This window comes from Pleomorphomonas koreensis DSM 23070 (assembly GCF_000425185.1).
Lineage (GTDB): Bacteria > Pseudomonadota > Alphaproteobacteria > Rhizobiales > Pleomorphomonadaceae > Pleomorphomonas > Pleomorphomonas koreensis.
Genome location: NZ_AULH01000005.1, coordinates 1 through 114547, shown reverse-complemented (window position 1 = coordinate 114547; position 114547 = coordinate 1). Strand labels below are relative to the sequence as shown.

The window sequence follows — 114547 nt, the reverse complement described above, 5'->3', positions numbered from 1 at the left end:
GGCTGTCGTGGCCGAGCACCATCAGCGGCTTGTCGCCGTCGCCGCGTTCGACCCTGAGGTCGACGCCGATCTCCTGATGGCGGCCGGTCTCGCGGGCCAGCGACACCACGCCCTCGACGAGGCGGCCGACGTCGATCGGCGTCGCGTCCTCGCGGGCCAGCTCGGCGTCGAGGCGCGAGGCGTCGGAAATGTCGGTGATCAGCCGGTCGAGGCGGCGGACGTCGTGCTGGATGATGTCGAGGAGCCGTCCCCGGCTCTGGTCGCTCTTGGCCAGCGGCAGCGTCTCGACGGCCGAGCGCAGCGAGGTCAGCGGGTTCTTCAGCTCGTGGGCGACGTCGGCGGCGAAGCTCTCGGTGGCGTCCATGCGGCTGTAGAGGGCGTTGGTCATGTCGCGGAAGGCGCGGGCGAGGTCGCCGATCTCGTCCTCGCGGTCGAAGGAGGGGATCTCCTCGCGCTGCTTGACGCCGCGCCGGATGCGATCGGCGGCGGCGGCGAGGCGCCTGAGCGGCCGGGCGATGGTGCCGGCCAGCAGGAAGGACAGCGTGGCCGTGACGGCGGCCGCCACCAGGAAGACGCGGAAGATGCCCCAGCGCTCGGCGGTGACGATGGCGTCGATGTCGCCGCCCTCGGTGGACAACAGCAGCGAGCCGACCACCACGCCGAAGCGCTGCACCGGCACCGCCACCGACACGATCATCTCGCCGGCCTCGTTGACGCGCACCACCGTGCCGGGCGAGCCGGAGAGCGCCTGCTCGACTTCCGGGTAGCCGCGGCCGTTGCCGCCGCCAAGCTCCCGGTAGACGGGCAGGTCGAAGCGCCTCAGGCGGTAGGTGATGGCATTGATCACCTGCTCGATCAGCGACGGCGGCTGCGGCTTGGGCGGCGGCAGGTTGAAGCGCAGCACCTGGCCGCGCGAATAGAGGAAGCGGGAATCGAGGATCAGGATGCCGTCGCGGTCATAGATGCGCGCCCGCGTCTTGGTCGGGGTGATCAGGCGGCGCAAGAGCGGCGCCACCCGCTCGGGATTGATCGGGAAGTCGAGGCTCTCGCTGTCGGTCGGCGCCGTCATCTCGCCGCCGGCCTGCATCTGCAACAGGCGTTCGGGATCGATGGTGATCGAATTGGAGACGGCCGACGCCGAGGCGGCGATGGCGCCGGCCATGATCTCGCCCTGGGTCAAGAGGCTCTCGACGCGGGCGTCGATCAGCCCGGCCCGGAACTGGTTGAGGTAGAGGATGCCGGAGACCAGCGCCGCCAGCCCGGCAATGTTGAGGACGAGGATGCGGCGGCTGAGCGAGGTGCCGATCGACATCGACACGAAGCGCCTGACGCGGCGGACGACGACCGGCAGCAGCCGGCGCATGGTGCGGCCGCCGCTGTCCCGTTCGCTGTCCTCGGCTCCCCTGATCGGCATCGCGTCTCGCGAAAGGCGTCGGCCCTCACGTCTCCTTGAAGCGGTAGCCGACGCCGTAGAGGGTCTCGATCATCTCGAAGTCGTCGTCGATCGCCTTGAACTTCTTGCGCAGCCGCTTGATGTGGCTGTCGATGGTGCGGTCGTCGACGTAGACCTGATCGTCGTAGGCGGCGTCCATCAGCGCGTTGCGGCTCTTGACCACGCCGGGCCGCTGGGCGAGCGCGAACAGGATCAGGAACTCGGTGACGGTCAGCACCACGTTCTGGCCCTTCCAGGTGCAGGTGTGCCGCTCCTGGTCCATGACGAGGTTGCCGCGCTCGATGTTGCGGTTGGCGTCGCTCGGCTTGGGCGCGGCGGTGGTGTCGCGCGGGGCGACGCGGCGCAGCACCGCCTTGACGCGCTCGACCAGGAGGCGCTGCGAGAACGGCTTGTGGATGAAGTCGTCGGCGCCCATCTTCAGGCCGAACAGCTCGTCGATCTCGTCGTCCTTGGAGGTGAGGAAGATCACCGGCATGTCGGTCTTCTGCCTGAGGCGGCGCAGCAGTTCCATGCCGTCCATGCGCGGCATCTTGATGTCGAGGATGGCGAGGTCGGGCTGCACCTTGGTCAGGCCGTCGAGGGCCGAGGCGCCGTCGGTGTAGGTCTCGACCCGGTAGCCCTCCGATTCGAGGGCGATCGAAACGGAAGTCAGGATGTTTCGGTCGTCGTCCACGAGTGCGATGGTCGGCATGCCCCAGTCCCCGTCAGTTGTCGTTCTGGTCGGTATCGATAGCCGGACCTTTGTAGCAGAGTTGAGCGGAATCTGGGCGAGAATGTAGAAAGTTCAAGGATTCCCTCGCTTTTTCGCCCGCTTGGTCACCCGTGCGAAGCGCGGCGCCAGAAGCGCGAACGAGGTGAGGATGCCGGCGCCGAGGCCCCAGTAGAGGCCCGCCGCGCCGAAACCGAGGTGGAGGCCGAGGAAGAGGGCGAGCGGCACCGACACGAACCAGAAGGCGGCCGACTGCATCCAGAGCGGCATCCAGACGTCGCTGAGGCCGCGCAGCGCCCCCATGGCAGTGCCCATCATGGTGTCGAAGGCGACGAGCACGCCGGCCATCAACAGCGTCTGCCGGGCGATGGCGGCGGCCACGGGATCGCCGATCATCGCGTCGGCGAGCGGCCCGTGCAGGGCGAGCACCAGCAGACCGCAACTGCCCGACAGAAGGCCGCCGGCGGCGATCGCCGCAAAGCCGGCCCGCCGCGCCTCGGCGGTGGCGCCGCGCCCCATGGCGGCGCCGACCCGGATCGAGGCGGCGGCGCCGAGTCCGACGGCGTTCATGTAGATCAGCGACATCACCGTCATGGTCGCCTGATGGGCGGCCACCACCTCCGAGCCCATCACGCCGGCGATCAGCACCATGGCCGAGAAGGCGGCGCTCTCGACGCCCTGGCCGAGCCCCATCGGCAGGCCGAGGCGGCGGAGATCGCCGCCCCAGCCGCCGCCGAGCGTCGCGGCCGCTTGCAGCCAGTCGCGGCCGGCGGCGCGGAAGCCGTAGGGGTCGCCGTCGCGGACGGCGGTACGGTCGAGCACGACGACGGCGGCGACGGCCATGCCGAGCCGTACAATCGAGGTGGTCGCCACCGCCACCTCGGCGCCGCCCGCCTCGACGAGGCCGCCCCAGCCGAGCACGAACACGCCGTCGAACAGGATGTTGGCGACATTGGCCGCCGCCATGATCGCCACGCCGACGCGCGGCCGGCCGATGGTCTCCAGCGTCATGTTGACGGCGAGAAACAGCAGGAAGGCCGGCAGGCCCCAGGCAAATTGCAGCGCCACCTTGCCGGCCAGCGCCGCCACGTCCGGCGCCTGTCCGGTCATCAGGAAGAAGGGTTCGGCGAACAGCGACAGCAGGCCGGCAAGGAGGCCGAGCGCCACGGCATTGACCACGGCGGCGCGGAAGATCGGGCCGACGGAGCGCGGATCGCCCTCGCCGATCGCCCGCGCCGACAGCACCATGGTCGCCTGCAACGCGCCGAGGCAGACCAGCATCAGCGTCGACATCGGCGCCGTGCCGACGCCGAGAGCGGCGAGTTCCAGCCCGCCGCGCTGGCCGACCGCCACCGTGTCGACGGCGAACAGGCCGATCAGCCCGGCGCGCGACAGGGCGATCGGCAGGCCGAGGCGAAGGGTCGCGAGCGCATGGCCGCCGAAGGTGAGGGGAGCGTCGGTCATGATGAGAGAAGCGAGCCGTTGCTGGCAGGAGACGGGGGATCGGGCGGAAGTCGGGCGGTGTCGGCGCGCCGAACGGGTGCTATACTGGCCCCGAGCCCCCGAGGCAAACCCCCAAGATACGAGGTTGCAATGGCCGAAGACGAATTCGATGCCGTGGATCTGGCGCGCCGGATCGTCCGGTCGGCGTCGACCGCCGCGCTCGGCACGCTCTCGGCCGACGGCGGGCCGTTCGTCAGCTTCGTGACGGTGGCGACCGCCGAGGACGGCGCGCCGATCGTCCTGTTGTCCGGCCTTGCCGCCCACAGCCGCAATCTCGGCCGCGACGACCGCGCCTCGCTCCTGATGCAGGCCCCGGCCGGCGAGGGCGACGATCCGCTGACCGGCGCCCGCGCCACCGTCGTCGGCCGCCTCCGGCGCGTCGGCCGCGACGAACCCGGCCACGACCGTCTGCTCGCCCGCTTCCTGGCGCGCCACCCCAAGGCGGCGGGCTATGCCGGCTTCGGCGACTTCTCCCTTTATCGCATGGCGGTGGAGGGTGCCCACCTCGTTGCCGGCTTTGGGCGCATCGCCCGCCTCGCGGCGGACGACATCCTGGTGCCGCCGGCCGTCGCCAACGCCTTCGCGGCGGCCGGGCCATCGCTGCTGGACGCCCTCAACGGCAGCGCGTCCGGCCTCAGGCTGGTGGCGGTCGATCCCGACGGCGTCGACGTCGAAGGCGAGCCGGTGCGGCGGCTGGCCTTCCCGCGCCGAGCCGGCGATCCCGGCGAGGTGGCGGTGCTGGCGGCCGGGCTCGGCTGAGCGGTGTCGATCAGCTCAGGCGGGCGAAGATCACCTGCGTCTCGCCATAGAGGCGGCGGTCGAGCGCCTCCAGTCCGTCCGGCAACGCCACCTCGGCCTTGGCGGCCTCTTCGATCACCACGAGGGCGCCCGGCGCCAGCCAGCCGCCTGACATCATCGAGGCGAGCGCCTTTTCGGCGAGGCCCTTGCCGTAGGGCGGATCAAGGAAGGCGAGCGTATAGGGCTCGGCCGGGCCGATCGATCCCATGGTGGTGGCGTCGCGGCGGAAGATGCGCGTCTGTCCCATCAGCCCGAGCGTTTCCTGGTTGCGGCGGATCAGGCCGCGCGCCTCGGCCGCCTCCTCGACGAACAGGCAGGTCTTCGCCCCCCGGCTCATCGCCTCGAAGCCGAGGGCGCCGGTGCCGGCGAACACGTCCATGACGCGTGCACCGTCGAACACGCCGTCGTAGCCGTGTTCGAGGATGTTGAACACGCTCTCGCGCAGCCGGTCGGAGGTGGGGCGGATGGCGAGGCTGCCGGCCGGCGGCGGCGCCAGCGCCGTGCCGCGATGCTTACCGGCGACGATCCGCATCGCGTCCCCTCGGCTTGCCCGGCCCGCCGCGGCCGCCGTCCCTTGCGCCCTTGCCGCCCTTGCCCTTGGGCGCGGCCGGCGTGCTGCCGTCCTGGATGCGACTGCCCTTCGGCACGATGCCGCGCTGCGGCCCCTCGCCGCGCACGCGCACCGGCTCGTCATCCTTGACGCGCGGCTTGCGGTCGACCTCGAACGCCTTGCCGGACTTGTAGGCGCGCGGCGCCTCCGCTTTAGTGCGGCGGCTTAGGCGGCCGCCGGAGCGCGGCTCGCTGGCGGCCTCGGTCTTCAGCGTCAGCGTGGCGCGTGGCGGCTTCTCGGCCTTGGCAATGCGGACGGGTGCCTTGCCGGCCGGCTTCTCGGCCTTGGCGACGCGGACGGGCAGCTTGCCGGCCGGCTTCTCCGCCTTGGCAATGCGAACGGGCGCCTTGCCGGCCGGCTTGCGCGGCGGCAGAGCCTCCAGGTCGGCCTCGCGGCGCTTGCGGTTGGCCGCCGCCGACACGGACCTGGGGCGCACCGGCGGCTTGTCGCCGGAATTCGGCGCCGGCTTGCCGCTCCTGGCGAGCACCGTCTGGATCGGCGCCCGGTCGTCCTCGCGCAGCTCGAAGTCGGCGCCGGCCTCGCCGGCCAGGCGATCGCCGAGCTGGGCGCGCAGCACGCGGCGCGGCACCTCCTCGACGGTGCCGTCCTTCAGCTCGCCGAGCTGGAACGGGCCGAAGGAAACACGGATCAGCCGGTTCACGTCGAGGCCGAGATGGGCGAGGATGGTCTTCACCTCGCGGTTCTTGCCCTCGCGCAGGCCGACGGTCAGCCAGACGTTGTCGCCCTGCTTGCGGTCGATCGTCGCCTCCACCGAGCCGTAGAGGATGCCGTCGATGGCGATGCCGTCCTTCAGGGCGTCGAGCCGCGCCTGGTCGACCTCGCCGTGGGCGCGCACCCGGTAGCGGCGCAGCCAGCCGGTGGCCGGCAGCTCCAGCACGCGGGCGAGGCCGCCGTCGTTGGTGAGGAGCAAGAGGCCCTCGGTGTTGATGTCGAGCCGGCCGACGGTCATGACGCGCGGCAGGTCGTCCGGCAGGATCGAGAACACCGTCGGCCGGCCCTCGGGATCGTGGGTGGTGGTGACGGTGCCGCGCGGCTTGTGGAACAGCCAGAGGCGGGTGCGATCGCGTTCGGGCAGCGGCTGGCCGTCCACCTCGACCTTGTCGCCGGGCCTGACGGTGACCGCCGGCGTGTCAAGCAGACGGCCGTTCAGCTTGACGCGGCCGGCGGCGATCCAGCTTTCCGCCTCGCGGCGCGAACAGAGGCCGGCGCGGGCGATCACCTTGGCGATGCGGTCGGCGCTGTCGTCGGCCTTGGCCGGCGTCTTCTTCGCCTTGGCGGCGGGGGTAGGAGTCTTCATCATGCCGACGCTCTTAGCAGGAAAAACAAGCGGCGTGCAGCCATTGCCGCGTGCTTCTATGGTGGAGAGAACGGCCGGGTTATAGAGCGCCGGCTTTTGCATCGACGGAAGGGACTGGCAATGCCCGGCTTCATGGACAGGGCGATCGACGAGGCGCGCGCCGCCGCCGCCCGCGGCGAGGTGCCGGTCGGCGCCGTGGTGGTGCGCGACGGTGTGGTTCTCGCCGCCGCCGGCAACCGCACGCTGGAACTGAAAGACCCGACCGCCCACGCCGAGATGCTGGCGATCCGCGCCGCCGCCGCGGCGATCGGCTCGGAGCGGCTGGTCGGCTGCGACCTCTACGTCAGCCTGGAGCCCTGCGCCATGTGCGCCGGCGCCATCTCGTTCGCGCGGCTGAGGCGCCTCTATTACGGCGCCGCCGACGAGAAGGGCGGCGCGGTGGAGCACAACGTCCGCTTCTTCTCGTCCCCCGGCTGCCATCACGCGCCCGAGGTCTATTCCGGCATCGGCGAGGGCGAGGCGGGGCAGATACTCAGGGATTTCTTCGTCGATCGCCGCTGAACTCAAGCCGCCGCTTCGAGGCGCCGGCCGACGGCGGCCTTCACCTCCTCGCGCAGGCCGGCGGTGGCGGCGAGGATGTCGCGCGCTTTGACGAAGTCGAGCGCCGCGAAGCCGTCGACCGGCGGGCGGATCAGGATGTCGGGCCGCCGCGACTTCAGCTTCTCGGCGATCAGCGCCTGCATCAGGATCTGGCTCGCCCCGAAGATCGCCTCCCGGGCGCTCGGCAGGCGCCGCTTGTCCGGCCGCACCGGCGTGCCCACCACGTCGATGGCGACGACGAGGTCGAGGCCGTCCGGCAACCGGTCGAAGGGCAGGGGATTGACCACGCCGCCATCGATCAGCGTCAGTCCGCCCTCCTCCACTGGCCGGAACAGGGCGGGCAGGGCGATCGAGGCGGCCACCGCCCGCCGCACCGGGCCGGCGGCGATCTCCACCTCGGCGGTGCCGTAGAAATCGGCGGCGACGACGGAAAAGGGAATGACGAGGCCGGAGAAATCCTCGGGTACGCTGGCCGGCAGGAACTCGGTGATCACCGCCTCCGGGTCGAACAGCGGCAGGCCGCCGGCGATTTCCGCGAGGTTGCGTGGCCGGAGCTTCCAGATCTTGCCCCAGACGTCGGCCGGCCGGCCGAGGGCGGCGAGCACCTCGTCGCCGATCTCGGCGCCGGAAAGGCCGGCCGCCGCCGCCGCGCCGATCAGCGCGCCGATCGAGCAGCCGGTGATTGCCGCCGGCCGGATGCCGAGGTCGTCGAGAGCGGTGAGCACGTGGACGTGGGCAAGGCCGCGTGCGCCGCCACCGCCAAGCGCGAGACCGAGGCGGGGGGCGGTGGAGACGGCGGGATCGGTCATGGCGGCGGGGCTCGGCGGGTTCGACATCGACAGGGCATGCCAGATCGATATGGCATCTTGGCGACAGCGGTGCGAGGCTGGCCGGTGAAAAAACGGTCTTTTCCGGCCGCCGCCGTGCTTGCGGCCCCGCCTTGCGGCGGCTAGAGCATTGCCGGGATCGACGTCAGGAGCAGGAAGACGCCCGTGAAATATGTCAGCACCCGCGGCAACGCCCCCGTCCTCGGCTTCTCGGACGCCGTCCTCGCCGGCCTCGCCCGCGACGGCGGCCTCTACGTGCCGGAGACCTGGCCGACGTTTGACGCAGCGACCATCGCCTCCTTCGCCGGCAAGCCGTACACGGACGTCGCCTTCGAGGTGATCTCGCGCTTCGTCGATGGCGACATCGCCGACGCCGACCTCCGGGCGATGATCGACGCCGCCTATGCCGGCCCGTTCCGCCATCCGGCGGTGACGCCGCTGGTCCAGATCGCCCCCGGCCATTTCCTCCTTGAACTGTTCCACGGCCCGACGCTGGCCTTCAAGGACGTGGCGATGCAGTTGCTCGCCCGGCTGATGGACCATGTGCTCGGCCAGCGCGGCGCCCGCGCCACCATTGTCGGCGCCACTTCCGGCGACACCGGCGGCGCCGCCATCGAAGCCTTCCGCGGCCGCGACAACACCGACATCTTCATTCTGTTCCCGAACGGCCGCGTCTCCGACGTGCAGCGGCGGCAGATGACCACGGTCCCCGACGCCAACGTCCACTGCATCGCCCTCGAAGGCACCTTCGACGACGCGCAGGGCCTGGTGAAGGGCATGTTCAACCACTTCGCCTTCCGCGACACGCTCAGCCTCTCCGGCGTCAACTCGATCAACTGGGGCCGCATCGCCGCCCAGGTGGTGTACTATTTCGTCGCCGCGGTGGCGCTCGGCGCGCCCCACCGGCCGGTATCCTTCACCGTGCCGACCGGCAACTTCGGCGACATCTTCGCCGGCTACGCCGCGAAGAAGATGGGCCTCCCCGTCGACAGGCTGGTGATCGCCACCAACGTCAACGACATCCTCGCCCGCACGCTGGAAACCGGCCGCTACGCGGTGACCGGCGTCGTGCCGTCCACCTCGCCGTCGATGGACATCGAGGTGTCCTCCAATTTCGAGCGCCTGGTGTTCGAGACGACCGGCCGCGACGCCGCGACGGTAACGCGCCTGATGCAGACGCTGAGCCAGTCGGGCGGCTTCGCGCTGCCCGAGGCGGCGCTCGCCGCCATCCGCGCCGATTTCGCCGCCGGCCGGGCGTCGGTCGAGGCGACGGCGGTGCTGATCCGCCGCCTGCGCGCCGAGGCCGGCTATCTGATCGACACCCACGGCGGCAACGGCGTCGTTGTGGCCGAGCCCCGCATCGCCGCTCCGGTGCCGATGGTGACGCTCGCCACCGCCCATCCGGCCAAGTTCCCCGACGCGGTGGAAGCGGCGAGCGGCGAGCGGCCGGCGCTGCCCGCCTGGCTGGGCGACCTGATGACGCGGCCCGAGCGCCTCACCGTGCTGCCGAACGATCTCGGCGCCGTCGAGGCCTTCATCCGCGAGCGGGCGCGCGTTCCGGCGTGACGGCCCGCCGCGCCGCGGGGGAGGTGGTGCGGCGGCAAAAGGTATGAGGGGCACGAAACTTTGACTTGAGCGGGGTGCTGTTCCATGCAGATTTTGCTAGAAAAGCTGACCCTCCGGAGCATGTCCCGATCGGAAGACGGCGTCTGACCGACGGAAAATGCCAGGGATTCAAGGGATTGTGCACGGTCCCGCGGCTCGCGGTTTCCATGTGGGCCGGGCGTGCACCAGGGAGGAAGAGGTCGGATGGCCGTCGAAGTAACCAGATTGGACAACGGCATCACCGTCGTCACGCACTCGATGCCGCATCTGGCGTCGGCGGCGCTCGGCGTCTGGGTGGCGGCGGGATCGCGCTCGGAGGCGGCGGACGAGAACGGCATCTCCCACCTTCTCGAACACATGGCCTTCAAGGGCACCAAGAAGCGGTCGGCCAAGGACATCGCCGAGGAGATCGAGAACGTCGGCGGCGAGGTCAACGCCGCCACCTCGATCGAGAGCACCAGCTACTACGCCCGCGTGTTGGCCGGCGACGTGCCGCTCGCCCTCGACATCCTCTCCGACATCCTTCAGAACTCGCAGTTCGAGCCCGATGAACTCGACCGCGAGAAGCACGTCATCGGCCAGGAGATCGGCGCCGCTCTCGACGCGCCGGAAGACTTCGTCTTCGACATGTTCCAGCAGGCCGCCTTTCCGGGCCAGGCGATCGGCCGGCCGATCCTCGGTTCGATCGAGACGGTGAAGAGCTTTTCCGACGACGCCCTGCGCGGCTACCTCAATCGCCACTACACCGGCGGCCGCACGGTGATCGCCGCCGCCGGCAAGCTCGGCCACCGCGAACTGGTGCGCATGGCGCGCAAGAAGTTCCAGCATTTCGGCGAGGCCGAGTCGATCGTGCCCGAGCGGGCCGTCTACGTCGGCGGCGAGGCGCGCGAGGAGCGCGACCTGATGGAGGCGCAGGTGGTGCTCGGCTTCCCCGGCATCGCCTATGGCGACGACGACTACATCACCGCCCAGATCGCCTCGTCGATCCTCGGCGGCGGCATGTCGTCGCGGCTGTTCCAGGAGATCCGCGAGAAGCGCGGCCTCTGCTATTCCATCTACGCCTTCCACTGGGGCTTCGAGGACGCCGGCATTTTCGGCATCTCCGCCGCCACCGGCGAGCGCGACGCCGGCGCCGTGGTCGAGGAGACCATGGGCGAGATCGGCCGCGCCGCCTCCGGCGTCACCGAGATCGAGGTGAAGCGCGCCCAGTCGCAGTTGCGCGCCGGCCTGCTGATGGCGCTCGAAAGCCCGGTGGCGCGGGCCGGCCAGATCGCCCGCCACATCATGTTCCACGGCCGCACGCTGCCGCTCGACGAACTGGTCAGCCGCATCAACGCGGTGACGCCGCAGAAGGTCTGCGAGTTCCTCGAAAAGATGGCCGCCGCGCCCAATCCGACGCTGGCCGCCATCGGCCCGATCGACAAGGTGCCCTCGGTGGCGGCCATCGCCAGCGGCGGCCAGTCGGCCAAGGCAAGCGCAGCATGACTTTTTTCGGCGTCGTCGCGTCGGGAACCTTTCCGGTGCTGGCCGACGCCGTTCTCTGTCTGCGTCTGCCGGCCGTCTCCGATTACGGCGCCTGGGTGAGCGAGCGTTCGGAGAGTCGCGCCTTCCTGCGTCCCTGGGAGCCCACCTGGTCGGCCGACGACCTGACGCGTGCCGCCTTCAAGCGCCGCGTCCGCCGCGTGCAGCGCGACGCGGCCGAACAGAGCGGCTTCGCCTTCCTGATCTTCCGTCGCGACGACGAGGCGCTGCTCGGCGGCGTCACGCTGTCCAACATCCGCCGCGGCGTCGCCCAGAGCGCCAGCCTCGGCTACTGGATGAGCGTGCGCCACGCCGGCCGCGGCTACATGCGGCGGGCGGTGGACCTCACGCTCGACTTCGCTTTCGGAGAACTCAGGCTGCACCGGGTGGAGGCCGCCTGCATCCCCGGCAACGAGCGCTCGCTCGGTCTTCTCGAAAAAGCCGGATTCGTCCGCGAAGGCTACGCGCGGCGCTATCTCCTGATCGACGGCCGCTGGCAGGATCACGTTCTGCTCTCCCGCACCGCCGAGGAGGAGGGCGGCTGAAGCCGCGACGGCGGGCGGTTTGCACGGCCGCCATCCTCGGCTATATCTGTCCGGCGCGTCTCCGGAAGGGCGCAAAGGACGGCCGGCGGGTCGAGCGCCGCCCAGAACCTCAGAGCCGCCGCGCCAGGGCGCGGCCAACGATAACCGAACTGTTCGCCCGTCGGGCTGGAGAGTGTCCTTGGCCTTCGTCCGCGCCGTCGCCGCCCTGTTCCTGCTGGTGCTCGCCGCCGGCTTCGCCCCCCACGCCGCGTTCGCCGCCGAGCCGATCCTCGTCGAGCCCGACGTCAAGGCGCTCGACCTGACGCACGCCGTCGAATACCGGCGCGACGCCGGCAACTCGATCCAGGTGTCGACGGCACCTGGCCCCGATGGCGTCGTCCGCCGCATCGAGGTGCGCGCCAAGGGCATCGACCCCAATCCGTCGTGGGTGGTGTTCTCGCTGTCCAACCAGTCGGATGTGCAGCTCGACCGGCTGATCGTCGCCCCGCATTTCCATCTGGTCGGCTCGCGCGTCATGTGGCCCGACCTCGGCGCCTCGCGCATCGCGGCGATCACCCCAAGCTCCGGCTTCGCCCCCGAACGCCAGACCAGCCAGGATTCCGACGTCTTCCTGGTGACGCTCGACCCCGGCACGGTGGTGACCTTCGTCGTCGAACTCCGGACGCGCGACCTGCCGCAGATCGGCCTCTGGGAGCCCAACGCCTACAAGGACAGCGTCAACGCCTACACGCTCTACCGCGGCATCGTGCTCGGCATCTCCGGTCTTCTGGCGCTGTTCCTCACCATCCTGTTCGTCGTCAAGGGCTCGATGATGTTCCCGGCGACGGCAGCGCTCGCCTGGGCGGTGCTCGCTTACCTCTGCATCGATTTCGGCTTCTGGAACAAGGTGTTCGCCGTCGGCTCGGGGACGGACCAGCTCTACCGCGCCGGCTCGGAGGTGATGATCGCCGTCACCATGGTGATCTTCCTCTACGCCTATCTCAACCTCAACCGCTGGCACGTGCGCTACAGCCACGTCATGCTGATCACGCTCCTGGCGCTGATCGGCCTGTTCGCGCTCGCCCTCTACGATCCCTCGATCACCGCCGGCTTCGCCCGCATGGCGCTGGCCGCCCTCGGCGGCATCGGCTTCGTGCTGATCGTCGCGCTGGCGCTGCGCGGCTACGACCGGGCGATCATGCTGGTGCCCACCTGGCTGGTGTTCCTCGCCTGGCTGGCCGGCACCGGCCTCGCCGTCTCCGGGCGTCTGGTCAGCGACCTCGCCCAGCCGGCGCTGGCCGGCGGCCTGGTGCTGGTGGTGCTGCTCCTGGGCTTCACCGTCATGCAGCATGCCTTCGCCGGCGGCGCCATCACGCAGGGGCAGGTCGACGACAGCGAGCGCAAGGCGCTGGCGCTGACCGGCTCCGGCGACATGATCTGGGACTGGGACGTGCTGTCCGACCAGATCGTCACCTCGGCCGAGGCCGAGGAAAGCCTCGGCCTGAAGCGCGGCCGCCTCGAAGGCCCGGCCCGCGACTGGCTCGACTACCTGCACCCGCAGGACCGCGAGCGCTTCAAGGCGACGCTCGACGCCGTGGTCGAGACGCGCAAGGGCCGCCTCAGCCAGACCTTCCGCATGCGCGCCCAGGACGGCCATTACCAGTGGTTCCGCCTCAGGGCCCGCCCCATCCTCGGCTCGGACGGCGAGGTCATCCGCTGCGTCGGCACGCTGCTCGACATCACCGACATGAAGCTGGCGCAGGAGCGGCTGCTCACCGACGCCATCCACGACAACCTCACCTCGCTGCCGAACCGCGAACTCTACGTCGATCGCCTCGCCGCCGACCTCGCCCGCGCCAAGGTCGACAGCCAGCGGCGGCCGGCGGTGTTCCTGATCGATCTCGACCGCTTCCGCCAGGTCAACGAGACGCTCGGCCTGTCCATCGGCGACACCATCCTCTTGACGCTCGCCCGCCGGCTCGGCCGTCTCGTCAAGCCGCTCGACACGCTGTCGCGCCTCGACGGCGACCGCTTCGGCATCGTCCTGGTGTCCGAGCAGGCATCGGATCGGCTCGCCGCCTTCGCCGACACCGTCAAGCGGGCGGTGCGGGCGCCGATCGTCGTCGGCGAGAAGGAGGTGTTCCTCACCGCCTCGATCGGCATCGCCGTGCCCGATACCGACGACAAGGAGGCGCGGACGCTGATCCAGGACGCCGAGATCGCCCTGGCCTTCGCCAAGAAGCTGGGCGGCGACCGCATCGAGACCTTCCGCCCGGCGCTGCGCATCATGTCGGCCGACCTGACCTCGCTGGAGCACGATCTGCGCGGCGCCATCGACAAGGGCGAACTGACCGTGCTCTACCAGCCGGTGATCCGGGCCGACGACCGGTCGCTCTCCGGCTTCGAGGCGCTGCTGCGCTGGAACCATCCGCGCAAGGGCTCGATCCCGCCGGCCGAATTCATGCCGATCGCCGTCCGCTCGGGTCTGGTGGTGCAACTCGGCATGTTCCTGCTCGACAGGGCGGCCCGGCAGCTCGCCGACTGGCGCGACCACATGCCGTTCGGCAATACGCTGACCATGTCGGTCAACCTCTCCAATCGCCAATTGTTGCGGCACGAGCTGCTGAACGACGTCAAGGCCGTGCTGTCGCGCAGCGGTCTGCCGCGCGACGTGCTGCATCTGGAATTCTCCGAGAGCCTCTTGATGGAGAGCCCGGAATTCTCCATGCAGATGCTCCTGAAGCTGAAGGAACTGGGCGCCGGCTTCGCCGTCGACGAGTTCGGCATGGGCTTCTCCTCGCTGAGCTACCTGCAGCGGCTGCCGCCCGGCACGCTGAAGGTCGATCAGAACGTCCTGAGGAGTTCCGGTCGCAACCGGCAGGCGCTCCTGAAGACCATCGCCACGCTCGCCCACGACCTGGAACTGGAGCTGGTGGTCGAGGGCGTCGACCGCACCGCCGACCTCGACGAGATCACCGGCCTCGGCGCCGACTATCTCGAAGGCTATCTGTTCGGCTCGCCGATGAACCCCGACGAGGTGCGCAAGCTGATGGAGAAGGCCAAGAAGGCGGTGGCCAAGGTGGCGCCGGTCGCCGTCACCGAGGCGGTGCTGAGAGTGCCCGAGCGGGTGCCCGGCGCTGGCGCGCCGGTGGCCGGCGAGGCGGCGGAGGGGGCTCCGAACGCTTGACCCCCTCCCTTTTCGCGCCGCGCCAAGTGTGGGAATAAGGACCAACCGGCGATTCGCCGCCGGACTCCGGGGCTAGGAACGTTGACGAAATGATCATGGCATCCACGAGGACCGTTCTTTCCGCCTGCCTTTCCCTCGTCATCGCCCTCGGCTCGCTGCCGGCGACGCTGTCGATGGCCTCGGCGCAGGAGTTCGTCGACGGCAAGGTCGAGTCCGTGCACGGCGACTGGCAGATCCGCTGCGACCAGCCGGTCGGCGCCCGCGACAAGCAGTGCGCCATGGTGCAGAACGTCACCGCCGAGGATCGCGACAACATCGGCCTCTCCGTGCTGATCGTGAAGACGGTCGACAAGAAGGCGAAGATCATGCGCGTCCTCGCGCCGCTCGGCGTCTACCTGATGGCCGGCCTCGGCCTCAGGATCGACGACAAGGACATCGGCCGCGTCGGCTTCGTCCGCTGCCGGGCGCGCGGCTGCTATGCCGAGGTGATCCTCCAGGACGACCTGGTCAAGCAGCTGGAGACCGGCGGCAAGGCGCTGTTCATCATCTACGATTCGCCCGAGGACGGCATCGGCATCCCGATCTCGCTGAAGGGCTTCAAGGAAGGCTTCGACGCCCTGCCGTGAGCGGCCGCCCTTGCGCGGCGGCGCCGGAAACACGACATCTTGCGCGTCCGGGGTTCCGCCAAGGCTGGAACCGCCGGGCGTTTGCTTTTATGGAGGGGTGGACCCTCCTTTTGACGGGACGCTGCCGCCGATGACCGAAACCCACGACCTTCTCGCCCTAGCCGGTCTCGATCCCGAGGCGACGCGGCGCCTCGTCGCCGACGCGCTGGCCGGCGCCGACGACGGCGAACTGTATCTGGAGCGGTCGCAGGGCGAGGCGCTGACCTTCGACAACGGCCGCCTGAAGACCGCCACCTACGACGTCAACCAGGGCTTCGGCCTCCGGGCGGTGGCCGGCGAGGCGGTCGGCTACGCCCACGCCGACGACCTCTCCGAACAGGCGCTGCGCCGCGCCGCCGACGCGGTGAAGGCGGTGGCCTCGGGCCATTCCGGCGTTGCCGCCGCCCCGCCGCAGGCCACCAACCGCCGCTTCTACGGCGACGTCGACCCGCTGCTCACCCCGGCCTTCTCCGACAAGGTGACGCTGCTCTCCGAGATCGACGCCTGGGCGCGCGCCCGCGATCCGCGCGTGCGGCAGGTGACGGCGTCGATCACCACCAGCCACAAGATCGTCGAGATCATCCGCGCCGACGGCATCCGCCTGCGCGACGTGCGGCCGCTGGTGCGCGTCAACGTGTCGCTGATCGCCGGCGAGGGCGACCGGCAGGAAAGCGGCTCCTACGGCGAGGGCGGCCGCCTCGCCCTCGATGGCTTCATCACCCCCGAGCGCTGGCAGCACGCCGTCGACGAGGCGCTCCGGCAGGCGCTGGTCAACCTCGACGCCAGGCCGGCGCCGGCCGGCACCTTCGACGTCGTGCTCGGCCCCGGCTGGACCGGCGTGCTGCTGCACGAGGCGGTCGGCCACGGCCTCGAAGGCGACTTCAACCGCAAGAAGACCTCGGCCTTCGCCGGCCTGATGGGCGAGCAGGTGGCGTCGAAGGGCGTGACCATCGTCGACGACGGCACGATTGCCGACGCCCGCGGCTCGATCACCATCGACGACGAGGGCACGCCCGGCCGCCAGACGGTGCTGATCGAGGACGGCCGCCTTGTCGGCTACATGCAGGACCGCCAGAACGCCCGCCTGATGGGGGCGCAGTCGACCGGCAACGGCCGCCGCCAGTCCTACGCCCACGTGCCGATGCCGCGCATGACCAACACCTACATGCTCGCCGGCGACAAGAGCCGCGAGGAGATCATCGCCTCGGTGAAGGACGGCATCTACGCCGTCTCCTTCTCCGGCGGCCAGGTGGACATCACGTCGGGCAAGTTCGTGTTCGACTGCACCGAGGCCTATCGCGTCCGCGACGGCAAGGTCGGCGAGCCGATCAAGGGCGCCATGCTGATCGGCAACGGCCCGGAGGCGATGAAGCGCGTCTCGATGATCGGCAACGACCTCGAAATCGACCGCGGCATCGGCATGTGCGGCAAGGCCGGCCAGAGCGTGCCGGTCGGCGTCGGCCAGCCGTCGCTGCGGATCGACGCGGTCACCGTCGGCGGCACGGCGACCTGATCCATGGCAGCTCCGATCCGTCTCGTGCTGTTCGACATGGACGACGTGGTCTACGTCTACAGGCGTGCCGACCGCATTGCCCATCTCGCCGCCGTCACCGGCCTCGATCCCGCCTTCATCAACGACCGCGTCTGGGGCGAGGGTCTGGAGGCGGCCGCCGACGGCGGCGCCTTTCCGACGCCGGAGCTGTACATCGGCTCCTGGTGCGACCGTCTCGGCTGTTCCCTGTCGGTGGCGGACTGGGTGGAGGCGCGGCGGCGCGGCATGCGCCTCATCCCCGGCACGCTCGCCCTGATCGAGCGGCTGATTGCCGCGGGGCTGACGGTCGCCGTGCTCACCAACAACGGTCCGCTCGTCCACCTCTACCGGGAAACGCTGGCGCCGGAGCTGGCGCGCCTCGTCGGCGACCGCTTCCTGGTGTCCTCGTCCTTCGCGACCTTGAAGCCCGACCCGGAGGTGTTCCGCCGGGCGCTCGGGCAACTCGGCTTCACGCCCGAGGAGACCTTTTTCATCGACGACCTGCCGGAGAATGTCGAGGGCGCCCGCGCCGCCGGTCTCCGCGCCGCCGTCTTCACCACACCCGAGGCGCTGGAGGCTGAGCTGGTCGATGCCGGTCTGATCTCGGCAGAAATGACGATGGCCGGCTGAAACGCCGGCGCGGGCATTGAAATTTCCGTCCGGGCATCCTACCTCACCGGCGGTCGGAAACCTGTCCGGCCGGTCTCGGCGTCTCGCCGAACAGGGGTGGGACGGACGCCGTGTTCTCAATGGATTTCCTGTCGGTCGAACTTGCCGCCCTGGCCCAGGTCGTGTTCATCGACGTGGTGCTGGCCGGTGACAACGCCATCGTCGTCGGCATGGCGGCGGCCGGCGTCGATCCCTCCATCCGCCGCAAGGTGATCTTCTGGGGCATCGGCGGCGCCGTCGCCCTGCGCATCCTGTTCGCCATCATCACCACGCATCTGCTGGCCGTCGTCGGCCTGACGCTGGCCGGCGGCGTGCTGCTGCTCTGGGTCTGCTGGAAGATGTTCCGCGAGATCCGGTCGAGCCGCCACGAGGAGGCGCGCGGCGTCGAGGCGGCCGAGCAGGCGCTCGACGCGGCGGCCTGCGACGTGACGCCGCCGGCGACCGGCAAGACCTTCCGCCAGGCGCTGACCCAGATCATCGTCGCCGACGTCTCGATGTCGCTCGACAACGTGCTGGCGGTGGCCGGCGCGGCGCGCGACCACGTCGGCGTGCTGGTGATCGGCCTCTTGCTGTCGGTCGGCCTGATGGGCGCCGCCGCCACGCTGATCGCCCGCCTGCTGCACCGCTTCCGCTGGATCGCCTGGATCGGCCTCGCGGTGATCCTGTTCGTCGCCGTCGACATGATCCATCGCGGCTCGGTCGAGGTCTGCACCGGCATCACCGGCGAGGACAGCTGCCAAATTCAGGATCTTCAGGATGCTACGGACGACCTCCTGAAGTGAAGGCGCGCCGCCGGTCCCGCAAAGGCCGGAACCGGCTTTGCGTTCGGAATTGCATTGAAACAATAAGATAGAGCAATTCCGGTGAACCAGATGTCGCCGGAAACGCCCCAGGGGAATTGCATGACGACCGAGGCCTATTTGCCCGCCGACGCGGCCTATGTGCAGGGGCCGGTGTTCCGCCATGTGGTGGCGCTGACCGCTCTCGGCTCGCTGGGGCTGATGGCCATCTTCTCCGTCGACCTTGTCAACCTCCTCTACATATCCATGCTCGGCGACGAGGCGCTGACGGCGGCCATGGGCTATGCCGGCGCCGTGCTGTTCGTCGTCGTGTCGGTCGGCATCGGCTTCTCGATCGGCGTGACGGCGCTGACCGCTCGCCATATCGGCGCCGGCAACCGGGCCGCCGCCCGTCGCGTCGCCACCTCGGGCCTGATCGTTTCCTTCATCGCCACGTCAGCCATGGCGCTGGCGCTCCTCGCCGTGCTCGACCCTTGTCTGAGGCTGCTCGGCGCCGAGGGGCGCGAGCTGGAGGTGACGCGTCATTTCCTGCTGATCGCCATGTTCGGCATGCCGCTTCTGGCGCTTTCCATGGCGATGGGCGGCGCGCTGATGGCCTTCGGCGCGCCGCGCATGACCCTCTGGATCAACCTCGCCGGCGCCGCCGCCACCGCTCTCCTCGACCCGATCTTCATCTTCGGCCTCGATCTCGGCGTCACCGGCGCCGCCATCGTCACGGTGCTGGTGCGCTTCGTGGCGCTGGCCGTCGGCTGGTACGGCCTGGTGCCGCGCCTCAGCGCGCTGGCCAAGCCGACCGTCGAGGGCGTGCGCCGCGACGTCGGGCCGATCCTTGCCATCGCCTTCCCGGCCATCCTGACCAATCTGGCGACGCCGGTCAGCAACATGCTGGTCACCGCCTACGTCGCTCGTTTCGGCACCGAGGCCGTGGCCGGCTGGTCGATCATCGGCCGCATCTATCCGCTGTGCTTTGCCGGCATCTTCGCGCTGACCGGCTCGGTCGGCGCCATCTTCGGCCAGAACGTCGGCGCCCGCCGCTTCGACCGCGTCCGCAAGACGCTGGCCGACAGCACCCTGTTCACGGCGATCTACGTCGCCGTCATCTGGCTCTTGCTGTTCCTCGGCACCGACGCCATCAACTGGGCCTTCCACGCCAACGGCCGGGTGGCGGAAATGATCGCCTTCTACTGCCTGTGGGCGGCGCCGACCTTCATCTTCACCGGTGCGCTGTTCGTCGCCAATGCCGCCTTCAACAACCTTGGCTTCGCCTCGCACTCGACGATTTTCAACTGGGGACGGGCGACGATCGGCACGCTGCCCTTCTGCTGGCTCGGCGTCTGGCAGGAGAGCGCCGACGCCGTCATCCTCTGGTGGAGCATCGGCGCCGCGCTGTTCGGCCTGCCGGCCCTCTGGCTGGCCCGCCGGTCGATCGACCGCCTTGCCGCGAGGGCATGATCCCCTTGCGCGCGGGACGGACGGAGGGTATTCACCTCTCATGTTGAACAGCATGGACCCCCCCTTCGGCGGCGGCGAGGCGCAGATCCGCTACCTCGACGGCGACTATCAGATCCTCCGCAACGGCAATTACGTCCGCTGCGCGATCACCGGCCGGCCGATCCTGCTGCAGGATCTGAAATACTGGTCCGCCGAGCATCAGGAGCCCTATATCGACGCCGAGGCGGCGCTCACCGCCTATCGCCGTCACACCGGCGCCCGCTGAGCGGGTCTTCCTTCAGCTGAAATGCCGCGCCATCCAGCGCCGGCGGATGTCGAGGAGCAGCGCGCCGACGGCCCGCTCCTCGGCGAGGCGCGCATGCACGCCGAACACCGCGACGCGATCGCGCGACCAGTTGCTGCCGGCGATGCCGGGCGGCAGCCGCACGGCGTCCTTCTCGGTGGTGACCGGCACGGCGTCGAGCGTGTCGGCGTCGTCGAGGATATGCGTCATCTCGGCAAGGCTGTAGGGATGATGATCGGGGAAGGCGCGCCGGACGGCAAGCCGATAGCCCTCGTCCTCCAGGGAGCGGAAGAATTTCTCCGGCCGGCCGATGCCGGCGAAGGCATAGAGCCGGCGGTGCGGCGCGGCCGGCGGCGCGTTGGCGACGAGGTCGGCGCGAAACACCGGCTTGCCGGCGCGGGCCGCCTTGCGGACGATCCGCTGGCCGGGCTCGCCGCCGCCGTAGACGATCACCGCGTCGGTGGAGAACATCTGCCGCTTGAGCGGCGCCCTGAGCGGCCCGGCCGGCATGGCGAGGCCGTTGCCGACGCCGACGGCGCCGTCCACCACCACGAAGCTGAAAGTCTTCTTCACCGACGGGTTCTGGAAACCATCGTCCATGATGCAGAGGTCGGTGCCGGTCGCCCTGAGCAGCCGGAAGGCGGCGGGACGGCGGCGCGACACCACGGTCGGCGCCACGCGGGCGAGCAGCAGCGCCTCGTCGCCGACGTCGCCGGCGGTGTGGCGGTCGATGTCGACCAGGAGCGGCCCCTTGAGGCGGCCGCCGTGGCCGCGCGTCAGGAAGCACGGGTCGAGCCCGACCGACCGGGCCGAATGGGCAAGCGCGATGGCGGTCGGCGTCTTGCCGGCGCCGCCGGCCACGAAATTGCCGACGCAGACGAGCGGCAGCGGTGGCTCGGCGCCGCCCGGCCGGCTCATGCGGCGCGCCGTGATGGCGCCGTAGAGGAGACCGATCGGCCAGAGCAGCAGGGCGGTGAGGCCCTTGCGTTTCCACCAGAAGGTCGGAGTCAGCATCGCTTGCCGCCCGGCGCGCCGCCGATCAGCGGCGCGATCGCCTTGATGGTACGGCTGACGGCGCCGGCCGAACCGGCCACCACCCGCGTCGCCGCCGCCGCCTGGGCGGCCCGGCGGGCAGGATCGTCGAGAAGGGCGAGCACTGCCTCGCTCAACTCTTCCGGCGTCCGGACGATGGCAAGGCCGCCGGCATCGGCAAAGGCGGCGTAGATGTCGAGCCAGTTGGAGAAATGCGGGCCGCTCACCACCGCCGCGCCGAGCCGGGCCGGCTCGATCAGGTTGTGGCCGCCGATGCCGGGAAGGAAGGTCCCGCCCATCAGCACCACGGTCGACAGGCGGAAGAAGGCGCCAAGCTCGCCGAGCGTGTCGGCGACGTAGACGAGGGTATCGGCGTCGGGCAGTTCGCCGGCACCGCGCCGCCGCGTCGCAAGGCCGGCCGCCTCGGAGAGCAGCGCGACGTCGGCGCCGCGCACCGGATGGCGCGGCACGATGGCGAGCAGCGCCTCGGGTCGCTTCTCCCGGAGCTTCAGGAAGGCGGAGAGCACCACCTCGTCCTCGCCGGGATGGGTGGAGGCGGCAAGCAGCAGCGGCCGGCCGCCGATGCCGGCTTCGAGCGCCGCGAGGTCGGTGGCGCCGGCGTCCGGCAGGCCGGCGTCGAACTTGATGTTGCCGAAGGTCGCCACGTCTGGCGCGCCGAGGCGGGAGAAGCGTGCCGCGTCGTCGTCGGTCTGGGCGAGCACCAGCGACATGCGCCGGAACACCGCCCGCGCCGCCGGCACCACCCGCTTCCAGCCGCGGAAGGAGCGCGGCGACAGCCGGGCGTTGGCGATCACCAGGGGAATGCCATGGTCGGCGAGCCGGGCGATCGACACCGGCCAGATCTCGCTCTCGACGAACAGGGCGAGGTCGGGCCGCCAGTGGCCGAGGAAGCGGTCGACCGGGCCGGCGAGGTCGAGCGGCGCGAACTGGTGGATCAGCCCCGGCCGCAGGCGATGGCCGACCAGCGCCGCCGAGGTGGTGGTGACGGTGGTGACCAGCACGCCGGTGCCGCCGGCGATCAGCCGGTCGATCACCGGCATCGCCGCCATCGCCTCGCCGACGCTGACCGCATGCACCCAGACGAGCGGCCCCTCCGGCCGGTCGGCAGAGGGGCGGCCGAGCCGCTCGGAGGAGCGAGCCGGATCCTCCTTGCCGCGGCGCCGACGCACGCCGACGATGGCCATGCCGAGCGGCCCGGCGAGCCGGGTCAGGGCGGTCCACATCGAGAGCAGCGCGTCTCCGAGATCAGCCATCGGCGGATGGATCCGGCGTATAGGGGCCTGGGCGGAACTTGTCGGCGATTCCCGTGCGTTGGTAGGCGTCTTGGGTGATCCGATCAAGCTCCCCGGTAAGCTCAAGCCTCAGCCTTTCGACCGTCTCGTCGTCGGCGTCGGCCGGCACGCGGATCGGCGCGCCGTGTCGGAGGGTGACCGGCGAGAAGGGCAGGTCGACCACCATGCGGTCCCAGTTGTTGAAGCGCAGGCCGTAGCGCGACACGTAGGCGATCGGGATGATCGGCCGGCCGGACAGCCGGGCGAGCTGGACGACGCCCTTGCCCGATATCTGCGCCACCTTGGGCACGTCGGCGGTCATCAGCACCGAATTGCCGGCGGCAAGCTCGCGCAGCGCCTGCCGGAAGCCGGCGGCGCCACCCTTCTTGCGGGTGGAGCGGGTATTCTGGGCGCCGGAGGCGCGAATGCTGCGGATGCCCTGCGTACCGACGGCGCCGGCCACAACGCCGGCCGCCGCGTTGCGGGCGATCATCGGCACGATCGGCAGGTCGCGCGGCACGGCGACCGGCGACATCATGGCGAGGCCGTGCCAGAAGGTGAAGATAACAGGCGCCTCGGCCCGCGCCACCTCGAAGGCATCGGGCGGCACGATCGTCAGCCGGGCGGTACGGAACACCGTCAGCGCGTACCGGGCGAGGAGGTGCGACAGGCCGCGGCTCAGCAGCGCGCTGTCGAGGATCTTCCGGTCAAGTCGCAAGCAAGGTCTCCGGGAGCGCGGCGGTTCGCATCAGGTCGACGGATCCAGGAGGCGATGCAGGTGGACGATGAAATAGCGGGTCTGCGCCTGATCGACGGTGGCCTGCGCCTTCTGCTTCCAGGCGGCATAGGCCGAGGCGTAGTTCGGGAACACGCCGACGACGTCGATGGCGCCGAGGTCGGCGAACTCGGTCGACTCGAGCGCCTTCATCTCGCCGCCGATCACCAGATGGAGCAGTTGTTTCGACGTCACTTCGGTTGTCATGGCGGGGATTGCCTTCTGCGGGAGCCGGTTTCCCTCTTTTCGTCAAGCCCGGCGGTTTTTGCAAGAGAGGGAAGTCAGTAGGGTCCGAGGGCCGCCGCCGCTGCACGCGTCAGCTCCGGCAGACCGGCGATCAGGCCGTCGTGGGTGGCGGCCGGCCGGTTGTAGATGATAGCGGCACCGTCCAGCGTCTCCAGCGCGCCGCCCGCCTCGGCGAGGATGAGGTCGGCGGCGGCGATGTCCCAGTCGTGGGCGCCGCCGCGGGCGAAGGCGAGGTCGAGCGTGCCGTCGGCGACCATGGCGATGCGCAGCGCCAGCGAGGCGACGTAGCCGCGGCTCCGGAGCGTCGGCACCGGCCGCGACAGCCGCGAGATCAGCGCCGCCGGCCCGGCGACCCGCACCCCGGCAAGACTCGGCCGCGCCTGCAGGCGCAGTCGTTCGCCGTCGAGAAAGGCACCGCGCCGCTGGCCGGCTGTATAAAGTCGGCTCACCGACGGTTGCAGCAGCGCCGCCGCCAGCGGCCGTCCGTCCTCGACGACGGCAAGCGAGATCGTCCACTGGTCGGAGCCGGCGAGAAAGCCGCGCGTGCCGTCGATCGGATCGACCACGAACAGCCGCCGGCAGTCGAGCCGGGCCGGATCGTCTTCGGTCTCCTCGGACAGCCAGCCGTAGCCGGGGCGGGCGGCGAGAAGGCGCTCCTTCAGGAAGCGGTCGATGGCGAGGTCGGCCTCGCTGACCGGCGAGTCGTTGTCCTTCTTCCAGACGCGCGGATCGCGGCGGAAGAAGGAAAGGCCGATGCCGGCGGCGGCGCGCGCCGCGTCTGAGAGCAGCTCGACGTCCTCGTCGATGCGGGCGCTGTCAGCGGCCGGCAATGGTCAGTCCCCCGATGGCCACCGTCGGCGCGGTGAAGGCGGAGCGGAACTCGATGTCGTCGGCCGGCACCAGCTCGCGGAACATCGAGAGGAGATTGCCGGCGACGGTGATCTCGGCCACCGGATAGGTGATCTCGCCGTTGTCGATCCAGAAGCCGGCGGCGCCGCGCGAATAGTCGCCGGTGACGAGGTTGGCGCCGTGGCCGATGAAGTCGGTGACGTAGAGGCCGGTGCCGACCGAGGCGATCAGCTCCTGCGGCGACACGGCGCCCGGATGCAGGAGGACGTTGGTCGACGACGGGATCGGTGAGCCGGTGCCGCGGCCGGCCCGGCCGTTGGTGGTGAGATCGAGTTCGCGCGCCGTGGCGCTGTCGAGCAGCCATGTTTGCAGGATGCCGTCCGCGACGAGGTCGAGCGCCTCGCCGCTGACGCCCTCGCCGTCGAAGGGCCGCGAGCCGGGGCCGCGCCGGCGATGGGGATCGTCGGTGATGCGGATGCCCGGCGCGAACAGCCTTTCCCCGAGCTTGTCCTTCAGGAAGGACGACTTGCGGGCGATGGCGGCGCCGGAGATGCCGCCGATCAGCGCGCCTAACAGGCTCGTCGCGACGCGCGGGTCGTAGACGACGGTGGCCGTCTGCGTCGTCACCTGGCGCGGATTGAGGCGGCGCACGGCGCGATTGCCGGCCCGCCGGCCGACGACCTCGGCGCTCTCGACGTCGGCGAGATGCGTCTTCGATGAGGAATCCCAGTCGCGCTCCATGCCGGTGCCGGAGCCGGCGATCGCCGCTACCGAATGGCCGTGGCCGGAGGATTCGTAGGCACCGGAGAAGCCGGAGGAGGTGACCAGCGCCATGCCGCCGCGCGCCCAGTAGGCACTGGCGCCGGCGATGTTGGTGACGCCGTCGACGGCCATCGCCGCCGCCTCGATCGCCCTGCCGCGCTCGCCGAGGTCGGTGGCGGTGACAGGCGTCTCGTCGAGAAGGTCGAGATCGGGCCACGAGGCGGCGAGCAGGGCCGGATCGGCGAGGCCGGCGAAGCGGTCGGCCGGGGCGGCGCGCGCCATGGCGACGGCGCGGGCGGCCAGCGCCTCGACGTCGGCGCCGAGCGTCGCGGATATGGTGGCGTTGCGGTTGCCGACGAAGACGCGCAGGCCGAAGTCGTCGTTCTCGGCGTGCTCGATCTTCTCGACCTTGCCCTTCAGGACGCTGGCCACCTGATTGACGGAGCGGACGGCGACGGCATCGGCGGCGTCGGCGCCGGCGGCGCGCGCCGCTTCGACGAGGCGGGCGGCCTGCCCGGTCAGCTTCTCCAGGTCGACGAGATCGCTCATGGTGTCCGTTCCATTCGGGGTGGGTTCACGTGTTTAGGGCCGGGGGGCGCGGCCGACAAGTCTTGCGGCCGTCTTCCTCCTACAGAATTGCGGCAACTCCTTGCCGGCTGGAAACCATCGCGCCAGCCTCAGGGCACGTCGGGAGTCCCGCAAACGACTGGCGGCAAAGGTCTTTCGCGCCTGACGCATGGGGAGGCCGGTCGTCTCCCGCCGTCAAGGAAGATTGACCGAGGGTTGACGCCGTGCCGCGAATTGGCGCTTCAGATTCCGCTAACCCTCTCAAAAATCGAGAAAAAGTTTACCCAATCCCTTAAGCCGCCGGGGGTGGTGCCGGTCCTATGCTGGCCATGGTTTCGGGATCGGGCGCGAAAAAAGACGCCCGGCCCGACAGGGATAGTCAAAAGATTTCAGAAGTGAGGCGAAAACCATGACGGGAGCCACTCCCCTGGGCCTGAAGACGGCGTTGAGGCTCGATCCGGGCCATCTGCCGGCCAAGTGGTGCGTCAACGTCGGCCCGGCCGGCCGGCCGGTGCAGGAAGCTGCCATCTACATGGACGACGACGGCGTCGTCGTGCGCCGCGATCTCTCCGGCCTGCCGCTGACGCTGAGCCTGCCGTTCGCCGCCTTCGAGGGCGTGTCGGTCAGGATCGAGCCGAACGACGCCGGTGACCTCGTCGCCCATGTCGAGCTGCATCACCGCGATGCCGCTCTCTCCATTCCGCTCACCGTGACGCGCGACATGGAGGCCGCCGCCGCCGACTGGCAGGGCTGGTCCGATCGGCTCGGCCTGCCGATGCTGCTGGTCAACACATCCGGTACGGTTGAACGGGTCGGCCCGATCGTCGGCGTTCCCATTGGCGAGCCGGCACCGCGCCGCCGCCACGCCCAGATGGCCGCCCGCCGGCCGCGCTTCCTGGTCCGCCGCAAGGTGGGGGCCGGCGGCGACATGCCGGTGCTGCGCGGCTGCCGCGAGATCACCAGCTACGAGTGAGCCTCACATCGCCTTCAGAAAGGCATCGATCACCAGGCCGGCCGTCAGGATCAGTCCGGCGTCGCGGTTGGACTTGAACAGCTTCAGGCACAGCGCGCCGTCGTCGGCGTCGAACCTCTCCACCTGCCAGGCGAGTTGCCGGGCGAAGGCGGCGAGGCCGACGTAGGCGACGATGCGCGCGTCGGCGAGGTAGAAGGCGACGCCGAGCAGCAGCACCGCCGCGCCGTAGCAGACGGTGAGGAGGCGCGGCGTCGTCTCGGCGAAATAGCGGGCTGTCGAGCCCAAGTCGATCAGCGCGTCGTCCTCGCGGTCCTGATGGGCGTAGATGGTGTCGTAGGCGAAGGTCCAGAGGATGGCCGCCACGTAGATCAGCAAGGCCGGCGCGTCGAGACGGCCGAACACCACGCTCCAGCCCATCAGCCCGCCCCAGGAGAAGGACAGGCCGAGCACCGCCTGCGGGAAATGGGTGATCCGCTTCATGAACGGATAGACCGCCACCGGCACCATCGAGCAGAAGCCAAGACCGATCGAGAAGCGGTCGAACTGCAACAGCACCGCAAGGCCCACCAGCGCCTGGAGGACGAGGAAAGCGGCGGCCGCCTTGGCACTCACCCGGCCCGAGGGGATCGGCCGCGCCCGCGTGCGCGCCACGGCGGCGTCGATGTGGCGATCGACGATGTCGTTGTAGGTGCAGCCGGCGCCGCGCATCGCCACCGCGCCGATGAAGAACAGAAGCGCGTACCAGGGGGAAGGGTAGGGCTGGCCGGCCGTCCCGCTCGCCAGCCCCAGCGACCACCAGCACGGCAGCAGCAGCAGCCACCAGCCGATCGGCCGGTCCCAGCGGGCGAGCTGCGCATAGGGCTTGAGCGGCGCCGGCAGCAGGCGATCGACCCAGTTGCCGCGCTTGGCGTCGGGGATGACGATGTCGTCGGAATCAGGCGTGTTCATGGGTGAAGTCTAGCCCTCCCGCCGCCATCGCGCGACAGCATCCTCGCTGGAATTGGTCATGCGGCCTTTCGCGCGCCGGCGCATCATGGTAAGGCGCCCGGCATCTGTTCGACGAAGCGAGAGGTCCCAAGATGCACGTGCTCCTCATCGGTTCCGGCGGACGCGAACACGCCATCGCCGCCGCCCTCCGCCGCTCGCCGAAGCTGACGCGCCTTACCTCGGCCCCCGGCAATGCCGGCATCGCCGGGCTGGCCGAACTCGTCGCGCTCGATCCGGCCGACCACGCGGCGGTGATCGCCTTCTGCAAGGCCGAGACGGTGGATTTCGTGGTGATCGGCCCGGAGGCGCCGCTGGTCGCCGGCCTCGTCGACGATCTCGAAGCGGCCGGCATCAAGGCATTCGGCCCGAAGAAGGAGCCGGCGCGCCTCGAAGGCTCGAAGGCCTTCACCAAGGAACTCTGCACCGAGGCCGGCATCCCCACCGCCGCCTACGGCCGCTTCGCGGATGCCGCCGCGGCCCGCGCCTATGTCGAGGGGCGCGGTGCGCCGATCGTCGTCAAGGCCGACGGCCTCGCCGCCGGCAAGGGCGTCGTGGTGGCGGCGACCGTCGAGGAGGCGCTCGCCGCCGTCGACGCCTGCTTTGCCGGCGCCTTCGGAGCGGCCGGCGCCGAGGTGGTGATCGAGGATTGCCTGGTCGGCGAGGAGGCGAGCTTCTTCGCCATCACCGACGGCTTCGACGTGCTGCCGCTCGCCGCCGCCCAGGACCACAAGCGGGTGGGCGACGGCGACACCGGCCCCAACACCGGCGGCATGGGCGCCTATTCGCCGACGCCGGTGGTCGACGAGGCGATGGAGCTGCGCATCATCGACGAGATCGTCGTGCCGACGGTGCGCTGCCTCAGGAAGCGCGGCACGCCCTTCGTCGGCGTGCTGTTCGCCGGCCTGATGATCGAGGCGGACGGGCCGAAGCTGATCGAATACAATGTGCGCTTCGGCGATCCCGAAACCGAGGTGCTGCTGCCGCGCCTGAAATCCGATCTTCTCGAACTGATGCTGGCCTCCGTCGAGGGCCGCCTCTCCGGCAACATCGCCAATTTCGACGAGCGCACGGCGCTGACCGTGGTGATGGCCGCCGACGGCTATCCCGGCGCCTACGGCAAGGGCAGCCGCATCGATGGTCTCGACGAGGCCGCCGCCCTGACTGACGTCGCCGTGTTCCATGCCGGAACGGCCGAGAAGGACGGGGTGATCGTCGCCAACGGTGGCCGCGTGCTGGCCGTCACCGCGCTCGGCGGCAGCGTCACCGAGGCGCAGGCGAAAGCCTACGCCGCCGTCGACCGCATCCGCTGGCCGGACGGCTTCTGCCGCCGCGACATCGGCTGGCGGGCGGTGGAACGGGAAAAATCCGCCGGCTGATCAGGCCCGGCCGCTCGTCGGTGACAGGGCGGCCAGGTCGACGCCGAGCGTGGCGAGCGCCCGGCGATAGCGCTCGCCGTCGGCGGCGCCGAAGATGATTTCGGGATCGGCGTCGGTGGTCAGCCAGCCGTTCGACTGGATCTCGCTTTCGAGCTGGCCAGGCGCCCAGCCGGCATAGCCGAGCGTCAACAGCGAGTGCTCGGGGCCGCGCCCCTCGGCGATCGCCTTCAGGATCTCCACCGTGGCGGTCAGCGACAGGTCCTCGGAAATGGGCAGCGTCGCCGCGTCGAGATGGAAATCGGCGGTGTGCAGCACGAAGCCGCGGCCGGTGTCGACCGGGCCGCCGCGATGCACGCGCATGGCCCGCGCCTCCGACGGCAGGCGGATGCGCTTCTCGTCGGGGATGATCTCGAGCTGCACCAGCAGGTCGGGAAACGACAGGTGGTCGAGCGGCTTGTTGATGACCAGGCCCATCGCCCCCTCGGCCGAATGGGCGCACATGTAGATGACGGCGCGCGAGAAATCGCCCTCGTCGAGCGCCGGCATGGCGATCAGGAACTTCCCGTCGAGATAGTTGGCCTTTCCTGCCATGGCGCGTCCGGCGTTAGGTGGTTCTCCTCGCCAATATGAACCGCCCCGGCGATTATTCAAGGCACGAAAAGCGGAGCGGGGAGGCGGCCGCCGCCGTCTCCCCGCCATCATTCCCCGATCTCCGCGGCGTCAGGCGGCGCGCAGCGTCTCCAGGAAGCCGTCCATCGCCCGCCGGAGTTCGCCGGCCTGGGCGGAGAGATCGTCGGCGGCCGCCAGCACGGTGGCCGAGACGGTGCTGGTCTGCTCCGACGCCTGCCGGATGCCCTCGACGTTCTCCGACACCGCCGCGGTTCCCCGCGCCGCCTCGCTGACGTTGTGGGCGATCTCGCTCGCCGCCGACCCCTGCTGCTCGACGGCGGTGGCGATGGCGCCGGATATCTCGGTCAGCCGGTAGATGATCTCGGAGATCGAGCCGATCGAGGCGGCCGACGTGCCGGTCGACGACTGGATGCCGCCGATCTGCTGGCCGATCTGCGAGGTGGCCTTCGACGTCTGGTCGGCGAGCTGCTTCACTTCGGCGGCGACGACCGCGAAGCCCTTGCCCATCTCGCCGGCCCGCGCCGCCTCGATGGTGGCGTTGAGGGCGAGGAGGTTGGTCTGCTCGGCGATCGCCCGGATCAGCTCGACGATGGTGCCGATCTGGCCGGCGGCGGCTTGCAGGCTGGCGATGTTGTCGCGCGTGCCGGCCGCCGTGTGGCGCGCCTCCTCCGCCACGGCGCCGGCCGAGGCGACGCTGGTGCCGATCTCGGCGATCGACGACGACAGCTCCTCGGTGGCGCCGGCGACGGTCTGGACGTTGGCGGTCGCCTGGTTGGCGGCGGCGGCGGCCGAGGCGGCCTGCATCGCCGTCTCCTCGGCGTTGCCGGTCAGCGTCGCCGCAGAGTGGTGCAGCAGCTCGATGGCCGCGACCACCCTGGCCAGCACGCCGCCGACCGTCGCCTCGAAGGCGGCGGCCGTCTCGTCGCGCAACCGCTGCCGCTCGGCGGCCTCGGCAGCGTCGCGGGCGCCTGCCTCGCGGGCCAGATCGCCGACGCGGATGGCGTTGGTCTTGAACACCTCGACGGCGGCGGCCATGGCGCCGATCTCGTCCTTGCGGCCGAGGCCGGGAATGGTGACGGAGGTGTCGTTGTCGGCGAGGCGCGCCATGGCGGCGGTCATCGCCGCCATCGGCCGCCCCAGGCGGACGCGGGTGATGACGGCGGCGCCGATCGCCAGCAGCAGCGTGGCCAGCAGCAGGCCGGCGTCGATCGCCAGCTGCCGCGCCGCCTTCGTCGCATAGTGGTCGGCCTCGGTCCGCAGCGCGTCGATGGCGCTGCCGGTCACGTTGCCCAGCATCGCCGTTGCCTTGGCGCCCTGCTGGCGCCAGTCGTCGAACTTGACGCTCGGCGGCTGCCAGTTGGTCATCTTCTTGATCTGGTCGTCCTGGAGCTTGCGGAAGTCGCCCTGGAAGAAGGCGGCGTCGCCGGCCTCGAAGCTCTGGCGGATGGCCTCGGGAATGCCGGGCGTGGCGACCACGCCGCGTACCAGCTCCCACAGCGACTGCGCCTGCCGCAGCGCGGCGGTGACGGGGGTACCCTCGCCCTCGCGGAAGGGACGCTTGTCGGTGATGGCCGGCAGCATGCCGGTCACCGAGCTGCCGGCATAGCTGCGGGCGCTCCAGGCGAGGGCGCGGATGTTGACCAGCGCGGCAAGTTCCGGCGCCATGGCCTGGATGTTCGCCTCGATGGTGGCCGTCGCCTTGTCCATGGCGGCGAGAATATCGGCGCCCTCGGCGAGATAGGTCTTGCCGAGCGTATTGTCGCGGTCGGCCAGCGGCTTGGCGATCTCCGCGTCGGCGGCGGCGCGCAGCTTGAGAAGCGTGTCGCGGCGCGCCGTGATGTCGTCGAGCACCGGCTTCAGGCCGGCGTCGCGCAGCGCCTCGAGGCCGGCGATCGCCGTGTCGAGGCCGGCCGAGGAGGCGGCCCGCCGCTCGGTCACCCCCTTCAGGGCGTCGCCGCTCTGCTCGGGCGGCAGGGCAAGCACCGACGGCGTGTCGCCGCGCTCGACGCGGAAGTTGGACACCGCCTCGAACAGGCTGCGCTCGACGCCGGTGAGACTGCGCAGCGTCTTTGCCGTCGTCCAGGCCCGGTAGGCATTCCAGACGCCGTCGCCGGTGAGGGCGAGAAGGGCAAGGCTCAGTGTTGCGATGACCAGGATGATCGATTTCTGTATCGACAGGCGCATGGCGTCCTCGCCGGCTGGTGCGGTAAGATTTCATAAAAGCCGCAAGGCCTTAAGAAAATGAGAACGTTGTCGGCAGAGAGGGCGGTGGATGACTGGCCACGACAATGTGAAGCGGACCGATGCGACGGTTTGCTTTTTTTACCGGCGAAGCGGCGGCCGGATGGTATCAAAGCGCAGATCGTCCATGGAGAGAATGGCCTTGTATATGCCGCGTTTGCCGGGTTTCGCGCTTCTGTTGACGCTTTTTGCCGCTGTGCCGGCCGCCGCCTTCGAGCAGCCGCCGGTGACCTCGCGCCTCGTCGTCGCCGGCGGCATCGAGAATGGCGCCTACCGGGCGGCGCTGGTGATCGATCTGCCCGACGGCTGGCACACCTACTGGCGCAATCCCGGCGACGCCGGCATCCCGCCGATCTTCGACGTGGCCAAGAGCGCCAACCTCGGGGATTTCAGCATCGACTATCCGGTGCCGGCCCGCCATGTCGACGGCGCCGGTACGTCGCTGGTCTACCAAGGGCGCCTCACGTTGCCGATCCGCGCCGTTCCGGCCCGGCCGGGCGAGCCGGTGACGCTCGCCGTGCGCGTGCTTTACGGCCTCTGTGAGCAAGTCTGCATTCCGGCCGAGGCCGACGTCTCGGCCCGGCTGGAGCCGATGGCCGCCGCCGATCCCGAGGCCGCCGCCGCCATCGCCGCCGCCGCGGCGCGCGTGCCGGTCCGGCACGACGACGGCCGGCTCGCCGTCGATGCCCTGCACTTCGACCGAAAGGTCGGCAGGGGCCGCGTCGAGGTGTCGGTGACCGACGACGGCCGCCTCGTCGACCTTTTCGCCGCCGGTCCGGTCAGGTGGTACGCCGCGCCGCCCGAGCCGGCCGGTGAGGACAACGGCCGCCGCCGCTTCGTCGTGGCGCTGGAGGGGCCGGCCGGCGCAAAAGGCGCCGACGGCATCGCATTAAGCTTCGTGCTGGCCGAGCGGACCGGCGCCTTCGAGGTGGTCCGCCGCCTCGACGCTGCCACCGAATAAGTATATTCCCTCAGCGGTATCCCGGTGACGACGAAAGGAAACGCCATGATCAAGGTTGGAGACAAGCTGCCGTCCTTCACGTTCCTGACGCCCACCGCCGATGGCGGCAAGAAGGAGATCACCACCGACGAGGTGTTCGCCGGCAAGAAGGTGGTGCTGGTGGGTGTGCCCGGCGCCTTCACGCCGACCTGCTCGAAGAACCACATTCCCGGCTTCCTCGACCGGCTCGACGAGATCAGGGCCAAGGGCGTCGATGCCGTGGCAGTGACGGCGGTCAACGACGCCTATGTGCTCGGCGCCTGGCGCGACGCGCTGGGGGCCGGCGACAGGATCGTCTTCCTCGCCGACGGCGCGGCGGCCTTCGCCAAGGCGATCGGCCTCAGCGTCGATCTCACGGCCGGCGGCATGGGCGTCCGCTCCAACCGCTACGCGGCAATCGTCGAGAACGGCGTCGTCAGGGAATTGCAGGTCGAGCCGAAGCCCGGCGAAGCCACCTGCTCGGGCGCGCCGAGCATCCTCGACCGGCTCTGATCGGTCAGGCGACGACGGGAATGACGCGGCCGGCGCGCACCGTCGCGTCGGTCGTTTCCATGCGGTCGCCGTCGATCTGCATGCGGATGCCGGGGCCGGAGAAACGCACCTCGCTCACCGGTCGGTCGCTCACCGCGCCCAGCCGGTCGAGCCGGCCGAAGGCGAGGGCGAGGGCGGCGCGGAGCAGCGTCGCCGGCCGGTCGTCGGCGAGCGTCACCAGACGCAGGCCCGGCTCGGTGGCCCGCGTGGCGCCGGTGATGGCGAGCGGCCCGCCGTAGAAGCGCGCCGTTGTCGCCACGGCAAGCCGGCAGCGGATGGTGTCGCCGTCGGCGGTCACCGTCACGTCGCGCCCCGTCCGGGCCAGCGCCAGCCTGAGGCCGCGCCAGGCATAGGCGAGCTTGCCCCAGCGCCGCTTGAAGGCGCCGTCGACGGCATGCACCACGTCGGCGTCGAAGCCGGCCGACACCATCAGCGCGAACGGCCGCTCGCCCACCATGCCCAGGTGGAGAGGCGCGGCGCGGCCGGCGGCTATGCGGTCGGCCAGCTTCTCCGGCGAGAACGGCAGGCAGAGTTCGTGCGCAAGCACGTTGGCGGTGCCGAACGGCAGGATGGCGAGGGCGGGCGCGTCGCCGTCGCGCCGGACGATGCCGGTGATCGCCTCGTTGATCGAGCCGTCGCCACCGCCCACCACCAGCGTGCGCACGCCGGCCGGCAAACCGGCGGCGATATCGGTCAGTTCGCCGGGATGGCGGGTCAGCCAGATGTCGGACCGATGGCCGAGCCGGTCGAGCCGCGCGGCCAGCCGCATCAACCGGCGGTAGCTGAAGCCGCCGGCCACCGGGTTGGCGACCACCAGGATCGGCGCCGGATCACGCGGCATCTTCGTCACCGTCCGGCGGCGGCAGGTAGCCCGGCTTGAACGGCGCCATGCCCTGCCGGGCCAGCTCGTCGGCGCGCTCGTTCATGTCGTGGCCGGCGTGGCCCTTCACCCAGTGCCACTCGACGCTGTGGCGGGCGCGCGCCGCTTCGAGCCGCTGCCAGAGGTCGGCGTTCTTCACCGGCTTCTTGTCGGCGGTCTTCCAGCCGTTCTTCTTCCAGCCGAAGATCCAGCCGGTGATGCCGCCCTTCACATATTGGCTGTCGGTATAGAGATCGACGGCGCAGGACCGGGTGAGCGCTTCCAGCGCCATGCAGGCGGCAGTCAGCTCCATGCGGTTGTTGGTGGTGAGCTGCTCGCCGCCGCAAAGCTCCTTGCGCTTGTCGCCGTAGACGAGGATCGCCCCCCAGCCGCCCGGTCCGGGATTGCCCGAGCAGGCGCCGTCGGTATAGACGGCAACGCGCCGCCCGCCGCTCACGCGCCGTCTCCGATGAGTTCGAGGCCGTAGGCGGCGGCATTGGCCGCCGTGCGGTGAAAGCGCAGCTTCCGGTAGTATTCGAGCGGGTCCTTCTTGCGCACCAGCGCGCCGGCCGGCGTCATCAGCCAGTCGTAGAGGCGGGTGAGCAGGAAGCGCAGCGCCGCGCCGCGGCAGAGCACCGGCAGCGCCGCGATCTCGGCGGCATCGAGCGGCCGGCCGCTGGTGTAGCCGGTCAGCATCGCCCGGCCCTTGGTGGCGTTGAAGGCGCCGTCCGGCTCGAAGCACCAGGCGTTGAGGCAGATGGCGAGGTCGTAGGCGAGGAAGTCGTTGCAGGCGAAGTAGAAGTCGATCAGGCCGGACAGCCTGCCCTTCAGGAAGAACACGTTGTCGGGGAACAGGTCGGCGTGGATGACGCCCTCCGGCAGGCCCTTCGGCCAGTGCGCCGCGATGAAGGCGAGTTCCGCCTCGATCTCGCCGCCGAGCCCGATCAGCACCTCGTCGGCGCGGGCGGCGCTGCCGGCGTAGAGCGGCGGCCAGCCATCCGGCCCGAGGCCGTTGCGGCGGCGGATCTGAAAGCCCTCGCCGGCCTTGTGCAGGCGGGCCAGCGCCTCGCCGACCTGGCCGCAATGACCGACCTCCGGCCGCTTCACCCACATGCCGTCGAGGAAGCTGACGATGGTGGCGGGACGGCCGGCCAGACGCCCGAGCGCCTGGCCGTCGCGGTCGCGGATCGGCTCGGGGCAGGTGATGCCGCGGCCGGCCAGATGGTCCATCAGCCCGAGGAAGAACGGCAGGTCGGCTTCGTTCACCCGCTTCTCGTAGAGCGTCAGGATGTAGCGGCCGGCCTCGGTGCCGAGCAGGAAGTTGGAATTCTCGACGCCCTCGGCGATGCCCTTGCAGGAGACAAGGGCGCCGATGTCGTAGCGGGTCAGGAAATCGGAGAGTTCCTCGTCGGAAACGTCCGTGTAGACGGCCATTCTAGACCTCCGGGCCGTCGCGGCCGGTCGTGTCGCGCAACTGGCGGGGCAGGGTGAAGGCGATGGTTTCCTCGGCCGTGCGCACGGTCTCGACGGAGACGTCGTGGCGGGCGGCGAAGGCGTCGATGATCTCCTCGACGAGGATTTCCGGCGCCGAGGCGCCGGCGGTGATGCCGAGCGTGCCGATGCCGGCAAGCGCCTCCCAGTCGAGATCGGAGGCCCGCTGGATCAGGAAGGCGCGGGCGCAGCCCTCGCGGGCGGCCACTTCGCAGAGCCGCTGCGAGTTGGACGAGTTGGGCGCCCCCACCACCAGCATGGCGTCGACCTTCGGCGCCACCTCGCGCACGGCGGCCTGGCGGTTGGTGGTGGCGTAGCAGATGTCGCTCTTGTGCGGCGGCACGATGTCCGGGAAGCGGGCGGACAGCGCCTCGACGATCGCCCTGGTGTCGTCGACGGAGAGCGTGGTCTGCGAGGTGTAGGAAAGGACGGTGCTCTCGGGAAAGCTCAGCTTCGCCACGTCGTCGATGGTCTCGATCAGCGTCACCGAGCCCTCGGGCAACTGGCCCATGGTGCCGATCACCTCCGGATGGCCGGCGTGGCCGATCAGGATGACGTGGCGGCCCTTCTTGTGGTGGATTTCCGCCTCGCGGTGCACCTTGGTGACCAGCGGGCAGGTGGCGTCGAGCTGGAACAGGTTGCGGGCGGCGGCGGCGGCCGGCACCGAGCGCGGCACGCCGTGCGCCGAGAAGATCACCGGCTGCGTGGTGTCGGGGATCTCGTCCAGCTCCTCGACGAACACCGCGCCCTTGGCCCTCAGTTCCTCGACAACGTATTTGTTGTGGACGATCTCGTGCCGCACGTAGACCGGCGCGCCGTAGCGGGCGAGCGCCAGATCGACGATCTGGATCGCCCGGTCGACGCCAGCGCAGAAGCCGCGCGGCGCGCAGAGCAGGATCTTGAGCTTCGGCTTGGTCACCGGCGGCACCTCGTCTCGCATGGCTGCGGAATAGCAGGGTTTGCCCCGATGATGTCAAGGGAAAGGCGGAGGCCCGACGCCCCGCCGCGAGTGGCTCGGAACGAGTCGCCAAGGCCGGGATCGCGTGCTATGGAAGCGGCTGAGCGGAGGTAAGGCTCTCATGATCTCTGGCGGTTTCAGCGGTAAAACCTTGTCGGCGCTTGCGCTGGCGCTCGCGCTTTCGGCCTGTTCCTCGGATGGCGGCTTCTCCGCCCGGTCGCTGGTCGCCGGCGGTCCCGATCCGAAGGTGGAGCAGGAGGGTCTGGAGAAATTCGCGGTGGTCGCCGTCTGTCCGGACGTGCAGGTGCGCGACGGCACGCAGATGCTGGCCGTGTTCGAGAAGGGCAAGCAGGGCGACTACAGCGCCATCCGCTTCCAGGGCTCCATCCGCAAGTTCGCCCGCGAATGCCGCACCGACGCCTCCGGCACCACGACCATCAAGGTCGGCGTCGCCGGCCGCCTCCTGGCCGGCCCCAACGGGGCGACCGGCGCCGCCACGCTGCCCCTGCGCGTCGTGCTGGTGCGCAACGGCGACGAGGTGCTCTATTCCAAGCTCTATCCGCTGAACGTGACGATCGCGCCGGGCACGGCCGCCGCCGACTGGGACCTCGTAGCGCCCGACGTCGTCGTTCCCGGCGACAAGAGCCAGGGCAATTTCGTCATCTACGTCGGCTTCGACGAGGCCGGCAAGAAGAAGTAGGCCCGCTCGGCAAGCCGCTTGAAATTCGGCTGCCGCTCGGTCATGCTTGTTTCGTTCGGGATAGTCGTGCCCGGACGCGGGGCCGCAAGGTTCCGAGACGCTGCGCGGGAGAGATCGGCGGTGCTTACCGCCGGCGCCGAAGGAGCAACCGCCCCGGAAACTCTCAGGCAAACGGACCGCTCGCAGCGGACGACGCTCTGGAAAGCAGGCGAGGCCGCTGGCCTTGCCTCACCGAAGGAGTAACCCGGGCAGGGCGTCCGGGGAAATCTCTCAGGTTTCGTGACAGAGGGGGCGCGGATACGACGGTCGTCGTCCGCCCACCTCTATCCGGAGCCGACGCATGACGACGCCAGTCCATGCCGACCACGACCCGCATTCCGAGCCGCTGAAGACTCCCCTTTACGACGCCCACGTGGCGCTCGGCGCCCGCATGGTGCCGTTCGCCGGCTACCTGATGCCGGTGCAATACGAGGGCATCCTCGCCGAGCACGCCCATTGCCGCGCCGCCGCCGGCCTGTTCGATGTCTCCCACATGGGACAGGCGACACTGCGCGGCCCCGACCACGCGACGGTCGCCCGCGCCCTGGAGGCGCTGGTGCCGGCCGACATCCTCGGCCTCGAACCGGGCCGGCAGCGCTATTCGCAACTGCTCAACGAGCGCGGCGGCATCCTCGACGACCTGATGGTGCACCGCGCGCCCGGCGCCGACGGCCCGCTCGGCCTCGTCGTCAACGCCGCCCGCAAGGTTGCCGACTACGCCCACATCGCCGCCCGCCTGCCGGACGACGTGCTGCTCGAAATCCACGAGGAGCGGGCGCTGCTGGCGTTGCAAGGGCCCGAGGCGGCGGACGTGCTGACTTCGCTCGGCGCCGACGTCGCCGGCTGGGACTTCATGGACGTCGGCCCGGCGTCGATCGCCGGCATCCCCGCCGTGGTCTCCCGCTCCGGCTACACCGGCGAGGACGGCTTCGAGATCTCGGTCAACGCTGACACCGCCGCCGGCCTCTGGACCATCCTCACGCGCGATTCCCGCGTCCGGCCGATCGGCCTCGGCGCCCGCGATTCGCTGCGTCTCGAAGGCGGGCTCTGCCTCTACGGCCACGACATCGACGAGACCACGACGCCGGTCGAGGCCGGTCTCCTGTGGTCGATCCAGAAGCGCCGCCGCGAGGACGGCGGCTTTCCGGGCGCCGACGTCGTCCGCGCGCAGATCGCCGAGGGCGTCGCCCGCAAGCGCGTCGGCATCCGGCCGGACGGCCGGGCGCCGGCCCGCGACGGCACCGAGATCGTCGACGGCAACGGCGTCGCCATCGGCCACGTCACCTCCGGCGGCTTCGGTCCGACTGTCGGCGGCCCGGTGGCCATGGGCTACGTCGCCGCCGTCCACTCGCGGCCCGGCACGTCGATCGGGCTGGTGGTGCGCGGCAAGACGCTGCCGGCCGAGATCGTTTTCCTTCCCTTCGTTCCGGCCCGCTTCCATCGCGCGCCCAAGTAAAGCTCCAGAGATAACGGGACATCAGCCATGACCAAGTATTACACCGAGGATCACGAGTGGATCGCCGTGACCGGCAACGTCGCCACGCTCGGCATCACCGACTACGCCCAGGCCCAACTCGGCGACGTGGTGTTCGTCGAGGTGCCGAGCATCGGCCGCAAGGTGAAGAAGGGCGAGGAGACGGCGGTGGTCGAGAGCGTCAAGGCGGCGAGCGAGGTCTATGCGCCGGTCACCGGCACCGTCGTCGCCGCCAACGAGCCGCTGGCCGACAGCCCGATCACCGTCAACGAGGACCCCGAGGGCGCCGCCTGGTTCTGCAAGATCGAGCTGGCCGACCCCTCCGAGCTTGAGGTGCTGATGGACGAGGCCGCCTACAAGGCCTTCGTCGAAGGGCTCTGAGCGGCCGGTTCGTCCTTTCCCGAGGCGTCGCGCTTCCCGTTCCCACGGGAAAGCGCTCCCTTCTCCTCGCGTCCTCCGGAGTGCATGCCATGCGCTATCTTCCGCTTTCCGACGCCGACCGGGCCGACATGCTCGCCGCCATCGGCGCCGCCTCGATCGACGACCTGTTCGCCGACCTGCCGGCCGACAAGCGTCTGTCGGCTTTGCCGAACCTGCCGCTGCACATGAGCGAGCCGGCGGTCGCCCGCCGCCTCGGCGCGCTCGCCGCAAAGAACACGCCGGCCGGCGCGGTGCCCTTCTTCGTCGGCGCCGGCGCCTACAAGCATCACGTGCCGGCCACCGTCGACCATCTGATCCAGCGGTCGGAGTTCCTGACCAGTTACACGCCCTACCAGCCGGAAATCGCCCAGGGCACCTTGCAGGTGCTGTTCGAGTTCCAGACGCAGGTCGCCCGCCTCACCGGCATGGAGGTGGCCAACGCCTCGATGTACGACGGCTCGACGGCGCTGGCCGAGGCGGTACTGATGGCCCACCGCATCACCCGGCGCGACAAGGCGGTGCTGTCGGGCGGCGTCCACCCGCACTATCGCGGCGTCGTCGAGACGGTGACGCGCCTCTCCGGCCATCAGGTGGAAAGCCTGCCGCCGGATGTCGCCGGCACCGAGGACATCCTCTCGCGCATCGACGACACCACGTCCTGCGTCGTCGTGCAGTCGCCGTCCTTCTACGGCCAGCTCTACGACCTGAAGCCGATCGCCGACAAGGCGCACGCCGTCGGCGCCCTGTTGATCGCCTCGTTCACCGAGGTGGTGTCGCTCGGCCTGATCGAGCCGCCGGGCGCCCAAGGCGCCGATATCGTGGTCGGCGAGGGCCAGTCGCTCGGCAACCCGCTCAGCTTCGGCGGGCCCTATGTCGGCCTGTTCGCGACGCGGCAGAAATACGTCCGCCAGATGCCCGGCCGCCTCTGCGGCGAAACGGTGGACGCCGACGGCCGCCGCGCCTTCGTGCTGACGCTGTCGGCCCGCGAGCAGCACATCCGCCGCGAGAAGGCGACCTCCAACATCTGCACCAACGCCGGCCTCTGCGCGCTGGCCTTCTCGATCCACCTGACGCTTCTGGGCGGCGCCGGACTGACGAAGCTCGCCCGCATCAACCACGCCAATGCGGTGAAGCTGGCCGACCGCCTCGCCGCCGTCCCCGGCGTCGAGCTGCTGAACGCCAGCTTCTTCAACGAGTTCGCCCTGCGCCTGGCGAAGGATGCCGCCGCCGTCGTCGAGACGCTGGCCGGCAGGGGAATTCTGGCCGGCGTGCCGGCCAGCCGGCTGGAGCCCGGCCGGCCGGAGCTGGACAATGTGCTGGTCGTCGCCTCGACCGAGGTCAACACCGACGACGACCGGGCGGCCTTCGCGGGCGCGCTCCGGGAGGCGCTGGCATGACCGACGAGCGCCCGCAGAAAAGCGACGACGCCAACCCGCCGCGTCGCCTCATCAACGACAAGCCGGCGAGGACGCCGAGCCGCTATCGCAGCTTCCTCCTGTCGACGCTGTTCACCTATGGAGGTGACCGATGACCATGAATGCCGTGGGCCGCCTGACGGCGCCCGTTCCGACCGAGGCGCACGACGTCGCCACCTTCACCGGCAATCGCGGCCTCGCCATCGAGGAGCCGCTGCTGTTCGAGGTCGGCCGGCCCGACGTATCCGGCGTCGATTTCGACGATGTCGACGACGTGATGCCGCGCCTTGGCGGTCAGGTCCGCATGGCGCCGCTCGACCTGCCCGGCCTCAGCGAGCCGGAGACCATGCGCCACTATGTGCGCCTCTCCCGCCAGAACTACGCCATCGACCTCGGGCTCTACCCGCTCGGCTCCTGCACCATGAAGCACAATCCGCGCCTCAACGAGGCGATGGCGCGGCTGCCGGGCTTTGCCGACGTGCATCCGTTGCAGCCGCTGTCCACCGTGGCCGGCGCCGTCGATCTCGTCGCCGAACTCGGCCGCTGGCTCTTGGAACTCACCGGCATGGCCTCGGTGGCGATGAGCCCCAAGGCCGGCGCCCACGGCGAGATGTGCGGCATGGCGGCGATCAAGGCGGCGCTCGCCGATCGCGGCGAGGCGCGCGACGTGGTGCTGGTGCCGGAATCGGCGCACGGCACCAACCCGGCGACCGCCGCCCAGCTCGGCTTCCGCGTCGTCGCCGTGCCGGCGCGGCCCGACGGCACCGTCGATCCGGAGGAGGTCAGGAAGCGCCTCACGCCCGAAGTGGCGGCGATCATGCTGACCAACCCCAACACCTGCGGCCTGTTCGAGCGCGATATCGTCGGCATCGCCGAGGCGGTGCACGCCGCCGGCGCCTATTTCTACGCCGACGGCGCCAACTTCAACGCCATCGTCGGCAAGGTGCGGCCGGGCGACCTCGGCGTCGATGCCATGCACATCAACCTCCACAAGACCTTCTCGACGCCGCACGGCGGTGGCGGCCCCGGCGCCGGCCCGGTGGTGCTGTCCGAACGCCTCGCGCCCTACGCGCCGGTGCCCTTCGTGCGCTTCGACGCGGAAGGCGCGGCCGAATTCGTCGAGACGCGCAAGATCGCCGGCGAGCTTGGGGCGAAGCCGTTCGGCCGCATCACCGCCTTCCACGGCCAGATGGGCATGTTCGTGCGTGCGCTCGCCTACATGCTGAGCCACGGCGCCGACGGTCTTCGTCAGGCGTCGGAAGACGCGGTGCTGGCCGCCAACTACGTCAAGGCGCGGCTGGCCGACGTGATGACGGTGGCCTTCCCCGACCGGCCGGCCATGCACGAGGTGCTGTTCGACGACCGCTTCCTGGCGGACACCGGCGTCACCACGCTCGACTTTGCGAAAGCGATGATCGACGAGGGCTACCACCCGATGACCATGTATTTCCCACTGGTCGTCCACGGCGCCTTGCTGATCGAGCCGACCGAATCGGAATCGAAGGCCAGCCTCGACCAGTTCGTCGACACGCTCCGCCACCTCGCGGAGCGGGCGAAATCCGGCGACGCCGACGCCTTCCGGGCAGCGCCGCGACTGGCGCCGCGCCGCCGCGTCGATGAAACGCTGGCCGCCCGCCAGCCGAAGCTGGTCCAGCCGGTCTAAAAGACGGATGCGCGGCGGTTTGGCGCGGAAAACCGCGCCGGCCGCCGTTTGTCCGCTTGCCAGACGGCCGGTTTCAAAGCACCCTCCCGGAATTCCCCCTCCGGGAGCATGCCCATGGCGATCGGCTCGCTGCCGCCGGTGATCAATGAAATCCAGGCGAACTCCGGTCAGCCTGGGAAGATGCTGGCCCGTCAGTCGGCCGCCGCGTCGCTGCTCGACCTCCAGGCGGCGGCGACGGCCGCGCCGACGTCCATCGTCCCGGAGACCACGCTGATCGACAAGGCGGTGGCCGAGGCGCTGGGCAAGCAGGGCGGACTGGCTCCGCTCTATGCGACGCTGTCCCAGCTTGCCAAATCGCCCGATCTGCCCGACGCGGTGAAGACGGCGATCGACAGCGTGCTGGCCTTCCAGATCAGCGACGGCGACGTGACGCCCGAGCGGGTGGCCGAGGCGATCCGCGCCTCCGGCCTGTTCCACGAGGCCGTGGCGGCCGGCAAGATGGCGGCGGCGCTGCCTCCAGCCGTCCGCCAGGCGCTGGGCGGCACGCCGGAGGAGAAGAAGCAGGCGGCGCCGCCGTCCACCACAACGGGCCGGAGACCGGCGGACGCGCCAACGACGGCCTCGGCTCCAGCTGTCTCGAGGCCGGCTCCGGCCGCCAATTCCCAGATGCCGACGACCGCTCCGGCCTACGGCCGGCCTGTCCCCCCGCCGCCGACGACGACCAGTCCGACAACAGCGCAGGCGCCGCAGTCGGGGACGGCTGCTCCCGCCGCCGCGCTGACTGCATCCAGCTCGCCGGCCGCGCCCGGCACCATTCCCGCCGCGCCCGGTGCCGTTCCCGCCGCGCCGACCTCCACCGCGCTCCCGCAGGTCACGGTGACGGGACAGGCCGTGTCGCCGCCATCGTCGCCGGCCGCTCCGTCGCCGGCCGGGACGGCAAGCACGCCCGCGCCCGCCGTCGCCGCCGACGTCTCGGCACCGTTGCCGTCCCAGCCACCGAACGCCGGCACTGTGGCCCAGCCGGCGAGTCAGGCCGCAGGCGGGGCAGCGCCGGCTTTGCCACAGGCGCCGGGTGCCCCGACGGCATCGCCAGCGAACCAGTCCGGCACGGCGCCCGGTTCGACATCGCCGGCTCAGGCGTCCGCCGCGCCGACAGCTTCCGCGCCAACTTCGACCACTGCTGCGGCCACCCAGACGCCGGTCACCCCGCCGGCCGCCGCCTCGCCGTCGGGGCGATCCTTTGCGCCCTGGATGCCGGGTCGGCCGATGGCCGCTACTACGCCTGCCGCGTCCCCGGCGGCGCCGGCCGGCGTGGCCGCCGAGGCGTCCCGTCCGGCTCCTTCGTTGCCCCTGCCGCCCGCCGCTTCCGGCGAAACGCCGGTTGTCCGCGCTGGCGGCGAACGAGCGCCCTTCGTGCCCTCGACGGTCGAAAGCCTGCCGAACGCGCCGTCGCAACCGGCTTCCCGGCCTTCCCCCACCCAGCCGGCGGCGCCGTCCGCGAACCCCGCCGTATCCGCCGGCTCGACAGCCGCCACGACACCGACGGCGGGTCCGGGTGTCGTCGCCGGTTCGGGAGCCGCTCCGGCCGCGACATCGCCGGCCCGTCCGGCCGTCCGCCCCGATGTGGCGATCGAATCCCCGGCGTCCGTCCGTCCGCCGGCCACCCCGCCGTCGGCGCTGCCGGCGCCCGGCGCCGACCTCAAGGGCGCGCTGGAGATGCTGCGCCGCGAACTGATCGTCTGGCTCGGTCGCAGCGCCGACCTGATGGCCAGTCTCGACGGCGCAGCCGACGACGGCACCGCGCCGCGAGTCGACCGCCCGGCGCCGCCGCGCAAGGGCGGCCCGGTGCGCGGCCAGCCGGCCATGCCGTTGTCCGGCGAGGATGATGCCAAGCCGGTCTCCAGCGAGACGCTGGCCGGCCGGGCGCTCGGCGAGGCGGAACGGTCGCTGTCGCGCGTCTTCCTGCATCAGGCGGCGACGGCTGAGAGCCGCGACGCCCGGACCGCCCAGCCGTCGCAGGCGCTGATGCTCGAAATTCCCATCGCCGGGCCGAATGGCACCTCGATCGCCCAGCTCCGCATCGAGCGCGACGATCGCGCGCCGAGCGAACCGGGCGCGCCGCCGCGCCGGGTATTCCAGGTCGACATCGCCTTCGACGTGGCGCCGCTCGGCCCGGTCGCCGTGCGCGTCGGGCTGATGGACGGCCGGCGCGTGGCGGTCGGCGTCTGGTGCGACAGCGACGACGGCCTCGTCCGTCTGGAGGCGGAGCGGGCCAACATCGTGCTCGGCCTCGAACAGGAGGGCATGACGGTGGCCGGCGTCGACCTGCACAAGGGCCATCCGCCGGAAGGCCGCGACGAGGGCGCCGCCGCCGGCAACCATCGCCTGGACCTGCAGCTATGAGCGAGAAAGACATCCGCAAGGCGGTGGCGTTGCAATATGCCGCGCCGGATGCCCCGAAGGTGGTGGCCACGGGCAAGGGCGATATCGCCGAGGCGATCGTCGCCAAGGCGCGCGAGGCGGGCGTGCCGATCGAGGAGAACCCGGCGCTCGCCGACGCGCTGTCGACGCTGAAGCTCGACGAGACGATCCCGGTCGATCTCTACAAGGCGGTGGCGGCGGTGATCGCCGCCGTGCTGCGCGCCGCCCGCAAGGCGTGATACCGGGAGGCATTGAAGCCCCCTGGTATTCCGCTTGCCGATGTCTCATCGGCATCTTCGCGAATTCGCGTCAGAGGTCGCGGCCGTCCCAATTGCGGAAGGCTTCGATCACCGCCGCGACGTCGGCGTGCCGGCGCACCACCGTCTCGGCGCCGGCCTCCATCAGCACCTCGGCGTGACCGGGCCAGGAATGGGCGCCGCCGGTAAAGCCGATCGCCCGCATGCCGGCCGCCACGGCGGCGCTGACGCCGGCGAAGGAATCCTCGATGACGATGGTGTCGGCGGGATCGACGCCGAATTCGCGGGCGGCGTGGAGGAAGACGTTGGGATCGGGCTTGCCCTTGCCGGTGCCGACATCGGGCGCCGAGAAGACATAGGGCTTGAAACGGTCCCAGAGGCCGGCCGAGGTCAGTGCCCGCTTGAGATAGGCCGAATCGGCGTTGGAGCCGACGCAGCGCGGGCCGTCGAGCGCGTCGAGCAGGGCGACGATGCCGGGCACCGGCTTGACGTGGACGATGCGGCGGTCGAACTCCTCCTGGATGCGTTCCTTGATGCGGCCGCTGACCGGCAGGCCGGATTCCTCGGACAGGATCGCCTCCATCTCGCCGCTGGCCAGCCCGGCGAAACGGGCGGTGATCTCCTCGGCGGTGATCGTCAGGCCCTCCTCGCCGAGCACCTTGGCGGTGACCTCCGAAGAGATGATCTCGGAATCGATGAGCACGCCGTCGCAGTCGAAGATGGTCAGCATAGGAAGGTCCATGTGTTGCGGATGAGAAGGGAGCGGCCTACTGGAAGGCCGTTTCCATGAAGGAGCGCAGCTTGCGCGAATGCAGCCGCTCCGGCGCCATGTCGCGCAGCTTCTCCATGGCGCGGATGCCGATGGTGAGATGCTGGCTGACCTGCCGCCGGTAGAAGGCGCTCGCCATGCCCGGCAGCTTCAGCTCGCCGTGCAGCGGCTTGTCGGAGACGCAGAGCAGCGTGCCGTAGGGCACGCGGAAACGGAAGCCGTTGGCGGCGATGGTCGCCGATTCCATGTCGAGGCCGATGGCCCGCGACTGCGAGAAGCGCTGCACCAGCTCGCGCTGGTCGCGCAACTCCCAATTGCGGTTGTCGATGGTGGCGACGGTGCCGGTGCGCATGATGCGCTTGAGGTCCCAGCCGGTGAGGCCGGTCACCTCGGCCACCGAGCCTTCGAGCGCCACCTGGATCTCGGCCAGCGGCGGAATGGGAATCCACAGCGGCAGGTCGGCGTCGAGCACGTGGTCGTCGCGCACATAGCCGTGGGCCAGCACGTAGTCGCCGAGCGCCTGGCTGTTGCGGAGGCCGGCGCAGTGGCCGAGCATCACCCAGGCGTGCGGCCTGAGCACGGCGACGTGGTCGGTGATGGTCTTGGCGTTCGACGGGCCGACGCCGATGTTGACCAGCGTGATGCCGGAATGGTCCGAGCGGACGAGGTGGTAGGCCGGCATCTGCGGCAGCCGCGACAATTCCTCGCCTTCCACCGGCGCCGCCTCGCCGAGCGGCGTCAGCTGGTTGCCGGGCTCGATGAACGCCTCGTAGTCGCCCTGGCCGGAGGCCATCATCTCGCGGGCGCGGGAGGCGAACTCGTCGACGTAGAACTGATAGTTGGTGAACAGCACGAAGTTCTGGAAGAAGCGCGGCGAGGTGGCGGTGTAGTGCTGCAGGCGGTGCAGCGAATAGTCGATGCGCGGCGCCGTGAACGGAGCGAGCGGCAGCGGATCGCCGATCTTCGGATCGAGCGTGCCGTTGACGATGGCGTCGTCGGTGACGGTGAGGTCGGGTACGTCGAACATGTCGCGCAACGGGCGCGGCAACGTGTCCATCAGCGCCCCCTCGACATAGGCGCCCTCGAAGAAGGCGAAATGCAGGGGGATCGGCAGTGAACTCTCGCCGATCTCGATCGGCGCGTCGTAGTTGCGCAGGATCACTTCGAGCTGGTCGACGAGATAGGTGCGGAACAGCTCGGGCCGCGACACGGTGGTCTCGTAGACGCCGGGGCCGTTGAACTGGCCGTAGGAGAGGCGCGAGTCGGCGCGGCCGTGCGTGTCGGTGGCCACCCGGATCAGCGGGTAATAGGCGCGGATGCGGCCCTCGGGCACGGCGCCCTGCACCACCGCCTCGAAGGACGAGCGGAGGAAGGCGGTGTTGCGGTCGTAGATCTCGATCAGGCGGTCGACGGCGGCTTCCGCGTCGCGGAAGCTGGTCATGGGCAGGCGGGGGGGACTGTCGATGAAAACGGGAGCCGGGCGCTCGGATGCGGTCATATCGGTCTCTTGCGGTACGTGCCCGTCGGATGGTTGGTCCTTCGGGCTGGTACCGCAAGGTCAATACCACAAGATGACGGCGAAGCCAGTCCCCGTTTGTGCGGCCGGCCGTCAGTCCAGATCCGGCCGGCGGCCGTTCCGGATCACCGGGATATGCGGGCCGGCATCCTCGCCGAGCCGGCCGAGAAGGCGGACGTCGTCATGCACCTCGACGGCGCGGGCGTAGGGCACAAAGCCCATGTGCATGTAGAAGGGCAGCGCCTGCGGGCTGTCGAAGTGGCAGGTGTGCAGCCAGAGGCGCCTGACGCCCGGCCGCGCGAAGGCGATGGCGATCGCTTCCCGCATCAGCCAGCCGCCGATGCCGCCGCCGACCGCCTCCGGCACCAGGCCGAAGAAGGAGATCTCCGTTTCCTGCGGCTTGGAAAGGTCCATTTCGACGATGCCCATGCGCCGGCCGTCCTTCACCGGGCACCAGGAGCGCATGTGCGGCGCGGCGAGCTTGGCTTCGAGCTTGTCGCGCGCCATCAGCAGGCGCGAACTCCACAGCCACTCCCAGCCGATCTCCCTGTAGAGGTCGAGAAAGGTGTCGGCGTCCCAGCGGCCGACCGGCTCCAGAGCATAGCCGGCGGGCGCCGGCCGGGGCGGCCGGGCCGGCGGCTCGGTCATCTCCAGGAAGGTGACGACGTTGGCAAGCTTGCCGGGGGCGAGGGCATGGTAGCCGTCGGACAGGAAGGAGGTGTCGGTCATGACACGTCAATAGCTGAAGCGCCGCGACCTCGCCAGAGCGGTCGCGCGCCTCAGGCCGCCGCCTGCCGGGTGATGGCGCTGTAGGCCGCGTTGATCGCCGCCACGCGCTCGGTGGCGACGCGGACGAAGTCGGCCGGCAGGCCGCGCGCCTGCACCCGGTCGGGGTGGTGCTCGGAGACGAGGCGGCGCCAGGCCTTCTTCACCGTTGCGTCGTCGGCGCCGGGGGCGAGACCGAGCACCGCATAGGGACAGCGGGCGTCGCCGGCCGCGTGGCGGGCGAAGATGCGGTGGAAGGCCGCCTCGGGCACGCGGAAGATGGCGGCGACGGTCTGGAGGAAGGCGAGTTCGTCGTCGTGCAGGTGGCCGTCGGCGGTGGCGATGACGAACAGGCCGTCGAGGATGTCCTCCAGCGTTTCCATGTCCGTTTCGTAGAGCGCGCGGATGCGCTTCGCGTAATACTCGTAGCCGGCGATGTCCTGCTTTGCGAGATTGAACAGGCGCGCCACGTGGCGCTTCTCTTCCGGCGGCACCTGGAACAGCTTTTCCACCACCGCCACCTCGTCGGCGGTGACGACGCCGTCCGCCTTGGCCATCTTGGCGGACAGGGAGATCATCGCCGAAGTGAAAGCAACCCCGCGGCGAGCCTCCGGCGACAGCGTGTCGCGCAGCAGGTCGACGACGCACTGGAAGACGCAGGTGACCGCATCGGGGATGCGGGCGATGACGGCGGAGAATTGCTGCCAGAAGGTCATGATGAGGGAACCATAGGGCATAACCGCCAGCCTGGCGAGCCCGCAGGCGGCCGATCACGCCCTTCACACCAGGATTTGACCGATCGGTCGGCCGGCCGTCACGGCGCCGGCACGAAGTCGATGCGCCCGCCGTCGAGCCGGAAGAAGCCGTCCTGCGACACGGGCAGCGCCAGCATTTCGGCGTGGCCGAGGCTGGCGTGGAGGCCGCGCACCAGGCGGCTGATGATGCCGTGGGTGACGACGACGGCCGGCGCTTCCGCCGTCTCGTACCAGAGGCCGACGCGGGCGAGCACCGTGTCGAGCGTCTCGCCGCCCGGCGCCTGGAACTGCCAGTCCATCGGCCGCACCGACTGATCGGCGCCGAAGCGGGCGAGGATGTCCTCGCGCGTCAGGCCTTCCCAGTCGCCGAAATGCACCTCCATCAGCCGCGGCTCCTCGACGATGTCCATCGGCAGCGCCCGGCCGATCAGCGCCGCCGTGGCGCGGGCGCGGCCGAGCGGGCTGACATAGGCACGGATCGGCATGGCGCGCGGGCCGATCTCGGCGGCGAGCGCCCGGCCGATGCGTTCCGCCTGGGCGCGACCGAGGTCGGTGAGCGGGGAATCGAACTGCCCCTGGAAGCGGGTCTCGGTGTTCCAGAGCGTCTGGCCGTGGCGGACGAGATAGATCATCGGGCAACCCTGGCGCGATTGACGAGGTGGACGGCGATGCCGGCGACCAGCCCCCAGAAGGCGCCGGGAATGCCGAGGAAGCCGACGCCGGAGGCGGTGACCAGAAAGGTGACGACGGCCGCCTCGCGCGTCTCGGCGGCGGTGAGCGCCGTCGAGGTGGACGCGCCAAAGGCGCCGAGCAGGGCGAGGCCGGCCACCGCCTCGATCAGGATGGGCGGCGCCGCGGCGATGAAGGCGGTGGCGGCGCCCGAAACAAGGCCGACCATGACATAAGCGATGCCGCAGACGACGGCCGCCCAGTAGCGGGCGTTCTGGTCGCGGTCGGCATCGGGGCCGGCGCACAGAGCAGCGGTAATCGCCGCGAGGTTGACGGCGTGGCCGCCGAACGGCGCGGCGAGGAGGGTGAAGGCGCCGGTGTTTCGGAGGATCGGGCCGAACTCCGGCCGGTAGCCGTTGGCGTTGAGCACGGCCATGCCGGGAATGTTCTGCGCCGCCATGGTGACGACATAGAGCGGCAGCGCCGTGCCGATCAGTGCGGCGAAGCTGAAATGCGGGGCGATGAGCAGCGGCGACGGCATCAGGCCCTCGGTCACCGCGGCGGGGATCGGCGTCGTCATGGCGATGATGACGGCGGCGACGATCACCGCGGCCGGTACGGCCAGCACCTTGCGCCACAGGCCGACGACCAGCCAGGTGGCGACCACCGCGAGGCCGGCGAGCGGCGACACGGCCACCGCCTTCACTGGCGCCAGGCAGAGCGACAGCAGCACGCCGGCCAGCATGGCCGAGGCGATCGGTGTCGGGATGGCGGCGACCGCCCGGCCGAGCGGCCGTACGACGCCGGACAGCATCAGCAGCGCGCCCGTTATAAGGAAGGCGCCGACCGCGTAGGAATAGCCGCCGGCCACCGCGCCGGAAGAGGCGAGCAGCGCGGCGCCCGGCGTCGACCATGCCACCGAGATCGGCATGCGGAAGCGGAGGCTGAGCAGGATGCCCGATAGCCCCATGGCGACGGTGACGGCCATCAGCCCGGAGGCAGCCTCGGCCGGCGAGGCGCCGGCGGCGGTGAGGCCGCTGACCACCACGGTGAAGGCGCCGCCGAATCCGACGAACGCGGCGATGAGGCCAGCGGCAACAGCCTGCGGCGAGGGACGAGAGGTCATGGACGGGTTCCGGTGAAGCGGCGGCGTCGACAGGCATCCAATCCGAAAGGCGGTCCGCCGGCAAGGGCGAAGGCGGCGGTCGCACGCCCGATTCCATCGGGACAGATTCGCCGGCGAAAGACTGTCGACTTCCCGCCGTAGCCTCCGAACCGGGCGCCCCGCCCTAGCCGTTTGGTTATGAGTAGGTTCCCGGAGCCCTGTGGAAAATCCCCGGATGCTAATGGCTTGGAAATCGTCAATTCCCTTTTGAAGCAGGAACTTAACCACTCGTTAATCATTGCGCCCCAGGGGGGTGGCAGGGGAGTGGCAAAACTGCAACATGGGTTTTCGATTAGCCGTCGCGGCCGGATTGCCGGCGTCTTTCCCGTTGAAGACCGGCTCAGGATCGGCCATCACTAGCGTCGTGAGATTTCGGGAGACGGAACTCACCGCCACGTGAAGTCGATCTGCCTGGGGTGGTTGGGCGGCTGAGCAAGGCGGCAAAGAACCGGAACCGGTTCCACGCCAGCGATGATGACGGTCAGGCCGTTTGTTGTCAGGCAGGGAAGGGTTCTTTCTCTAGATGACTTTTGGAGGTCAGGAAATGAACATGAAGACGCTGCTCGGCACCGCCGCCGGCCTGATGGTCGCCACGGGCGCTTACGCCGCCGACCTGCCGGGCGAAGCCGCTCCGGCCGCTGTTGACTACGTGAAGGTTTGCGACGCCTACGGCGCCGGCTTCTTCTACATCCCCGGCACCGAGACCTGCCTGGACATCTCCGGCCGCGTCCGCGCTCGCGTTGCCTATAGCAACCATGCGACGCTCTCGGATGCGTCTTATACGGTCGTCAATGGCGGCGCTCTTATTGGTACTTATAGCTCCGCTGCTGCCGCTACTGCCGCTGCTGCCGCTCTTAACACGACCACTGGTACTACTGATTTCAGCGCTGTGAATACTCCTGCCGTTACGGGCAAGCGTATTAATTTCAAGACCGACGCTCAGGTCAAGTTCGACGCCCGCACGGCTTCGGATCTTGGTACCGTCCGTTCGTTCTTCGTGCTTCAGCTCGATAGCGCCGACGGTTCTCTCTCGGCTGACGATGCCTTCATTCAGGTCGGTTACCTGACCGTCGGCAAGATCGGCAATGCCTACGGCGACGTGTTCTATGGCGACACCGGTGCTATCTTCGGTGAGTTCGACCAGAGCACCACGGGCGCCCAGATCATGGTCGACAGCCTTGGTGGCGGTTTCTATGCCGGCGCTGGCATCCTGGCCTCGGATACCTCGGGTGACCACAAGTGGGCCCCGGTGGTGTGGGTTGACGGCTACGATGCCGAGCTGATGTACACCGCTCGTCTCGGCGTCAGGGATCAGTCGTGGGGTTCGGTCGACCTGTCGGGCTTCTACCAGACGTTTGATGGCAACAACGACGTTTGGGGCGTCAAGGCCACGGCCGACCTCAAGCTCATCGACAAGCTCAGCGCTCGTCTGGTCGGCACCTATGTCGACTACGACACCTTCAGCGCTGCCGTCGGGTCTGACAACTACTTCGGTGCCGCTGGCGCTCTGAAGTTCCAGGCCACCGATGCTCTCGACATCTATGCCGGTCTCGGTGCTAAGTTCTGGGACAAGCAGGACACCGCCACGATTGCCCAGCTCGGTGCTGACTACGCCTTCACGCCGGACCTCATCCTGACGGCCGAAGTGAACTACGTCAACCAGAACGACGACAACTGGGACGGCATGCTCAAGCTGACCCGCAACTGGTAATATAAATCCCTTCGGGGTTTGAGGGAAAGGCCCGGCTTGTCCGGGCCTTTTCTATTTTGGGTCTTCCGGTCGGGCGCCGGCGACATTTTTGCCTTATGCGCCATTTGTTTGGTGAGTGTGTTCCCCGGGTAATTGCTTTTCGCGAGTGCCCTTTCGTATTCTCGGCCTTGCGAACGGACGGTTGTGCGTCCCCGGAGGCGGGAAGATGGTTCGCTGGCAGATCTCGGCGATACTTGGCGTGGCAGCAGCGGTTGCCGTCACGGCGGCAGCGCTCATCACCCGGACGGCGGATATCGCCATCGATCTCGGGATGCGTGCCGGACAGGTGCTGGCCGGCGAGGCGACCAGCTGGGCCGCCGTCGACATCCGCGGTCGCGATCTCTATCTCCGGGGCGATGCGCCATCGGATGACAGCCGCCGCCTGGCGATCGAGCGTCTGGGCCGGCTTTACGGCGTCCGCACCGTTGATGCCTCGGCGGCCGGCCTGCTGCCCGAAATCCATCCTTACGTCACCAGCTTCGAGCGCAGCGGCGATGCCGTGGCGCTGGCCGGCGCCGTGCCGTCGCTGCCGGACCGGGCGCGCCTTCTCGGTGCCCTGGCGGCGGCCGCACCGGGGCTTTCCGTCGCCGATCACAGCGTTCTGGCGCGCGGCAAGGCCGACGATCGCTATTTCGATGCGCTGCGGCCGCTGTATGGCCTGCCGGCGCTGCTGTCGAGGGGCAAGGTGACGCTCGCCGACCGCAACGTCACCATCGAGGGCGAGGCGGCGAGCAACGCCGCCTACGACCGGCTGCGCAGCCTGGCGCCGACCCTGCCCGACGGTTATGCCCTGTCGGCGGTGAACGTCGTGCGGCCTCTGGCCTCGCCCTTCTTCTGGTCGGCCGATCGCGACGACAACGGCGTCACGCTGTCCGGCTTCGTTCCAGACCCGGCGGCGCGCGACGCCCTGCTCAACGTGGTGCGGCAGGCTCTGGGGCCGCGCAACGTCTTCGACCGTCTCGACTATGCCTCGGGCGCGCCGGACGGTTTCGCCGATGTTGCCGAGGCGGCGGCGGACTACCTCGATCTCCTGGCCACGGCGCACATCTCGCTCAGCGACCGGCGGCTGGTGATATCCGGCCGGGCAGCCAGCCCGGAGGCCTACCGCACCCTCAACGCCTATCTCGAGACCTGGAATCCGCCCGGATTCACCCTTCAGAAGTCGATTGCCCTGCCGATCGTCGAGCCGTTCACGCTCACCGCCTCGAGAAGCCACGACCGGGTGACGGTCACCGGCTTCGTGCCGTCCGACGAGGCGCGAGGCGCCATCGCCGACTCGGCAAAGGCGGTGGCCGGCGACGGCGAGCCGGTGGTCGAGACGACGCTGGCCGATGGTGCGCCGGACGGCTTTGCCGCCGCGGCCGAGTTCGCGATTGGCCTGCTGGCCAAGCTCGACGACGGCACGGCGCTCATCACCGGCTCTCACATCACGCTGTCCGGTGCGGCGGCCACGGCCGGCGACCTCATCGAGGTGGAGGCGGCCATCGCCAACCCGCCGGACGGCTACGACGTCGGCAGCGCCGTGACGCCGCCGGTGGTTGATCCCTATGTCTGGTCGATGACCAAGGATTCCGAGCAGCTGACCATAACCGGCTCCGTGCCATCCGAGGCGATCCGCTCGGCCATCCGCGCCGTCGTCGATGCCGCTTCCGACGATCTCGGCCTCGTCGACCGCTCCGGCCTCGGCGCCGGCCTCGATCCGGCGATTGACCTCGTGGCCGTGGCGCGAAAGGCGGCGGCCCTGTTGTCGGACCTTGACACCGGCGAGGTGCATTTCGAGGGGAACACGCTGTCGCTGACCGGCAAGGCGGCGACGGCCGATGCGTCGAAGGAGATCGACGGCGAATTGGCCGATCTGCCGGGCGGCGTCGTCAAAGGCAGCGTCAACGTGGCGGAGCCGGCCGCCTTCCGCTTCTTCATCGAGCGCGGGCTCGATACCGTGACCATCGACGGCGACCTCACCGACGACGCCATGCGCAAGACGCTGCTCGACGCCGCTGACCGCGCCTTCGGCAAGGCCGACATCCTTGATTCGACCGCCGTGGCGGCCGGCGCGCCAGCGACGGCGCAAGACGCGGCGCTGTTCGCGATCCGCGCCGCCTCGCTGTTGGCCAAGGGCAACGTCGGCGTCGAGGGCCGGACGATCAAGGTGACCGGCAACGCCTTCACCGCCGTCGGCGCGGCGCGTCTGCCGTCGGCGCTGTCCGCGTCGGTGCCGGCCGGCTACACGCTCGACGTCGCGGTCACCGCCATGCCGGCCGAACCGCCGCTGGAACCGGCTGCCTGCGTCGAGGCGATCGGCGCCGTGCTCGGCCGCAGCCCCGTCCGCTTCGAGGAAGCCGCCGTCGCCGCCGACAGTCGCGGCGTGATCGATCGGCTCGGCGCGCTGGCGCTGCGGTGTCCGGCCGCCCGGCTGTCGCTGACCGCCACGGTGACCGGCGCCGACCCGGCGCGCGCCAGGACGCTGGGCGAGGCGCGCGCCCGCAACGTGGCGGCCGCCTTCGCCGACGTCGGCATCGATCCCGCCCGCATCGTCACGTCAGGCGCCGCCGGCAGCGTCGACGGCCTGTCCATCCATCTCGCGACGCCGTGACCGGAGGGTCCGATGCTCTACCTCGCCGCCATGCTCTGGCCCTATCTGCTGATCGCCTTCATCGCCGGGCTGGTCATCGGCTGGTTCGGCTCCGACCGCCTGGAGGCATGATCGCCCACCGGGCCGATCGTTTCCGTTTGAGTGAGGGTTCGCCATGACCATGCTGATCATCGAGGCCTTCTTGCTGACGGCGATCGCCGTCGGCGCCGGCGTGCTGGTCGGCGTGCTGGTCAAGCAATGGTTCGGCCGCCGCACGGTCGGCAGCGAGCGGCTGGCCGACGTGATGGCCGCCGCCGAGGCGGCGGAGGCCGGCGCCGCGCCAGTACGGACGGACGACATACCGGAACCTGAAGCGGCGGAACCGGAGAGCGTGGTCGAGGAAGTGCCCGATACCATCGTGGTGCCGGCCGGGCTGGCGCGCGAGGCTCCGGCCCCCGAGCCGCCTGAGGCGCTGACCGGGCCGGCCGCCGAGGTGTCGGCCGGGCTCGATCGCATCGCCGCCGCCGACCGGGTCGGCGAACGGCCGCCGGCGCTGCCGGGGCCGCGCGACGCCCTGGCCGACGATCTCAAGCGCATCCGCGGCATCGGGCCGCAGAACGAGACGCGGCTCAACGCCCTAGGCGTCTATCATTTCGGCCAGATCGCCGCCTGGACGCCGGCCGAGGTTCGCTGGGTCGGCGCCTATCTGGCTTTTCCCGGCCGCATCGAGCGCGAGGACTGGATCGGCCAGGCACGGGCCTTGGCGGCCGATCAGTCGGCCTCGGGAACCACCGGTCCCTGAGGCGCCGCCTTCGGCTTTCTGAGCAGCAGGACCAGCGGCAGGGCGGCCAGCGTCACCCACATCATCAGCTTGAAGTCGTCGACATAGGCGATCATCGTCGCCTGCAGTGTGGCGATCTGGTCGAGGACCGCCGCGAACTGGCTGGAGCCGGCGTTCATGCCGAGGGCGTGGGCGGTGGCGTTGACGCCGGGCGAGAAGGCGGTCAGCCGCTCGCCGAGTTCGGCGTGGTTGACCTGAATGTTGCGCGTCAGCATCACCGACACCAGGGAGATGCCGATCGACGAGCCGATGTTGCGCACCAGACTGAACAGGGCGGCGCTCTCGGTGCGGAGTTCCGGCGGCAGCGTCGCAAATCCCACCGTCGACATCGGCACGAACACCAGGCCCAGCCCGAAACCCATCAGCACGCCGGTGTAGATCACCGGCCAGGAGTCCATGTCGGTCGAGAAGCCGGTCATGTCCTTGAGGGCCCAGGCGGTCAGGCCGAGGCCGATCACGATGAGCAGCCGCGGATCGACGACGCGCATCAGCCGGCCGACCAGCAGCATGGCGATCATGGTGCCGATGCCGCGCGGCGCCAGCACCAGGCCGGTGGTCACCGTCGGAAAGCCCATGATGCGCTGGAGGATGGGCGGCAGCAGCGCCGTGGTGGCCAGAAGCACCACCGAGACCGAGAAGCCGAAGATGCTGGCGGCCACGTAGTTGCGGTCCCGGAAGATCTGCGGGTGAATGAAGGGATGCTCGGAGGTCGCCGAATGGATGACGAAGCACCATAGCGCGGCGACAGCCAACGCCGCCTCGATGACGATCTCCGGCGAGGAGAACCAGTCGAGCTGCTCGCCCCGGTCGAGCATCAGTTGCAAGGCGCCGACGAACAGGCCGAGGAAGGCGAAGCCCACGAAGTCGAATGACCGGCGGTGGCGCGGCGAGGCCGGCATGGCGAAGGCGATGCCGAAGAAGGCGATCAGGCCGACCGGCACGTTGATGTAGAACACCCAGCGCCAGTCGAAGCTGTCGGTCAGCCAGCCGCCCAGCGTTGGCCCCAGCACCGGCGCCACCATGATGCCGGCGCCCCACAGCGCCATGGCCTGGCCGTGCCGCTCGCGCGGGTTGATGTCGAGCAGCACCGCCTGCGACAGCGGCGCCAGCGAAGCGCCGAACACGCCCTGCAGCACGCGGTAGGCCACCATCTCGCTGAGGCTGCCGGCCATGCCGCACAGGCAGGAGGCCAGCGTGAAGCCGGCGACCGAGATCAGGAACAGCCGGTTGCGGCCGATGGTGTCGGCCATCCAGCCGGTCAGCGGCATGACGATGGCCGAGGCGACGATATAGGAGGTCAGCACCCAGTTGATGGTGTCCTGGGCTGCGCCGAGGTTGCCCTGCATCGAGGGCAGGGCGACGTTGGCGATCGTCGTGTCGAGCACCTGCATGACCACCGCCAGCATGGTGGCGAGCGACAGCAGGCCGCGGTGCGGCACCTTGACGAGATCGGGGGCGGCGGTCATTGGGCGGCGAGCTTCTCATGCTCCGGCGCGAGGCCGAGCGTATCGAGGGCGGTGCGCAGGAAGCCGGGCAGCGGCCGGACGAAGCCGGTGTCGACGTCAACGCCGACGCTGAGGCCGGCCTTGAGCGGCAGCGACGTCGGCTCGTCCAGGGCGATGCGGACGGGCACGCGCTGCACCACCTTCACCCAGTTGCCGGTGGCGTTCTGGGCCGGCAGCAGCGAGAAGATGGCGCCAGTGCCGCCGCCGAAGCTGTCGACGTGGCCCCGGAGCGGCGCGTCGGGATAGGCGTCGAGCCTCAATTCGGCGGGCTGGCCCGGCTGCATGTGGGCAAGATCGGTTTCCTTGAAGTTGGCCTCCACCCAGGTGCTGGTGGTGTCGATGAGGGCCATCACCGCGCTGCCGCTGCCGATATACTGGCCGACCTGCAGGTTGCCCACCTGGCTGACGGTGCCGGTGGTCGGCGCGCGCACCACGGTGCGTTCGAGGTCGAGCCGGGCGCTGTTCTCGGCGGCGAGGGCGCCGAGCACCGACGGATGCTTGTCGGTGGCGATATTGGCGTCGCCGCCGAGGGCGACCAGCGTGTCGGTGACGCCCTGCTCAGCCTCGGCCAGCGCCTGCCGGGCGAGGTCGAGTTCGTGGCGGGCGCTGTCATATTGCGCCTCGGTGGCGTTGCCGGTCTGGCGCAGCTTCTCCTGCCGGCCGAACTGCACCTCCTGGAAGGCCAGCGTGTTGCGGGCGGTCTCGGCCTTCAGCTCGGCGTCCTTCAGCCGGGTGCGCAACTCCTCGACGTTGAGACGGGCGAGCGCCACCGCGCCCTCGGCCTTTTCGAAGGCGATGCGGTAGGCGGCATCGTCGAGGCGGAACAGCACGTCGCCAGGCTTCACCGTCTGGTTCTGGCCGACCAGCACCTCGGCGATGCGGCCCTCGACCTCGGGGGCGACCAGCACCTTGTTCTGCTGCACATAGGCATTCTCGGTGGAGGCCCAGCGGCCGCTGCTCGCCCAGTACCAGCCGCCGGCAATCACCAGCGCCAGCGGCAGCGCCGCCATCAGCGGATAGCGGAGAAGGCTGCGCCGGCGGCGCGGCTTGCGGGCGGGAACGGCGGGGGCGGCCGGCTTCGCGGAGGGAGCGGCCGGCGTGTCGTTGGTATCGGACATCGTGTTCAGGCTTTCTGGTCCAGGGGGAGCCGGACGGTCTTGGAATCGTCGGTCTGGGAATTGTCGGTCGGGATAGGAGGTTCCTCGCCGGTGGCGGCAAGGAGATTGGCGTGGACGCGGCCGAGCAGGCGGGTGAGGATGGCTTCCTCCTCGGGCGTGATGCCGTCGAGCGCTTCGTCGAACAGCGCCTGCGCCACCGCCTTCATCCGTTCGATGCCGGGGCGCGCCGCCTCGGTCATGTGGATCAGCCGGGCACGACGGTCGCCGGGATCGGGCCGGCGCTCGACGAGGCCGAGCGCCTCCAGCCGGTCCACCATGCGGCAGATGGTGATCGGTTCGACGCCGACAAGGTCGGCGAGGTTCGCCTGATTGATGCCCTGCCGCTTGGCGACGCGGGCCAGCACGTGCCACTGGGCGCGCGACATGCCCGTCGTATCGGCGAACCGGTCGTAACGCTTTTTCACAAGGCGGTCGATCTCGTGGATCAGGCCGCCGACGGTGGGAGTCCAGTTGCTCATGACGCAGCATATATATGATAAGCGTGCTTATGATAATAGGGGCACATGGTGAGCTGGTAAATTAATGGTGAGCTGTGGCCGATGCACCCTGCCGATGCCCGGCACCGGCACGGACAAGGCGCCGGGCATCGAGGGCGGGCAGGGCGCCGCGGCCGCATACCGGCCTGAAAGGCGCGGCTTTCGGGCTTTCGGCGGTGGTTGGCCCTTGCCATCACCGGCCGTTTCCCCTATACCCCGCGCCATTCCACACGCGGGAGCCGCGGGTGCGCCTCGGCGTTCCCTCCGGTCGTCTCGGGCAGCGTTGCCCGGTCGATTCCTCCCGCGGAGGCCAAACCGGAAAAAGGTACGATTCAATGGCTCTTCCCGAGTTCACCATGCGCCAGCTGCTTGAGGCCGGCGTTCACTTCGGCCACCAGACGCACCGCTGGAACCCGAAGATGAAGTCCTTCATCTTCGGCTCGCGCGCCAACGTCCACATCCTTGACCTCGCCCAGACCGTGCCGCTGATGCACCAGGCGCTGAAGGCGGTGTCCGACACCGTCGCCCGCGGCGGCCGCGTGCTCCTGGTCGGCACCAAGCGTCAGGCCCAGGACGACATCGCCGAGGCGGCCCGCCGCTCGGCCCAGTATTACGTCAACAGCCGCTGGCTCGGTGGCATGCTGACCAACTGGAAGACCATCTCCGGCTCGATCCAGCGCCTGCGCAAGCTCGACGAGACGCTCAACTCCGAGCAGTCGGCCCGTCTCACCAAGAAGGAACGCCTGGTGATGACCCGCGAGCGCGACAAGCTGGAGCGGGCGCTCGGCGGCATCAAGGACATGGGCGGCACGCCCGACCTGATCGTCGTCATCGACACCAACAAGGAAAAGAACGCCATCGACGAGGCGCGCCGCCTCGGCATTCCGGTTGCCGCCATCCTCGACTCCAACAGCGATCCGGACGGCATCACCTTCCCGGTGCCGGGCAATGACGACGCCGGCCGCGCCATCGCGCTCTACTGCGACCTGATCTCGCGCGCCGCCGTCGACGGCCTGTCGCGTGCCATGGGTGCCATGGGCGAAGACATCGGCGCTTCCGAGCAGCCGATCGAGGAGCTGGCCCTCTCCGAGGAAGCCGCTCCCGAGGCGAACGCCTGATCGGCGCGTTACGCGCGATCTTGCCGATGCTTTTCGGGCGGATCCTCGAAGGGTCCGCCCGACCTGTTAGGAAGCCCGCCGGCCGGCGGGCAGGGTGAGCGATCGGCGCCGACCGGTTGGCGGCGAGGCGCGGGACCACCGCGCGGCCGCCGTTCATCGGCCTGTCAGCACAGGCCGCTACAAGCCGGCTCCGGCGTTCGACGTTTCAAGATGAAGACGAGGGTCACATGAACATTTCCGCCGCACAGGTGAAGGATCTCCGCGACAAGACCGGCGCCGGCATGATGGATTGCAAGCACGCGCTGGCCGAGAACAACGGCGACATCGAGGCCGCCATCGACTGGCTGCGCGCCAAGGGCCTCAGCAAGGCCGCCAAGAAGGCCGGCCGCGTTGCCGCCGAGGGTCTGGTCGGCGTCGCCACCGGCGACAAGTCCGCCGCCGTCGTCGAGGTCAACTCCGAGACCGACTTCGTTGCCCGCAACGACGCCTTCCAGGGGCTGGTGCGCACGGTGGCCGCCGTCGCCGTCGACAAGGGCGGCGATGCCGCCGCCGTTGCCGCCGCCGCCTATCCGGGCAAGGCGCATTCGGTCGAGGACGAGGTCAAGGAACTGGTCGCCACCATCGGCGAGAACATGGGCTTCCGCCGCTCGGCCGCCCTGAAGGTGTCGTCGGGCGCCGTCGCCACCTACGTCCACTCGGCGATCGCCGACGGCCTCGGCAAGATCGGCGTGCTGGTTGCCCTCGAGTCGACCGGCAACGTCGACGAGTTGGTCAAACTCGGCCGCCAGATCGCCATGCACGTCGCCGCCACCTCGCCGCTGGCGCTGTCGGCTGAAGAAATCCCGGCCGACGTCGTCGAGCGCGAGCGGGCGATCTTCATCGAGCAGGCCAAGGAGTCGGGCAAGCCGGCCGCCGTCATCGAGAAGATGGTCGAGGGCCGCATCCGCAAGTTCTACGAGGAGTCGACGCTGCTGAAGCAGGCCTTCGTGATCAACCCCGACCTCACCGTCGAGGCCGCCGTCAAGGCCGCCGAGGCGACGGCCGGCGCGCCGATCAAGGTCACCGGCTTCGTGCGCTTCGCCCTCGGCGAAGGCATCGACAAGGGCGAGAGCGATTTCGCCGCCGAAGTGGCCGCCGCCGCCGGCCAGGGCTGAGCGACGGTCCATAGCTGAGACGACGGGGCGCCGACTGGTTCGGCGCCCTTGTCATGTCTGCGTCCCGGCGAAGCTGTTACGCCGTTCATGGGGGTTCCCATGCGCCCCGATGCGGGTTAGTTGGAACGGATCGGACGCCGCCCCTCTGCTGGAATCGTCTTTTCTCGAAAATCCGGAGTTTTGCCCCATGACCGAGCTTAAGTATCGCCGCGTCCTGCTCAAGCTGTCGGGCGAGGCCCTGATGGGCGATCGCGGCTTCGGCATCGACCCCAAGGTGGTCGATCGTCTGGCCGGCGAGATCGTCGAGGCCTATAAGCTCGGTATCCAGGTCGGCGTGGTGGTCGGCGGCGGCAATATCTTCCGCGGCGTCTCGGTGGCCGCCGACGGCGGCGACCGCACCACCGGCGACTATCTCGGCATGCTCGGCACGGTGATGAACGCGCTCGCCATGCGCTCGGCCATCGAGCGGCTGGGCGCGCCGGCCGTGGTGCTGTCGGCCATCGCCATTCCCGCCCTCTGCGAGACCTTCACCCAGCGCGAGGCGCTGAAGCACTTCGCCGCCAACAAGGTGATCGTCTTCGCCGCCGGCACCGGCAACCCCTTCTTCACCACCGACTCCGGCGCCGCGCTGCGCGCCGCCGAGATGGACTGCGATGCCCTCCTCAAGGGCACGCAGGTGGACGGCGTCTATACCGCCGATCCCAAGAAGGACCCGACGGCCCGCCGCTACGAGCGGCTGACCCACCAGGAGGTGCTGTCGAAGAACCTCCAGGTCATGGACGCGGCGGCGATTGCGCTTGCCCGCGACAACAAGATTCCGGTAGTGGTGTTCTCGGTTCACGAACATGGCGCATTCGTCAATGTTCTGAAGGGCAAGGGGCTCTGCACCGTCATCGACGGATAACAACAACGAGCGCCGCCGGCCCCGCCCTGGGGGCAACGGGGCACCGGCCGGCGCCGAGAGTTCTGGAAGGTTGGCAAGATGGCCGATGAAGATTATGACATCAACGACCTGAAGCGCCGCATGCAGGGCGCGCTCGGCGTGTTCAAGAACGACCTCGCCGGTCTCCGCACCGGCCGCGCCAGCACGAGCCTTCTCGATCCGATTGTCGTCAACGCCTACGGCAGCACCATGCCGCTCAACCAGGTGGCGACGGTGTCGGTGCCGGAGCCGCGCATGCTCTCGGTGCAGGTCTGGGACAAGAGCATGGTGCATGCCGTCGAGAAGGCGATCCGCGAATCGAATCTCGGCCTCAACCCGATCATCGAGGGCACGCTGCTGCGCCTGCCGATCCCGGAGCTGAACACCGAGCGCCGCAAGGAGCTGGTGAAGATCGCCCACAAGTATGTGGAGGCGACCAAGGTGGCCATCCGCCATGTGCGCCGCGATGGCCTCGACGAATTGAAGGACCTCGAAAAGGAGGGCCTGATCTCCGAGGATTCGCTGCGCGTCTATTCGGAGCGCGTGCAGAAGATCACCGACGACTCGATCGCCGAGGCCGACCGCATGCTGGCGGCCAAGGAACAGGAGATCATGCAGGTCTGATCCGGAAAGGGCAGGCCGGCGGGTCAACGGGGGCTTCGTGGGGAACAGTTCGGACATGTCGCGGCTCGGAACGGCGCCGGCGGAAGCGTACCGGAAGGCAGGGCTGCCGCGCCATGTCGCCATCATCATGGACGGCAACGGCCGTTGGGCGCGTTCGCGCGGCCTGCCGCGCGCCGAGGGGCACCGGCGCGGCGTGCAGTCGATCCGCGACGTCGTCAAGCATGCCAACGCCATCGGCCTCGAATGGCTGACGGTGTTCGGCTTCTCCTCGGAAAACTGGTCGCGGCCGGCCGACGAGGTCAGCGAGCTGATGGGCCTGCTGAAGCTGTTCATCCGTCGCGACCTCGCCGAGCTGAGGCGCGGCAACGTGCGCGTGCGGGTGATCGGCGGCCGCGACAACCTCTCCGGCGACATCGCCGGGCTGTTGATCGAGGCCGAGGAGAAGACCGTCGGCAACACCGGCCTCAACCTGGTCATCGCCTTCAACTACGGTGGCCGCGACGAGATCGTCCGGGCGGCGCGGGCCGTCGCCGGCGACGTGGCGGCCGGCCGGCTCCGGGCCGAGGAGGTTACCGCCGACCTCGTCGCCGCCCGGCTCGACACCGCCGGCATGCCCGATCCCGACCTGATCATCCGCACCAGCGGCGAGCAGCGGCTGTCCAACTTCCTGCTGTGGCAGGCCGCCTATGCCGAGTTCGTCTTCGTGCCCGACTACTGGCCGGACTTCGACGGCGCCGCCTTCGACCGGGCGATCGGCGAATATCTCGGCCGCGAGCGCCGCTTCGGCGGATTGCCCCAGAAGAGCGAGGCCCGATGAACGCGCCGCAGCCCGCACCCGGCAAGGCCGGCTCCGAATTCGTCCTCCGGCTTCTCTCCGCCATCGTGCTGGTGACTGTCGCCGTCGCCGCGCTGTGGGCTGGTGGCTGGATGTTCGCCGCGCTGGCCGCCGCCGCCGCCGTGCTGATCCTCCGCGAATGGATGGCGATGAGCGGCCCGTTCTCCTTCCGCGCCGCGCCCTGGGCGCTGATGGCCTTTCTCGCCGTCACCGTGGTGATGGCTCAGACCGAACCGCTGCATTCAGTCGGCTTCTCGGTGCTGATCGCGCTGGCCCTGCTGTTCGCCCGCGTCACCGAGCCGCGCGTCGCCTGGCTGTCGCTCGGCGTCGTCTACGCCGCCGTGCCGGCCATTGCCGCCGTGGTGCTGCGCGGCGACGGCCCAAAGAGCTTCGAATCGATCGGCGCCGTGGCGGTGATCTTCGTCTTCGTCGTCGTCTGGGCCACCGACACCGCCGCCTATTTCGCCGGCCGGCTGATCGGCGGGCCGAAGCTGGCGCCGCGCTTCTCGCCGAAGAAGACCTGGTCGGGCGCCATCGGCGGCGCCGCCGCCGGCGTCGTCGCCGGCCTCATGGTGGTCGGCGTGGCCGGCCTCGGCGTCGGGCCTGTCACGGCACTCGTCGCGCTGCTGCTGTCGGCGGTCGGTCAGGTGGGTGATCTCGCCGAATCGGCCATGAAGCGGCACTTCGGCGTCAAGGATTCGGGCGTACTCATTCCCGGCCACGGCGGCATCATGGACCGCCTCGACGGGCTGGTGGTCGCGCTCTCCGCCGCCGCCGCCATCGGTCTGGTGCGCGACTGGTTCGTGGGTGGCGGCATCGCCGCCGGCCTGCTGGTCTGGTGATCGTAATGACCGAGAACACCGATCGGGGCTCGATGACGGCGGAGAGGGGCGCGCCGCGGCGGCTCTCCATTCTCGGCGCCACCGGCTCGATCGGCCTCAGCACGCTCGACGTGGTCGCCGCCGAACCGGGCCGCTTCGCGATCGAGGCGCTGACCGCCGGCCGCAACGCCGCCGCCCTCGCCGAGCTGGCCGTCCGCTTCTCCGCCCGGATCGCCGTCGTCGCCGATCCCGCCGCCTATGGCGAACTTCGCGAGCGCCTTGTCGGCACCGGCATCGCGGCGGCGGCCGGCCCGGAGGCGGTGGCCGCCGCCGCCGCCCGTCCGACCGACATCGTACTGTCGGCCATCGTCGGCTTCGCCGGTCTCGCGCCCAGCCTCGCCGCGCTCGGCGCCACGCGCATCGTGGCGCTCGCCAACAAGGAGACGCTGGTTTCCGCCGGTCCGCTGTTCATGGCGGCGGCGCGGCAGGCCGGCACGGTGGTGCTGCCGGTCGACAGCGAGCACAACGCCATCTTCCAGGCCTTCGAGACCGGCAACGCCGATGCCGTCGCCGAGGTGATCATCACCGCCTCCGGCGGGCCGTTCCTGAGGACGCCGAAGGCGGACCTTTCCGCCGTCACTCGCGACATGGCGCTGAAGCATCCCAAGTGGAGCATGGGGCCGAAGATCACCATCGACTCGGCGACGCTGATGAACAAGGGACTGGAGCTGATCGAGGCCCATCGCCTCTATCCGGTCTCCGTCGACCAGCTCTCGGTGCTGGTGCATCCGCAGTCGGTGGTGCACGGCCTCGTCCGCTACAGGGATGGCTCGCTGCTGGCCGAACTCGGCGTGCCCGACATGCGCACGCCGATCGGCTACTGTCTCGCCTGGCCCGAGCGTCGTCCGACGATGGTGAAGCCGCTCGATCTCGCGGCTATCGGCACCCTGACCTTCGAGGCGCCCGACCGCGACCGCTTCCCCTGCCTGCCGCTGGCCGAGGCGGCGCTGAGGCGGGGTGACGGCGCGCCTTGCGTGCTCAACGCCGCCAACGAGGTGGCCGTCGAGGCCTTCCTTGCCGGCCGCATCGGCTTCCTCGATATCGCCCGCACCGTCGAGGCGACGCTCGATGCGATTGATGGCGCCGGCGGCCTTGCCGAGCCGCAATCGCTTGCCGCCGCCACCGAACTCGACGGATGGGCTCGCAAGATCGCCGCGTCCTGCCTATAGTGTGAACGCTGCTTCGCACGGGAGCGTAAAGCCAGGGGCGGAGGCCCGCCGGCACATGGGGCAGGATCAAGAGAGGACGAGGCATTGGGTTTTCTGAGCGCAACGGGCGGCACGCTGATCGGCACCATCCTGCCGTTCCTGGTGGTGCTGACCGTGGTGGTGTTCGTGCACGAGCTTGGCCACTTCTGGGTGGCGCGCCGCACCGGCGTCGCCGTCAGCGTCTTCTCGATCGGCTTCGGTCCCGAGCTGCTTGGCTGGAATGACCGCAAGGGTACGCGCTGGAAGCTGTCGGCCATCCCGCTCGGCGGCTATGTCCGTTTCATCGACGACGCCGACGCGGCAAGCCGGCCGGACGGCGAGCGGTCGCAGGTCGATGGCGCCTTCCAGTCGAAGGGGCTTGCCGCCCGCGCCGCCGTGGTCGCTGCCGGTCCGGCCGCCAACTTCCTGTTCGCCATCGCCGTGCTGGCCGCGCTGTTCTATGCCTTCGGCAAGCCGATGATCGCGCCGGTCGCCGGTTCCGTCGAGCCGGACAGCCCAGCCGCCGCGGCGGGATTCGCGCCCGGCGACCGCATCCTGTCGATCGACGGCAATCCGATCGAGAGCTTCGCCGACATCCAGCGCATCGTCATGCTGAGGAACGGCGTTTCGCTGGCCATCGACGTCGATCGCGCCGGTAGCAGGCTGACGCTGCACGCCACGCCGCGCGCCCGCGAAATCGTCGACGGCTTCGGCGAGAAGCAGATCGTGCCGGTGCTCGGCCTCAGGCAGACCAATCCCACCGTCGAACTGAGGAGCTTCGGGCCGTTCGGCGCCCTGCGCGAGGCGGTGCACGAGACCTGGTCGATCGTCGACAGCACGCTGTCCTCGGTGGCCGGCATGTTCTCGGGCCGCACCTCGACGGCGCAGATCAGCGGCCCGATCGGCATCGCCCGCGTCAGCGGTCAGGTGGCGGCGCTGGGGCTGATACCTCTCGTTAACCTTGCTGCCATTCTGTCGATTTCGATCGGTCTCATTAACCTCTTCCCAATCCCGATGCTGGACGGTGGACATCTGGCTTTCTACGCGATCGAGGCTTTGCGCGGGCGGCCGCTGCCGGAGCGGGCCCAGGAGATCGGCTACGGCATTGGCTTTGCTATCGTCTTGGGATTGATGGCCTTTGGCGTCCTGAACGATATTGCCAAGATTGCGTCCGGATAGACGACGCTCGTGACCTTCGGGTCACGCACGGCAGGGAAAACGGCACCACCCATGGCAAGGTCGCTTGCGCATCCTGGCAAAGACTGTAAAAACCTCTTGATCGGAATCTGTAACAAGGGTTCCCAAACGGCCTTGGCCGCAGAAACTCGGGTACGTGATTAAATGCGCTCATTCAAGGAATGGACGAAAGTCGTCGCCGCCTCCGCTGCCTTGCTCGTCGCGGCACCTTTGTGGAGCGGGTTTATACCGGAACTAGGCGCGATCACCGCCGAGGCGGCGTCCGTCGGCCGGGTGACGGTGGTCGGCAACACGCGTGTCGAGCCCGAGACGGTCGCTGCCTATATCAAGGGCACGCCGGGTCGGCCGCTCAGCGCCGCCGAGATCGACGAATCGATCAAGGCGCTGTTCGCCACCGGCATGTTCTCCGATGTGCAGATCAGCCAGTCCGGCGGCCGCATCATCGTCAAGGTGGTCGAGAACCCGGTCATCGCTCGCGTCGCCTTCGAGGGCAACGACGTCCAGTCCGATGAAATGCTGAGGGGCGTCATCGAGTTGCAGCCGCGTTCGGTGCTGACGCAGGGCAAGGTCGAGTCCGACACCCAGCGTATCCTCGAGCTTTACCGCCGCAGCGGCCGCTACGATGCCACCGTCGAGCCCAAGCAGGTCGACCTTGGCAAGGGGCGCGTCGACCTGATCTACCAGATCAACGAGGGTCCGCGCACCGAGGTGAGCAAGATCACCTTCGTCGGCAACAGCGCCTTCTCCAACTATCGTCTGTCCAACGTCATCTCCACCAAGGAGTCTGGTCTGTTCGGCTGGATCAAGACGTCGGACAACTACAGCCCGGAGAAGCTGAACGCCGATCAGGAAGCGCTCCGTCGCTTCTACTACAACCACGGCTATGCCGACTTCCGCGTGGTGTCCGCCACCGCCGACTTCGACCGCCAGCAGAACTCCTTCTTCCTGACCTTCACCGTCGACGAGGGCCAGCGCTACAAGTACGGCGACATCAAGGTCGAGACGACGCTGTCCGAGGTCAACCCCGAGGACCTTCAGAAGCTGACGCTGACCCGCACCGGCGACACCTATTCGGCGGCCGACGTCGACAAGTCGCTGGAGGCCATTACCACCGCCGTGGCGGCCAAGGGCTACGCCTTCGTGCAGGTGCGCCCGCGCGGCGACCGCGACTACGCCAACCACACCATCGCCGTCACTTATTTCGTCGACGAGGGTGCGCGCGCCTACATCGAGCGCATCAACATCATCGGCAACGACCGCACGCGTGATTACGTCATCCGTCGCGAGTTCGATATCGGAGAGGGCGACGCCTACAATCAGGTGCTGATCGAGAAGGCCGAGCGCAAGCTCAAGAACCTCGGCTACTTCAATACCGTTCGCATCTGGTCCGAGCAGGGCTCGTCCGTCGACAAGGTGATCGTCAACGTGCAGGTCGATGACAAGCCGACCGGCGAGTTGAGCGTCGGCGCCGGCTATTCGACCTCGAACGGCATCCTGGCCGAACTGTCGCTGACCGAGAAGAACTTCCTCGGCCGCGGCCAGTATGTCCGCGCCTCGGTGTCCAAGGGCATCACCACCGACGGCAAGACGGGCGACTCGTCCTACGAGCTGTCGTTCACCGAGCCCTACCTGTTCGACCGTCGCCTTGAGGGCGGGTTCGACATCTACCAGCGCAACTACAGCGTGGGCTCGGACGGCGTCCATCCATATGACGAGAAAAATACCGGCGGCAAGATCCGCTTCGGCGTGCCGGTCGCCGAGAATACGTCCCTTGGTCTGTTCTACGAGGGCTATCGGCAGGAAGTCGGCGACGTCAATTCGACCTATAGCCCGTTCGTCACGGCCGGCGACCGCTTCATCTCGATCATCGGCACCAGCCTGACCTACAACACGGTCGACGACTATGCCTTCCCGCGCAGTGGCGTCTATGCGCAGATCAAGCAGGAATTCGCCGGCGCCGGCGGCGATGCAACCTTCCTGCGCACCACGGCTCGCGTCGAGTACTATAAGGAACTGGTCGAGGACTGGGACCTGATCGGTCATCTTGGCGCCAAGGGCGGCGCCATGTTCGGGCTGGACGGCGATCTCGAAAGCATCGACCAGTTCCAGGTTGGCGGCTCGATCATCCGCGGCTTCGACAGCAACGGCATCGGTCCGCGCGATCCGGCGACTGGGTATGCTCTCGGCGGCAGGTACTATGTTGCCGGCACGGCCGAGACGATCTTCCCGGTGCCGATGATCCCGCAGGAATATGGCTTCTGGGGTTCGCTGTTCGCCGACGCCGGCACGCTCTGGTCGTCCGACACGACGACTTCCGGCACCGACAACGGCCTTGCGCTGCGCGCCTCGGTCGGCGCCGGCCTGATGTGGCAGTCGCCCTTCGGCCTGCTGCGTGCGGACTTCGCCTACCCGGTCCTGAAGGAAGACACCGACAAGACACAAGTGTTCCGCTTCTCCGGCGGCACAAGGTTCTGACATCGTCTTCCTCGGAGATTTTTGACCGCCGCGTCCTCAGGGCGCGGCGGTTTCTTTTGGGCCGTCTTTCCGCCGGCTCGGGCATTGTGCCGCCGTACTTGCGACTGGTCGTGTTCGCCCTCCGACAAGGCCTGAAACGGCTGACCCGTTCGGCGGCTGCACGCCGGAATCGACGCGCCGCCGCGCTTCCCGTGGACTTGCCGCACGCGATCGGTTGACACCGGCGTGGCGCAATGGCTAATGCCTTCCGTTCCGGCAATATCGCAGCCGGCCGCCCAGGAACGCCGGACGGCCGCCGACCGTGCGGTGCTTCAGCCGAAACGAAGAGGGAAGGCGCTCGTTCGCCGCGGGGTTCGCATCCGGCGGAGGGGGAGCGAATGTGGCCATGTCCGATCCAGTGTTCTTCGTGCCCGCCGGGCGTCTCGCCCTGGCCGAGGTGGCCCGCATCGCCGGCGGCGAGGTGGCGCGCGGCGACGCGACTGTCGCCATCGGACGCGTCGCTCCGCTCGACCAGGCCGGTCCGGGCGATCTTTCCTTCCTCGACAACCCCCATTACGTCGACGCCTTCCGGGCAACGCGGGCATCGGCGGTCATCTGTTCGGCGGCCCATGTCGGCGACGCGCCGGAGGGTGCCGCCGTGGTGGTCGCCGCCCAGCCTTACCGGGCAATGGCGCTGGTCCTGCAGGCGCTGTTCCCCGACGCCTTCCGTCTGAAGGGACCGTTCGGTGCGGCCGGCATCTCGCCGGCGGCCACCATCCATCCCGAAGCCCGCCTTGAGGCGGACGTCACCGTCGAGCCGGGCGCCGTCATCGGCGCCGGCGCCGAGATCGGCAGCGGTACGGTGGTGTCGGCCAACGCGGTGATCGGCCGTGGCGTGCGTATCGGCCGCGACGGCTACGTCGGCGCCGGCGTCACGCTGCAATATGCGCTGGTCGGCAACCGCGTCATCATCCATCCCGGTGCCCGCATCGGCCAGGACGGCTTCGGCTTCGCCATGGGTCCGGGCGGCCACCTCAAGGTGCCGCAGATCGGCCGGGTGGTGATCCAGGACGACGTGGAGATCGGTGCCAATGTCGCCATCGACCGCGGCTCCAACCGCGACACGGTGATCGGCGAGGGCACCAAGATCGACAACGGTGTGCAGATCGGTCACAACGTCGAGGTCGGGCGGCACTGCGTGCTGGTGGCGCAGGTCGGCATTTCCGGCTCGACGCAACTTGAGGATTTCGTGGCGATCGGCGGCCACACCGGCCTTGCCGGCCACATCAGGATCGGCATGGGCGCCCAGATTTCGGGCGGCGCCATGGTCAAGGACAGCATTCCGGCGGGAGCGCGCTACGTCGGCAATCCGGCGAAGCCCATCCGCGAGTGGACTAGGGAACAGATGGCCCTGAAGCGGGCCGCGCAGCAGGCGACGGGAAGGGATCAAACGTGAGCGAAACCGACAACGCACCGGCCGAGACCGCGGCGCCCGCCAGGGGCACGCTTGAGGTCATGGACATCCAGGCGCTTCTGAAGGCGCTGCCGCACCGTTATCCCTTCCTGATGATCGACCGGATCATCGAGATCGACGGCGACGATTCGGCGATCGGCATCAAGAACGTCACCATCAACGAGCCGCAGTTCCAGGGGCATTTCCCGAATGCGCCGGTGATGCCCGGCGTGCTGATGATCGAGGGCATGGCCCAGACGGCCGGCGCCATCTGCGTCAACGCCGGCAGCGGCGGCCCGCCGAAGCTGGTCTACTTCATGACCATCGACAAGGTGAAGTTCAGGAAACCGGTCGGCCCCGGCGACGTGGTCGAGTACCACGTCCGCAAGATGAAGAAGCGCGCCAACATGTGGTGGTTCGAGGCGACGGCCATCGTCGCCGGCGTCAAGGTGGCCGAGGCCGAACTCAGCGCCATGCTGTTGAACGCCTGACGGCACGCGGGTGGGCGTAACACGCTGAAACAATATGTGCGGCGCCTCGCCGGTGACCGACGTTATAGGGAAACGGGCTGCACCGCCGTCGAGGATCATCCGCATGCGCAACATACATCCCACCGCCGTCGTCGATCCGGCCGCCGAGATCGGCGATGACGTCAGCATCGGCCCGTTCGCCGTGGTCGGGCCGCACGTCCGGCTCGGCGAGGGCGTGGTGCTGCACGCCCACACGGTGGTGGACGGTCGCACGACGCTCGGCCCCGGCGTCACGGTGTTTCCGCATGCCACCGTCGGCATGGTGCCGCAGGATCTAAAGTATCATGGCGAGCCGAGCCGGCTGGAAGTCGGCGAGCGGACGGTGATCCGCGAATGCGCCACGCTGCATCTCGGCACCGAGGGCGGCGGCATGCTGACCCGCGTCGGCGCCAATTGCCTCCTGATGGCCAATGCCCATGTCGCCCACGATTGCGTGGTCGGCAACAACGTCATCCTGGTCAACTGCGCCACGCTCGGCGGCCACGTCCACATCGGCGACAACGCCATCCTCGGCGGCCTCAGCGCCGTGCACCAGTGGGTGCGCATCGGCGAGGGCGTGATGGTCGGCGGCATGACCGGCGTCGAGAACGACGTCATTCCCTTCGGCATGGTCACCGGCAACCGCGCCCGCCTCGGCGGCCTCAATCTGGTCGGCCTGAGACGGGCCAACTTCCCGCGCGACGACATCCACGCCTTGCGCAATGCCTACAAGCTGCTGTTCGACAGTGACGAGCCGCTGGCGTCGCGCGTCGCCCGCGTCGCCGAGACCCATGGCGGCAGCCCGCTGGTCGAACGCATGATCGAGTTCATCCGGGCCGGCGGCGATCGCGCCATCTGCACGCCGCGCAACCGGGATGGCGAGGCCGAATGACGCTGCGTCCGTCCGATCCCGACCGTCCCACCCTTGGAATCATCGCCGGCGGCGGCGGCGTGCCGGCCATCGTGGCGCGGGCGGCCGAAGCGGCCGGGCGGCCGGTGGTGCTGTTCGGCATTGTCGGCGAGGCCGATGCGGAGATCGAGGCCTTCCATCACCACTGGCTGCGCTGGGGCGAGATCGGCCGGATGTTCGACCTGCTCGCCCGCGAGCGGGTCGGCGAGGTGGTGATCTGCGGCGCCGTCAACCGGCCCGACTTCTCGGCCATCCGCGTCGATCTCGGCGCCGTGCTGAGCCTGCCGAAGATCCTGTCGCTGATGGTCGGCGGCGACGACACCGTGCTGAAGAACGTCGTCCGTTTCCTGGAAGATCGCGACTACCTGGTGGTCGGCGCCCATCAGGTGGCGCCGGAGCTGGTGGGTGGCGACGGCAGCCTCGGTCGCTACCGGCCCAGCGAGGATGCCGAGGCCGACATCGTGAGGGGCGTCGAAGCGTCGCTGATGCTGGGCCGCCTCGACATCGGCCAGGCCGTGGTGGCGATCTCCGGTCGCGTCGTTGCCGTCGAGGGCATCGAGGGCACCGACGAGCTGTTGCAGCGCGTTGCCGATCTCCGGAAGCGCGGCCGGCTGAAGGCGGCGCACCGCTCCGGCGTACTGGTCAAGGCGGCCAAACCCCAGCAGGACCTGCGCGTCGACCTGCCGACCATCGGCCCGCGCACCGTCGAGATGGCCGCCGCCGCCGGCTTGGCCGGCATCGCCGTCGAAGCCGGCCGGGTGATGATCGTCGACCGGGCGGCCACCGTCGCCGCCGCCGACGCCGCCCGGCTGTTCATCGACGTGCGGCGCTTCCCCGAAGCCGCGCCATGAGCGAGCCCCGGTCGCCGCTCCGCGTCGCCATCGTCGTCGGCGAGGAATCCGGCGACCAGCTTGGCGCCCGGCTGATGGCGGCGCTGAAGCGGCTGTCAGGGCGACCGATCGATTTCCTCGGCGTCGGCGGCGACCGCATGGCCGCCGAGGGCTTTGCGAGCCTGTTCCCGCTGCACGACATCGCCGTGATGGGCTTCGCCCCGGTGGTGAAGCGGCTGCCGCTGATCCAGCTCCGCACCGCCGAGGCGGCCGGCGCCGTCATCGCCGGTCGGCCGGACGTGCTGGTGATCATCGACAGCCCCGACTTCACCCACCGCGTGGCGCGCGACGTCAGGGCGGCGCTGCCGCGCCTGCCGGTCGTCGACTATGTCTGCCCCTCGGTATGGGCCTGGCGGCCCGGCAGAGCCCGCAGGATGGCCGCCTACATCGATCACGTGCTAGCGCTGCTGCCGTTCGAGCCGGCCGTCCTCGCCCGCCTGAAAGGCCCTGAGGCCACCTATGTCGGTCATCCGCTGATCGATCGGCCGGAGCTGCTGACGCCGGCGCCGGGCGAGCGGCCGCCGCTCGATGCCGGGCCGCCGACGCTGCTGGTGCTGCCCGGCAGCCGGTCGGGCGAGATCGACCGCATGCTGCCGCTCTACGGCAGGGTGATCGACCTGATGGCGGCGCGCGGCCTGGCGTTCCGGCCGCTGCTGCCGGCTGTCGAGCGGTTGAGGGCGCGCATCGAGCGTGAGACGGCCGGCTGGGCCGTGCCGCCGCGCGTCGTCGCCGGCGAAGCGGAGAAATGGGCGGCCTTCCGGTCGGCCCACGCGGCGCTCGCCACCTCCGGCACCGTGACGCTGGAGCTGGCACTGGCCGGCGTGCCCAGCGTGATCGCCTATGCCCGCGACCCGCTGTTCCGCATCCTTTCCGAGATCGCCCGTCGCATTCCCGGCCTGATCAACCTCCATATGTTCGGCCTTGCCAACATCATCCTTGGCGAGAAGGCGAGCCCGGAGTTTCTCGATCCCGATCTCGCCCCGGATCGACTGGCCGATGCGCTGATGCCGCTCCTCGCGGAAACGCCGGCCCGCGCTGCCCAGGTCGCCGCCTTCGCGAGGCTGCGCGACATCATGGCGCTGCCGGACGGCCGTCCGGCAGCCCAAACAGCGGCCGACGTGGTGCTGCGCCTCGCCGACCGCTGATCCTTCCCCGGACAAGAAAGGCCCCCGGCGTCGCCGCCGGAGGCCCTGATGTCGTCGCCATGCGGCTGCCTCAGCCGCGCTTGCCGATCTCCACGTAGTCGCGCTGCGGCGCGCCAATGTAGAGCTGGCGCGGCCGGCCGATCTTCTGGCTCGGGTCCTCGACCATCTCCTTCCACTGGGCGATCCAGCCGACGGTGCGGGCGACGGCGAACAGCACGGTGAACATCGAGGTGGGGAAGCCCATCGCCTTCAGCGTGATGCCGGAATAGAAGTCGATGTTCGGATAGAGCTTCTTCTCGACGAAATAGTCGTCGTGAAGGGCGATGCGCTCCAGCTCGACCGCGACGTCGAGCAGCGGATCGTCCTTGATGCCCAGCGTTTCGAGCACTTCGTGGCAGGTCTGCTGCATGATCTTGGCGCGCGGATCGTAGTTCTTGTAGACGCGATGCCCGAAGCCCATCAGGCGGAACGGGTCGTTCTTGTCCTTGGCGCGGGCGATGTATTCGGGAATGCGGTCGACCGAGCCGATCTCGGCCAGCATGTTCAGCGCCGCCTCGTTGGCGCCGCCGTGCGCCGGGCCCCACAGGCAGGCGATGCCGGCGGCGATGCAGGCGAACGGATTGGCACCCGACGAGCCGGCGAGGCGCACCGTCGACGTCGAGGCGTTCTGCTCGTGGTCGGCGTGCAGGGTGAAGATGCGGTCCATGGCGCGGGCCAGAACCGGGTCCACCTTATACTCCTCGGCCGGCACGGCGAAGCACATGTGCAGGAAGTTGGCTGCGAAATCGAGGTCGTTCTTCGGGAAGATGAATGGCTGGCCGATCGAATACTTGTAGGCCATGGCGGCGATCGTCGGCATCTTGGCGATCATCCGGTGCGAGGCGATCATCCGCTGGTGCGGATCCGAGATGTCGATCGAGTCGTGGTAGAAGGCCGACAGCGCGCCGACCGTGCCGACCATCACCGCCATCGGGTGGGCGTCGCGGCGATAACCCTGGAAGAAGCGGGTCATCTGCTCGTGGATCATGGTGTGGCGGGTGATGTGGCTGTCGAACTGCTGCTTCTGCGCCTTGGTCGGCAGTTCGCCGTAGAGCAGGAGGTAGCAGGTCTCCAGATAGTCGCCTTCCAGCGTCAGTTGCTCGATCGGGTAGCCGCGATAAAGCAGCACGCCCTTGTCGCCGTCGATGTAGGTGATCTTGGATTCGCAGGCACCGGTCGACGTGAAGCCCGGATCATAGGTGAAGTGGCCGGTCTTGCCGTAGAAGGAGGAGATGTCCATCACGCTCGGACCGATGCTGGCATCCTTGAGCGGGAACTCATAGGAGGTGTCATCGATGGTGACGGTCGCGTTCTTCGTGGTCATTCGGTCGGATCTCCATGAGGTGATCGGGTGGACCAGGCCAATGAGCGGCGGGCAGGACGATTACGTTTACGTAAACTGCCGACCAACCTCCCAGTCTGTCGATCTTCACGTAGCGGAAAATCCCTACTGCGGCAAGCCTTCGAATAGGAGGTCGGGTCTGCCATTTCGGCGAAGGTCGGGAACCCGATTGCCGACGGCGAGTTATTGTTTCGGCGGGTTTTTCACTGGTCGCTATCGGCGACTTTCGGGGGCGGGGAAGGCACCCGTTCTCTCTTCCTCGCGGGGAAGTGAAAGCCCCGCCGCGGCAGGGCCGGGCGGGGCGGGATTCGTTCAGAGCCTGCAAGCGGCTTTCAGTCGGTCAGCGCGTCGCGGATGCGGCCGAGCGCCTCGTCGCGGCCGAGCACGGCCAGCACGTCGAAGATCGGCGGCGAGGTGCTGCGGCCGGTGGCGACGGCGCGCAGCGGCTGCGCCACCTTGCCGAGCTTGAGGCCGGCTTCCGTGGCATAGGCGCGCACCGCCTCTTCGGTGGCGGCCGCCGTCCACTCGGGCAGCGCTTCGAGGCGGGGCAGCAGCGTGGCGAGCGCCGTTCGGCCGGCCGGATCGAGCAGGGCGGCTGCCTTGTCGTCGAGGACGAGCGGCCGGCTCGCGAACAGGAAGCTGGCGTTGTCGATCAGCTCCAGAAGCGTCTTGGCGCGCTCCTTGAGGCCGGGCATGGCGGCGGCCAGTTGCGCCTTCACCTTGTCGTCAAGCCTGGCCTTGAGGCGCGCGCCCTCCGGAATGTGGTCGAGCAGCGCGATGACATGACCGACCAGTTCGTCGTCCGGCGTCTGGCGGATATAGTGGCCGTTGAGGTTCTCGAGCTTGCCGTAGTCGAAACGCGACGGCGAGCGGCCGATGCCCTCGAGGTCGAACAGGGCGATCATCTCCTCGGTGGAGAGGATTTCCGCGTCGCCGTGCGCCCAGCCGAGGCGGACGAGATAGTTCCGAAGCGCCACCGGCAGGTAGCCCATGGCCCGATAGGCCTCGACGCCCAGCGCGCCGTGGCGCTTGGAGAGCTTGGCGCCGTCCGGCCCGTGGATCAGCGGGATGTGGGCCACCTTCGGCATCTCCCAGCCGAGGGCGTCGTAGATGATCTTCTGCCGCGCCGTGTTGGTCAGGTGGTCGTCGCCGCGGATGATCTGGGTGACGCCCATGTCGTGGTCGTCGACCACCACGGCGTGCATGTAGGTCGGCGTGCCGTCCGAGCGCAGGATGATGAAGTCGTCGAGATCCTTGTTGGGAAAGGTGACCGTGCCCTGTACGGCATCCTCGATCACCGTATCGCCATCCTGCGGCGCCTTGATGCGTACGGCGGGCTTGACGCCGGCCGGCGCCTCGGACGGGTCGCGGTCGCGCCAGCGGCCGTCGTAGCGCGGCGGCAGGCCGCCCGCCTTTGCGCTCTCGCGCATCTCGGTCAGTTCCTCGGGCGTGCAGTAACAATAGTAGGCCTTGCCGGCCGCCACCAGCTCGCGCGCCACGTCGGCGTGGCGGTCGGCGCGCTGGAACTGCGAGATCGGCTCGCCCTCCCAGGTGAGGCCCAGCCAGGAGAGACCGTCGATGATGGCGTCGACGGCGGCCTGCGTCGAGCGTTCGCGGTCGGTATCCTCGATGCGCAGCAGCATCGTGCCGCCGTGCCGCTTGGCGTAGAGCCAGTTGAAGAGCGCCGTCCGCGCACCTCCGATGTGCAGAAAACCGGTGGGAGACGGCGCAAAACGCGTGACGACGGGCGTGGACATCGACGATAGTTCCGAAAAAGGCCGGAGGGCGGCTGGGGAGGCGGCGGCGGGCGTCGCCGGCCGAACCGTTGCGTGGACGGCGTCTTACAGGAAAGCCGCGCGTTTCGCAAAACAAGATCGCGCGGCGCACCGGCAAAGCGATCGAAACAGGCGGCCAGCGTGACGGTCGGGACGGAGACGGGCATCAAGGCCGGCGGGCGCCGCCGGGTAGCCGCCGGCGCGCGGGGTCGGCAAAGCCTTGCCGCCTTGCGCAAATCCTTTGCCCGCGACCTCGACGACGGCCGCGGCTTCCTGTGGTGGCCGGTCGCCGCCGCGGTCGGCGCCGCCGGCTATTTCGCCCCGTCCGGCGAGCCGTCCGCCGTCGAAATCGCGCTGGCCGGCCTCGGCGCGCTGCTGGCGCTGGTGGTCGGCCGCCGCGTCGCGGCGTCGCTCCTGGCCATCCTGGTCGGCCTCGCTTGCCTCGGCTTCCTGCACGCCGCGCTGATGACCCGGCTCGCCGCCCATCCGGTGCTGTCCTTCGAGCGGACGATGACGGTGCGCGGCCACGTGATGGCCGTCGAGGATCGCGGCAAGGGCGCCGCCCGCCTGCGTGTCCGGCCGGCCGAGATGGAGCCGCGCCCGCGCGACGGGCTGCCGCCGCTGATCCGCGTCACCACGCGCGGCGTGGTACCGAGACCCGGCGAGGCGGTGACCATGCTCGCCCGCCTCGCGCCGCCCCTGCCGCCGCCGCTGCCCGGCGGCTACGACTTCGCCCGTACCGCCTGGTTCGCCGGCGTCGGCGCCGGCGGCTTCACCTACGGCGCCGTCAAGCCGTGGCCGAAAGCGCCGCCGCCCGATGCCTGGCTCACCGTGCTGACCGGCATCGAGACGGTGCGGATGGCGGCGGCCGGCCGCATCCGCGCCGTGCTGCCCGGCGACACCGGCGCCATCGCCGCGGCGCTGATCGTCGGCGACCGCGCCGGCATTTCCAGCGCCACCAACGACGCGATGCGCGTCGCCGGCATCTTCCACGTGCTGTCGATCTCCGGCGTGCACATGAGCCTCGTTGCCGCTTTCCTGTTCGGCGGCGTGCGGCTCATCCTGGCCCTGGTGCCGCCGCTGGCGCTGCGCCTGCCGGTGAAGAAGATCGCCGCCGTACTGTCCATCCTCGGCACCGGCGCCTATTTCGTCATCTCCGGCATGGACGTGCCGGCCGAGCGGTCGATGATCATGGTGCTGGTGTCGCTCTTCGCCGTGCTGATCGACCGCCGCGCCCTGTCGCTCAGGGTGATCGCCGTCGCGGCGCTGGTCACGCTCGCGCTGTCGCCGGAGGCGGTGATGGACCCCGGCGCCCAGATGTCGTTCGCCGCCGTGGTGGCACTGATGGCCGGCCTCGAAGCCTATGGCAGTCGCCGGTCAGCGGTGCCGGAGGCCGGCGACGTCAATCCGGTCGTCCGCGTCCTGCGCCGGTTCGGCCTGTGGATCGTCGCGGCGCTGGCCGCAACCACGGTGGCCGGCCTCGCCACGCTGCCGATGGCGCTCTACCACTTCGGCCGGCTGGCGCCGCTCGGCATGCTGGCCAACCTCGCCACCGAGCCGCTGGTGTCGTTCCTGATCATGCCGGCGGCGATGATCGCCGCGCTGCTGATGCCCTTCGGCCTCGACGGCCTGCCGCTCGCCGCGATGGGCGCCGGCATCGACGCCATGATCGCCGTCGCCCGCATCGTCGCCGAGTGGACGCCGGGCGGCGGCCTCTGGGGCCGGCCGGACGGCTGGACCATGCTCGCCGTGGTGGCCGGCGGCCTCTGGCTCTGCCTGTGGCGCGGCCGCAAGCGCTGGCTCGGCCTCGCGCCGGTGCTGGTCGGTTTCGCCTTCGCCGGCGCCGCCACGCCGCCGGGGCTGTTCGTCGCCGGCGACGGTTCGCTGGCGCTGCTCCGCGACGCAGGCGGCGGCTGGCACAAGATCGGCCGCAAGGGCGGTTTCACGCTCGACGTCTGGCTGGCGGCGGTGGGGATCGATCCGGCGAGGGCCGATATGTTGGGCGGCGATGCCCGCTGCGACACCGAGGCCTGCTTCCTGCCGGCCGCCGACGGCCGGCCGTCGGTCTCCGTCGTCATGCAGCCGGCGGCCTTCGGCGACGACTGCGCCCTGGCGTCGATTGTCGTGTCGGTCCTGGAAGCGCCGCCCTGGTGCCGGCCGGCCGGCGCGCTTCTCGACGGCCGGCTGCTGGCCGAGGCCGGCACGCTCACCTACGACATGAGGATGACGGCCGATGGCCGGCCGCAACTCGTCGAGACCGGCCGCGTCTTCGGCTCGCCCCGCCGCCTCTGGCAGGCGGCGCCACGCTGAGCGCTACCCTTCGTCTTCGGCGTCGGTAAGCATCTTCTCGGTGCAGACGCGATTGCGGCCGGCGCGCTTGGCGAGATAAAGCGCGGTGTCGGCCCGCTCGATCAGCGACACGGCGGTGTCGCCCGGCCGATAGGTGGCGACGCCGATCGAAACGGTGATGAAGCCCAGCGTCTCGCCGGTGGAGCGCTTCTTCAGCTCCTTTTCCTTGACCGTGACGCGGATGCGCTCGGCCAGCGTCTCGGCGCGGGCGAGCGAGGTCTTCGGCAGAATGATGGCGAACTCCTCGCCGCCGTAGCGGCAGGCGAGGTGGTGCGACTTGATGGCCTGCTTGACCGACAGCGCCACCAGGCGCAGCACCTGGTCGCCGGTCTGATGGCCGAAGCTGTCGTTGAACGACTTGAAGTTGTCGATGTCGGTGATCAGCAGCGACAGCGCTCCGCCGGCCTCGTCGGCGTTGGCGACGGCCCGCTCCAGCGACTGATCGAAATGCTTGCGGTTGGCCAGCGTCGTCAGTTCGTCGGTCAGGCTCTCGAAGCGCAGGGAATCGAGGCTTTCCTTCAGCTCGGCAATCTGCTTCTGGCTGTCGGCGAGCTGGCCCTCCAGCTCGCGGTTGACCTTCTCGGTCTCCTGCGTGGCGACCAGCAGTTCGCCGACGATGCCGCGCAGCCGGTCGAGGTTCGGCCCGGCACCCAGCTCGGACGAGGCGTCCGACAGCGTGCCGGCGTAGTTGGCGTTGGCGGCCATCGTCCGGCTCATCGCCGCCACGACGCCCTCGATCTCGCCGGAGATGCGGCCGCCGACATCTTCGATGCGGTCGCTGAGACGCGACGGCGAGATGTGCTGGTTATAGATGGCGCTGAGTTCGGCCGTGTCGATGCGGCCCTTGCTGCGCAGGATGTCGTTCACCGCGCGGTTGAGTGCATGGTTGAAGCCGGCGCAGTAATTGTACCAAAGCTCGTAGTTTCTGGGATAGGCCGCGTTCTCGTTGCGCCGGAGTTGCGCGACGGCCGCCTCACCGTAGCCGATCGTTCGCAGAAACTCTTCCCGTTGCGTCATGCTCTCCGCCCGTCGCCTCTCGCCTGTCTTGCATGTTGATAAACGGCAGGCATGAATTGAGCGTTAAGCAAAGGTGCATGGCCCTTGTGCAATTTGAGCCTTTCCGCCGTTCCGGCCCGGCCGGCACGGCGGATTCTTCCGCCCTCCGATGCGTTTCGCGCCCCCCGGAAAACGACAACGGCGGCCGAAGGGCCGCCGTTCGATGGCAGGACAGGAAGGCGGCTCAGTTGGCCGTCTTGGCGACGCGCACCGGCCTCAGGAGGAAGGCGGGCACGTGATCGCCGAGCCCGACCACCGTCGGGCCGTCGTCATTGTCGCGGCGCGACTGCGGCCGCGGACGCTCGCCGGCCCTGACCGGCTGCGGCCGGTCGGCACGCTGCCGTTCCGGACGTGTCTCACGCTCCTGCCTCGGCTCACGCTCCTGCCTCGGCTCGCGCTCCTGCCTCGGCTCGCGCTCCTGCCTCGGCTCGCGCTCCGGCTTGGGCTCGCGCTCGGCGCGGGAACTGTGGGCGCGGCTCGGACGCGGCGTCTCCTCGACGACCGCCTCGCCGTCCTCGGCGCTCTGGCGGGTGCGGCGCGAACGCGACGGCGAGCGGGCTTCCTCGCCGTCCGCCGTCTTGCTGCGCGAACGGCGCGGTTCCTTGCCTTCGGCGCTCTTGCGGCCGCGCGAGCGCTTGCGCGCCTCCGGGTCGAAGACGATCGGATCGCCGATCCACTCGATGTCGGTGGTGATCAGCTTCTCGATGGCGGAAAGGTGCTTCTCGTCGTCCTGGGTGACCAGCATCACCGCCGTGCCGGAGCGGCCGGCACGGCCGGTGCGGCCGATGCGGTGGACATAATCCTCGGCGTGGATCGGCACGTCATAGTTGAAGACGTGGCTGACGTCGGGAATGTCGAGGCCGCGGGCGGCAACGTCGGAGGCGACGAGCAGCGTCAGCGTGCCCTTCTTGAAGGCGTCGAGCGTTGCCATGCGCGCCCGCTGGTCCATGTCGCCGTGCAGGGCGCCGACGTTGAAGCCGTGGCGGACCAGGCTGCGGAACACCACGGCCACGTCGCGCTTGCGGTTGCAGAACACGATGGCGTTCTTCAGGTCCTCGGCGGCGGCGATCTGGGCGCGCAGCGTCTCGCGCTTCTCGAAATCCTCCGAGCCGGAGACGACGAGGCGCTGGGCCACCGTCGCGGCGGCGGTCGCCGGCTTGGCGACCTCGACCTGCACCGGGTTGTTCAGGAAGTTTTCGGTCAGCGCCTGGATCTCCGGCGGCATGGTGGCCGAGAAGAACAGCGTCTGGTGGTTCTTGGTGACCAGCTTGCAGATGCGCTCGATATCGGGGATGAAGCCCATGTCGAGCATGCGGTCGGCTTCGTCGATCACCAGGATCTCGACGCCGGTGAGCAGCAGCCGGCCGCGCTCGAAGTGGTCGAGCAGCCGGCCGGGCGTGGCGATCAGCACGTCGGCGCCGCGATCGAGCTTGCGGTTCTGGTCGTCGAAGGAGACGCCGCCGATCAACAGCGCGATGTTGAGATTGTTGTTGATCGAATACTTGATGAAGTTCTCCTCGACCTGCGCGGCGAGTTCGCGCGTCGGTTCGAGGATCAGCGTGCGCGGCATGCGGGCGCGGGCGCGGCCGCTCTCCAGGAGCGTCAGCATGGGCAGCACGAAAGCGGCGGTCTTGCCGGTGCCCGTCTGGGCGATGCCGATGACGTCGCGGCCGGCGACGGCGTGCGGGATGGCTTCGGCCTGGATCGGCGTCGGAGTCGTATAGCCGGCCGCTTCAACGGCCGCCAATACGCTGGCGCTCAGTCCGAGATCAGTAAAATTCATGTGGTGTGCGGTCTCTTGGATTGGGGGATTCGAAATGCCGGGAGGCTGCCGAATCCGCGCGGTTCCGGCTCGACGGATAGCGATCCGGATACGACGGGAGAACATAGGTTGAATCTCCGGCATGTCAATCAAATCCTGCCGCAAAGCCGGACTATTATTGACGCATGACGATGAACGACCGGCCGGCCGTCGCCTCAACCTCGGCAATCCCCGGAGATCTGGTGGGTTAACGATACGGCCGACAAGTAGTCCCGCCGAGCAACATGCGGCGAACTACTGTGTTGTCCATCTGGCCTGACAACGGCGCCCCGTCTGCTATGCTCGCCGCCCCGAACGGCGAAAGGACCGCCCATGCACGTTGCCCGGAAGATCGAGGCGGCCGACAAGCCGGCCTTCTACCGCGAACTCGCCGGCCAGCTTGGCGGGCTTCTCGCCGGCGAGCGTGATGCCGTCGCCAACGCCGCCAACCTGTCGGCGCTCCTCCACGAGCATCTGCCCGACCTCAACTGGGCCGGCTTCTATTTCCTGAAGACGCCCGACGAACTGGTGCTCGGTCCGTTCCAGGGCCGGGTGGCCTGCGTGCGCATCGCGGTCGGCAAGGGCGTCTGCGGCACCGCCGTGGCGCGGCGCGACAGCGTGCTCGTCCCCGACGTCCACGCCTTCCCCGGCCACATCGCCTGCGATGCCGCCTCGCGCTCCGAACTGGTGGTGCCGCTGCTCTCCGGCGACCGGGTGCTGGGCGTCATAGACCTCGACAGTCCATCGCCGGGCCGCTTCGACGAGGGCGACGAGGCCGGTATCAAAGCGCTGGCCGCCCTCTACGTGGCGGGCAGCGACCTCGGCTGAGCGAGCGCTAGATGTCGAGGTCCTCGGCGAACTCGGCATTCTCCTGGATGAACTGGAAGCGGCCCTCGGGCTTGTTGCCCATCAGCCGCTCCACCGAGTCGGCCGTCCGCTCCGCTTCGTCTTCCACCAGCACGACGCGCAAGAGCGTGCGCGTCTTCTTGTCCATGGTGGTTTCCTTGAGCTGCGACGGCATCATCTCGCCGAGGCCCTTGAAGCGGCCGATCTCCGGCTTCTTGTTTTTGAAGACGGTCCTGAGCAGCTCCTCGCGGTGGGCGTCGTCGCGGGCGTAGATGGTCTTGCCGCCGTGCGTGAGGCGATAGAGCGGCGGCACGGCCAGATAGAGGTGGCCGCCGCGGATGAGTTGCGGCATCTCGCGGTAGAAGAAGGTGATCAGCAGCGAGGCGATATGGGCGCCGTCGACGTCGGCGTCGGTCATCACGATCACCTTGTCGTAGCGGAGATCGTCCTCGCGATAGTGCGTGCGGGTGCCGCAGCCGAGCGCCTGAAGGAGGTCGGACAGCAGCTGGTTGGCCGTCACCTTCTCGCGGCCGGCGCTGGCCACGTTGAGGATCTTGCCCCTGAGCGGCATCACCGCCTGGCTGGCGCGGTCGCGCGCCTGCTTGGCCGAGCCGCCGGCCGAATCGCCCTCGACGATGAACAGCTCCGACCCTTGCGCGGCGTTCTGCGTGCAGTCGGCGAGCTTGCCGGGCAGGCGCAGCTTGCGGACGGCGCTCTTCCTGAGCACGTCCTTCTCCTGCCGGCGGCGGAGGCGCTCGTCGGCGCGCTCGACGATCCAGTCGAGGAGGCGGCCGGACTGCTGCGGCGAGGCGGTCAGCCAGTGGTCGAAGGCATCCTTCACCGCCGTCTCGACGATGCGGGCGGCCTCGCCGGTGGAGAGCTTGTCCTTGGTCTGGCCGACGAATTCCGGCTCGCGCACGAACACCGACAGCATGGCGCCGGCCGAGGTCATCACGTCGTCGGGCATCACCTGGGCGACGCGCTTGTTGCCGGCCATCTCGCCATAGGCCTTCAGCGAGCGGGTCAGCGCCAGGCGGAAGCCCTGCTCGTGGGTGCCGCCGTCCGGCGTCGGGATGGTGTTGCAATAGGAGTTGACGAAGCCGTCGCCGGCGAACCAGGAGACGGCCCATTCGACGGTGCCGTGACCGCCGGTGCCGACCCGGCCGGCGAATATGTCGTCGGCCACCCGCTTCTCGCCATCGAGCGCCTCGACGAGGAAGTCCTTGAGGCCGCCGGGAAACTTGAACACCGCCTCGGCCGGCGTCTTGGTGCCCTCGACCAGCTGGGGATCGCAGGACCAGCGGATCTCGATGCCGCCGTAGAGATAGGCCTTGGAGCGGGCCATCTTGAAGATGCGCGCCGGCTCGAAGCGGGCGTCCGGCCCGAAGATCTGCGGGTCCGGCTTGAAGCGCGTCTTGGTGCCGCGCCGGTTCATGGTCTCGCCGAGCCGTTGCAGGCCGCCCTGCGGCACGCCGCGCGAAAAACTCTGCTTGTAGAGCTGGCGGCCGCGCGCCACCTCGACGTCCAGCCATTCGGAAAGGGCGTTGACCACCGAGACGCCGACGCCGTGCAGGCCGCCGGAGGTCTCGTAGACCTTGCTGTCGAACTTGCCGCCGGCGTGCAGCGTGCAGAGGATCACCTCCAGCGCCGACTTGCCGGGAAACTTCGGGTGCGGATCGACGGGAATGCCGCGGCCGTTGTCGTTGACGGTGAGGAAGCCGTCGGCGTCCATGCGCACCTCGATCCACGAGGCATGGCCGGCCACCGCCTCGTCCATCGAGTTGTCGATCACCTCGGCGAACAGGTGGTGCATCGCCTTGTCGTCGGTGCCGCCGATATACATGCCCGGCCGCCGGCGCACCGGCTCCAGTCCCTCCAGAACCTCGATCGCCGACGCGTCGTAGACCGCTTCCACCGGTGCGGCGGCCTCGGCGCGCGACCGCGCCGCCGTCCTGGCCGCGCGAGTGGGCGCCGCCACGGGCGCGGAAGCCGCTGCCGCGCGCTCCGGCGACGGGATAGCTCCGAACAGGTCGTCCTTTTCCATGCGTTCCGTCTTCGTCCTATCGCCGCCCGCCGTCATTCGAAGATGATTCGCGGCGCCCGGAGTGTGCCACGCCCAAGGCCTCGGCGCCAATCTCGTTCTTCATGTGTTCCGGGTCAAGCGGCGTCGGTTGCGGCCTCGTCGCCGTCGTTGAGGGGCTCTTAACCCTGATCGTGGCAGGTTCCTAGAAGTTCATTGGTGGTTTGTCATGCGTCGAAACCAGTATCAAGATACCGTGCTCCGGGAATTCGGGGCCGTCCACACCCGTGCCTTCGTTGCCGGGCACCGCCTCGCCGGCATGCGCCGCCATCTGGAAGAGGTGGCGGCCGAGCCGCCGCTCCTCGGCGGCCTCTTTGCGCTGCCAGCCGTGCTGGTGTTGCTGTCGCTCACGGCGTCCGTCTTCCTGCTCGCCTGATTTCGGGGCTGGCGTTCACCGCCGCAAAGCGCTAGGGAGACCGCCCCCATTTTTTCGGAGAGCGGTCATGGCGGCGGCAGGCCTCGATTTCGGCACGTCCAACACCACGCTCGGCGTCGTCGCCGGCGGCCGGGCGGACATGGTGCGGCTCGAAGGCGGCGAGGACACGCTGCCCAGCGCCACCTTCTATCATTACGACGGCACCATCTCGGTCGGCCGGGCCGCCGTCGCCGCCTATGTCGGCGGCGAGCACGGCCGGCTGATGCGGGCGCTGAAGTCGGTGCTCGGCTCGGCGCTGATGGAGGAGACGACGCTGGTCGGCCGGAGCCGCGTCAAGTTCCGCGACGTGCTGAAGCGCTATCTCGCCGAGGTGAAGCGGCGTGGCGAAGCGGCGGCCGGCCAGCCGCTCACCCATCTCGTGCATGGCCGGCCGGTGCATTTCGTCGACGGCAACCCGGAGGCCGACCGCCTCGCCGAGACGACGCTCGACGCCATCGCCCGCGATCTCGGCTTCAAGGAAGTGTCCTTCCAGTACGAGCCGATCGCCGCCAGCCTCGACTACGAGCGCCAGCTCGACCGCGAGGAACTGGCGCTGATCGCCGACATCGGCGGCGGCACCTCCGACTTCTCGATCGTCCGCCTCGGTCCCGAGCGGGCGAAGAAGGCCGAGCGGGCGGCCGACGTGCTGGCCAGCGACGGCGTGCGCATCGGCGGCACCGATTTCGACCGCCAACTGAGCCTCGGTACGGTGATGCCGCTCCTCGGCTTCCGCTCCAGGCTGGCCCGCGGCGAAATCGACGTGCCCTCGGTCTACTACCACGACCTCTCGACATGGTCGGCGATCAACCGCCTCTACGAGCCGCGCATCCATCGCGAACTGGTCGATCTCGAACGGCGGGCCGCCGAGCCGCAGCTCATTCAGCGGCTGATGCGGGTGGTCGACGACGAGCGCGGCCATGCGCTGGCCATCGGGGTCGAGGCGGCCAAGATCGCCGTCGCCGAGGACGGTGCCGCCACGGTGCCGCTCGACTGGCTGGAGGGCGGCCTTGCCGCTGCCGTCGATCACGCCGGCCTCGTTCGCCACACCGGCGAACTGGCCCGCCGCATCGGCGAGCGCGTCGGCGCCTGCCTCGCGGCGGCCGGCGTCACGGCCGACGCCATCGACGCGGTATTCCTGACCGGCGGCTCCACCCGGCTGGAACACGTGCGCAGCGCCATCCTCGCCGCCGTGCCGGAGGCGCGGGCCGTCGCCGGCAACGTGTTCGGCTCGGTCGGCATGGGCCTCGCCCTCGAAGCGGCCCGCCGCTACGGCTGACACGCCGCCTGTGAACGCCGCCACCGTCCCCGCTTTCTCGCCTGTTGGTTGCGGCGATATCTGCTATCCTGGCGGTCGGGTTGATTGAGAAGGGGGCAGCAATGCGCGGGGCGGAAGAATTCACCATTGGCAGGGTGTTCGGGCTGCTGCCCAAGGCGCTGGGGCAGGAGTCGATCTCGCTGTGGCTTGGCTTCACGGGCTTCGCGCTGCTGCTCAACCTCTTGCAATACGGGCTGCTGCACGGGCCGGACGCCGAAAGCCTCGGCACCGGCCTGATGGCCGGCGCCTTTTCGCTCGCCGTCTTCGTGGCGCTGTGCTTCGTCCAGTGCGCCGCCATCTACGCCGCCGCCATGCGCCTCGACGGCATGCCGGTGCCGGCGGCCGATGCGCTGCGGGTCGGCTTCTCGCGGTTCTGGGCCTATCTCGGCCTGTCGATCCTGCTGACCATCATTGTGACGCTGGGGCTCCTGCTGGTGATCCTGCCGGGCCTGTTCGCCTGGTCCGCCTTCTCGCTCGCCCTGCCGATCCTGGTGGTCCGGCGGGTCGGCGTCTTCGACAGCATCGGTATCAGCGGCGCAATGACCAAGGGCCATCGGCTGAAGATCCTCGGCTTCTGGTTCGTCTATGCGATCGCCAGCTTCCTGGCCGTCGTCCTGGTGGTCCTTCTGGCCGTGGCCGTGCTCCATCTCACCGGGCTGGATGACCTGACGGGGCGGGAACTGCCGGCCCTCATCCTCAACACCGTCTTTTCCGGCCTGTCCTTCATCGTCGCCGGCGCCACCTCGGCCATCGTCTTCCGTCTGATCGAGGCGCAGGCGGCGCCCGCCTGACCGCTCAGCCGCCGCGCGCGAAGGCGGCGGCCTCCTTCACCTCTGCCTCGCTCGGATGGACGCCGGTGTAGAGCACGAACTGTTCGAGTGCCTGCAGGATGGCGACGTCGGCGCCGGAAATGCGCTTGCGGCCGGCCTTCTCGGCCGCCCGCATCAGCGGCGTCTCCACCGGCAGCGCCACCACGTCGAACACCGTCTCTGCCGCCTCGATGACGGCGGGCGGGAAGGCGAGGGCATCGGCCTCCGGGCCGCCGGCCATGCCGACCGGCGTGGCGTTGACCACCAGCGGCGCCGAGAGCCCCTCGGCCGTTGCCGCCCATGAGAAGCCGTAGAGCCCGGCCAGCGCCTTGCCGCTAGTCTCGTTGCGCGCCACGACGACGCCGGTGCGATGGCCGCGATTGCGGAGCGCCGCCGCCACCGCCTTGGCCATGCCGCCGGAGCCGGCCAGCAGGAAGGGCGTCGACGGCGCGATCTCGGCGCGGTCCAGGAGGTCGAGCACGGCGCTGTAGTCGGTGTTGTAGCCGGTCAGCCAGCCGTCATCGTTGACAATGGTGTTGACGCTGTCGATGGCCGCTGCCGAGCTTTCGATATGGTCGAGCAGCGGGATCACCGCTTCCTTGAACGGCATGGAGATGGCGCAGCCGCGGATGCCGAGCGCCCGGACGCCGCCGATCGCCGCCGGCAGGTCCTTGGTTGTAAACGCCTTGTAGACGTAGTCGAGACCGAGAAGCTCGTAGAGCCGGTTGTGAAAACGCGATCCGAACTTGCCGGGGCGGGCGGCGAGCGACATGCAGAGCCGGGTCGTCGGGCCGATGGGGGGCTTGTCGGGCATGGTCCTGTCTCCGTGCTGGTCGGTGGCGATCATAGCGCGCGCCGGCGCGGCGACGGAAGCCGGCAACACCCTGTTTCCCGGTCGCGACGCTTTCCTCAGGCCGCCCGCAGCTTGGCGATGAACTGCGACACCTCGGACTGCAACTGATGCGACTGCTCGCTGAGATTGCCCGACAGCGTCATCAGCCGCGTCGACGCCTCGCCGGTCATGGCGGCGGCGTTGCTGACGCCGTTGATGTTGGCCGTGACGGCGCTGGTGCCGGTCGCCGCGTTCTGGGTGTTGACGGCGATCTCGTCGGTGGCGCCGCGTTGCTGCTCCACCGCGCCGGCGATGGCCGAGGAGGCGGACTGGATGTTGCCCACGGTGGCGACGATGCGGGCGATGGCATCGACGGTGGTGGCCGTCGCCGCCTGGATCGCCGCGATCTGGCCGCCGATCTGCTCGGTGGCGCGCGACGTCTGGTCGGCGAGCTGCTTCACCTCGGCCGCGACCACGGCGAAGCCCTTGCCGGCCGTGCCGGCCCGCGCCGCCTCAATGGTGGCGTTGAGCGCCAGGAGATTGGTCTGGGCGGCGATGTTGTTGATGAGGTCGACCACCTCGCCGATCTCGTGCGCCGCCTGCGACAGCGCCTGCACGTTGCCGGCCGACGCCTCGGCCTCGGCGGCCGCCTCGCGGGCGATGCCGCTCGACTGGCCGACCTGCTGGGCGATTTCCTGGATCGAGGCGGACAACTGCTCGGCGCCCGCCGCCACCACCTGCACGTTGTCGGCGGCCTTCTCGGCGGCGCCGGTCACCGCCAGCGCTTGCCGGGCGGTCTCGTCGGCGGTGGTGGACAGCGTCCGCGCCGTCTGTGCCACCTCGGACGACGAACGGGTGAAGCCGCCGGCCAGCTCCTCCATGCGCGCCATGAACTCGGCGGCCATGGCCGCCCGCTTCTCGACGGCGGCCGTCTCCGCCTCGCGTGCGGCGGCGCGTGCGGCGCGGCGGCCCTCGACGGCGATCTGCTCGAGGCGCATCGCCTCCAGCCGCTTGGCCAGCGCGCCCACCTCGTCCAGCCGCTCGCGGCCGACGATGGCGATATCGTAGCGGCCGGACTGGATGATCTCCATTGCCTCGATCAGCCGGGCCATCGGCCGGGCGACGCCGCGCCTGAACTGCCACCAGGCCAGCGCCGTGACGGCGACCAGAAGGACGAGGATGGCGCCGAGCGTCATCCAGACGGCGCGCCAGGAGGCGGCCGTGTTGCCGCGGGCGGCGCTCTTCATGTCGTCGCTCATGCCGGCGATCAGTTTCTCGGTGTCGGCCTGGATGGAATCGATCAGCGGCCGGCACTCGCTGCCGAAGCGGACCATCGCCTGCCGGTAGGTGTCTTCGGTCGAGGTCTGGGCCAGCTCGGTGATCTCGCCGCACACGCCGTCGACGGCCGTCTTCATGGTGGCGCGCTGCTGCTCCAGCGCCTGGCGATAGGCGGGGGCGGCGGCCACCGCCGCGTCGATGAAAGCGTCGAGGTCGGCGGCAGCGCGGCGCTGCGCCTCCTTGCCGGCGGCGCCCTCTTCGTCGGTCTCGGCGGCGGTGCGGCGATAGAGGGCGGTGACGACGTCGGAGAAGGCGCGATTGGCGCGGGCGGCTTCGACGGCGCCTTGGGCCGGCCCGTCGACCAGGCGGTTGTAGCTCTTGTCGATGCCGACGATCTCGTAACCGGCAAAGCCGGTGCCGAGCATGGCGCCGAGCGCCATCAGCAGCAGCAGAGATACGACCTTAGTCGTGATCGACAGGTTGGAGTAGGACACGGCTGGCCTCCCAAAATCCGACAACGCCAATATTCCGGAGCCTCCATATCCTTTCTGGCTAAAGATGTCGTTAACTCAACCATTCAGGGAGGAAGCTCCCGCCCTCCTGAGAAACATCGCCGGGGTCGCCCTTCCAATAGCAAAGGCCCGGATGTCGCGGGACATCCGGGCCTTCGTCATGTCGGATCGGACGTCGATCAGACCGAGTAGTACATGTCGAACTCGATCGGGTGCGGCGTCATCTCGTAGCGCATGTTCTCCTCCATCTTCAGCTCGATCCAGCTGTCGATGAAGTCGTCGTCGAACACGCCGCCGGCCTTCAGGAAGTCGCGGTCGGCGTCGAGCGAGGCAAGCGCTTCACGCAGCGAGCCGGCCACCGTCGGGATCGACTTCAGCTCTTCCGGCGGCAGGTCGTAGAGGTTCTTGTCCATGGCATCGCCCGGATGGATCTTGTTCTTGACGCCATCGAGGCCGGCCATCAGCAGCGCGGCGAAGCAGAGGTAGGGGTTGGCCGCCGGGTCGGGGAAGCGCGTCTCGATGCGCTTGGCCTTCGGGTTGGTGGTGTAGGGAATGCGGCAGGAGGCCGAGCGGTTGCGCGCCGAATAGGCGAGCAGCACCGGCGCCTCGTAGCCCGGTACCAGACGCTTGTAGCTGTTGGTCGACGGGTTGGAGAAGGCGTTGATCGCCTTGGCGTGCTTCAGGATGCCGCCGATGTAGTGGAGGCAGATCTCGCTGAGGTCGTTGTAGAGGTTGCCCGCGAACACCGGCTTGCCGTCCTTCCAGATCGACTGGTGGACGTGCATGCCCGAGCCGTTGTCGCCGAACACCGGCTTCGGCATGAAGGTGGCCGACTTGCCGTAGGCGTGCGCCACCTGATGGATGGCGTACTTGTAGATCTGCAGGTGGTCGGCCATGCGGGTCAGCGTCGAGAACTTCATGCCAAGCTCATGCTGGGCGGACGCCACCTCATGGTGGTGCTTCTCGACCACGACGCCCATCTCGGCCATCGCCGACAGCATCTCCGAGCGCATGTCCTGCAGGCTGTCGATCGGCGGCACCGGGAAATAGCCGCCCTTGGTGCGGACGCGGTGGCCGAGGTTGCCCGACTCGTATTCGGTGTCGCCGTTGGTCGGCAGCTCGACCATGTCCAGCTTGAAGCCGGTGTTGTAGGGCGTCGCCGAGAAACGGACGTCGTCGAACACGAAGAACTCGGCTTCCGGCCCGAAGAACACCGTGTCGCCGATGCCGAGCGAGGCGACATAGGCCTCGGCCTTCTTGGCGATCGAGCGCGGGTCGCGGTTGTAGGACTGGCCCGAGGCCGGGTCGACGATGTCGCAGACGATGACCAGCGTGGTCTGGGCGAAGAACGGATCGATGAACGCCGACTCCGGATCGAGCACCAGCGTCATGTCGGATTCGTTGATCGCCTTCCAGCCGGCGATCGACGAACCGTCGAAGGCGGTGCCGTTCTCGAGCATGTCCTCGTCGACGAGGCCGATGTCGAAGGTGACGTGCTGCCACTTGCCCTTCGGGTCGGTGAAGCGCAGGTCAACGAACTTCACGTCATTGTCCTTGATCATTTTCAAAACATCAGCACCAGTCGTCATTTGACCTTCCTTTCGGGTGTTTCTGGTCTTGCCGGGGCGCTGGCCGGCCGCCTGCGGCGGGCCGGGGTGCCCCAATTCCTGCGTCGTCGGGCGGCCGTTCGGCGCGCCGCGTCAGATGGCGTCGTTGCCGGATTCGCCGGTACGGATGCGGATGGCGTCCTCCACGGGAGAAACGAAGATCTTGCCGTCGCCGATGCGGCCGGTCTGGGCGGCGTTGCGGATCGCTTCGACCGCCTTGGCCACCATGTCGTCGGTCATGACGACCTCGATCTTCACCTTCGGCAGAAAGTCGACGACATATTCGGCGCCCCGGTAAAGCTCGGTGTGACCCTTCTGCCGCCCGAAGCCCTTGGCCTCGGTGACGGTGATGCCCTGAAGCCCCACTTCCTGCAGCGCTTCCTTCACCTCGTCCAGCTTGAAGGGCTTAATGATAGCCTCGATTTTCTTCATCGACCCCTTGTCTCCGTTGCTCCTGGCGCCCCTCGCGAGGCGGTTCCTGACCCCGCGCCGACCGAGACGCACACCTTCTAGCATTCGACGTGCCAGTTGGACGGCCCGCCGGTTCCTGGCGAAAAATGAGGCGAAGACGCGCGCGGAAGCAAGGGCAACGATGGCAAATGCCTGTTCTTTCCGCTCAAAAAGCAGGCAAATGTCTCTCGATTGAGCAAAAGGCCGGTGCATCGAGCCCGCTGCCGGCGCCTCGGGCGGCGGATTTGTCGCCTGTCCCCAGGGGGTGTAGAGGTGGAACGCCGCCCGCCGCCGGCGCGGACGGCAAGACGAGGAGAACCCGATGCGTGGCGAGCTTCTGCTGACTCCGGCCGAGATGGCGCGCGCCGACGCGCTGACCATCGCCGGCGGCATCCCCGGCGCGCGCCTGATGGAGAACGCCGGCTACGCCGTCGCTGACGCCATCTGCGCCCGCTTCGGCCAGGGCTGCCGCGCCGTCGTGCTGTGCGGCATGGGCAACAACGGCGGCGACGGCTTCGTGGTCGCCCGCGTCCTGAAGGCACGCGGCTTTGCGGTGCGCGTGGCGCTCGCCCTGCCCGAAGGCATGACGGCGCGCGACCTCAAGGGCGACGCCGCCGGCGCCGAACGCGCTTGGCGCGGCGACACCGTGCCGGCGACGCCCGACGTCTTCGACGGCGCAAGGGTGATCGTCGACGCGCTCTACGGCGCCGGCCTCAGTCGCGACGTTTCCGGCCGCGATGCCGAACTGATCGCCGCGGTCAACGCCGCCCGCGCCGGCGGCGCCCGCGTCTATGCCGTCGATCTGCCGAGCGGCATCGACGGCCGCACCGGCGAGGTGCGCGGCACCGCCGTCGTCGCCGACGAGACCGTCACCTTCTTCCGCCGCAAGCCGGGCCACCTGCTGCTGCCGGGGCGCACGCATTGCGGCCGCCTGCGTCTCGCCCAGATCGGCATCGGGCCGGAGGTGCTGGCCGAGATCGCGCCGCGCGCCGCCGTGAGCGGCCCGGCGCTCTGGGCCGAATGCTGGCCGGATGCGGCGGTCGACAGCCACAAATACAGCCGCGGCGCGGCGCTGGTGGCGTCGGGGCCGCTGCCCTCCTGCGGCGCCGCCCGCCTCGCCGCCGAGGCGGCGTTGCGCACCGGTGCCGGCATCGTCACCGTTGCGACGCCGCCCGACGCCGTCGCCACCGTCGCCGCCTGGCGCGCCGCCTTCGTGGTCAAGCCCACCGCCGATGCGGCGGTGCTCGCCAACCTCCTGCGCGAGCCGCGCCTCCGCTCCGCGGTGCTGGGGCCGGGCCTCGGCCTCGGCGACGAACTCTGGCCGGCCATCCGGGTCGCGCTTGAAGGCGACATGGCGCTGCTGCTCGACGCCGACGCCATCACCCAGATGTCGCGACGCCGCGACGAGGCGTTCGCGCTGATCAAGGCGCGCAAGGGAGAAGTGGTGCTGACGCCGCACGAGGGCGAGTTCGGCCGGCTGTTCCCGGATATCGGCGGCTCGAAGCTCGACCGCGCCCGCGCGGCGGCCGAACGGTCGGGCGCCGTCGTGCTGCTGAAGGGGCCGGATACGGTGATCGCCCACCCCGGCGGCCGCGCCGCCGTCAACGAGAACGCCACGGCGGTGCTGGCTACCGCCGGCTCCGGCGACGTGCTGGCCGGCATCATCGGCGGCCTCATCGCCGCCGGCCGTCCCGCCTTCGAGGCAACGGCGCTCGCCGCCTGGCTCCATGGCGAGGCGGGCCGCATCGCCGGTCCCGGCTCGATCGCCGACGACATCGTCGCCGCGCTGCGGCCGGCGCTCGCCGCCGGTTGCCCGGAGACCACGCTGTCCTACGGGGATGGGGCAGGGGACGACGTCGTCGCCACCGATTGAGGGCGCGACAAAGCGGAGAGTGCGGCCACCGGCGGCAGTTTCCCGCGACAACCCCGGACGGCAATCGCCGGAAGGCGTCTTCCTCGGGCGACCAGATCGGCGCATCCTCTCGTCCAAGGCGCGGAATTCCGGGCTTTTCTGGCCGTTCTCCCAAGCCTTTTGAACAGCTTTGTCTATTTAGTCGAAAAAATGCCCGGGCAGGGGTTCCCCTTTCCTCGGCGAGTCGCTATATACCGCCCGTCGCCGCAAGAAACGGCGCTTGACGCGGGGTGGAGCAGCCCGGTAGCTCGTCAGGCTCATAACCTGAAGGCCGCAGGTTCAAATCCTGCCCCCGCAACCATTGAGACCGACAAACCCGTGGCGAAAGCCGCGGGTTTTGTCTTTTTACCAGTATTGCCAATGTCTTGCTGCTCGATCCAATTCAGGATCGTGCCCAACTCCCCATACAGCATCGCATCGATCTCGCCCCGGCTCGGGCCAGGCGTTAGCACGATCTTCTCGATCAACGTTCGCATCGTGGCCGCGGCCTTCTGTCGTTCCTCGGGCTGGTTCAGCGCCTCGATGAGCCGGGCAATCTTGCGGGCATAGACTGCGGAAGCCCTTGGCAGCAGGTCGGGTACGTCCTTTGGCGCTTCGGCGAGAAGGGCTGTCAGTTCCTGCTTGCGCGCTTCCAATCCGGTCATCTTCTCCTTCATGGAAGGGTGATACATTCCGTCGGCGATCGCCTCGACGATCTGCGCGATCTGCTTTTCCACCTTCCCGAGTTCGCTTTGCCAAGCTGCTGCGCTCGAACGATGCTCCCGGTTCAGCCGGTTGAGTTCCTCTGCGTAGCTACGCACCGCCGCTTCCGCCACCTCCGGTGCCATCAGCCGGTGCTTCAGCCCCGCGAGAACCCGGTTCTCCAGTTCCTCGCGCGGGATGGTGCGGTTGTTGGAGCAGGTGCCCTTTGTGCTATGCGTCGAGCAAGCGAAGCGATCGCCGCCGCGGATCGAGAAGGAGCCACCGCAGCACCCGCAGAAGATCAGGCCCGACAATAGCTTCTTCGGCCGATGAGTGCCGTTCAGCCGGTTCTGCTCAAAATGCCGGCGCACGCCCTCGCCGACAGTGGCATATTTCTCCGAGGTCTCGGCCTGGCGCGTCTTGACCGCCTGCCAAAGATCGTCATCGAGGATGCGCAGATGTGGAACCTCGGTAATGATCCACTCGGATTCTTGATTGAGCCGCGAGACGCGTTTTCCTGTTGACGGGTCTTTCAGATAACGCAGTCGGTTCCAGACCAGGCGACCGATGTAGAGCTGGTTGTTGAGGATGCCCGTTCCACGTTTCGAATGACCGTGGATTGTCGTGTCGTTCCAGGGACGTCCTTCCGGGCCAGCGATGCCTTCCTCGTTCAGTGCCTGTGCGATGGCGCGTGGGCTGATCCCGGCGGCATATTCACGGCAGATGCGGCGCACCACGTCCGCCTCGGACTTGTCGATCTCGCGGTCACCCCGGACGAGTTCACCCCTCTCGTCCATCTGTTTGACCACCTTGTAGCCGAAGCAGAGGCCGCCGCCGGACTTGCCGTCCTCAACTCGGCCGCGCAGACCCCGGTGTGTCTTGGCCGCGAGGTCCTTCAGGAAGAGCGCGTTCATCGTCCCCTTGAGGCCGACATGCAGTTCGGAAATCTCCCCTTCGGCCAGCGTGATGATAGGCACATCGGCGAATTTCAGATGCTTGAACAGCGTTGCCACATCCGCCTGATCGCGGCTGATCCTGTCCAGAGCTTCGGCCAGCACGATGTCGAACTGTCCCGCCTGGGCGTCCTGCAACAGCATCTGAATGCCCGGCCGCAGGATCATGCTCGATCCGGAAATACCGGCATCCTTATAGGCGCCGACGATACTCCAGCCTTCGCGCTTCGCCTGCTCGCGACAGACGCGGAACTGGTCCTCAATCGACGCGTCCCGCTGGTTGTCGGAGGAATAGCGGGCATAGAGGGCGACGCGGGTCATGGCGGCACTCCTTTCAGGCAACTTTGTCGAACCGGCTCGGTCGGATCAGCACCTCGGCCGAAATGCCGAGACGTTCGTGTAGCTGGCGGATCATCTCGATCGATAGGCCGCGTTTGCGGTTCAGGACATCGGCCACGCGGTTGCGGGGGCCGATCATCGGTTCCAGGTCCCTGCGGGAGAGCCCCTGCTGTTCCATGCGGAAGCGGATCGCCTCGACCGGATCAGGCGGGTCGATCGGATGATGCTTCGCCTCATAGACGTCGATCAGCGTTGCGAGCACGTCGAGGCGGTCGCCCTCAGGGGTGCCGCTTCTGGCACCCCAAAGGCGTTCCACCTCGGCCAGTGCGGCCTCGTAATCCGCTTCGTTGCGGATTGGCTTCAGCTCAGCCATCATGGTCCACCTCCGTCACGTCGATCTTATCGTAAGCCTTGTGCGTGCCGATCCATTTGATCCAGACGATAGCCTTCTCGAAATCGACCGACACGATGAGGCGATAATCATTACCCTTGATATTGAAGACGATCCGCTCGGCGCTGACGATGCTCGCCGTCGCATAGAGCCGCTTCACATCGGCGGTGCTCGCCCAGGCCGCCTTGCTCACTTCATCGAACCAGGCTTCGAGCGCGGCCTTGACGGCCGGCTGATCCTTTTGCCCCTCAAGGGTTTCGACGAATTCCCGCAGGGTGCGGCGGGCGATGATCCTCATTTGCCTATCCATATCATGAGACCAAAAAGGTCTCAAGGTGATTATACCAATATGCGGCTCCAAAAATCCTCGCCGGGCGGCACGCTGATTCAGCACCCCAATCTACGACGATTCGCCGGTTCTGATCTGGCGCAACCATCCTTGCTCTTTCAGAAGCGAGCCGGGGCAGAGCACCGGTCGCTGCGGGGTAGGTCGGACGATCCATGTTCTGATCCAGGCCGGGGCGGCCTTGCGTGTCCAGAGGTAGCCGCGAGCGGATGACAAGGCCGGCTTTGGGGCAGTGAGCACCCTATCGTTCGCCTACTTCAGCAGATCGTTGAGGACAGTATGCTCCGGGTCCATCTCGGCCCGCTCCAACGCGTCGACAACGACATCGGGGGCATTCGCCGTAAGGTCGGTTCGCAGTGCGGCAGCCTTCAGCCAGTCATATTGATCGGCCGACATCAGCACGAACTCGCAGCGGCCGTGCCAAGTGATCTCGACAGGTTCGTGCTGCGCTTGGCGCAGAAACGCGCCGAAGTTGGACTGGAATTCGAGGGAATCGACCCGAGGCATGACAGGCATCTCACAGGTGAGGATGTCTAAACTACTCTTGTAGTTCGGCTCTGTAATGGCAGAGTCACGCATCGTCATTCACTGCTCGCTTCTTGCGTGTTCTGCGTTCTCGCCTAACTGCGCGTTCGAACTGCTCGCGCGCCATCTGGCGGCCGATCAGTCGTGCGAGGGCAAGGACTGCTTCGTCGGCAATGGCCAGGGACTCCGTCTCCGGTCTTCCGCCGTTGGCGGAAGGGCAGAACTTGAGCCTGATCCTGTCCCGTTTGGGCGTCATTGTCTCGTGGATCCGTGCCGGGAAGTCGGCGGAGCCATCGAGACCTAAAAGGGGAGACAGGAAAATAGGCCGAGCGCAGCCGTGCGGCGAATAGGCTGCCATGGCGTGGAAAAGGGACCGCTTAAGTTCAGGGATGTCTTGCGATGGAGATCGACAAAGGCGGGATCGATAATGTGTTTAGGCCTACCATGGGGCAATGTCAGTTGTATCATTGCGTTTCGCGAGCTCTACAGTAGTCTGCAGCCGACTGATTTCATGGGTCTGTCCTGGAACTCCAGAACGGTGTCCACGCGAGGCGGCAGTCGTGGGGGATAGTGCATGCCGGCTAACAATTGGATCCGGTTCCTTCGGAACTACGGCCCCATCCCCACCAATGACAATATGTACGACGAGACCATCCAGCGAGCTTTGGCGCGATTGAAGATCCGGCCTATCGAGCTGCCCGCCCAACATCTTGCATGGCTCGTCGACAACTTCAGGTCGGCCGAGTGCAAGTCCATCATTCTCACAGGCACCGCCGGTGACGGAAAGACCTATCATTGCCGGCGAGTGTGGCTTGAACTCGGGGGCACGATTGAAGATTGGAACGCCGGAGAGAAGATTCAACGGATTGGCTTAGGGGATCGGCAACTCATAGTTGTGAAGGATCTGAGCGAACTTCGGTCCGATGAGAGCAAACCGCTGATCGAGCAGATGGCATGGGATGTTGCGGACCCTAACTCCCCAAGGGTCTATTTGATGGCCGCCAATCACGGACAGCTGCTTGAGAAGCTGAAGACAGCGGGCAATGACAAAACTACGACGGCTCTTGTCGAGGTGGTGGAAAATCTGCTTGTGACTGGCCATGGCGGCAATTCCGCCATCTCGCTCGATTTGAAAGATCTTAGCCGATCTGCTGCCGCAGTGATGACTGATCAGGTCATTGATGTGGTCACCCAGCACCCAGGATGGGATGGCTGCCCGGAGGACTGCCTGGCCCTAAGGGAAAAGACCTGTCCTATCCGCGAGAATCGTGAACGGCTGGCCGGCATTAACGATAGCGGCCTCTTCAGGCGTCGGCTAGGTAATCTCGTTGAAGCGAGCGAACAAAACGGGGGGCATTTCACTATCCGGCAGGTCCTGTCGCTCGTCACAAATGTCATTCTTGGCCATCCTGAAGCAAGAGATGGACTGATGGCGTGCCTAGAGGTGGAGGAATTGGTGTCGGCTGGAATAGCAGAGCGCGCCAGCCCCTATCGCAATGTGTTCGGGGGCAACCTGAAGCCTAGTCGAGCGGAACGAACCGAACCCTTTCGAAAGCTCAATCTGTTCGGGATTGGATCGGAAACGAGCAACAAAGTCGATAACATGCTGGTGTACGGCGCCGACGATCCGGTTCTCGCAGAGACCTACCGAGCATTAGTGCAGTCGGATCAGATCTATGGCGAGACGCCCGCCTACAGGCGGGTACAGCAGTCTTATCTTGAGGGTGACGATCCAAAAGCAGTCGCCCGCTTTCTCGGGTTGCTCCGTGAGCAGCGTCAGCGACTCTTTTTCACTATTTCTGATGAGCTAGCGGATATCTTAGGTTTATGGGACCTGACAGTCTTTCGGTATGCGGGCCTTTATCTAGAGACCATTCGCGCATTCGCTGACAAACGACCATTACCAAGACAGGTGATGCCAATGCTCATGCGCGGCTTGAACCGCGTGTTCACCGGCATGCTAATTCAGAATCAGGACGAGCTCGTTCTTGCAAGTTCAGGAAGCCAATCTCAATCGAGAACGAGTCCACTCTTGGAGGAGTTCATTTCCGTTGCTCGTCGTGGCGGCGAGGAGGTCGCGCTCCTTAATAATGGCGCAGGTGGCATGGAGCTCCAAGTCAGGCTCGCGCGCGGCGAGGACCCGCCTGTGGTCACTTTACAGCTTTCGACGACTCGATTTGAATTCTTGGGACGCGTGGCCGAGGGCGCACTACCTACGAGCTTTTCGCTCGAATGTCATGAGGACCTTCTCGCCTTCAAGGCTAGGCTCTTAAGTGCCGTCGAACGGCGCCGCGCCCTCGATGGTGATGAGCGCAGCGATGGCATTGTCCTCAAGTTCATCGACCTCAATCCCGACGGCAGGGCTTCGTCGCGTAGCGTTACAGTGAGGCTCTAGCGATGGAGATTCTGAAACGCCCAATCTCTCATGAGGACCGCACTGGTCCCGCATTCTGGGTCGACGAAGCGATCTGGGGGCACCGCCTGCATGATGAACAAACGCCGTGGCTGATCCTACTTGAGTTCTTGGGGGTGTTGAGGGCCGAACAACTCGCTGGCCGTGCATTGGTGGAACACGAACTTAATGCTCTCTCCTATCGTCCGCAGACCCAATTGCGGTTGCGCAATCTCATCTTCAATAACCCCTATCTCTTGACCATCGGGGCCGAGCATCTTTCCGATGATGCAGCTTGGACCAAATGGCTGGAGCTGATGGAACGGAATGCCGGTGGTTTGGAGAGCCGGGATTTTAGTTACCTCCGTAGCTGCTTCGACACCTTCGACGATTTTGCATCCGTTGTGGGATTCTTGCAGTCTTCGGCGATCGAAGGAGCCAGTAACAAGCGCTGGAGTTCAAAGTTTGTTTTCCCGTTTGGTCCCAGCGCGCTCTACGAAGACGTTGCCGTGACGGCATCTGGTGTCTCGACCGACAGGCGCTTTTTTGCTCGAACAGGCGAAGTTCTCTATCTGATGCTTTGCAGATCAAAGCGAGCTGCCGAACTCAAGAAACGGCTGGTCGAAAAGCTATTCGAGCAGCCAACCGTTTACGACCGATTGGTGGCGGCGTTGCAGGGCGAGCCGCAATTCGCAGAGCGCGATCGCCCGGGCGCTTATCTGCCCTGCTCGACTCACTCGATCTTCGATCAGCTCGCCGATGATTGGATCGCCATTCTGGACAGCCCGATATCAGTTTTTGACGCCCTGCCGTACATCGTGAACATCACGGGACTGAACCTTGTTCGATACCAGCTTGAGCGCGCGCGCGAATTCCTCGAAGCGGTGCCGATTACGATGATCTGCGAGATAGTCTCACCCCGAAAAACCGTGGTGCGCGACCTAGCGGCAGATTCCTTTCAGAGCAACAATGGGCTACCAGTCTTGGCCATAGAGCAATACGTGCGCAATGCTGAAACCTCTCACGAGTGGCAGGTTGCCGTTGCATCAGATGATGCTGTGCTGAGTGCGGCTGAGGTTTTGGCACGCCAGTTCGACTGGCCGGACCCCGACGATCTCCCTACCGGGGTGAGCAATCCGCGAGACCTGATTGCGGAACTCGTAAGCAGAGCAAAGATCCGGCATGGACAGCATGTCGGCAAGGTTCATTCCACCTGGGCACGGCAGATCGGGCTGAGCTCCCGCCGCTCTAGCCGGCGCGTTCGATATGCGCCGACTGACCGTCTACTCAAGTCGCTTGTGGTATGCTGTGTCACAGAACGTATGGAGTTCAAGGACTTTCTCACCAAGCTCTACACCCGCTATGGCATTGTGATCGGAGATCAACAAGCTGCGAGCATCATCGGCGCGGGTAAAGCTGACCAAGAGGACTTTTCCGACAATGCCCGGCGACTAGAGGAACGGCTTATTAGTCTCGGGTTGCTCAATCGTCTATCGGACTCGGCGGCCTATGTCCAAAACCCGTTTCGCCGCGAGGTAAGAGCATGAACGCGCTCGATCTCATTGGCGCTGCCGGAGTCGCCGCGCTTGAGGAGCGCCTGCGGAGTGTCGGACCCGATAGCGGGACTGCTCGCTTCATGCTTGATCGCCTCACTGGTCCGCAGGTTGCGGCAATTGTCAGACAATTGGTGGCAGATAATTCCGTCCAATCTCGCGTCAAGATCGCCGTCCCTCGTGCATTGGTGGATGGCCAGGGCCTCCCGGAAGCCGTACTCACAGATGAGAGGACAGTCGCATGGCGGCATGCAGAGTGCGTGCATCCTGCACTGCTCATCGCGAACACTGACGATGATCAGGGCGCCTCGCTCCATGATGTTGCCTTGATTGGCGCAAAGGAGCTCAAGGAAGGACCGACGTATTGGGTTCTGCCCGCATCAGATAGTCTTGGGCTGCCACCGGAGCATATCGATACATGGCAGACAGCTTTGAAGGCCTTGTCCAGCGCTGATGATTGGCCGCTCGCGCAACTCAGCAACTATGTCGCGATGACTCGTGAGGCCGTCGAGTGCATGTCGCTGCCCGTCGTGGATGCACTCGGATGGGCGTTGCCGGCCCTCCAGTTGCCGCGCGACACAGGATATTTTCGATCGCAACGGCCGAAGGATCTTCAGCAGCAAAGCCGGTGGCGCCGCCTCTACGACAAACTGATCAGCGATCGCAGACCGTTGCTTTCGAAACAGCGACCCAATCGCCAACCGATCGAATCCGGGGAACTGCAAGAACAGTTTGAAACCGTTCGGGAAGAGATAGCAACGGAACTGCACCCAACGATTGAGGCCTTCATTGCCTCACCGGCTAGGTGGAGCGAGGAGACCGAAAAGCTCGCTGAACTCGAATGGGAGCAGGATAACATCCTGCTCGTATTTAACGGCCTCAAGCTGAAGAAGCTGAAACTTCCGGAAGAAACGGCTCAGTTCTTCGATTATGAGTGTCCCGATCGATTGAGTGATGCCGACAAGTCGTACCTCGGTGATCTCAAGGGCAGGTCCCTTAAGGAGTCGAGGGAGGACGACCGCGATTTCTTCGAAGCTCATCGAGAAGACCTAGCCACAAACCGGCAGTTGCGGGCAAAATGGGAGAGATTTATCTACGGGCGGCCAATTGAATGCACGGATTTCTTGGATGGGCTGGTCCGTAGCGTTGAGCGTCTTTTTGCACAGTTGGGCACTCTCAAGATGCCCCGCCGGATCGACATCCGATCCTCGCGCCGGACAAAGACGCAATGGTTGGATATGAATACCGACGTTGCGCGTGCCTTTAGCGTTAAATACAAGGGCTTGCCCAATACGCTTCCGGAAGCGGTGACCTGGGATACGCCGTACATATTTGAGTTCGAGACACTGCTTGAAGCCGCGCGAAAGAGGCGGAAGTTCCGCGAAAACGTCTCCACATCGCGAGCCAATATCCAGATCAAGTTTGACCTTACACTTGCGGCGGGAGATGGTTCAGCGGCGGAGAAAAACGTCGTCCAACTAATCTGGCGCGGAGAGCCGAATGCCATCGGCCTAGCACTGCCCGACGACCTTGCTCGACTTGAAAAGAATCCGTTCGGCATAGCCGAGGTATCGCGCATGCTGGTCAGCAAGAAGGGCGCTATGCAATCGGTGTCGCTCGCAGACGTGGGCACGCTGCAGCCATCCTTCCGCCAGGATGCGGGATCCCTGGTTCCCCGTTCGACCAATATAGAGAACCTGCACAAGACTCTGCCCAGAGTCCTCAAGGCAGCGGTTGCCTCCGATCGCATTTCCGCGTTTGCCCGCGAGGAAATTGGGAAAGCTTGGACTGAGTTCGTCGCGGGGTACACGGCAGCGATTAAGGATTGGCGATCCAATGGCATGGGCGGAACGCCGCAGCTTGATCAGGTTGATCTTTACGGCAACCTTCTTGAGCACCTTCGAAAGTCAGCACCCGGCGATCTGAACCGTCGCGACTTGTGGGAGCCCATACTCAGGATCGGCACCGTACAAATAGCTGGCGCTGTTCCGTCCGCGATCGTAGCGCCCTGGCACCCCATGCGAATGGCGGCAACGGCGGTCAAGATGCGATCGTTCTGTGGACTTGTCGATCACCTACTCAAGGCTCAGGAGGTGAACTTCGGTGATCAGCGCCTCTTCTTTGCCGATCTACGCGCCGAACTTGGACATCCTTACTATCCGGAGGCCGTGCCTGGGTTCACGGGCGGCGAAGCCGTTCTGCTCACGGAGACGAGCACGCTCAACGACTACAGCCTGATGGAAAGGCCAGTTCGTGACTCCTCGGAGGCATCTACGGACGTCGACCCGGCTGAAGCCGCACGCGAGATCCGAGGCCTGATTGGCCGTTACCTCGACCTGCAGCCGCACGAGCGGGCGAACCTTGGCATCATGCTCTACAACTGCGACGCAGCGGGCCTGCCGGTGGCCACCGTCAACGCATTGGGGGCATTGCATGAGGACGAAGTCCATTGCAACGTTCTCGTGCGTCATAGAGATCGCTCGAAGCTCAACAAAGTTTATACCGACCTGCTGGAACAATCGGGGAGCGACCCTGACGCCATTGTCGTGAGTGAAACGTCGCTCAACTTCATGTCCAAGCTCAGGATCGGCGTGATGCTTGACGGCAGCATAGGGCGACGAGCGCCTGACGAACGTAGCGTCGATGTTGCTTTCCTTCATGATGTCGTCTCGAGACAGGCGCGGGAGTCCTGGTTCTCCGTGCCCCGTAACGACGTGACGGACCCACTGATCCTTGATCACGTTCCGCCTCGCTGGTCCTACAGGAGAGTGGTGGGAGAGGAACAGCTCACAGCGACCAACTATCTGGTTTCGCCACGCCAACCTCGGGTCGGCTGGTCCTATCTTGACGCACTGGCAGCCGTGATCCGCAAACAGTCGCATCGCGACAATGAACACTACCTTCCTGCCCGTCAGATCTCGTTGCAAGATCATGGCCTTGAAGCCATGTTCGAAGATGTTCATGGTTTGGCAGAGTGGGTTGCGACGTATGACGACCTTCTCGACAAGCGGCAGCTCGCAGCTCAAGGCATCAAGGTCATTCGATATCGGCGTGAGAGGACACACGGTCGCAACATGGTTGTGTCCTCGACGTCTGACCTGCGGGTATTGCCGGTGCTCGTTAGGCGCCGTTTGGATCAACTCAGTTTGGGGCTTGGTGACGATCGCCTCACTGCGCTCGCGGACCGGATGATTGCCGATGCGACGGCCATCTCCGGGGATGTGATCTTGCGGGCTGCCAAGCGTGGGGTATCGGCGGGCGAGCTGATTGGCCTGGTTCTCAGTCGCGCACTTGTCGCCGAGGAGTTTCTGAAGCGGCCAGCATCGTGGTTTCTCCTAGACGACTACGCGCAATGGTTGGGTCAGCGAGAGGAAGGAATCGCGGACATCCTCGCGCTTAGCGTGAGCCCGAGCCTCGATGGGCAGCCACGCCTTTGCGTGATTGTGACGGAAGCGAAGTATGTCGAAGCCAATGGCCTAGCCGAAGCGAAACGCCATTCTGGTCAACAATTGCGACAGACCATGCGGAGGATTGAGGACGCGCTGTTTGGCGATCCGGGACGTCTTGACCGTGATCTTTGGCTTTCCCGTCTGGCCGACATCCTGCTTGATGAACCTTCAGCCCTCAGTTCGAGCTTTTCACTTGAAGAGGTGAGGAACGGAATCCGAAACGGCACGGTCGAGATCGATCTAAAAGGATACTCGCATATCTTTGTATCTGGGCCGGCTGAGACGACAACAGGTTCTGCTGGCGACCAAGACGAGGTCGCCGAGGTTCATGGTCTGCAAGAGGTCTACGCCCGCGAGGGTCTTCGACAGTTGATTAAGGCGTATGAGGCTTTCGATTCCTTGATGCCGATCAGAAGTTCGCTCGGAGATCGCAGGCCATGGGAGAGATCCGAGTTCCGCGTTCCGGCGGCGCGTGTCCGGTGGACTACCGCGGGAGTTTTGGCGAAAGGAGCTGACGCTCGACCGGCTGCCAGTTCACCAATTCCAAATCCTTCTCTCGCGCCAAACACGCCGCCTTCGATCGCTCTAGAAGGAGGACCCGACACATCATACATTGCCCAATCTAGTGTAGGTGAACGTGGTGATTGTACGGCATCTGAGCCTGCTTTGCGTCAGCACGATGCGCAAGAGACGAAGGCGCTTATCAAGCCGGGGAGCGATGAGAGTTTTGCCGAAATGGTGTCCCGGCGAGCAGGGCAAATTCAATCCGCTGCCGCCGAGGATGATCAATGGCTCGAGGCTACAGCCGGCCGGCTGCGGACAGCGCTTATGGGATACAATCTGCAGGCAAGGATAGCCGGTATGCGGTTGACGCCGAACGCCGCTCTGGTGCGGTTTTTGGGGAGCGACCGACTTCGTGTTGAGGATATAGAGGCAAAGCAATCAGCGCTACTGACCACGCATGGCCTGAGACTGATTTCTGTCTCTCCGCTGCCCGGCGAGATCGTGGTAGGAGTGGCGAGGCCTAAGCGGCAGATCGTTTCGATGTGGGATCTTTGGGCGCGCCGTGCGCTGAACCGCAACGCAGCAGGACTCAACACAAGCTTCCTGCTTGGTCTGCGTGAGCTCGATGGCGAAGTTCTTTATCTCAATCTGGGCGGACCTTTTGCCGGAGAATCTCAGCATGATCCGCACACACTCATAGCGGGTGCTACCGGCAGCGGCAAATCTGTGCTGATCCAGGCCCTAATCCTCGACATTGCAGCGACCAACCCGAGTGCTTTGGTCCATATCCACCTGATCGATCCGAAGATGGGCGTCGATTACTCTGCGATCGAACGGTTGCCACATGTGAAGGATGGCATCATCACCGATCAGGCGGCAGCAATTGAGATGATGGAAGGGCTCGTCGTCGAAATGGATCGACGTTACGAGCTATTCAGAGACAACGGAGCTCGCGACATACGGTCGTTTAACACCAAGGCAGTGCCGGAAGAGCGCCTGCCAATGAAATTCCTCGTCCATGACGAGTTCGCCGAATGGATGCTCACCGAGGACTACAAAAGTGCCGTTACCTCGATTGTTTCGAGGCTCGGGGTGAAAGCGCGGGCTGCCGGCATACATTTAGTGTTTGCCGCACAGCGGCCTGATGCCGGAGTCATGCCTGTTCAGCTTCGTGACAACCTGGGCAACCGGCTCATCCTCAAGGTGGCGAGCACAGGAACGTCGGAGATCGCCTTGGGCACGAAGGGCGCCGAAAGCCTGCTTGGCCTCGGACATTTGGCCGCGCGACTGAGCGGTGAACCCTCAACCGTTTTCGCACAGGCACCATTCTTGTCGGACGAAGATATCGAGGCGGTCGTGTCGGCTATCGCAGCTCATGATGGCCAGAGAGGTGTAGACTAGGGAGCTCGTACAGGGCAGAACAGGGGGACGAGCGCATAGAGAACGCCGAAAATGGAAATCGCCGTCGCTACCCATAACAAGAACTGAATTATCTTCACCGTCGAGGGTGGCCAAGTTTGGTCCTTCAGTGTCACCGCATAGTCGCCATCTAGCTTGTTCAAATTGGAGATGTAGCTACTAAAGGCCCGGCTGAAACGGTCCATAATAAACACGCTAGATACGCTTACGACAGCGGCGAACAGAAAGATGCTCACGGCAATGAGCCGGTCGGACTTAAGCTGGTTTGCCGCAAAGTACCACAACCCGCCGATTGCCACCGTGAAGAGGGGAGGAATCTTGTACAAGATGTCATTCATCGATCTGAAATGGGCGTATTGCTCTTTATAGATTTCGTTGATGCTGACGTCTTTATTGTCATTCATGGGATGCGACCTCCGCTAGGTGTGCACTCTATCACGAAATTGCCCGAGCCCGACCAAGAGGCTCACTTCGAAATTGGTTGGATTCGGATTAGGTTGTGCCTAATCCTACGACAAAAGCGCAGGCACTCATGCCGATTTATCTTGATGGTCACTCAACAACACCTCTGGCACCCGAGGCCATGGAGGCAATGTTACCGTGGTGGCATGCTCAGGCCGGCAATCCCCACTCTCCTCACCTGAGAGGAATGTTGGCGTCGCAGGCCGTCGAGAACGCGCGCGCGGAACTTGCTTCTTTCATCGGCTCTGATCAGCAGGAACTCGTCTTCACGTCTGGGGCCACAGAGGCGAACAACATCGCGATAAGGGGTACCGCCTTCGCTGCGCTCGAGCGCGGCATCAAGCGGCGAGGCATCGTCGTCTCAGCCATCGAGCACAAGAGCGTACTGTCATCCGCGAGCGCACTCCGCAGCGCTGGTTTCCGTATAATTGAGGCGCCGGTCGACGAAAGCGGCATCGTCGACACTTCGGTACTAGAGCAGTTGGTCAGCCACGATACGCTGTTGGTTTCAGTGATGGCGGTCAACAACGAGGTTGGCTCAATCCAACCGCTCTCCGATGTCGTCCACATAGCTCGTACCATTGGGGCGCTCGTCCATGTCGACGCTGCACAGGGACTCGGAAAGCTCTCTTTCGACAGTGCGGATTTTGATTTTGCCAGCCTATCCGCACACAAAATGTACGGCCCGATGGGCATAGGCGCGCTGTTCGTATCATCCGCGACGCATCTCAGGCCCTTGCCGGTGCTCTTCGGTGGCGGTCAGGAGGCTGGCATTCGTCCTGGGACCGTACCTACACCGCTCGCTGTCGGATTTGGCGCCGCCGCAAAAGTCTCCAGGACGCGGTTTATCGCGGATGCGGCCCACTCGCGCGCATTGTCGGCCCTTTTCCTCGAAGAGCTTCGTAGCAGACAAGTTCGGTTTATCGAAAATGTTCCTGAGGCAAAAAGGGTTCCAGGCAGCCTAAGTTTAAGGTTTACTGAAAATGATGCGATGTCTATAATTGCGAAGGCTGGTGATCGGATTGCAATTTCAGAGGGATCCGCTTGCACAAGCGGTCAGATAACCCCATCTCACGTACTACTTAGTATGGGATTAACGCAACAGCAGGCATCGGAAACGGTCAGGATATACTTCTCGCGTTATAATTCCGCGGCGGACGCGGTGGAGGCGGCGGGCGTGCTGTCCGAAATAGTGAGCCGCTAGGGATTGCCGCTGGTGGATGTCTCCAGTAGCATCCGCTCCATGTTGAACGACCTTTCCGATCCGGCCACTGCGATTCGCGTTTCGGGCCATGAAACCTTTGCGCTTAGGCTCCTGTGGCTGAAGAAGGCGTTCGATGCCGCGTCGGGTCCAGATGGCGCCGATCGTAGAACATTTCAGGAACAAAATGCAATCGCCACCTTCGGCGTCGGCAAGAATATGGCCCTCTCGATGCGTCATTGGGCATTGGCGACGAAGGTTCTTGAGGACGGCCCGACCCATCTTCGGGCCACCGATTTGGGGCGGCTGATCTTCACGGACGTTACTGGGCTCGATCCATATCTCGAGCACCCCTCCACCCTCTGGTTAATGCATGCCCAGCTTGTGAGTGAGCCACATGCAGCGACGACGTTCTATTACGCCTTCAACCTACTCAACCAAATCGCCTTTACCAGGGACGATCTTGTTAAGGCTATGGCAGTTATCGTTGATGCCCGCGCCACGGCGAGAGCAACGGCTGAGACCCTGAAGCGCGATGTGGAGGTATTTGTACGCAGCTACGCGCCTCGTCACTCCGATCCTGGGGAAGATGCGGCGGAGCCACTCTTGGTCGAGCTTGGCCTTCTGCGTGAGCACCGGTCAACCGGACAGCTCGAATTCATCCGTGGACAGAAGCCTTCACTCCAAGACAGCATCTTTGCTCTCGTATTGAAGCGTTTTTGGGGGCGTCATCATTCCCTTTCGCCAACCATTTCAGTAGAGCAGGCGCAGTATGGCCCTGGTTCACCTGGACGCATCTTCAAGCTTGATGAGGATAGCCTAGTTGCACGATTGATGAGTATTGGCGAGACGACAGGCGGAAAGATGATGTGGACCGACACGGCAGGCCTCCGTCAGGTCGCTCTCAATGGCCATCTTGAGGAGATCGACGATTTCGATCTTGTTAAAGCCGGATATCGTGCTGGGGGGAGCGCATGACCAAGCTCGCCGAAATCGTCAAGGTCGAGCGCCGGTTTGCGCTTTCAGCGAGGATCGATACCGATCTCAATGGTACTCCGCCGCTGACTGGCTATGTGTTGCAGGCGAGCATACGCAAATCGCTCGTGGCCATGCTGACCGGGATAGCCGAAGGGTCCCAGTATGCGTTTACCTGGACCGGCCCCTATGGAGGCGGTAAATCCTGTGCCGCGCTTCTTGTCGCCAATCTTGTGGTTGGCAACAAGAGGCAGCGCGCCCTAGCCGAAGGGATAGTAGGACCAGAGCTGGCAGAGCTGTTTGCGTCTGCATTTCCCAGGAGGGGGGGCGCGTGGGATGTACTCGCCCTTACGGGCAGACGAACGAGCCTAACGGCTGCGCTAGCGGAAACAGCTGCAGGAGCATTTCAGTGGTCACAAACTACAGTTGACGCTGCCCTTCAAGATGAACGCGCACTTATCGACGAACTGGAGGCCAATGCTCGCCAAAAAGGGGGGCTGCTCATCGTCATCGATGAACTCGGCAAATTCCTTGAGCATGCGACGAATTCCGCTGGAGACGTGCACATCTTGCAGGATCTCGCCGAGCGAGCCGCGCGCTCCGACGGCCGGCTAGTCATTGTCGGCATCCTGCATCAGTCTTTCGAACAATATGCCAATCGGCTCAGCCGGGCTGGCCGGAACGAATGGGCAAAAGTTCAGGGCCGGTATCAGAACGTCCCCTTCGTCGCGCAGGCCGACGAGATCGCGGCGCTAATAGCTCGGGCCATAGGCAGCCATCACGCGCCTATAAACGCCAAGACGATCGCCGCGCGGACGGCCGAAGCTATTTCGCACCGGCGGCCGGTCGATGTCGCGGGTCTCACCGAGATTCTCAATCAGACGTGGCCCTTGCACCCGGTCTCTGCACTGTTGCTGGGTCCGGTATCCCGCCAGCGGTTCGCACAAAACGAGCGGAGCGTCTTCGGATTTCTATCGTCTTCTGAACCCAACGGATTTCAGGCGCACTTGGAGCGGACCGAGGTCAGCGAAAACGCGTGGTATGGGCCAGACCAGCTCTGGGACTACCTAGTCTCCAATTTTGGCAGCGCTCTCTCGGTTGGTCCTGAGAGCAATCGAATGACGTTGGCTATGGAGGCGGTGGAGAAAGCCGCTCTCTACGGACCGCTGGCTACGAAGCTTGCCAAAGCTGCAGCAGTCGTCGAGCTGTTCAGAAACGGTTCTGGACTCGCGGTTGCCGACGACATTCTCTCTCTTTGTGTGCCGGAAGCGAAAAAAGGGGAGATTGCTGCGGCCATCGACGAATTAGTCAATCGGGCAATCCTTATTCGGCAGCCTCGGCTTGGCGGATACGCACTGTTCGCCGGCAGTGATTTTGATCTCGACGAGGCCATCTCCAAGGTCGCGCTGAAGCTCGATGCTGATGTGCTAGCCGATTTGCCGTCCCGGCTCGGAGTAGGACCGATCGCAGCCAAGAGCCACTACTTTTCGACAGGAGCGTTGCGCACCTTCGATGTGGTCATTCAGTTCATCGATGAGAGTTCTCAAAGTCCCACAGCTTGGGCAAAGAGAGTGGCCGTATCGTTGGCGAAGACAAAGCGGAGGTCGGTAGGTCTTCTCATTATGTTGCTTTCCGACGCGAGAACCTTCGAAGTATCGATCAAAGTCGCAGCGAAGCAGCTAAGCATCGAATTGGAGAGCTTAGGCGTTCTTGCCGGCGTAGCCGCGAGCGAGAAAGTCTATTTACTGAGGGATCATGCGACGGATCTTTATGCCCTCGATCGCATAGAAGAAACGCACCCGCAGCTAGAGGGTGATCGCATCGCCAGAAGAGAGCTGTCGGCTCGCAAAGCACTGATTGCCGAGATCGTGAGAAGCGATTTGCTGAAGGCGTTCTCGTCGGCACGTTGGTGGGCATTCGGAAGCAGTGTAAAGGATTCGGTGGGCAAGAAACTCGATGGCAGGGAGTTGACGGTCATAGCGTCGGCGCTTTCGACGGCTGCCTTCAGCAACGCACCCGTCATTCAGTCGGAGTTGCTATATCGAGACAAGCCCTCGACGGCGGCCATGGCCGGTTTGCGTGCGCTGATGCATGCCATGGTTTCGAAGGCCGATGTCTCGGACCTAGGGATCAAGAGTTACCCCGTCGAGCGAGGGCTGTATCTCACGATCATTCAGCCGCTAGGCCTGCATAGACAGGACGACAATGGGGTCTGGCGCTTCACTGATCCTGCCGAAGACAAAGCAGGCAGAACGCTGAAGCCTGCATGGACAGAGCTCAGTGAGGGGCGGGTAAATCTCGCCGAGCTTTTCGACAAATGGGCAGCTAGGCCATACGGTATCAAACGCGGTGTGATGCCGGTGCTGGTGCTGTCCTACCTCTTGGCGCACCGAAATGCGGTAGCGGTCTATATCGACGGTGTTTTCCAACCAGCGATTGACGACATCGTTGCTGACCGCATCCTGCAGGATCCTGTTGCCATTGAATTCCGCCACATCTCGCGCTCGAAGCGCGACGAGGCTTTTATTCAGCAGCTCGCTGCCCTCCTTTCCACCGAGGCGGTTCCCGTAGAGGCGAAGGCGCTTCCGGTGGCGTCCGCATTGTACCAGCGGTTTCATGCTCTACCGTTGTGGGCGCAGCGTACTCAGACATTGCCGGAAAAGGTTAGAAACGTAAGAGACATTGTCTTGAAGGCCAACGATCCAGAGGCGCTTTTGTTTTCGGATTTAGCGTCAGCCCTCGACGGCGAGCCCGATCCGGGAGTGAGTGTCGTGGCCGCTCTCAACAAGACCGAGTACGCATATCCGAAAATGCTCGACACGCTCCGCAAAGGTCTCGCCGAGCATCTAGGAGTTGATGCCAAGACATTTGCGGGAATTGGATCGCGGTCCTTAACAGCGTCAGGTGTGTCAGCGGAACTGCGTGTGGATGCCTTCATCATGCGAGCTGGTGCGTTCGAGGGAGGCGAAGGTGACATTGAGGGCTTAGCTAGCCTGCTCGTCCATAAGCCACCGCGCAATTGGTCAGACCGCGAACAAGAGCAGGCCATGTTCGAACTCGCCAAACTTTGCCTGCGCTTCCGCGAGGCGGAGACATTTGCTGCGGTACGAGGTCGCTCTCCCACGTCGCAGGCCATATCGGTAATGGTCGGCCTGAACCCTAAGAACAAGCCACTCTTCCACTCATTCCAAGTATCGGAACAAGAGCTCGTAGCTGCAGACAAAGTGGCAGAGGATCTGATGGAGCAGCTTCGTCAGAAGGGTATGAGACCGGCCGTTGAACTCGCCGCTCTCGCGCGCATCGTAGAACGCCTTTCTGATGGCGAGGGGATTGAGCAAGCATGACGACCACGGTGCATGAGCGACATATCCTTGGAATCTCGGGCGGTCGGGACAGCGCCGCCCTTGCTGTCTACATGCGGCAGACGCGGCCGGATCTAGATGTCGAATACTTCTTCACCGATACCGGGAAGGAACTTGCTGAAGTCTATATATTCCTTGATAAGCTCGAAGGATTCTTGGGAAGGCCCATTATCCGTCTCAATCCAGACCGGGACTTTGACTTCTGGCTCAAGGAGTATAATCACTTCCTCCCTTCGCCGAAGACACGCTGGTGCACGAGACAACTAAAGCTTCGCCCGCTTGAGCACTGGTTGCGCGACGATCTTAATGCGGGGGTCGTGGTTCGCTCATATGTGGCCATTCGAGCAGATGAACCCAGCCGTGAGGGGTACCAGGCAACACACGGCAACATGCGTGTTCACTTCCCCTTACGCGATGCCGGCATCAATAGGGCCGGTGTGATTGAGATACTTGATAGCGCCGGCCTTGGCGAACCCGAGTATTATCGTTGGCGGAGTCGGTCTGGCTGCACATTCTGTTTCTTCCAACAGAAGATCGAGTGGGTGCGACTGATGCGCGAGCATCCTGATGCGTTTGACGAGGCCAAGGGGTACGAAAAGACGGCACGTGATCATGGCTCCCCGTTCACATGGAGCCAAGGTGAAGGGCTAGATGAGCTTAGCGTTCCCGAACGGGTCGAAGAGATCGAGCGAGAGTTTGAGCAGCGCCGTACCCGCCTCTTAGCCCGACGTCGGATGAATCCGCTGGCAGGCAGTCAAGCTCTCACGATCGACGACGTCTACGGAATAGACGAAGCCTCGGCAGGATGTGTGGTCTGCCACAAGTGACACACACACCACCGTTGGTGAATGGCAGCGGTTGCACCGTAAACGCCTTCCGAAAATGCGCTTTGGAAGCGACTCAGTGTACCATTTGCCAACTGTGATCGCTAAATCGCGCACACGCTTCCTGTTGAAACGTACCCCTCCGGCCGAGGCCGTCAGAGGTGGCTCCGCAAATTCGGACGGTGGCTTGAGTGGATTTTGCGCCTGAGAGCGGCGACGATGTCGCCGAGGATCAGGAGCACCCGATGACCAGACGAACCCGCCGCACCCACTCTCCGGCGTTCAAGGCAAAGGTGGCGCTGGCCGCCGTGAAGGGCGAGAAGACGCTCGCGGAGTTGGCGCAACAGCACGACGTGCATCCGAACCAGATCACGGCGTGGAAGAACCAACTCCTGGACGGCGCAGCCGGCGTGTTCGGTGGCGAGAAGGCGGAGGCCGCCGGGACGCCCGTCGACCTGAAGGCACTTCACGCGAAGATCGGAGAGCTTGCGCTGGAGAAC

At 67.5% G+C, this 114547-nt stretch carries 97 protein-coding genes, 1 tRNA gene and 1 riboswitch (1 of these 99 cut by a window edge); of the genes, 56 read left to right on the top strand and 42 right to left on the bottom strand.

Going from position 1 to position 114547, the window contains the following annotated elements:
- From H512_RS0102260 to H512_RS0102250, 3 genes are all read right to left on the bottom strand, one after another.
- Positions 1-1414 carry the 5' portion of a sensor histidine kinase gene (locus tag H512_RS0102260; RefSeq protein WP_026782140.1) on the bottom strand. 359 nt of this gene lie to the left of the window's left edge, so only the first 1414 of its 1773 coding nucleotides appear in the window; its start codon is at positions 1412-1414; the stop codon falls past the left edge of the window.
- 25 nt (positions 1415-1439) lie between these two features.
- A complete protein-coding gene (locus tag H512_RS0102255; protein WP_026782139.1) occupies positions 1440-2144 on the bottom strand; it encodes a response regulator transcription factor in 705 nt (234 codons plus the stop codon).
- 93 nt (positions 2145-2237) lie between these two features.
- Positions 2238-3626 carry an MATE family efflux transporter gene (locus H512_RS0102250; RefSeq protein ID WP_026782138.1) on the bottom strand — a complete coding sequence of 463 codons (1389 nt, stop codon included), beginning with the start codon at positions 3624-3626 and terminating at the stop codon, positions 2238-2240.
- A gap of 129 nt (positions 3627-3755) precedes the next feature.
- On the opposite strand from H512_RS0102250, the gene H512_RS0102245 reads away from it, so the two are divergent.
- Complete coding sequence (locus H512_RS0102245; protein ID WP_026782137.1) at positions 3756-4424, top strand: HugZ family pyridoxamine 5'-phosphate oxidase; 669 nt, start codon at positions 3756-3758, stop codon at positions 4422-4424.
- 10 nt (positions 4425-4434) lie between these two features.
- Here H512_RS0102245 and rsmD read toward each other — a convergent pair whose 3' ends face one another.
- Together rsmD and H512_RS27800 are read right to left on the bottom strand one after the other, a co-directional pair.
- Entirely contained in the window at positions 4435-4995 is a 561-nt protein-coding gene (gene rsmD, locus H512_RS0102240; protein ID WP_026782136.1) for a 16S rRNA (guanine(966)-N(2))-methyltransferase RsmD, read from the bottom strand.
- Positions 4976-6394: a pseudouridine synthase gene (locus tag H512_RS27800; protein WP_156899313.1), complete on the bottom strand. Its 1419-nt coding sequence runs from the start codon at positions 6392-6394 to the stop codon at positions 4976-4978. The genes rsmD and H512_RS27800 overlap by 20 nt, the downstream gene beginning before the upstream one ends.
- A 117-nt stretch (positions 6395-6511) precedes the next feature.
- Here H512_RS27800 and H512_RS0102230 point away from each other — a divergent pair, with 117 nt between their 5' ends.
- A complete protein-coding gene (locus H512_RS0102230; protein WP_026782135.1) occupies positions 6512-6952 on the top strand; it encodes a nucleoside deaminase in 441 nt (146 codons plus the stop codon).
- 2 nt (positions 6953-6954) lie between these two features.
- Here H512_RS0102230 and H512_RS0102225 read toward each other — a convergent pair whose 3' ends face one another.
- Positions 6955-7800: a patatin-like phospholipase family protein gene (locus tag H512_RS0102225; protein ID WP_026782134.1), complete on the bottom strand. Its 846-nt coding sequence runs from the start codon at positions 7798-7800 to the stop codon at positions 6955-6957.
- A 183-nt stretch (positions 7801-7983) separates the two neighbouring features.
- Between H512_RS0102225 and thrC the strand changes: the two genes are divergently transcribed.
- From thrC to H512_RS0102175, 10 genes are all read left to right on the top strand, one after another.
- Entirely contained in the window at positions 7984-9384 is a 1401-nt protein-coding gene (gene thrC / locus H512_RS0102220; RefSeq protein ID WP_026782133.1) for a threonine synthase, read from the top strand.
- Between the two features lie 243 nt (positions 9385-9627).
- On the top strand, positions 9628-10908 hold the full coding sequence (locus tag H512_RS0102215; RefSeq protein ID WP_026782132.1) for a M16 family metallopeptidase: 1281 nt from the start codon (positions 9628-9630) through the stop codon (positions 10906-10908).
- On the top strand, positions 10905-11489 hold the full coding sequence (locus H512_RS22255; RefSeq protein WP_036789709.1) for a GNAT family N-acetyltransferase: 585 nt from the start codon (positions 10905-10907) through the stop codon (positions 11487-11489). Before H512_RS0102215 ends, H512_RS22255 begins: the two co-directional genes overlap by 4 nt.
- A gap of 172 nt (positions 11490-11661) precedes the next feature.
- On the top strand, positions 11662-14655 hold the full coding sequence (locus H512_RS22250; RefSeq protein ID WP_084798264.1) for an EAL domain-containing protein: 2994 nt from the start codon (positions 11662-11664) through the stop codon (positions 14653-14655).
- Between the two features lie 95 nt (positions 14656-14750).
- Positions 14751-15281, top strand: a complete 531-nt coding sequence (locus tag H512_RS0102200) for an invasion associated locus B family protein (protein ID WP_026782131.1) — start codon at positions 14751-14753, stop codon at positions 15279-15281.
- A 130-nt stretch (positions 15282-15411) separates the two neighbouring features.
- On the top strand, positions 15412-16833 hold the full coding sequence (gene tldD, locus H512_RS0102195) for a metalloprotease TldD (protein ID WP_026782130.1): 1422 nt from the start codon (positions 15412-15414) through the stop codon (positions 16831-16833).
- A gap of 3 nt (positions 16834-16836) precedes the next feature.
- Positions 16837-17481: an HAD family hydrolase gene (locus tag H512_RS0102190; RefSeq protein WP_026782129.1), complete on the top strand. Its 645-nt coding sequence runs from the start codon at positions 16837-16839 to the stop codon at positions 17479-17481.
- Between the two features lie 119 nt (positions 17482-17600).
- Complete coding sequence (locus H512_RS22245; RefSeq protein ID WP_084798262.1) at positions 17601-18302, top strand: TerC family protein; 702 nt, start codon at positions 17601-17603, stop codon at positions 18300-18302.
- Between the two features lie 120 nt (positions 18303-18422).
- Positions 18423-19772 carry an MATE family efflux transporter gene (locus tag H512_RS22240; protein ID WP_036789706.1) on the top strand — a complete coding sequence of 450 codons (1350 nt, stop codon included), beginning with the start codon at positions 18423-18425 and terminating at the stop codon, positions 19770-19772.
- 40 nt (positions 19773-19812) lie between these two features.
- Positions 19813-20037: a DUF2093 domain-containing protein gene (locus H512_RS0102175; protein ID WP_053239501.1), complete on the top strand. Its 225-nt coding sequence runs from the start codon at positions 19813-19815 to the stop codon at positions 20035-20037.
- A gap of 12 nt (positions 20038-20049) precedes the next feature.
- On the opposite strand, the gene lpxK is transcribed toward H512_RS0102175, so the two are convergent.
- The 6 genes from lpxK to H512_RS0102145 form a co-directional block, all read right to left on the bottom strand.
- Positions 20050-21069 carry a tetraacyldisaccharide 4'-kinase gene (lpxK, locus tag H512_RS22235; protein WP_053239500.1) on the bottom strand — a complete coding sequence of 340 codons (1020 nt, stop codon included), beginning with the start codon at positions 21067-21069 and terminating at the stop codon, positions 20050-20052.
- On the bottom strand, positions 21063-22361 hold the full coding sequence (locus H512_RS0102165) for a 3-deoxy-D-manno-octulosonic acid transferase (protein WP_026782127.1): 1299 nt from the start codon (positions 22359-22361) through the stop codon (positions 21063-21065). The genes lpxK and H512_RS0102165 overlap by 7 nt, the downstream gene beginning before the upstream one ends.
- Positions 22354-23097, bottom strand: coding sequence for a lysophospholipid acyltransferase family protein (locus H512_RS22230; RefSeq protein ID WP_053239499.1), 744 nt, complete (start codon positions 23095-23097; stop codon positions 22354-22356). The genes H512_RS0102165 and H512_RS22230 overlap by 8 nt, the downstream gene beginning before the upstream one ends.
- Before the next feature lie 30 nt (positions 23098-23127).
- The gene (locus tag H512_RS0102155) at positions 23128-23361 is read right to left on the bottom strand and encodes a DUF4170 domain-containing protein (protein ID WP_026782126.1); all 234 of its coding nucleotides are present in this window, start codon (positions 23359-23361) and stop codon (positions 23128-23130) included.
- Positions 23362-23435: 74 nt separating this feature from the next.
- Positions 23436-24230: a 3'(2'),5'-bisphosphate nucleotidase CysQ gene (locus tag H512_RS0102150; protein ID WP_026782125.1), complete on the bottom strand. Its 795-nt coding sequence runs from the start codon at positions 24228-24230 to the stop codon at positions 23436-23438.
- A complete protein-coding gene (locus H512_RS0102145; protein WP_026782124.1) occupies positions 24217-25560 on the bottom strand; it encodes a TldD/PmbA family protein in 1344 nt (447 codons plus the stop codon). The genes H512_RS0102150 and H512_RS0102145 overlap by 14 nt, the downstream gene beginning before the upstream one ends.
- A gap of 427 nt (positions 25561-25987) precedes the next feature.
- On the opposite strand from H512_RS0102145, the gene H512_RS0102140 reads away from it, so the two are divergent.
- Positions 25988-26551 carry a DUF6101 family protein gene (locus tag H512_RS0102140; RefSeq protein WP_156899309.1) on the top strand — a complete coding sequence of 188 codons (564 nt, stop codon included), beginning with the start codon at positions 25988-25990 and terminating at the stop codon, positions 26549-26551.
- Between the two features lie 3 nt (positions 26552-26554).
- On the opposite strand, the gene ubiA is transcribed toward H512_RS0102140, so the two are convergent.
- A complete protein-coding gene (gene ubiA, locus H512_RS0102135) occupies positions 26555-27499 on the bottom strand; it encodes a 4-hydroxybenzoate octaprenyltransferase (RefSeq protein WP_053239497.1) in 945 nt (314 codons plus the stop codon).
- 131 nt (positions 27500-27630) lie between these two features.
- Between ubiA and purD the strand changes: the two genes are divergently transcribed.
- Positions 27631-28914: a phosphoribosylamine--glycine ligase gene (purD, locus tag H512_RS0102130; RefSeq protein ID WP_026782121.1), complete on the top strand. Its 1284-nt coding sequence runs from the start codon at positions 27631-27633 to the stop codon at positions 28912-28914.
- Here purD and H512_RS0102125 read toward each other — a convergent pair whose 3' ends face one another.
- The gene (locus H512_RS0102125) at positions 28915-29505 is read right to left on the bottom strand and encodes a YqgE/AlgH family protein (RefSeq protein WP_026782120.1); all 591 of its coding nucleotides are present in this window, start codon (positions 29503-29505) and stop codon (positions 28915-28917) included.
- A 129-nt stretch (positions 29506-29634) separates the two neighbouring features.
- A complete protein-coding gene (locus H512_RS22225) occupies positions 29635-31728 on the bottom strand; it encodes a methyl-accepting chemotaxis protein (RefSeq protein ID WP_053239496.1) in 2094 nt (697 codons plus the stop codon).
- Positions 31729-31963: 235 nt separating this feature from the next.
- Between H512_RS22225 and H512_RS22220 the strand changes: the two genes are divergently transcribed.
- Together H512_RS22220 and H512_RS0102110 are read left to right on the top strand one after the other, a co-directional pair.
- Positions 31964-32746, top strand: coding sequence for a protein-disulfide reductase DsbD domain-containing protein (locus tag H512_RS22220; RefSeq protein ID WP_169507115.1), 783 nt, complete (start codon positions 31964-31966; stop codon positions 32744-32746).
- A 45-nt stretch (positions 32747-32791) separates the two neighbouring features.
- Positions 32792-33277: a peroxiredoxin gene (locus H512_RS0102110; protein WP_036789699.1), complete on the top strand. Its 486-nt coding sequence runs from the start codon at positions 32792-32794 to the stop codon at positions 33275-33277.
- A gap of 4 nt (positions 33278-33281) precedes the next feature.
- Here the strand turns inward: H512_RS0102110 and H512_RS22215 are convergent, their stop codons facing one another.
- Genes H512_RS22215 through ispH form a run of 4 tightly spaced genes read right to left on the bottom strand, consistent with a single transcriptional unit; the run spans position 33282 to position 36606 of the window.
- Positions 33282-34157, bottom strand: coding sequence for a diacylglycerol/lipid kinase family protein (locus H512_RS22215; RefSeq protein WP_036789697.1), 876 nt, complete (start codon positions 34155-34157; stop codon positions 33282-33284).
- The gene (gene rnhA, locus H512_RS0102100; protein WP_026782118.1) at positions 34147-34632 is read right to left on the bottom strand and encodes a ribonuclease HI; all 486 of its coding nucleotides are present in this window, start codon (positions 34630-34632) and stop codon (positions 34147-34149) included. Before rnhA ends, H512_RS22215 begins: the two co-directional genes overlap by 11 nt.
- Positions 34629-35609 carry a homoserine kinase gene (locus H512_RS0102095; protein WP_026782117.1) on the bottom strand — a complete coding sequence of 327 codons (981 nt, stop codon included), beginning with the start codon at positions 35607-35609 and terminating at the stop codon, positions 34629-34631. Before H512_RS0102095 ends, rnhA begins: the two co-directional genes overlap by 4 nt.
- Before the next feature lies 1 nt (position 35610).
- A complete protein-coding gene (gene ispH, locus H512_RS0102090; protein ID WP_026782116.1) occupies positions 35611-36606 on the bottom strand; it encodes a 4-hydroxy-3-methylbut-2-enyl diphosphate reductase in 996 nt (331 codons plus the stop codon).
- A gap of 139 nt (positions 36607-36745) precedes the next feature.
- Here ispH and H512_RS0102085 point away from each other — a divergent pair, with 139 nt between their 5' ends.
- The 8 genes from H512_RS0102085 to H512_RS0102050 all read left to right on the top strand — a co-directional run bounded on the left by H512_RS0102085 (position 36746) and on the right by H512_RS0102050 (position 44995).
- Positions 36746-37324 (top strand): hypothetical protein, encoded by a 579-nt coding sequence (locus H512_RS0102085; protein WP_026782115.1) that lies wholly within the window; start codon positions 36746-36748, stop codon positions 37322-37324.
- A gap of 95 nt (positions 37325-37419) precedes the next feature.
- Positions 37420-37513, top strand: a riboswitch (glycine riboswitch).
- A gap of 151 nt (positions 37514-37664) precedes the next feature.
- The gene (gene gcvT / locus H512_RS0102080; RefSeq protein ID WP_053239494.1) at positions 37665-38819 is read left to right on the top strand and encodes a glycine cleavage system aminomethyltransferase GcvT; all 1155 of its coding nucleotides are present in this window, start codon (positions 37665-37667) and stop codon (positions 38817-38819) included.
- Between the two features lie 27 nt (positions 38820-38846).
- Complete coding sequence (gene gcvH / locus H512_RS0102075) at positions 38847-39218, top strand: glycine cleavage system protein GcvH (RefSeq protein WP_026782113.1); 372 nt, start codon at positions 38847-38849, stop codon at positions 39216-39218.
- Positions 39219-39307: 89 nt separating this feature from the next.
- Positions 39308-40654: an aminomethyl-transferring glycine dehydrogenase subunit GcvPA gene (gene gcvPA / locus H512_RS0102070; RefSeq protein WP_026782112.1), complete on the top strand. Its 1347-nt coding sequence runs from the start codon at positions 39308-39310 to the stop codon at positions 40652-40654.
- Positions 40651-40788 (top strand): hypothetical protein, encoded by a 138-nt coding sequence (locus H512_RS26825; RefSeq protein ID WP_156899307.1) that lies wholly within the window; start codon positions 40651-40653, stop codon positions 40786-40788. Before gcvPA ends, H512_RS26825 begins: the two co-directional genes overlap by 4 nt.
- Positions 40785-42335 (top strand): aminomethyl-transferring glycine dehydrogenase subunit GcvPB, encoded by a 1551-nt coding sequence (gene gcvPB / locus H512_RS0102060; RefSeq protein WP_026782111.1) that lies wholly within the window; start codon positions 40785-40787, stop codon positions 42333-42335. Before H512_RS26825 ends, gcvPB begins: the two co-directional genes overlap by 4 nt.
- Before the next feature lie 114 nt (positions 42336-42449).
- Positions 42450-44738, top strand: coding sequence for a flagellar hook-length control protein FliK (locus tag H512_RS0102055; RefSeq protein WP_026782110.1), 2289 nt, complete (start codon positions 42450-42452; stop codon positions 44736-44738).
- Complete coding sequence (locus tag H512_RS0102050; RefSeq protein WP_026782109.1) at positions 44735-44995, top strand: EscU/YscU/HrcU family type III secretion system export apparatus switch protein; 261 nt, start codon at positions 44735-44737, stop codon at positions 44993-44995. The genes H512_RS0102055 and H512_RS0102050 overlap by 4 nt, the downstream gene beginning before the upstream one ends.
- 70 nt (positions 44996-45065) lie before the next feature.
- Here H512_RS0102050 and H512_RS0102045 read toward each other — a convergent pair whose 3' ends face one another.
- From H512_RS0102045 to H512_RS0102020, 6 genes are all read right to left on the bottom strand, one after another.
- Positions 45066-45743 carry an HAD family hydrolase gene (locus H512_RS0102045; RefSeq protein WP_084798259.1) on the bottom strand — a complete coding sequence of 226 codons (678 nt, stop codon included), beginning with the start codon at positions 45741-45743 and terminating at the stop codon, positions 45066-45068.
- 37 nt (positions 45744-45780) lie between these two features.
- Positions 45781-47223, bottom strand: a complete 1443-nt coding sequence (locus H512_RS0102040; RefSeq protein ID WP_169507120.1) for an AMP nucleosidase — start codon at positions 47221-47223, stop codon at positions 45781-45783.
- A gap of 168 nt (positions 47224-47391) precedes the next feature.
- The gene (locus tag H512_RS0102035) at positions 47392-48027 is read right to left on the bottom strand and encodes a GNAT family N-acetyltransferase (protein ID WP_026782106.1); all 636 of its coding nucleotides are present in this window, start codon (positions 48025-48027) and stop codon (positions 47392-47394) included.
- Between the two features lie 50 nt (positions 48028-48077).
- On the bottom strand, positions 48078-48779 hold the full coding sequence (locus H512_RS0102030) for a TerB family tellurite resistance protein (RefSeq protein ID WP_026782105.1): 702 nt from the start codon (positions 48777-48779) through the stop codon (positions 48078-48080).
- A 98-nt stretch (positions 48780-48877) separates the two neighbouring features.
- Entirely contained in the window at positions 48878-49450 is a 573-nt protein-coding gene (locus H512_RS22210) for a histidine phosphatase family protein (protein WP_036789692.1), read from the bottom strand.
- Complete coding sequence (locus H512_RS0102020; RefSeq protein WP_026782104.1) at positions 49447-50613, bottom strand: benzoate/H(+) symporter BenE family transporter; 1167 nt, start codon at positions 50611-50613, stop codon at positions 49447-49449. The genes H512_RS22210 and H512_RS0102020 overlap by 4 nt, the downstream gene beginning before the upstream one ends.
- A 589-nt stretch (positions 50614-51202) precedes the next feature.
- Here H512_RS0102020 and H512_RS25535 point away from each other — a divergent pair.
- The 3 genes from H512_RS25535 to H512_RS22200 all read left to right on the top strand — a co-directional run bounded on the left by H512_RS25535 (position 51203) and on the right by H512_RS22200 (position 55776).
- A complete protein-coding gene (locus H512_RS25535; protein ID WP_169507114.1) occupies positions 51203-52363 on the top strand; it encodes a porin in 1161 nt (386 codons plus the stop codon).
- A gap of 205 nt (positions 52364-52568) precedes the next feature.
- Positions 52569-54995, top strand: coding sequence for a BON domain-containing protein (locus tag H512_RS0102010; RefSeq protein ID WP_026782102.1), 2427 nt, complete (start codon positions 52569-52571; stop codon positions 54993-54995).
- Positions 54996-55149: 154 nt separating this feature from the next.
- Complete coding sequence (locus H512_RS22200) at positions 55150-55776, top strand: hypothetical protein (protein WP_026782101.1); 627 nt, start codon at positions 55150-55152, stop codon at positions 55774-55776.
- Here H512_RS22200 and H512_RS0101995 read toward each other — a convergent pair.
- Genes H512_RS0101995 through H512_RS26140 form a run of 3 tightly spaced genes read right to left on the bottom strand, consistent with a single transcriptional unit; the run spans position 55746 to position 58956 of the window.
- A complete protein-coding gene (locus H512_RS0101995; protein WP_026782100.1) occupies positions 55746-57281 on the bottom strand; it encodes a DHA2 family efflux MFS transporter permease subunit in 1536 nt (511 codons plus the stop codon). The two genes, H512_RS22200 and H512_RS0101995, sit on opposite strands and share 31 nt — an antisense overlap.
- Positions 57278-58438 carry an HlyD family secretion protein gene (locus tag H512_RS22195; protein WP_210162652.1) on the bottom strand — a complete coding sequence of 387 codons (1161 nt, stop codon included), beginning with the start codon at positions 58436-58438 and terminating at the stop codon, positions 57278-57280. The genes H512_RS0101995 and H512_RS22195 overlap by 4 nt, the downstream gene beginning before the upstream one ends.
- Positions 58439-58443: 5 nt before the next feature.
- Positions 58444-58956 (bottom strand): MarR family winged helix-turn-helix transcriptional regulator, encoded by a 513-nt coding sequence (locus H512_RS26140; protein WP_084798274.1) that lies wholly within the window; start codon positions 58954-58956, stop codon positions 58444-58446.
- A 374-nt stretch (positions 58957-59330) separates the two neighbouring features.
- Between H512_RS26140 and rpsB the strand changes: the two genes are divergently transcribed.
- The 14 genes from rpsB to lpxB all read left to right on the top strand — a co-directional run bounded on the left by rpsB (position 59331) and on the right by lpxB (position 74253).
- The gene (gene rpsB / locus H512_RS0101980) at positions 59331-60092 is read left to right on the top strand and encodes a 30S ribosomal protein S2 (RefSeq protein ID WP_245585336.1); all 762 of its coding nucleotides are present in this window, start codon (positions 59331-59333) and stop codon (positions 60090-60092) included.
- Positions 60093-60319: 227 nt separating this feature from the next.
- Entirely contained in the window at positions 60320-61246 is a 927-nt protein-coding gene (gene tsf / locus H512_RS0101975) for a translation elongation factor Ts (RefSeq protein ID WP_026782098.1), read from the top strand.
- A gap of 187 nt (positions 61247-61433) precedes the next feature.
- A complete protein-coding gene (pyrH, locus tag H512_RS0101970; protein WP_026782097.1) occupies positions 61434-62150 on the top strand; it encodes a UMP kinase in 717 nt (238 codons plus the stop codon).
- Positions 62151-62228: 78 nt separating this feature from the next.
- Positions 62229-62792, top strand: a complete 564-nt coding sequence (gene frr, locus H512_RS0101965) for a ribosome recycling factor (protein ID WP_026782096.1) — start codon at positions 62229-62231, stop codon at positions 62790-62792.
- 55 nt (positions 62793-62847) lie between these two features.
- Positions 62848-63609: an isoprenyl transferase gene (locus H512_RS0101960; protein ID WP_053239493.1), complete on the top strand. Its 762-nt coding sequence runs from the start codon at positions 62848-62850 to the stop codon at positions 63607-63609.
- On the top strand, positions 63606-64469 hold the full coding sequence (locus H512_RS0101955; RefSeq protein ID WP_026782094.1) for a phosphatidate cytidylyltransferase: 864 nt from the start codon (positions 63606-63608) through the stop codon (positions 64467-64469). Before H512_RS0101960 ends, H512_RS0101955 begins: the two co-directional genes overlap by 4 nt.
- The gene (gene dxr, locus H512_RS0101950; RefSeq protein ID WP_425414155.1) at positions 64463-65677 is read left to right on the top strand and encodes a 1-deoxy-D-xylulose-5-phosphate reductoisomerase; all 1215 of its coding nucleotides are present in this window, start codon (positions 64463-64465) and stop codon (positions 65675-65677) included. The genes H512_RS0101955 and dxr overlap by 7 nt, the downstream gene beginning before the upstream one ends.
- Positions 65678-65761: 84 nt before the next feature.
- Positions 65762-66874 (top strand): RIP metalloprotease RseP, encoded by a 1113-nt coding sequence (rseP, locus tag H512_RS0101945; RefSeq protein ID WP_026782092.1) that lies wholly within the window; start codon positions 65762-65764, stop codon positions 66872-66874.
- 162 nt (positions 66875-67036) lie between these two features.
- Positions 67037-69367 carry an outer membrane protein assembly factor BamA gene (bamA, locus tag H512_RS0101940; protein ID WP_026782091.1) on the top strand — a complete coding sequence of 777 codons (2331 nt, stop codon included), beginning with the start codon at positions 67037-67039 and terminating at the stop codon, positions 69365-69367.
- A gap of 385 nt (positions 69368-69752) precedes the next feature.
- A complete protein-coding gene (gene lpxD, locus H512_RS0101935; RefSeq protein ID WP_026782090.1) occupies positions 69753-70802 on the top strand; it encodes a UDP-3-O-(3-hydroxymyristoyl)glucosamine N-acyltransferase in 1050 nt (349 codons plus the stop codon).
- Between the two features lie 59 nt (positions 70803-70861).
- Positions 70862-71290: a 3-hydroxyacyl-ACP dehydratase FabZ gene (gene fabZ, locus H512_RS0101930; RefSeq protein WP_036789772.1), complete on the top strand. Its 429-nt coding sequence runs from the start codon at positions 70862-70864 to the stop codon at positions 71288-71290.
- Between the two features lie 103 nt (positions 71291-71393).
- Entirely contained in the window at positions 71394-72200 is an 807-nt protein-coding gene (lpxA, locus tag H512_RS0101925) for an acyl-ACP--UDP-N-acetylglucosamine O-acyltransferase (protein ID WP_026782088.1), read from the top strand.
- A complete protein-coding gene (locus tag H512_RS0101920; protein WP_036789690.1) occupies positions 72197-73069 on the top strand; it encodes an LpxI family protein in 873 nt (290 codons plus the stop codon). Before lpxA ends, H512_RS0101920 begins: the two co-directional genes overlap by 4 nt.
- Positions 73066-74253 (top strand): lipid-A-disaccharide synthase, encoded by a 1188-nt coding sequence (gene lpxB, locus H512_RS0101915; RefSeq protein ID WP_026782086.1) that lies wholly within the window; start codon positions 73066-73068, stop codon positions 74251-74253. The genes H512_RS0101920 and lpxB overlap by 4 nt, the downstream gene beginning before the upstream one ends.
- 70 nt (positions 74254-74323) lie before the next feature.
- Here the strand turns inward: lpxB and gltA are convergent, their stop codons facing one another.
- Positions 74324-75616, bottom strand: coding sequence for a citrate synthase (gene gltA / locus H512_RS0101910; protein ID WP_026782085.1), 1293 nt, complete (start codon positions 75614-75616; stop codon positions 74324-74326).
- A gap of 350 nt (positions 75617-75966) precedes the next feature.
- Complete coding sequence (gene gltX, locus H512_RS0101905) at positions 75967-77391, bottom strand: glutamate--tRNA ligase (RefSeq protein ID WP_026782084.1); 1425 nt, start codon at positions 77389-77391, stop codon at positions 75967-75969.
- Positions 77392-77550: 159 nt separating this feature from the next.
- Between gltX and H512_RS22185 the strand changes: the two genes are divergently transcribed.
- The gene (locus H512_RS22185; protein ID WP_053239492.1) at positions 77551-79719 is read left to right on the top strand and encodes a ComEC/Rec2 family competence protein; all 2169 of its coding nucleotides are present in this window, start codon (positions 77551-77553) and stop codon (positions 79717-79719) included.
- Positions 79720-79722: 3 nt separating this feature from the next.
- On the opposite strand, the gene H512_RS22180 is transcribed toward H512_RS22185, so the two are convergent.
- Both H512_RS22180 and H512_RS0101890 read right to left on the bottom strand, forming a co-directional pair.
- The gene (locus H512_RS22180) at positions 79723-80775 is read right to left on the bottom strand and encodes a GGDEF domain-containing protein (RefSeq protein ID WP_036789688.1); all 1053 of its coding nucleotides are present in this window, start codon (positions 80773-80775) and stop codon (positions 79723-79725) included.
- Between the two features lie 223 nt (positions 80776-80998).
- On the bottom strand, positions 80999-82597 hold the full coding sequence (locus H512_RS0101890) for a DEAD/DEAH box helicase (protein WP_026782083.1): 1599 nt from the start codon (positions 82595-82597) through the stop codon (positions 80999-81001).
- Positions 82598-82948: 351 nt separating this feature from the next.
- On the opposite strand from H512_RS0101890, the gene H512_RS0101885 reads away from it, so the two are divergent.
- Positions 82949-83443, top strand: coding sequence for a GAF domain-containing protein (locus H512_RS0101885; protein WP_026782082.1), 495 nt, complete (start codon positions 82949-82951; stop codon positions 83441-83443).
- A gap of 7 nt (positions 83444-83450) precedes the next feature.
- Here the strand turns inward: H512_RS0101885 and parE are convergent, their stop codons facing one another.
- On the bottom strand, positions 83451-85505 hold the full coding sequence (gene parE, locus H512_RS0101880) for a DNA topoisomerase IV subunit B (RefSeq protein ID WP_036789681.1): 2055 nt from the start codon (positions 85503-85505) through the stop codon (positions 83451-83453).
- Between the two features lie 205 nt (positions 85506-85710).
- Here parE and H512_RS0101875 point away from each other — a divergent pair, with 205 nt between their 5' ends.
- The 3 genes from H512_RS0101875 (at position 85711) to H512_RS0101865 (ending at position 88062) form a co-directional block, all read left to right on the top strand.
- Positions 85711-85917, top strand: a complete 207-nt coding sequence (locus H512_RS0101875; protein WP_156899305.1) for a hypothetical protein — start codon at positions 85711-85713, stop codon at positions 85915-85917.
- 67 nt (positions 85918-85984) lie between these two features.
- Entirely contained in the window at positions 85985-87232 is a 1248-nt protein-coding gene (locus H512_RS0101870; RefSeq protein ID WP_026782079.1) for an Hsp70 family protein, read from the top strand.
- A gap of 101 nt (positions 87233-87333) precedes the next feature.
- On the top strand, positions 87334-88062 hold the full coding sequence (locus H512_RS0101865; RefSeq protein WP_026782078.1) for a YciC family protein: 729 nt from the start codon (positions 87334-87336) through the stop codon (positions 88060-88062).
- Between the two features lie 4 nt (positions 88063-88066).
- On the opposite strand, the gene H512_RS0101860 is transcribed toward H512_RS0101865, so the two are convergent.
- The 4 genes from H512_RS0101860 to H512_RS0101845 all read right to left on the bottom strand — a co-directional run bounded on the left by H512_RS0101860 (position 88067) and on the right by H512_RS0101845 (position 92741).
- Positions 88067-88894 (bottom strand): shikimate 5-dehydrogenase, encoded by an 828-nt coding sequence (locus H512_RS0101860; protein ID WP_026782077.1) that lies wholly within the window; start codon positions 88892-88894, stop codon positions 88067-88069.
- Between the two features lie 95 nt (positions 88895-88989).
- Positions 88990-90684, bottom strand: a complete 1695-nt coding sequence (locus tag H512_RS0101855; RefSeq protein WP_053239491.1) for a methyl-accepting chemotaxis protein — start codon at positions 90682-90684, stop codon at positions 88990-88992.
- A gap of 197 nt (positions 90685-90881) precedes the next feature.
- Complete coding sequence (gene glnA / locus H512_RS0101850) at positions 90882-92291, bottom strand: type I glutamate--ammonia ligase (protein ID WP_026782075.1); 1410 nt, start codon at positions 92289-92291, stop codon at positions 90882-90884.
- Positions 92292-92402: 111 nt separating this feature from the next.
- Entirely contained in the window at positions 92403-92741 is a 339-nt protein-coding gene (locus tag H512_RS0101845; RefSeq protein ID WP_026782074.1) for a P-II family nitrogen regulator, read from the bottom strand.
- Positions 92742-93081: 340 nt separating this feature from the next.
- Here H512_RS0101845 and H512_RS22175 point away from each other — a divergent pair, with 340 nt between their 5' ends.
- Positions 93082-94632, top strand: coding sequence for an NAD(P)H-hydrate dehydratase (locus H512_RS22175; protein ID WP_084798256.1), 1551 nt, complete (start codon positions 93082-93084; stop codon positions 94630-94632).
- A 263-nt stretch (positions 94633-94895) separates the two neighbouring features.
- Positions 94896-94972 (top strand) — tRNA-Met (locus H512_RS0101835).
- On the opposite strand, the gene H512_RS26135 is transcribed toward H512_RS0101835, so the two are convergent.
- From H512_RS26135 to H512_RS0101810, 4 genes are all read right to left on the bottom strand, one after another.
- Positions 94929-96626: a recombinase family protein gene (locus tag H512_RS26135; RefSeq protein ID WP_084798273.1), complete on the bottom strand. Its 1698-nt coding sequence runs from the start codon at positions 96624-96626 to the stop codon at positions 94929-94931. The genes H512_RS0101835 and H512_RS26135 overlap by 44 nt on opposite strands.
- A gap of 13 nt (positions 96627-96639) precedes the next feature.
- Positions 96640-97020, bottom strand: coding sequence for a helix-turn-helix domain-containing protein (locus tag H512_RS0101820; protein ID WP_026782072.1), 381 nt, complete (start codon positions 97018-97020; stop codon positions 96640-96642).
- Positions 97010-97333, bottom strand: coding sequence for a type II toxin-antitoxin system HigB family toxin (locus H512_RS0101815; RefSeq protein ID WP_026782071.1), 324 nt, complete (start codon positions 97331-97333; stop codon positions 97010-97012). The genes H512_RS0101820 and H512_RS0101815 overlap by 11 nt, the downstream gene beginning before the upstream one ends.
- Positions 97334-97633: 300 nt before the next feature.
- A complete protein-coding gene (locus tag H512_RS0101810; RefSeq protein ID WP_245585335.1) occupies positions 97634-97966 on the bottom strand; it encodes a type II toxin-antitoxin system Phd/YefM family antitoxin in 333 nt (110 codons plus the stop codon).
- Positions 97967-98543: 577 nt separating this feature from the next.
- Between H512_RS0101810 and H512_RS0101805 the strand changes: the two genes are divergently transcribed.
- The 3 genes from H512_RS0101805 to H512_RS0101795 are packed head-to-tail and all read left to right on the top strand — an operon-like array spanning position 98544 to position 107205.
- Positions 98544-100301 carry a hypothetical protein gene (locus tag H512_RS0101805; protein WP_053239519.1) on the top strand — a complete coding sequence of 586 codons (1758 nt, stop codon included), beginning with the start codon at positions 98544-98546 and terminating at the stop codon, positions 100299-100301.
- A 2-nt stretch (positions 100302-100303) separates the two neighbouring features.
- On the top strand, positions 100304-101845 hold the full coding sequence (locus tag H512_RS0101800; protein WP_036789678.1) for a hypothetical protein: 1542 nt from the start codon (positions 100304-100306) through the stop codon (positions 101843-101845).
- Positions 101842-107205: an FtsK/SpoIIIE domain-containing protein gene (locus H512_RS0101795; protein WP_026782067.1), complete on the top strand. Its 5364-nt coding sequence runs from the start codon at positions 101842-101844 to the stop codon at positions 107203-107205. The genes H512_RS0101800 and H512_RS0101795 overlap by 4 nt, the downstream gene beginning before the upstream one ends.
- Here H512_RS0101795 and H512_RS0101790 read toward each other — a convergent pair.
- Positions 107202-107627: a hypothetical protein gene (locus H512_RS0101790; RefSeq protein ID WP_026782066.1), complete on the bottom strand. Its 426-nt coding sequence runs from the start codon at positions 107625-107627 to the stop codon at positions 107202-107204. The genes H512_RS0101795 and H512_RS0101790 overlap by 4 nt on opposite strands.
- Positions 107628-107755: 128 nt before the next feature.
- Between H512_RS0101790 and H512_RS0101785 the strand changes: the two genes are divergently transcribed.
- The 5 genes from H512_RS0101785 to H512_RS0101765 all read left to right on the top strand — a co-directional run.
- The gene (locus H512_RS0101785) at positions 107756-108889 is read left to right on the top strand and encodes a cysteine desulfurase family protein (protein ID WP_026782065.1); all 1134 of its coding nucleotides are present in this window, start codon (positions 107756-107758) and stop codon (positions 108887-108889) included.
- Positions 108890-108928: 39 nt separating this feature from the next.
- Entirely contained in the window at positions 108929-109864 is a 936-nt protein-coding gene (locus H512_RS0101780; RefSeq protein ID WP_026782064.1) for a DUF4007 family protein, read from the top strand.
- Complete coding sequence (locus tag H512_RS0101775; protein WP_026782063.1) at positions 109861-113205, top strand: hypothetical protein; 3345 nt, start codon at positions 109861-109863, stop codon at positions 113203-113205. Before H512_RS0101780 ends, H512_RS0101775 begins: the two co-directional genes overlap by 4 nt.
- Entirely contained in the window at positions 113202-114050 is an 849-nt protein-coding gene (locus H512_RS0101770; RefSeq protein WP_210162650.1) for a phosphoadenosine phosphosulfate reductase family protein, read from the top strand. The genes H512_RS0101775 and H512_RS0101770 overlap by 4 nt, the downstream gene beginning before the upstream one ends.
- A 242-nt stretch (positions 114051-114292) precedes the next feature.
- A partial coding sequence (locus H512_RS0101765) for an IS3 family transposase (protein WP_026782280.1) occupies positions 114293-114547 on the top strand: 255 nt, incomplete at its 3' end.

What these genes read in the sequence shown, in the direction of transcription:
- H512_RS0102255 (WP_026782139.1), bottom strand. Translation starts at nt 2,144, where the DNA reads ATGCCGACCATCGCACTCGTGGACGACGACCGAAACATCCTGACTTCC.
- H512_RS0102250 (WP_026782138.1), bottom strand. Translation starts at nt 3,626, where the DNA reads ATGACCGACGCTCCCCTCACCTTCGGCGGCCATGCGCTCGCGACCCTT.
- H512_RS0102245 (WP_026782137.1), top strand. Translation starts at nt 3,756, where the DNA reads ATGGCCGAAGACGAATTCGATGCCGTGGATCTGGCGCGCCGGATCGTC.
- rsmD (WP_026782136.1), bottom strand. Translation starts at nt 4,995, where the DNA reads ATGCGGATCGTCGCCGGTAAGCATCGCGGCACGGCGCTGGCGCCGCCG.
- H512_RS27800 (WP_156899313.1), bottom strand. Translation starts at nt 6,394, where the DNA reads ATGATGAAGACTCCTACCCCCGCCGCCAAGGCGAAGAAGACGCCGGCC.
- H512_RS0102230 (WP_026782135.1), top strand. Translation starts at nt 6,512, where the DNA reads ATGCCCGGCTTCATGGACAGGGCGATCGACGAGGCGCGCGCCGCCGCC.
- H512_RS0102225 (WP_026782134.1), bottom strand. Translation starts at nt 7,800, where the DNA reads ATGACCGATCCCGCCGTCTCCACCGCCCCCCGCCTCGGTCTCGCGCTT.
- H512_RS0102215 (WP_026782132.1), top strand. Translation starts at nt 9,628, where the DNA reads ATGGCCGTCGAAGTAACCAGATTGGACAACGGCATCACCGTCGTCACG.
- H512_RS22255 (WP_036789709.1), top strand. Translation starts at nt 10,905, where the DNA reads ATGACTTTTTTCGGCGTCGTCGCGTCGGGAACCTTTCCGGTGCTGGCC.
- H512_RS0102200 (WP_026782131.1), top strand. Translation starts at nt 14,751, where the DNA reads ATGGCATCCACGAGGACCGTTCTTTCCGCCTGCCTTTCCCTCGTCATC.
- tldD (WP_026782130.1), top strand. Translation starts at nt 15,412, where the DNA reads ATGACCGAAACCCACGACCTTCTCGCCCTAGCCGGTCTCGATCCCGAG.
- H512_RS0102190 (WP_026782129.1), top strand. Translation starts at nt 16,837, where the DNA reads ATGGCAGCTCCGATCCGTCTCGTGCTGTTCGACATGGACGACGTGGTC.
- H512_RS22245 (WP_084798262.1), top strand. Translation starts at nt 17,601, where the DNA reads ATGGATTTCCTGTCGGTCGAACTTGCCGCCCTGGCCCAGGTCGTGTTC.
- H512_RS22240 (WP_036789706.1), top strand. Translation starts at nt 18,423, where the DNA reads ATGACGACCGAGGCCTATTTGCCCGCCGACGCGGCCTATGTGCAGGGG.
- H512_RS0102175 (WP_053239501.1), top strand. Translation starts at nt 19,813, where the DNA reads ATGTTGAACAGCATGGACCCCCCCTTCGGCGGCGGCGAGGCGCAGATC.
- lpxK (WP_053239500.1), bottom strand. Translation starts at nt 21,069, where the DNA reads ATGCTGACTCCGACCTTCTGGTGGAAACGCAAGGGCCTCACCGCCCTG.
- H512_RS0102165 (WP_026782127.1), bottom strand. Translation starts at nt 22,361, where the DNA reads ATGGCTGATCTCGGAGACGCGCTGCTCTCGATGTGGACCGCCCTGACC.
- H512_RS0102155 (WP_026782126.1), bottom strand. Translation starts at nt 23,361, where the DNA reads ATGACAACCGAAGTGACGTCGAAACAACTGCTCCATCTGGTGATCGGC.
- H512_RS0102145 (WP_026782124.1), bottom strand. Translation starts at nt 25,560, where the DNA reads ATGAGCGATCTCGTCGACCTGGAGAAGCTGACCGGGCAGGCCGCCCGC.
- H512_RS0102140 (WP_156899309.1), top strand. Translation starts at nt 25,988, where the DNA reads ATGACGGGAGCCACTCCCCTGGGCCTGAAGACGGCGTTGAGGCTCGAT.
- ubiA (WP_053239497.1), bottom strand. Translation starts at nt 27,499, where the DNA reads ATGAACACGCCTGATTCCGACGACATCGTCATCCCCGACGCCAAGCGC.
- purD (WP_026782121.1), top strand. Translation starts at nt 27,631, where the DNA reads ATGCACGTGCTCCTCATCGGTTCCGGCGGACGCGAACACGCCATCGCC.
- H512_RS0102125 (WP_026782120.1), bottom strand. Translation starts at nt 29,505, where the DNA reads ATGGCAGGAAAGGCCAACTATCTCGACGGGAAGTTCCTGATCGCCATG.
- H512_RS22225 (WP_053239496.1), bottom strand. Translation starts at nt 31,728, where the DNA reads ATGCGCCTGTCGATACAGAAATCGATCATCCTGGTCATCGCAACACTG.
- H512_RS0102110 (WP_036789699.1), top strand. Translation starts at nt 32,792, where the DNA reads ATGATCAAGGTTGGAGACAAGCTGCCGTCCTTCACGTTCCTGACGCCC.
- H512_RS22215 (WP_036789697.1), bottom strand. Translation starts at nt 34,157, where the DNA reads ATGCCGCGTGATCCGGCGCCGATCCTGGTGGTCGCCAACCCGGTGGCC.
- H512_RS0102095 (WP_026782117.1), bottom strand. Translation starts at nt 35,609, where the DNA reads ATGGCCGTCTACACGGACGTTTCCGACGAGGAACTCTCCGATTTCCTG.
- ispH (WP_026782116.1), bottom strand. Translation starts at nt 36,606, where the DNA reads ATGCGAGACGAGGTGCCGCCGGTGACCAAGCCGAAGCTCAAGATCCTG.
- H512_RS0102085 (WP_026782115.1), top strand. Translation starts at nt 36,746, where the DNA reads ATGATCTCTGGCGGTTTCAGCGGTAAAACCTTGTCGGCGCTTGCGCTG.
- gcvT (WP_053239494.1), top strand. Translation starts at nt 37,665, where the DNA reads ATGACGACGCCAGTCCATGCCGACCACGACCCGCATTCCGAGCCGCTG.
- gcvH (WP_026782113.1), top strand. Translation starts at nt 38,847, where the DNA reads ATGACCAAGTATTACACCGAGGATCACGAGTGGATCGCCGTGACCGGC.
- gcvPA (WP_026782112.1), top strand. Translation starts at nt 39,308, where the DNA reads ATGCGCTATCTTCCGCTTTCCGACGCCGACCGGGCCGACATGCTCGCC.
- H512_RS26825 (WP_156899307.1), top strand. Translation starts at nt 40,651, where the DNA reads ATGACCGACGAGCGCCCGCAGAAAAGCGACGACGCCAACCCGCCGCGT.
- gcvPB (WP_026782111.1), top strand. Translation starts at nt 40,785, where the DNA reads ATGACCATGAATGCCGTGGGCCGCCTGACGGCGCCCGTTCCGACCGAG.
- H512_RS0102055 (WP_026782110.1), top strand. Translation starts at nt 42,450, where the DNA reads ATGGCGATCGGCTCGCTGCCGCCGGTGATCAATGAAATCCAGGCGAAC.
- H512_RS0102050 (WP_026782109.1), top strand. Translation starts at nt 44,735, where the DNA reads ATGAGCGAGAAAGACATCCGCAAGGCGGTGGCGTTGCAATATGCCGCG.
- H512_RS0102045 (WP_084798259.1), bottom strand. Translation starts at nt 45,743, where the DNA reads ATGCTGACCATCTTCGACTGCGACGGCGTGCTCATCGATTCCGAGATC.
- H512_RS0102040 (WP_169507120.1), bottom strand. Translation starts at nt 47,223, where the DNA reads ATGACCAGCTTCCGCGACGCGGAAGCCGCCGTCGACCGCCTGATCGAG.
- H512_RS0102035 (WP_026782106.1), bottom strand. Translation starts at nt 48,027, where the DNA reads ATGACCGACACCTCCTTCCTGTCCGACGGCTACCATGCCCTCGCCCCC.
- H512_RS0102030 (WP_026782105.1), bottom strand. Translation starts at nt 48,779, where the DNA reads ATGACCTTCTGGCAGCAATTCTCCGCCGTCATCGCCCGCATCCCCGAT.
- H512_RS22210 (WP_036789692.1), bottom strand. Translation starts at nt 49,450, where the DNA reads ATGATCTATCTCGTCCGCCACGGCCAGACGCTCTGGAACACCGAGACC.
- H512_RS0102020 (WP_026782104.1), bottom strand. Translation starts at nt 50,613, where the DNA reads ATGACCTCTCGTCCCTCGCCGCAGGCTGTTGCCGCTGGCCTCATCGCC.
- H512_RS25535 (WP_169507114.1), top strand. Translation starts at nt 51,203, where the DNA reads ATGAAGACGCTGCTCGGCACCGCCGCCGGCCTGATGGTCGCCACGGGC.
- H512_RS0102010 (WP_026782102.1), top strand. Translation starts at nt 52,569, where the DNA reads ATGGTTCGCTGGCAGATCTCGGCGATACTTGGCGTGGCAGCAGCGGTT.
- H512_RS22200 (WP_026782101.1), top strand. Translation starts at nt 55,150, where the DNA reads ATGACCATGCTGATCATCGAGGCCTTCTTGCTGACGGCGATCGCCGTC.
- H512_RS0101995 (WP_026782100.1), bottom strand. Translation starts at nt 57,281, where the DNA reads ATGACCGCCGCCCCCGATCTCGTCAAGGTGCCGCACCGCGGCCTGCTG.
- H512_RS22195 (WP_210162652.1), bottom strand. Translation starts at nt 58,438, where the DNA reads ATGTCCGATACCAACGACACGCCGGCCGCTCCCTCCGCGAAGCCGGCC.
- H512_RS26140 (WP_084798274.1), bottom strand. Translation starts at nt 58,956, where the DNA reads ATGAGCAACTGGACTCCCACCGTCGGCGGCCTGATCCACGAGATCGAC.
- rpsB (WP_245585336.1), top strand. Translation starts at nt 59,331, where the DNA reads ATGCGCCAGCTGCTTGAGGCCGGCGTTCACTTCGGCCACCAGACGCAC.
- tsf (WP_026782098.1), top strand. Translation starts at nt 60,320, where the DNA reads ATGAACATTTCCGCCGCACAGGTGAAGGATCTCCGCGACAAGACCGGC.
- pyrH (WP_026782097.1), top strand. Translation starts at nt 61,434, where the DNA reads ATGACCGAGCTTAAGTATCGCCGCGTCCTGCTCAAGCTGTCGGGCGAG.
- frr (WP_026782096.1), top strand. Translation starts at nt 62,229, where the DNA reads ATGGCCGATGAAGATTATGACATCAACGACCTGAAGCGCCGCATGCAG.
- H512_RS0101960 (WP_053239493.1), top strand. Translation starts at nt 62,848, where the DNA reads ATGTCGCGGCTCGGAACGGCGCCGGCGGAAGCGTACCGGAAGGCAGGG.
- H512_RS0101955 (WP_026782094.1), top strand. Translation starts at nt 63,606, where the DNA reads ATGAACGCGCCGCAGCCCGCACCCGGCAAGGCCGGCTCCGAATTCGTC.
- bamA (WP_026782091.1), top strand. Translation starts at nt 67,037, where the DNA reads ATGCGCTCATTCAAGGAATGGACGAAAGTCGTCGCCGCCTCCGCTGCC.
- lpxD (WP_026782090.1), top strand. Translation starts at nt 69,753, where the DNA reads ATGTCCGATCCAGTGTTCTTCGTGCCCGCCGGGCGTCTCGCCCTGGCC.
- fabZ (WP_036789772.1), top strand. Translation starts at nt 70,862, where the DNA reads ATGGACATCCAGGCGCTTCTGAAGGCGCTGCCGCACCGTTATCCCTTC.
- lpxA (WP_026782088.1), top strand. Translation starts at nt 71,394, where the DNA reads ATGCGCAACATACATCCCACCGCCGTCGTCGATCCGGCCGCCGAGATC.
- H512_RS0101920 (WP_036789690.1), top strand. Translation starts at nt 72,197, where the DNA reads ATGACGCTGCGTCCGTCCGATCCCGACCGTCCCACCCTTGGAATCATC.
- lpxB (WP_026782086.1), top strand. Translation starts at nt 73,066, where the DNA reads ATGAGCGAGCCCCGGTCGCCGCTCCGCGTCGCCATCGTCGTCGGCGAG.
- gltA (WP_026782085.1), bottom strand. Translation starts at nt 75,616, where the DNA reads ATGACCACGAAGAACGCGACCGTCACCATCGATGACACCTCCTATGAG.
- gltX (WP_026782084.1), bottom strand. Translation starts at nt 77,391, where the DNA reads ATGTCCACGCCCGTCGTCACGCGTTTTGCGCCGTCTCCCACCGGTTTT.
- H512_RS22180 (WP_036789688.1), bottom strand. Translation starts at nt 80,775, where the DNA reads ATGACGCAACGGGAAGAGTTTCTGCGAACGATCGGCTACGGTGAGGCG.
- H512_RS0101890 (WP_026782083.1), bottom strand. Translation starts at nt 82,597, where the DNA reads ATGAATTTTACTGATCTCGGACTGAGCGCCAGCGTATTGGCGGCCGTT.
- H512_RS0101885 (WP_026782082.1), top strand. Translation starts at nt 82,949, where the DNA reads ATGCACGTTGCCCGGAAGATCGAGGCGGCCGACAAGCCGGCCTTCTAC.
- parE (WP_036789681.1), bottom strand. Translation starts at nt 85,505, where the DNA reads ATGGAAAAGGACGACCTGTTCGGAGCTATCCCGTCGCCGGAGCGCGCG.
- H512_RS0101875 (WP_156899305.1), top strand. Translation starts at nt 85,711, where the DNA reads ATGCGTCGAAACCAGTATCAAGATACCGTGCTCCGGGAATTCGGGGCC.
- H512_RS0101870 (WP_026782079.1), top strand. Translation starts at nt 85,985, where the DNA reads ATGGCGGCGGCAGGCCTCGATTTCGGCACGTCCAACACCACGCTCGGC.
- H512_RS0101865 (WP_026782078.1), top strand. Translation starts at nt 87,334, where the DNA reads ATGCGCGGGGCGGAAGAATTCACCATTGGCAGGGTGTTCGGGCTGCTG.
- H512_RS0101860 (WP_026782077.1), bottom strand. Translation starts at nt 88,894, where the DNA reads ATGCCCGACAAGCCCCCCATCGGCCCGACGACCCGGCTCTGCATGTCG.
- glnA (WP_026782075.1), bottom strand. Translation starts at nt 92,291, where the DNA reads ATGACGACTGGTGCTGATGTTTTGAAAATGATCAAGGACAATGACGTG.
- H512_RS0101845 (WP_026782074.1), bottom strand. Translation starts at nt 92,741, where the DNA reads ATGAAGAAAATCGAGGCTATCATTAAGCCCTTCAAGCTGGACGAGGTG.
- H512_RS22175 (WP_084798256.1), top strand. Translation starts at nt 93,082, where the DNA reads ATGCGTGGCGAGCTTCTGCTGACTCCGGCCGAGATGGCGCGCGCCGAC.
- H512_RS26135 (WP_084798273.1), bottom strand. Translation starts at nt 96,626, where the DNA reads ATGACCCGCGTCGCCCTCTATGCCCGCTATTCCTCCGACAACCAGCGG.
- H512_RS0101820 (WP_026782072.1), bottom strand. Translation starts at nt 97,020, where the DNA reads ATGATGGCTGAGCTGAAGCCAATCCGCAACGAAGCGGATTACGAGGCC.
- H512_RS0101815 (WP_026782071.1), bottom strand. Translation starts at nt 97,333, where the DNA reads ATGAGGATCATCGCCCGCCGCACCCTGCGGGAATTCGTCGAAACCCTT.
- H512_RS0101810 (WP_245585335.1), bottom strand. Translation starts at nt 97,966, where the DNA reads ATGACGATGCGTGACTCTGCCATTACAGAGCCGAACTACAAGAGTAGT.
- H512_RS0101805 (WP_053239519.1), top strand. Translation starts at nt 98,544, where the DNA reads ATGTACGACGAGACCATCCAGCGAGCTTTGGCGCGATTGAAGATCCGG.
- H512_RS0101800 (WP_036789678.1), top strand. Translation starts at nt 100,304, where the DNA reads ATGGAGATTCTGAAACGCCCAATCTCTCATGAGGACCGCACTGGTCCC.
- H512_RS0101795 (WP_026782067.1), top strand. Translation starts at nt 101,842, where the DNA reads ATGAACGCGCTCGATCTCATTGGCGCTGCCGGAGTCGCCGCGCTTGAG.
- H512_RS0101790 (WP_026782066.1), bottom strand. Translation starts at nt 107,627, where the DNA reads ATGAATGACAATAAAGACGTCAGCATCAACGAAATCTATAAAGAGCAA.
- H512_RS0101785 (WP_026782065.1), top strand. Translation starts at nt 107,756, where the DNA reads ATGCCGATTTATCTTGATGGTCACTCAACAACACCTCTGGCACCCGAG.
- H512_RS0101780 (WP_026782064.1), top strand. Translation starts at nt 108,929, where the DNA reads ATGTTGAACGACCTTTCCGATCCGGCCACTGCGATTCGCGTTTCGGGC.
- H512_RS0101775 (WP_026782063.1), top strand. Translation starts at nt 109,861, where the DNA reads ATGACCAAGCTCGCCGAAATCGTCAAGGTCGAGCGCCGGTTTGCGCTT.
- H512_RS0101770 (WP_210162650.1), top strand. Translation starts at nt 113,202, where the DNA reads ATGACGACCACGGTGCATGAGCGACATATCCTTGGAATCTCGGGCGGT.